The following is a 114,859-nucleotide window of genomic DNA, read 5'->3' on the forward strand; positions in this document are numbered from 1 at the left end:
CACCGGATGGCGGTAGCGCAGCAACACTTCGAGGGTTCGGCGGGTGATCTTGTATTCACGCTCAATCGGTTGATACGGGTCGGTGTTGGAACCGAGGTTGATTGGAGCACATTGATAGCCACGTTTGGACAACTGCTCCTCCAGCACATCCACGGCGTTGGTCTTGGCGATCAGCTTTGTCTCGAAATCCAGCCCCGGCGACATGTCCCAATAGGCGTGACTGGGGCGCGCATAGCAATAAATGCAACCGTGCTCGCAGCCGCGATAGGGATTGATCGAGCGATCGAAGGGCAAGTCCGGCGACGTGTTGCGGGTAATGATGGTTTTCGCCGTTTCGATGCGCACCTCGGTGCCCTGTGTGAGCGGTACTTCCTGGTACCAGCCATCGTCCTCAGCCACCGAATGGCTGGGGGCAAAGCGGTTGTGCGGGTTGGTGGCGGTGCCGCGGCCACGGAGAGGCAATGGCGTGTGCATGGCAAAGTCCTGATAGCTGTATGTACATACAGTATCGCTAAAAATGGCAAATCACCAGTGCCGTTCGGCATCTGCTTTTTTTAAATTGAATACATTATGTCCAAGCAACCAAGAGACACATATAAAGTCTGGCTGACATGGCAAAGGCGTCGGTACTATTTCCGTCGCAACAAACTTGAATATTGATATTTCATAAAGGGATTTGATTATGTCAATTTTAAACAGTCGCGGTATCTTTTTGCAAAAACTCGGCCCAACGCGTGTAAACCCGGACGAAGTACTGGTATCGATGCAGTTTGCATTGAAACAGGAGGGCTGGGATGCGGAAAACTCCGTAGTCACTACTGCCCTGGTGGATTCCACTACGCTTCTGGCAGTCTCGAATGATGGCGGACAAACGTTCAGTATCCGCAATGCCAATAAAGATATCGACGGTGACGGTGATATCGATACAGATGACAAGGCTAAGCTGTTGGCGCTGGCTAAAGCTTATGCAGGTTTCGAAAGTCCGTGATCGGGGACTGATCCTCACGTAGAGAAAATAGAAAACCACACTGATCTGCTGCGCTTGGAGATCATGCGCAGCAGACTGAAAAAACAGGGATATTCATATGTGGGCGCCCAGAAATGCAGGCGCATTCTTACAAGAAATACAAATGCCGCAATATAAAAAAACAACGAGAAGGTTGACAAAAGAAAACACCGAAAATAATACAAACCCATTCTCTGACAACTTCTACAACAACATAACAACCATGAGCTTTAATTTTAATTACGAGGGTATCGACGAGCATAAACTCGACTGTGTTCCGTGGTCCGATATGAATATCAACGGCGATAACAACATTGATGAGAAGGACGTCGAGGCCATTATGGGGCTGGACGAACTGGTCAAAACATTCATCAAATTCAAACTGTAAATCTGGTTTACTGAAAGCTGTCCAGGCGCTTTGGCAGTTCTGCGATCAACCCGGGCACCGATGTTTCACATTTCATTCACACGACCCTCACAGGCCTTTGACCGGTGAGCGTTGATGCTGCTTGTGAATATCCAGACTCTTTCTGAACGGTCACTCGAGCATGTTCCTACCACGCTTTTTCCCTGCACTGTGCCTTTTGCTGGTCGCTCTGTTCAGCCAGTCACCAGCGTTTGCCGACGACAGTACTGCACACCGTCCGGCAGACTGGGCTCAACCTATCGAGCAGCAATACAACCTCTTCCAGATGTCGCCGACGCTTTATCGCAGCGCCTTGCCGGACAAAGGGGCGGTGCCGCTGCTGGAGAAACTCAAGGTCGGCACGGTGATCAACTTCCTGCCTGAAGCAGACTCCAGTTGGTTGTCCACGCCAGGCATCACGCAAGTACAGCTGCCTTATCGCACCAACCATGTGGATGACGCCGATGTACTCAAGGCTTTGCGAGCCATTCAAACAGCCGAAGCCAAAGGCCCGGTGCTGATGCATTGCAAACACGGCTCAGACCGTACTGGCCTGATGGCGGCCATGTACCGGGTTGTCATCCAGGACTGGAGCAAGGAAGAGGCACTGAACGAAATGACCCAGGGTGGCTTTGGTGACAGCACCCACTTCAAGGACGGTATTCGTTACATGATGCAGGCTGACGTGGACAAGCTTCGCACTGCATTGGCCAACGGCGATTGCAGCACGAGCCCGTTTGCGGCGTGTTCGATGAAGAGCTGGTTCAAGTCCGCTCACATCGAATAAAGAAAGCCCCCGCGGCATTGCGCAACGGAGGCTTTTTTTCACTCAGTGTTGTTCGTCAGGCTTTTTCTTCAGTTTCGGGTTCGGGAAGAACTGAACCGCCTGAACCTTGGTGTCGGCTGGTTTGAGTGCGCTGGTGTTAACCCGCGTACCCAACTCCTTGGGCACCGACAACCCTTGTTCATTGAGAGTGTCAGAGTAACCGCAAGCCACACATTCACGATGTGGCACGCTGTCTTCGTTCCACATCATCAACTTGTCCGGCTCGCTGCATGCCGGGCAGACCGCCCCGGCGATAAAGCGTTTTTTCGTAATCACAAATCCCTCACTCATGCTGCTGCGTCCTCACTCAGGCCGCTGTGGCGCAAGAGTGCGTCAATCGATGGCTCACGACCACGGAAGTCGACGAACAACACCATAGGCTCCTGGGAACCGCCGCGTGCCAGGATCGCTTCACGGAAGGCGCGACCGGTGTCGGCATTGAGCACGCCTTCTTCTTCGAACTTCGAGAACGCATCGGCCGACAGCACTTCAGCCCATTTGTAGCTGTAATAACCCGCGGCATAACCACCGGCGAAGATATGCGCAAAGCTGTTGGGGAAGCGGTTGTAGGCCGGCGGGCGCATCACCGAGACCTCGTCGCGCACGCCTTCGAGCACTTGCAGCACGCTGCGGCCGTCGCCGTGGGTCGCGTGCAATTCGAAGTCGAACAGAGAGAACTCCAGTTGGCGGACCATCATCAGGCCGGACTGGAAGTTTTTCGCCGCGAGCATTTTCCCGAGCAGGTCCTGAGGCAGCGGTTCGCCGGTTTCATAATGACCGGAAATCAGCGCAAGGCCTTCCGGCTCCCAGCACCAGTTTTCCATGAACTGACTTGGTAGTTCGACGGCATCCCAGGCCACGCCGTTGATGCCGGACACGCCAGCATGCTCGACGCGGGTCAGCAAGTGATGCAGGCCGTGTCCGAATTCATGGAACAGGGTGGTGACTTCATCGTGGGTAAGCAGCGCAGGCTTGCCGCTGTCGGCCGGGGTGAAGTTGCACACCAGGTTCGCCACCGGGCTTTGCAACACGCCGCCAGCGGTACGACGACGGTCCCGGGCGCCGTCCATCCAGGCCCCGCCACGCTTGTTGGCACGAGCATACAGGTCGAAGAAGAAGCGGCCGACATGCTGGCCGTTTTCCTTGATTTCGAACAGGCGGACATCCGGGTGCCAGGTGTCGAAGCCTTTGAGCTCGGCGATTTCGATGCCGTACAGGCGCTGAACAATGGCAAACAGACCACTCAACACCTTGTCGATCGGGAAATAGGCGCGCAGGGCTTCCTGGGCCACGCTGTAACGCTGTTCACGGAGTTTTTCACCGTAGAAACCGCTGTCCCAACTCTGCAGGTCCGGGCAGCCTTGTTCGGCGGCGTAAGCCTTGAGCTGCTCCAGATCCCGGGCGGCGAACGGCTTGCTGCGCTTGGCCAGATCGCGCAGGAAACTCAGCACCTGATCGCTGGATTCAGCCATTTTGGTCGCCAGGCTCAGCTCGGAGAAACTGCTGAAACCCAACAGCTTGGCCAGCTCCTGACGCAGGTCGAGGATTTCTTCCATGACCGGGCCGTTGTCGTTCTGACTGGCATTCGGTCCCTGGTCCGACGCACGGGTGCAGTAAGCCGCGTAGACTTCTTCACGTAGCGCGCGGTCCTGGGCGTAGGTCATCACCGCGTAATAGCTCGGGAATTCCAGTGTGATCAGCCAGCCATCCAGGTCCTTCGCCTGGGCCGCGGCGGCCATTTGCGCCTTGGCGGAATCCGTCAGGCCGGCGAGGGCGGCTTCATCGGTGATGTGTTTGGTCCACGCCTGAGTGGCGTCGAGTAACTGGTTGGAGAAACGGCTGCCCAGCTCGGACAGCTTGCTTTGCACTTCGGCGTAACGCTTCTGCTCGGCTTCCGGCAAGTCGATACCCGACAGACGGAAGTCACGCAGGGAGTGTTCCAGGATAGTTTTCTGCGCCACCTCGAAACCGGCCGCTTCCGGGCTGCTGGCCAGGGCTTCGAAGGCCTGGAACAGTTCGCGGTTCTGGCCCAGCTCGGTGGAGTAGGCGCTCAAGGCCGGCAGGCACGACTCGTAGGCTTCACGCAGTTCGGCGCTGTTGCACACGGCATTGAGGTGGCTGACCGGGCTCCAGGCGGCACCCAGACGGTCATTGAGTTCGTCCATCGCCAGCACCAGGCCAGCCCACGATGGCTGTTTGACCTGGGTCTTGAGGATCTCGACGATGGCGGCACGGTTATCAGCCAGGATCTGTTCAATGGCCGGTTGTACGTGTTCGGCGCGAATGGCGGAGAACGGCGGCAGGTCATGGGACTGCAAAAGAGGGTTGTTCACGCTCACGGTTGATACCTTGGCTGGAGAAACATGTAGCCATCTTAATTACAATCGACGTTCACCGCAGCTATCAGCAACAGAGAGAAACCCTATCGTGAACCTTCGCAAGTATCAGAACCACACGCCGCTGCTCGGCAAAGGCGCTTTTGTAGACGGCTCGGCGGTGGTGATCGGCGACGTTGAAATTGGCGAAGACAGCTCGGTCTGGCCGCTGACAGTGATTCGTGGCGACATGCACCGCATCCGCATCGGCGCGCGTACCAGCGTGCAGGACGGTTGCGTGTTGCACATCACCCACGCCGGTCCGTTCAATCCCGATGGCTTTCCATTGCTGATCGGCGATGACGTGACCATCGCCCACAAAGTCATGCTGCATGGCTGTTCGGTGGGCAGCCGGGTGTTGATCGGCATGGGCAGCATCGTCATGGACGGTGCGCTGGTCGACGATGATGTGATCATTGGTGCCGGCAGCCTGGTGCCGCCGGGCAAGCATCTGCAAAGCGGCTTCCTGTATGTGGGCAGCCCGGTGAAGCAGATCCGCCTGCTGACCGACAAGGAGCGCGCCTTTTTCACCTACAGCGCGGCGAATTACGTAAAGCTCAAGGACCTGCATCTGGCCGAAGGTTACGACCAGCTTTGACCCGGTCCTCTTATTCAGGATTCAACATGCATTACCAAACCGTTTTGTTCGACCTCGATGGCACCCTGACCGACCCACGCGAGGGCATCACCCGTTCGATCCAGTTCGCCCTGGGCAAACTGGGTATCGATGAACCGGACCTGGGCAAACTCGAACACTTCATCGGCCCGCCGCTGTTGCAGGCGTTCATGCAGTTCTACGACTTTGACGAGCCGAAGGCGTGGGAGGCGGTGAATTTCTACCGTGAGCGCTTCAAGGTCACCGGCCTCTACGAAAACCGGGTGTTCGAGGGTGTCACGCCGCTGCTGGAAACCCTGGGCGGACAAGGCCGGCAACTGTACATCGCCACCTCGAAGCCGTGGGTGTTCGCCCGGGAAATCGCCCGGCATTTCGATTTTGCCAAACACTTCAAGGTGATTTACGGCAGCGAACTGGATGGCACCCGGACCAACAAGGTCGAGCTGATCGCTCACCTGATGGCCGAAGAAAACCTGGACCCGGCCAACACCTTGATGATCGGCGACCGCAAGCACGACCTGATCGGCGCACGCAGCAACGGGCTGGACGCGGCAGCGGTGGGTTACGGGTTCGGCAGCCGCGAAGAATTGAGCGCCGAAGCGCCGGCGTATCATTTTGAAACGCTGGCGGAGCTGCATCAGGCGTTTTTGCAGCAGTGATAGGTTCGACACAAATCAACTGTGGGAGCGGCGGTGCGGCGATCCGACTTGCTCGCGAAGGCGGTGTATCAGGCAACATTGATGTCGACTGACACTCCCTCTTCGCGAGCAAGCCCGCTCCCACAGGGGGACTGCGTTCGTCCTCAAGGTCTCGGTGGTGGCGCCAATTTCTGTCCTTGCTCAACCGCCCAGTTCACCACCTGCGCGGCCAACTGATCGTTCGCCTGACCGAACCCGACCACCACCGCCGGAACCCGCACATCGCTGAGTGGCTGGCGCACTTCAAAGCGGCGGCTGGCGAGGATGCGCTGGTCGTAACTGCGCACCAGCAATGCATCCAGACGCACGACCGCGCTGGCATTCGTGCCCTGGTATTCAGTCTGGAACGCCTGCAGATTGCCGCCCAATTCAAGATCAGTCTGGAAAATGCTGTCATCGGTGCTCAACAACGGCACCCGTCCGTCATGCAGGAAACCTTCCAGCAGGCGATTGCGTACGAGCACCGGTGCCGGGTCGCTCCAGCGTGAACCCTGGTAGTGGCTGATCACATCACCCTGAGGAATCACGGCAATGCTCGGGCTGTTCAACGCTTCGCTGGACTGGAATTTGCTCAGGCGTAGCGACCAGCGTTGCGGCGTTCCATGGTTGGCCGATGCGCCTTGGGCCGACGGCAATCGATAGACCTCGAAGGGCTCGGGCTTTGGCAGGATCGAGCACGAACTGATCAGCGTGAAGCCAGCGAAGAGGACAATCCGAATCAGCTTCATGGCGTGAATTCCTTGGTCTTTTCACTGCCCAGCAGGTAACCGCTGGGGTTGGCTTCCAGGCGTGTGGTAATGGTGCGCAACGAACTCAGGGTTTCGCGCATCTCGCGCACGGCCGGCCCCAGGCCATTGAGGCCTTGCATACCGCTGTTGAGCGAATCCTGATTGGCAGTGATCAGCTTGTTGAGGGTGGCGCTGCTCTCCTGCAGCGACTTCATCGCCTGCTCGGCGCTGCCGAGCGCCTCCTTGCCATGATCATTGAGCAGCCCATTGGCATTGCGCATCAGCGCCGTGGTCTGCTCCAGCATGGTGTTGGCCTGCTTGCCCACCGACGCCAGTTGCTGCATGGCCTGGCCGATATCGCCGCGCTGCTCGGCAATGGTCCCGGTAGTCTGCTCCAGGTGCTCCAGGGTGTTGCTGATGCGCTCGATGTTTTGCGTGGAGAACATCAGGTTGGCGTTATGCATCAGCGTGGTCACCCCGGCCATCAGATCTTCGCTGTCATTGAGCAGGCGGGCGATGGGCGAGGGCGAGGCGACGATGGTCGGCAGGTTGCCGTCCTTGCCCTTGAGCGTTGGGCTCTGTGGCGTACCGCCGCTGAGCTGGATGATCGAGGTCCCAGTGACGCCGGTCAGGGCCAACTTGGCATTGGTGTCTTCCTTGACCGGTGTATCACCGGCCAGGCGAATTCGCGCCAGCACCCGACGCGGATCTTTCGGGTCCAGGTGCAGCGAGATCACGTCGCCGACCTTGATCCCGCTGTACTGCACCGAACTGCCCTTGGACAAACCGCTGACCGCCTCGTTGAACACGACCTCGTAGTCCTTGAACTCGGTGTCGACACTGGACTTGGCCAGCCACAGGCCAAACAGCAGCGCGGCCGTCACCACAATCACCGTGAACAGGCCGATCAATACATGATGGGCTCGGGTTTCCATGTCAGACCTCTTTGAGCTGTTGGGCGGCTGTCAATGCCGCGCGGCCGCGAGGGCCATGGAAGTATTCGTGAATCCACGCATCGTTGGTTTCCGACACCTTGTCGATGGCGTCCGCCACCAGCACCTTTTTCTGCGCCAACACCGCCACCCGGTCAGTGATGGTGTAAAGCGTGTCAAGGTCGTGGGTCACCAGGAAAACGCTCAGGCCCAAGGAGTCACGCAGGGTCAGGATCAATTGGTCGAACGCGGCGGCACCGATCGGGTCGAGACCGGCGGTGGGCTCGTCGAGAAACAGGATGTCCGGGTCCAGTGCCAGCGCCCGGGCCAATGCGGCACGCTTGATCATGCCGCCGGACAGCGACGCAGGGTACTTCTCCGCCGCCGACAGCGGCAATCCGGCCAGGGCCATTTTCACCGCTGCCAGGTGCTCGGCGTCGTTGCGGCTCAAGCCGGCGTGTTCGATCAGTGGCAGAGCGACGTTCTCGGTCACTGTCAGCGAGGAAAACAGCGCGCCCTTCTGGAACAACACGCCGAATCGCCGCTCTACCAGCGAACGTTCGTGTTCGGACACGGTCGGCAGGTTTTTCCCGAAGACTTTCACCACGCCTTCGCTGGGCTCGCGCAACCCGACAATGCTGCGCAGCAGCACTGATTTGCCGCTGCCGGAGCCGCCGACCACGGCGAGGATCTCGCCTTTGTACAAGTCCAGGTCGAGGTTCTCATGCACACTCTGGCGGCCAAAGCGGTTGCACAGCCCGCGGACTTCAATCACCGCCTCCGAGGGCGCTCGGGGGACACGACTCACCAACCCATCTCCATGAAAAACATTGCGGCTATCGCATCCATCACGATCACCACGAAAATCGACTGCACCACACTCGACGTAGTGTGGGCGCCCACAGACTCGGCACTGCCACTGACCTTGAAGCCTTCGAGGCAACCAATAGCGGCAATCAGGAAAGCGAAGAACGGTGCTTTGACGATCCCCACCAGAAAGTGCTGAACGCTGATGTCCGTTTGCAGCAGCGACAGGAACATCGCCGGCGAGATATCCAGCGCCACCGCGCAGACCACGGCACCGCCGATAATCCCCGACAGCATCGCCAGAAAGGTCAGCATCGGCAGGGAGATCAGCAACGCCAGGACCCGCGGCACCACCAGCAACTCCACGGGATCCAGGCCCAGCGTACGGATGGCGTCGATTTCTTCGTTGGCCTTCATGGAACCGATTTGCGCCGTGAACGCACTGGCGGTGCGCCCGGCCATCAGGATCGCGGTCAGCAGCACACCGAATTCGCGCAAAAAGGCAAACCCCACCAGGTCCACGGTGAAGACGGTGGCACCGAAAGTGGCCAGTACCGTCGACCCGAGAAACGCCACCACGGCGCCCACCAGAAAGGTCAGCAACGCAACAATCGGCGCGGCGTCGAGGCCAGTCTGCTCGATGTGCGCAATCATCGACGTGACGCGCCAGCGTTTGGGCCGGAATAGGCCGCGGGCGATGGTTTCGATGATCAGGCCGACGAAACCCAGCAGTTGCAGGGTGTCCTGCCAGACGATGTCCACAGCGCGACCAATGCGGGTCAGCAACTGAATGGTAACGCTGACTTCCGGTTCCTTGATCGGTACGCAGAAATCGGTCAGCGAGCAGTAGACGGTTTGCAGCAACGCGCGATCTGCAGCGCAGAGCGTGCAATCAGGATGTTCAGCGGAGCGACCGAGGCGCTCGGAGCCGAGCAGCTCTACCAATAGCGAGGCACCGGCGGTGTCGAGGGCGCCCAGTCCGTTGAGATCGATGGGGGTGTTGGTGTCGTACTGGCCATGGAGCTTTTCGCCCAACAGTTTGAGGTCAGCGTAATGGGCAAGCGTCCAGTCGCCCGTCACCCGCAACCGCGCAGGGGTAATCGAGGTGTCTAATCGGGCGTCGCCGGCCATCGTGCTGCTGATCATAAGCTCCGTGCTTTATTGGAATACTGTTATTTCGTATGAACGTGGCGAGGGAGCTTGCTCCCGCTGGGCTGCGTAGCAGTCCCTTTTTTGGGGCCGCTTCGCGACCCAGCGGGAGCAAGCTCCCTCGCCACACGCTACGTAATAGCACGAACCGCACTACTTTTCTTTTATCGCTGTGCTGTCCGTGACTTTGAAGCGCAGCACGCCGATGACCTGGCCATCTTCGGTCAGCACCCGAACCTGCCATTTGCCGGCCGGGTTGCCCGGGAAGTTCTGCTTGTGGGTCCAGGCCCGGTAACCTTCCTTGCGCCCGCCGCGAATATCCAGAGGAATGCGGTCGACCTCTTTACCGTTGAACTTCCAGACGTGATAAATCCGTTCGTCCAGGCCACGTGGAGCGTTGATCGCGGTGTACGCGTAGAGCCCGCCATTGCGAATCTGCTCGACGCTGACTTCGTCGAGGCTGGCGCCCGGGGTGCGGTCCTGCATTTGCGTGCTGATGGCCACGTCAGTCATCCACAGCGTCGCCGGCGGCACCCACGAGCGCAGCTCCCAACCGACGAAGCCAATGCCCAGGGTGATACTCAAAATCGCCAACGCACTGCGTACAGTACGAATCGGGAAGATCGACGCCAGGCTCGGGAACGACAACAGCACCGAGATGCCCAGCGCCCATTTGAAACTTTGTGCGGTGGTCAGGTGCATGATCACCGGCAACGCGGTGAGCAGGGCGGCGAACAGGGTCAGGGTGTGCAGGGCCAGAAACGCCCAACGCCGCGGCGCCAACCATTTGTAGTAGAGCGGGTCGATGATCGAAATCAGCGCCGCGACGCCCAGTAGCCCGGTGAAAACCAACTGGCCGCTGTTCCACGTCGTGGTGATGAAGAAGAACGGCAGGACAAAGAACAGGCTTTCCTGATGAATCATCTGCGTTGCATAACGCAGCAACGGTTCCGGAATTTCGCGCTTGAAAATGCGCGTGAACAGCTTGGTCAGGCTGTTTTCCAGCATCAGCCAAATCCAGCTGATCAGCATGATGGTAGTGATCCAGCTCGCCAGGCCTTGCTGGCGATCGACCAGAATGAAACTGCCCACCCCGGAGATGAAACCACAGAGTGCAATAACCCCAGGGTAGCGCTTCATCAATTCGAGGATGCGCTGTACGAAAAGGGTCAGGTTTTGCATTCGGTGGGTTCACAGTAGTCGTAGGAAAAAACCTCGACAGGGTACCGTTGGTGCGGCGCTGTGGCGAGAAGGGATATTTACTTCCTGCGGTGCAAACGCCAGCCCACCAACATCAACACGATCAAGCCCACCCCCCCGACCGCCAACCACATCAACTGGTCATAACTGAACAGTGGCTTCTCGATCCGCAAATACCCCGGCTGCAACAACAGTTCACGCACGGCCTTGTTCGCCTCTTCCAGCGTCACCCCTTGCAGCTCCCGGGCCGGGTTGGTGAATTGGCCGTCCTCGTAATCACCGATGGCGCTCCAGTAGTAGTCGGCCAACGCGCTGTTGCCTTGCACGGCCCAGGCCTGGCGGGCAATCGCGGCCTGCTTCAGGCGGTTGAAGGTGTCGGCATTGAGGCCGTCCTTGAGCAGTCCGGCCTTCAAGTCGTCGAGCACTTGTTCGGCCGCAAGCACGTCGTCGCGTTCAAGGTCGGCATTGAGGCTCATGAAACCCACGCCGCCGAACACCTCGCGTTCTGCCCACGGACCGTAGGACAAACCGTGAGCCAGGCGCAGCTGGCGATAGAGCGCCCAATCCAGATAATCCTTGAGCAAATCGAAGGTTTGATCGTGCCCGTCGTCCAGCACCGGCTCTGGCACCAGCCAGTGCAATTTGGCGCCGTTGCCGACCAGACCGTGGGTCAGAGCGCGCTCGTGGGCGGCGCTGGCCTGGATTTGCGGCAGCGGAGGATGCTCGCCAGGGGTAATCGCTTCAAGCTCGCCATAGGCCTGTTCCAGATAGGCCGGCAGCAACTTGTCGAGGTCGCCGACCACGATCAGGGTCATGTTGTTCGGCGCATACCAGTCCTTGCGCACCTGCTCCAGTTGCTCATGGGTCAGGTCATCGACTTGCGCACGCTCCGGGCATTTGAGGCCCAGCTCCACGGCCAGCTGGTTGCTGGCCGTGTGGCCGAGGTCCTGACGATCGAGCCAGCGTTGCAAGTGCGAGTAGTGGCCGCCGTCTTCACGCTCGACCACTTGCTTGGCCGCGTGGATGGCGTTGTCGTCGAAACGGGTCTGGGTCAGCAGCGCCAGCAGCAGGTCGAGCACCTTGCGCTGGTTTTTCGCCGGCGCTTCAATGACGAAAGTCGTATCGGCATTGCTGGTGAAGGCGTTCCACTCACCGCCCAGGGCCTGCATGCGTTCTTCCAGGCCACCTTCGCCACTGGCGTCGATGCCGCTGAACAGCAGGTGTTCCAGCAGATGCGGCAATTCCTTTTCTTCGCAATTGAAATCGTCCAGGCCAACGCCCACCACCAGCCGAATCGCCACATGTCCGTGGTCAGTGCCGGGTTTGAGCAGCAACTGCAAACCGTTGCGCAGGGTGTAGCCCTCGACCTGGAAGCGATCCAGGGCCAGCGACGGAAAAGAACCAAGCAACAGACAGGCGAACAACAGACAACGCATAACAAGCTTCCGTACAACTGGCGTAAGTTCAACAGACTTCATGCAACTGTGGACGTTCAGGGTGAATGAGTAATGTCAGCCAAATCGTCGACCACCAGCGCGCCGGTGTCGGATGTTTCCAGCACCACGTAGGCACTGCTGCAAAACAACGAATTCAGACGCTTCATGTCGGCAATCAGCTCCAGGTGCAACGAACTGGTTTCTATACTTTGCACGATTTTACGTTGCAAACGGCTGACATGGGCATGGGCCAGGCGCCGCTCCTGAGCGCGGAAACGACGTTTTTCACGCACCAGCTGACGAGCGCTTTCCGGGTCGCCACTGAGAAACACCGACATCCCGAGCCGCAGACTGGAAATCAACTGGGTATGCAACCCGGTCAATTCGCCCAGCCCGACTTCGGAAAACGACCGGCGCTGCGAGGTTTTCTGCTGTTGGACTTTGCGCAGCATGCGTTCGATCAAGTCGCTGGCGAGTTTCAGGTTGATCGCCAGCTCGATGATTTCCGCCCAGCGCCGGCTGTCCTGATCGCTGAGATCTTCCCGGGGCATTTGCGCCAGATACAACTTGATCGCGCTGTAGAGCGCTTCGACATCGTCAGTCAGGCGGCGTATTTCCTGGGTGACGGCGGTTTGCTTGCCGCGCAACACGTCGAGCATGGCTTCGAGCATGTTGTCGATCAGGTCGCCCATGCGCAGGGTTTCCCGGGCCGCGTTGGCCAGCGCCAAACCGGGCGTGACCAACGCTGTGGGGTCAAGGTGCCGGGGCTTGGCCGTGCCGTTGACCTGCGGGCGCTCCGGCAGTACCCAGGCACAAAATCTGGCTATCGGCCCGACACTGGGCAGCAGGATCAGGCAGCGTGCGGTGTTGTAGAGCAGGTGAAAGCCAATGACCATTTCCTGAGGGCTGAAATCGAGGCTATCGAGCCAGTGCACCAACGGATCAAGTACCGGAATGATCAATAAAAGACCAATCAGTTTGTACAGCAGGCTGCCCAGCGCCACTTGGCGCCCGGCGGGGTTCTGCATGCTGGTGCTGAGGAAGGCGAGTACGCCGCTGCCGATATTGGCGCCGATCACCAGCCCGATGGCCACCGGCAGACTGATCACGTTGGCGCCCGCCAGGGTCGCGGTAAGCAACACTGCGGCCAGGCTGGAATAGGAAACCATCGCGAACAGCGCGCCGATCAGGGCGTCGAGCAGGAGGTCGCCGGTGAGTGAGGCGAAAATCACCTTCACCCCTTTGGCATGGGTAATCGGGTACGCCGCTTCGACAATCAGTTGCAGCGCCAGAATAATCAAGCCCAAGCCAATGGCGACACGGCCCATCTGCCCGAGTCGGGTCTGCTTGCGCGACAGAAAGAAAATCACCCCGGCAAAAATCAGCAGGGGCGACAACCACGACAGATCGAACGTCAGAACCCGCGCCATCAGGGCCGTACCGACATCGGCACCGAGCATGGTGACCAGCGCCGGCGTAAGCGCCATCAGGCCTTGGCCGACAAAGGAAGTGACCAGCATGGCGGTAGCGTTGCTGCTCTGGACCATCGCCGTCACGACGATCCCGGAGACAAATGCCAGCCAGCGATTGGACATGTTATGAGCAATGACATGGCGCAGATTGGTGCCGTAGACCCGCAGGATGCCGGTTCGGACGATATGCGTGCCCCAGATCAGCAGGGCCACTGCAGAAAGCAAATTGAGCAGGGTGAGCATAATGACCCCCTGTGGTGTAGCGCCCCAAAGGAGCAAGTTGACGGTACCGCGTGACGTTCTACGTTCTGTACATAAGCTGTAGTTGGCTAACGGTCTACGCGCCAGCATCGCATAGCCAAAGAAGGGATTGAAATAAAACTGTCATGAAATCCCATTCATGCAATCCGCCAAAAATAATGTGGGAGCGGGCTTGCTCGCGAAAGCGGTGTACCAGGCAACATAGAGGTTGACTGACACTCCGCTTTCGCGAGCAAGCCCGCTCCCACAGGCTTTGCGTATTTAGCGCTTTCGGGTTACTGGCCCGGAATGTCCTTGCGCAGCTTTACCGGATCCTGCTGTTTCTTTTTTTTCGCGATGGCGGTGCGCATCCTGATGTTGATCGCTTCCACTGCCAGCGAGAACGCCATGGCGAAGTAGACGTAGCCTTTTGGCACGTGCACGTCGAAGGATTCGGCAATCAGCACCGTACCGACGATCAACAGGAACGACAGCGCCAGCATCTTCAGCGATGGGTGCCTGTCGATGAACTCACTGATGGTGCCAGATGCCCACATCATCACCAGCACGGCCACGATGATCGCTGCGACCATGACCGGAACGTGGGAGACCATGCCGACCGCGGTGATCACCGAGTCCAGGGAGAACACGATGTCGATGATCGCGATCTGGATGATGGTGTAGAGGAAGTTGCCGCCCTTGCCAGAAGGTTCGTCGCTGCTTTCATCTTCACCTTCCAGCGCGTGGAACATCTCTTGAGAGCTTTTCCACAGCAGGAACAGACCACCGAAGAACAGGATCAGGTCGCGTCCGGAAATACCCTGGCCGAACACTTCGAACAGATCGGCGGTCAGGCGCATGACCCAGGTGATCGACAGCAGAAGCAGGATCCGCGTGATCATGGCCAGCCCAAGACCGAAAATCCGGGTACGCGCCTGCATGTGCTTGGGCATGCGGCTGACCAGGATCGAAATCATGATGATGTTATCGATACCCAGGACGATTTCCAGGGCGGTCAGGGTGAAGAAGGCAACCCAGATTTCAGGGTTGGTCAGCCATTCCATGTGTATTCCTTTGAGCGATTGTTAAACCACAACGGGTCCGGGCTTCAAACAGCGAAGCCTGGACCCGTTGTGGTGAGTCTTGGGCTTATAGAGTGCTGAACACCGGGAAAGTCCCCAACAGCAGCGCAGCAATCAGTATGCAGGTACAAACCAGCACTGCCCACTTCAGGGTGAAGCGCTGGTGGTCACCGAAATCGATACCGGCCAGGGCCACCAACAGGTAGGTCGATGGAACCAGCGGGCTCAACAGGTGGACGGGCTGACCGACGATCGAGGCACGTGCCATTTCCACCGCGGTTATACCGTAATGGCTCGCGGCTTCGGCAAGTACCGGTAACACGCCGTAATAAAATGCATCGTTCGACATGAAGAAGGTGAACGGCATGCTCACCAGCGCCGTAATCACCGCCAGATACGGGCCGAGGAAATCCGGAATCACCGCCAGCAGGCTTTTCGACATCGCATCGACCATCCCGGTGCCGGTCAGGATACCGGTGAAGATACCGGCCGCAAAGATCAACCCGACTACCGCCAGCACGCTACCGGCGTGAGCCGCAACGCGATCCTTCTGCTGTTGCAGGCAAGGATAGTTGACGATCATGGCGATACTGAACGCCACCATGAACAGCACCGGCAACGGCAGCAGGCCGGCGATCAGGGTGCCCATCAGGGCCAGGGTCAGGGCGCCGTTGAACCAGATCAGGTTCGGACGACGGGCATCCGGGAACTGCGAAACGCTGATTTCACTATGATCGATTTCATCGCCCACCAGGTGCAGTTCACCCAGGCGAGCACGTTCACGCTTGCCGTAGAAGTAGGCGATAACCAGGATCGCCACCACACCGGCCAGCATCGCAGGAATCATCGGTACGAAGATGTCGGACGGGTCCACATGCAACGCACTGGCAGCGCGAGCAGTCGGGCCACCCCATGGAGTCATGTTCATCACGCCACCGGCGAGGATGATCAGGCCGGCCATGATCCGCGGGCTCATGCCGATACGGCTGTAGAGCGGCAGCATGGCGGCCACGCAGATCATATAAGTGGTCGCGCCGTCACCATCGAGGGAAACGACGAGCGCCAGTACGGCGGTGCCGACCGAAACTTTCAACGGGTCGCCCTTGACCAGTTTGAGGATCTTGCGCACGGCCGGGTCGAACAGGCCGGAGTCGATCATCAGGGCGAAGTACAGAATTGCGAACATCAGCATCACGCCGGTTGGCGCAAGCTTGGTGATGCCTTCGAGCATCATCGGGCCGATCTTCGGCGAAAAGCCGCCAAACAGGGCAAAAATGATTGGAATGAGGATCAGGGCGATCAGCGCGGACAGGCGCTTGGTCATGATCAGGAACATGAACGTGATGACCATGGCGAAGCCAAGGAAAGTCAGCATGGGAATACTCCAGGCGTAGCGCGGCTAGGGAATGGGCAGATCGGGCGGGATCAGCGCAGAACGGGAAGCACGAGACGTACGGGCGGAGTTACAGCGAAGCGGCGGGTAGAAGAGGACATCAGAATCACCATTGTTGTTGTTAAATGGGCTGTGCGAGCGATAAAACGCTGGCATTGGCCAACCGGTCTGTTGCCGGTAGTGGGGGCGATCCTAATCGGGGAAGCTTTCAGCCAGCTTTCGGAAATGAAAGCAAGGACCGGATGTGCAACCGATCGTCGGATTGGGTTTCAAGTCCCTGAACACAGGGCGGGAGGTTGAACATGGGCGAACTTCACACCGGCGGCTGCCATTGCGGGCAACTGCGCTATCAATTCAGCGGGCCGCTGCACGATATCGCCCACTGCCATTGCTCGATTTGCCGACGGGTCAGCGGCGGCATCGTGACCACCTGGATCACCGTGCCGGCATCGGCCTTTCAATGGTTGGCCGGGACGCCGTCGCGGTACGACTCTTCATCCACCTGCGAGCGATATTTCTGCGGACAGTGTGGGGCGCAACTGGCGTTGATCACGCATCTGAGTCCTGAAAGCATCGACCTGACCATCGCCACCCTCGACCATCCCGAACAAGCACCGGCCGAGCGGCACATCTGGACCAACAGCCGCTTGCCGTGGCTGCATCTGGACGAACACTTGCCCGGCGAGGCTGAAGAAACACTCTGATCAAAAAATAGACAGATCCAGCGGCCGAATCGCGCCCATCCAGATCGCGTGCTCGGTATGGTCAAGCAGATCGTCACCGGTGTCCGGGTGCAGGAACACCACCAAACCGTTGCGATTGAGCGCCAGCCACGGCAGCACGTCGCCCAGGACCTGCGGCTCGAACGCCAACTGACAGCTCCAGTCCGGGTGCGGGCCGACCGGGCGCTCGTGCACGCGGCCCATTTTCAGTGGAAACAATTGCGCCGCCTGCTCACACAAGGCCCGCGCCTGCCCGATCGTGCTGGCATCGAAATAAACGTGGGCGTGATAGCCCGTTATCTGCTGCATCTGATTCCCTCTGGGAGCTGTTCGAACCCTCGCCGTTTCCTGTAGGTCAAACATCATATAGGCGCTGGAAAACAGGAAGCCCAGCCATGAAAAATGCTGAAACCCCCGTCGTGAAAGTGGTGCTTTATGGTGCCATGAGTAGCCTGGGCAGTGCGCTGATGGCTGAAATGCTGCGGCGCCAGCATGAAGTCATCGCGATTCTCGATGACCTCAATGCGCTGGCATCCCGTCCGGGGCTGCGCACCAAGACTGGCGATCTGTTCGACGCGCAACGGGTCAAGCAGAGTGTGGCCGGCAGCTCCGTGGTCATCTGCTTACTGGACGCACCAGGCTTACCGTTCAATAGCGAACACGTGGAAAAAACCATCGTGCCCGGCCCGGTCGAACAGGTGCTGGCAGTGGATGCGCTGATCGATGGCATGCAGGCAGCAAACATCGCCCGATTGTTTCTGGTGGGTGATTTCGACGTGCTGGACGATCCGGAATCCGAAGACAGCTTGCAACGTCACGCCGCCGAGGAAATCCGCGTGGCACTGCAAAGCAGTCCTTTGAAGTGGACGCTGGTTAACGAACCGCGCGGGGTGCCGGGGCTGACCATCGAACATTTTACCAAAATCGGTCGCAACCTCGAGCCGGGGTTGGCCGAACCGCTCGGACGGCTGGCCCGCACCGCCGTGGGCATTGCCGATGAATTGCAGTTGAACCTGCACATCGGCCAGCACGTCAACTTCATCGCAACCGACAGCTAAACCGCAACGGACGGCAGCGTCAGGCCGCTGAGCGATTGCGCACTGCTGGCCTGCTCGGCCATCAACCAATCCACAAACTGTTGGATCAGCGCTCCGCGTCGTTTGCGCTGGGGCAGGACCACGTAATAACCCAGTCTCGACATCACCGTTTCGCCGATCGGCCGACACAACAACCCTTGCGCCAGCAAGTTATCCACAAGGTGGCGCCAGCCGATGGCCACGCCCTGACCACCAATCGCCGCCTGAATCAGCAGGGTGTAATTGTCGAAACGCAGCTGACCGGGCGCCGGGGGCGAGGTGATGCCCAATTCGCGGAATACACCACTCCAGTCGAACCAGTTGCTGCTGTGTTCCCCACGCAGGTGCAGCAACGGAAACTCCAGCAATGCCTGGGCCGGCAAGGGCAGGGAACGCTCACCCAACAACTGCGGACTGCACACCGGAAACACTTCTTCGTTGAACAGCCAATGGCTTTCACCCTGCTTGAAGCGGCCATCGCCGAACAGCACCGCCACATCGATATCGGTACGTAGCATGTTATGGCTGCGTTCACTGGTGACCAGGCTGACATCCACCTGCGGATTGGCCGCGTGAAAGCGATGCAAACGCGGCATCAACCAATAGGCGGCGAAGGCAAAATCCGTCGCAACCTGCAGCACCTCATGCTGTTGCTGTGCGCTGATTGCGCTCAATCCTGCGTCGATGTTCTGCAATCCGAGCTGAACCTGTTCGAAAAGAATCTCCCCGGCCTCGGTCAGTTCGATTCCACGGTAAATGCGGTCGAACAGGCGGGTCGCCAGTTGTTCTTCCAGGCGCTTGATCTGCTGGCTGATGGCCGGTTGCGTGGTGCCCAGCTCAACCGCCGCCGCGGTAAAGCTGCGCTGACGGGCTGCGGCTTCGAAGGCGCGAAGCAGATCAAGAGACAGGTCACCAAGGGCGTCATACATAAGCTGTGCTTATCCTAGTCATTGCCGCGCGTGGGCTTTACTGCAAGGTGCTGGGGTTTCATTCTCGAAGCCAGCACTCTCGCATAAACATCCACTATGGAATGCCGCGATCACATGAAGCGCAAGAACATTCTTTTCATCATGGCCGATCAAATGGCCGCGCCAATGTTGCCGTTCTACGGCCCATCGCCCATCAAGCTGCCCAATCTCAGCCGCCTCGCCGCACAAGGCGTGGTGTTCGACTCCGCTTATTGCAACAGCCCCCTGTGCGCGCCGTCGCGGTTCACCCTGGTCAGCGGCCAGTTGCCGAGCAAGATCGGCGCCTATGACAATGCCGCCGATTTCCCCGCCGACGTACCGACCTACGCCCACTACCTGCGCCGCCTCGGCTACCGCACTGCCCTGTCGGGCAAGATGCATTTCTGTGGACCAGACCAGTTGCATGGCTACGAAGAACGCCTGACCAGTGACATTTACCCGGCCGACTATGGCTGGGCGGTGAACTGGGATGAGCCGGACGTGCGTCCGACCTGGTACCACAACATGTCGTCGGTGCTGCAAGCCGGCCCGTGCGTGCGCACCAATCAGCTGGATTTCGACGAAGAGGTGGTGTTCAAGGCCCAGCAGTACCTGTTCGACCATATCCGCGAAGAGGGCGATCGGCCGTTCTGCCTGACTGTTTCCATGACTCACCCACACGATCCGTACACCATTCCCAAGGCTTTCTGGGATTTGTACGACGATGCTGACATCCCGTTGCCTTCGACTCCGGATCAGCATGACCTCGATCCACACTCGCAGCGTTTGCTCAAGGTCTATGACCTGTGGGACAAGCCACTACCTGTGGATAAGATCCGCGACGCCCGCCGCGCCTATTTCGGCGCGTGCAGCTATATCGACAGCAACGTCGGCAAACTCCTGCAAACCCTCGAAGATACCGGGCTGATCGACGACACCATCATCGTGTTCTCCGGTGACCACGGTGACATGCTCGGCGAACGCGGGCTCTGGTACAAAATGCACTGGTACGAAATGGCCGCACGGGTGCCGCTGCTGATCAGCGCACCGGGGCAATTCGGCGCGGGTCGGGTCAGCGCCAGTGTTTCCACGGCCGATCTGCTGCCGACCTTCGTTGAACTGGCTGGCGGCTCGCTGGAACCAGGCTTGCCGCTGGACGGCCGCTCTCTGGTCCCGCACCTGCAAGGGCAGGGCGGTCACGACGAGGTGTTCGGCGAATACATGGCCGAAGGCACTATCAGCCCGTTGATGATGATCCGCCGCGGCGCCTACAAGTTCATCTACAGCGAAGACGACCCTTGCCTACTCTTCGACGTACACAATGACCCTCGCGAGCTGGAAGAACTCAGTCATTCGCCGCAATATTGCCAACTTTTCGACGATTTTCTCGCCGAAGCGCGGGCCAAATGGAACATTCCGGCGATTCACCAGCAGGTGCTCGCCAGCCAACGGCGCCGGCGGTTCGTGGCCGAGGCGCTGACCCTCGGCAAGCTGAAGAGCTGGGATCACCAGCCACTGGTGGACGCCAGTCAGCAATACATGCGCAACCACATCGACCTCGACGATCTGGAACGTAAAGCACGTTATCCACAACCCTGCCAAAACCAATAATCTCAAGGGGAAGTCCATGCAAAGGTTATCCACAGTACTGACGGTCGGGCTCCTGGCTCTGGGCAGCGCATCGGCGTTTGCCGATCAGAGTTGCGAGACCGTGAAAATGGCCGACCCGGGCTGGAGCGACATCGCCGCAACCAATGCCATCGCCGGGTTTCTGCTGGACGGCATGGGCTACAAGGCCAAGGTCGACACCCTCGCGGTGCCGATCACCTTTGGCGGGCTCAAGGATGGCCAGGTCGATGTGTTCCTGGGTAACTGGATGCCGGCGCAGCAGGGCTTCTATGACAAGTTCGTCGCCAACGGCGATGTCACGCAACTGGCGAAGAACCTCGACGGCACCGAATTCACCCTCGCCGTTCCGGACTACGTGTGGGACGCGGGTGTGCATGACTTTGCCGACCTGAACAAATACGCCGACAAGTTCGACCGCAAGATCTACGGTATCGGCTCCGGCGCGCCGGCGAACATCTCGCTGCAAGAGATCATCAAGAAAAACGATTTCGACATGGGCCAGTGGAAACTGGTCGAGTCCAGCGAGCAGGCGATGCTGGCCGAGGTGTCCCGCGCAGTGAAGAAACAGAAGTTCGTGACCTTCCTCGGCTGGACCCCGCACCCGATGAACGTGCAGCTCAAAATGCACTATCTGAAGGGCGGCGAGAAATACTTCGGTGACACCGGCAGCGTGCACACCCTGACCCGCAAAGGTTATGCACAGGCCTGCCCGAACGTCGGCAAACTGCTGACCAACCTGAGTTTCACCCAGGAAATGGAGAACAGCATCATGGCCGAGGTGGTGAACAAGAAAATCAGCAATGCCGACGCGGCGAAGGCGTGGATCAAGGCCAACCCGGCGGTGCTGGATAAATGGCTCGATGGGGTGAAGACCGTGGATGGCAAGGACGCGTTGCCGGCGGTCAAAGCCAAGTTGTAACGCCATCTGTGTCGAGGGAGCTTGCTCCCGCTCGGCTACGCAGCAGACGCAAACCGGTTACCTCGATGAGACAGACACATCGTGATTACCCTTTTGGGACCGCTGCGCGGTCCAGCGGGAGCAAGCTCCCTCGCCACAATGATTGTCCGGTCCTGATACTCTTTCGAAAAAATCCCCAACCGAGAGGCCCCATGGCCCTGCCAAGCCGCCATTCACTCTTCCCTTTCCTCACCTGGCTACCCCGGCAAACCCGCGCCAGCGTCGGGCGCGACCTGATCGTCGGCCTCAGCGGCGCGATTCTCGCGTTGCCGCAATCCATTGCCTACGCACTGATTGCCGGCCTCCCACCGGAATACGGCCTCTACGCCGCAATCATCCCGGTGTTGATCGCCTGCCTGTGGGGTTCGTCGTGGCATTTGATCTGCGGCCCTACCGCGGCCATCTCGATTGTCCTGTACGCCAGCGTGAGTCCTCTGGCCGTTCCAGCCTCGCAGGATTACGTCATGTTGATCCTGTTGCTGACATTTCTTGCCGGTATCTTCCAGTGGCTGCTGGGTTTGCTGCGGTTTGGCGCATTGGTGAATTTCGTCTCTCACTCGGTGGTACTCGGCTTCACCCTGGGTGCTGCCGTGGTCATTGCCATCGGTCAATTGCCTAACCTGCTGGGGCTGGATTTGCCCAGCCAGGCCACCGCTCTGGATAGTTTCATCACGTTGTTGCGCCATCTCGGCAAAATGGACAAACCTTCGCTGGCGCTGGGGCTGGCGACAGTAGTGGTGGGCGTGACCCTCAAGCTGTGGTTGCCACGCTGGCCGACGCTGTTGATCACGCTGGTGCTGGGTGCGTTGCTGGTCTGGCTTTGGCCATCAATGTTCGGCCATGTGCAACTGATCAGCGCCTTCACCGGCAAGCTGCCGCCTTTCAGTCTGGTGCCGCTGGATCTCGATCTGATCCTGCGCCTGCTGCCCAGCGCAGTGGCGGTCGGTATGCTCGGGCTGGTCACCAGCCTGTCGATCGCCCGCTCGATCTCAGCGCGTTCGCAGCAATTACTCGATGCCAATCAGGAAGTCCGTGCCCAGGGCCTGTCGAACATCGTCGGGGCGTTTTTTTCCGGATCGCTGTCGGCCGGCTCCTTCACTCGCTCAGGCCTGAGCTATGAAGCGGGGGCCTGTTCGCCACTGGCCGGGATTTTTTCGGCGTTGTGGGTGGCGCTGTTTGCAATCTTCGGCGCGAGCCTGATCGCACACATCCCGATCCCGGCGATGGCCGGGAGCATTCTGTTGATCGCCTGGGGGCTGGTGGACCACCGCGGCATTCGCGCGTTGTTGCGGGTCAGCCGCGCTGAGTTCGTGGTAATGGCGCTGACCTGCGTCGCCACGCTGCTGCTGGAATTGCAAACGGCGATCTACGCCGGCGTGCTGGCCTCGCTTTTTTTCTACCTCAAGCGCACCTCGCAGCCACGGGTGCAGCATGTGCGAGATGGCGAGGAAGACATTCTGCGGGTGGGCGGTTCGATCTTTTTCGGTGCCAGCCATTACCTGCAAGTGCGCCTGCAACGCTTGCACGGCGCGCGCGTGGTGATCGAGGCGCAGCAGATCAACTTCATCGACTATTCAGGGGTGGAAATGCTGCATCAGGAGGCGCGGCGCCTGCTTCGCCAGGACCGCAGCCTGACCTTGCGCCGGGCCCGGCCGCAGGTGGTGGAAGAATTGAGGAAGCTGGAAGGAGCGGAGAAATGCCCGATTCGGTTTGAGGATTAAAGCACCGCCCTCTGTAGGAGCGAGCTTGCTCGCGAAAAACCTGAGGGCGCAATTGGGCATCTGGTTTTTCGCGTTATCGTTCACGACCTTCGTCGGAACGCCGCCCGGAGCAAGCTCGCTCCGACAGTAGGTTATAGGGCCAGTTGCCGGCGAAGTTCAGCCAACACCGGCGCCGTATCCGGCCGCACTCCGCGCCACAGGAAAAACGCCTCCGCCGCTTGCTCGGCCAGCATCCCCAAGCCATCCATCGCCACCGCCGCGCCGTGTTCACTGGCCCAGCGGCAGAACGAGGTCGGTTCCTTGCCGTACATCATGTCGTAGCACACCGTTTTGCCCGGTTCGATCAGGCTGGGCGCAATCGGCGGCACATCGCCCGTCAGGCTCGCGGAGGTCGCATTGATGATCAGGTCCACCGACTCCTGCAACCAGTCGTAGCCACTGGCCGAGACCGGTCCCAGATCACAGAACAGTTCCGCCAAAAGCTCGGCCTTTTCCACCGTGCGGTTGGCGATGACCACCGATGCCGGTTGCTCGGCCAGCAGCGGCTCCAGGGCACCGCGCACCGCACCGCCGGCACCGAGCAACAGGATGCGTTTGCCCTTGAGGCTGAAACCGGCGTTGACCGTCAGGTCCCGCACCAGCCCGGCGCCGTCGGTGTTGTCGCCCAGCAGACTGCCATCGGCCAGTTTGCTCAAGGTATTGACCGCACCCGCCCGCTGCGCCCGCGCCGTCAGGTTGTTAGCCAATCGATAGGCCTCTTCCTTGAACGGCACCGTCACATTGGCACCGCGACCTTCGAGGAAAAACGTCCGGGCACAGGTGGAAAAGTCGTCGAGTGGCGCCAGCAGCGTGTTGTAGTCGAGCTTTTGCGCGGTCTGCTCGGCGAACAGGCGATGGATCAACGGCGACTTGCTGTGGCCGATCGGGTTTCCGAATACGACATAACGGTCCATCAGGTTTCCTCGTTCAGGCGTCGGCCAACCAATCGCGGTCTTGCAGGAAATACTCGGTCAGGCGCGCTTCTTCGCTGCCAGGCTCGGCCTTCCAGTCGTAACCCCAGCGCACTTGCGGTGGCAGCGACATCAAAATCGACTCGGTCCGCCCACCCGATTGCAGGCCGAACAACGTGCCACGGTCGTAGACCAGATTGAATTCAACGTAACGGCCACGGCGGAACTCCTGGAACTCGCGCTGCTTGACTGTGAACGCATCGTTCTTGCGGCGCTGCACGATCGGGAGATAAGCGTCGATGTACGCATCGCCGATGGCGCGCATGAAGGCGAAACTGGTGTCGAAGTCCCACTCGTTCAGGTCGTCGAAAAACAGCCCGCCGATGCCGCGCGGCTCGTGGCGATGCTTGATGTGAAAGTAGCTGTCGCACCAGGCCTTGTAACGCGGGTAAACGTCCGGGCCGAACGGCGCACAGGCCTGCTCGGCGACGCGGTGCCAGTGGATGCAGTCTTCTTCGTTGCCGTAATACGGGGTCAGGTCGAAGCCGCCACCGAACCACCAGACCGGTTCTTCACCTTCTTTTTCAGCGATGAAAAAGCGCACGTTGGCGTGGGAAGTCGGCACGTGGGGGTTGTGCGGGTGAATCACCAGCGACACGCCCAGGGCTTCAAAGCCACGGCCCGCCAGTTCCGGTCGATGAGCGCTGGCAGACGGTGGAAGGCCGCTGCCGAAGACATGGGAAAAGTTGACGCCGCCCTTTTCAATCACCGCGCCGTTTTCGATCACGCGGGTACGACCACCACCGCCGGCAGGCCGGGTCCAGGCGTCTTCGACGAATTGCGTGCCGCCGTCTTCGGCTTCCAGGGCAGCGCAAATGCGCTCTTGCAGGTCGAGCAGGTAGGCTTTTACGGCCTCGGTGCGGGTCGTCATGTCATCACCTTGAATCGGGCAAAACTACGCGGTGCTCCATTGGAGCTCAGCCTGCGCAAATGGGTCCGTAGCATAACATCGCACGTTACCCCTTCGCAGTTGACGAAGATCAAGCTTAGGAGTCCGATAGGGTGCTTGGTAAAACGACCTATGGAGAGTTCAGATGGCAAAGCGTATCCAGTTCCGCACCCATGGCGGCCCCGAAGTACTCGAGTATGTGGATTACCAACCCGCCGAGCCAGGTCCGAAGGAAGTGCGCGTGACCAACAAGGCCATCGGCCTGAACTTTATCGACACCTATTACCGCAGCGGTCTGTATCCGCCGCCATCCCTGCCATCGGGAGTCGGCTCTGAAGGCGCGGGCGTGGTCGAGGCGGTGGGCAGCGAAGTGACCCGCTTCAAGATCGGCGATCGTGTGGCCTATGGCAGCGGCCCTCTGGGCGCCTACAGCGAAGTTCACGTCTTGCCCGAGGCCAATCTGGTGAAACTGCCGGATGCCATCAGCTTCGAACAGGCCGCCGGGGTGATGCTCAAGGGCCTGACCGTGCAGTACCTGCTGCGTCAGACTTATGAACTCAAGGGTGGCGAAACCATCCTGTTCCACGCCGCGGCCGGCGGTGTCGGATCCTTGGCTTGCCAATGGTCCAGGGCCTTGGGCGTGAAGCTGATCGGCACGGTCAGCTCGGCAGAGAAAGCTGCACTGGCCAAGGCCAACGGAGCCTGGGCGACCATCGACTACAGCCATGAAAACGTCGCCCAACGCGTGCTGGAATTGACTGACGGCAAAAAAGTCCCGGTGGTGTACGACGGCGTCGGCAAGGACACCTGGCTGACTTCACTCGACTGCGCCGCGCCGCGTGGGCTGGTGGTGAGTTTCGGCAATGCGTCCGGCGCGGTCGACGGCGTGAACCTGGGAATCCTGGCGGGCAAAGGCTCGCTGTACGTGACCCGGCCAACCCTCGGCTCTTATGCGAACAACGCCGAAAACCTGCAACGCATGGCCGACGAACTGTTCGAGATGATCATCAGCGGCAAACTGACCGTGAACGTCAGCCAGCGTTATCCACTGGCTGACGCGGCGAAGGCGCAGACCGAGTTGTCGGCGCGGCGCACGACGGGCTCGGTGGTGTTGTTGCCGTAACCTGTGGCGAGGGGGCTTGTCGGAACGCCGCACCGCCCCGTTCGATTGCGAAGCAATCGTAAAACCAATGAACGCGGTTTGCCGGATACACCGCGTTCGCTGGTTTTGGGACGGCTGCGCCGTCCAACGGGGGCAAGCCCCCTCGCCACATGTCGCCTCGGTCCTAGTCCGGGCGCACAACCTTGCCGGTCGCCAGATCGCGAATCACGCTCGGGTTCTTGCGCCCGCCCAGATTGCCACCCAGCACCAGATCCACCTGGCCACGGAAATACTGCTCGACGCGAATCCGCGTACGTGCCGCCGGGCGCCCCTGCGGGTTGGCCGACGTCGACACCAGCGGCCCGACCAGTGCGCACAAATCCCGCACCAGCGGGTGATCGCTGACTCGCAGCGCCACGGTTTCATGCACGCCGGTAATCCACTCCGGCAGCAAGTTCTGGTGCGGCACCAGCCAGGTGTTCGGTCCCGGCCAGGTACTGGCCATGCGGTCCATCCACAATTCGGGGAAGTCCTCGAAGAGGAAATCGAACTGACGGATATTGTCGGCGACCAGAATCAGCCCCTTGTCCACAGACCGGCCCTTGATCAGCAGCAGACGCTCCACCGCTTCCTCGTCCCACGGGTCGCACCCCAGGCCCCAGACTGCTTCGGTTGGGTAGGCAATCACCGCCCCGGCGCGAATTGCTTGCGCGGCTTGTTGCACACGCCAACTGTTGACCATGAAAAACACTCCAGAATAAGGCTCTGCGCAGTTTACCGATCTTGTTTATAAAACCTAGCTCACCCGCGCAAACCAGCGTCCGCTTTCGCACACGGCGCGGCCATCCATTTCCAGTTCCGTCAACGCAGCCAGCACTTTCGGCAAGGTCCAGCCGCTTGCGTCGGCCAGCGCTTCACTGGTGAGAGGCGCGGCATGCAGCAGCTTCAACAGTGGGTGAATCGTCGCAGGGGTGCAGGTTTGCGTGGATAACGACAGTCGTTGCCAGCCGCGCAAGGCTTCGAGGATATGTTCTATGGTTTCCACCAACACCGCACCGTCACGGATCAACTGGTGACAGCCTCGGGCGCCGGGGTGATGGATCGACCCGGGCATCGCAAACACCTCGCGCCCCTGTTCCGCCGCCAGCCTCGCGGTGATCAGTGAACCGCTGGCAACACTGGCTTCGACCACCAGCACCCCGAGTGACAAACCACTGATGATCCGGTTGCGTCGAGGGAAGTTGCCGGCGCTGGGGCCGGCATCCAGCGGGAACTCCGAAAGCACTGCGCTGCCCGAAGCGACCATGGCGTCTGCCAGGCGTCTATTTCGCTGTGGATAAAACTTCTCGAGCCCCGTACCAAGCACACCGATCGTTTGCCCGCCGACGTCGAGAGCGGCCTGGTGCGCGGCGGCGTCAATGCCCAGTGCCAGGCCGCTGGTAATGACAAAACCGGCACCGGCCAGGCTGCGGGAAAACGCTGCAGCGGTGTCCATCCCCGGCCGGGACGCGCGCCGGCTGCCGACCATCGCCAGTTGTGGTTTTTCCAGAATGCCTGGATTGCCCGCGACAAATAACAGTGGTGGTGCATCGCTGATTTGTGCCAGCAGTGCCGGGTAGTCCGGCTGGTCCCACATCAGTAAATGCTGGGCCGGGTGCTCTAACCAGGCCAATGCGTGGCTGGCGCCGTCACGAATCTCAGTGCTTCGTCTGGCCTCAGAGCAGGCCAGTGGCAAACCCAGTGAACGCCAGGCGCTGGCCGGTGCGCTGATGGCTTTGGATGCCGAGCCGAAGGCTTCGAGCAATTTCTTGAAACGCGCAGGACCGAGTTCCGGCAAACGATGCAGACGTAATCGAGCTTCCAGTTCCGCGGGGGAAACCGGTGTAACCGTAGACAGCGACATGGATCATCCTTGATCGTAATAAGCACCCGTACAAACGGGAATAAGCTGTGGATAACTCTGTTGGTAACTTGTGAGGCAGGCTTACGGATTTCGCACCTTGTCCATCACCGATAGCGAGCGCGTAGCGCTAAGCACCAGCCCATAACTGAGTTTGTCGTAGGTACGGAAAACCATCAGCAGACCAGCGCGCTCATCGGGAATTTTCAACGGCTGGCCGGTGATCCGGTCGCGCACGGTTTCGCCGGTCTTCATCACCGCAAGCAGATTGCCTTCGGCCAGGCCGTCGCGCTGCCCCTTGTTCAGCGTAACCACGTCCAACTCGCCGATCTGCGTGACCCCACGCGGCACATCGATGATCAAACCATTGATTTCGTGGCTCGGTGCATTGGGCGTGAAGGTCGAGTTGATCGTGTGCTCTTCACCGCTGAACAAGCGATCGCCGATGCGCACTTCCTGGGTCGTGCGTTGCAAGGCCAGGGTGGCGACGTCTCCTTCGACGGCGACGACCTCACCACCGCCGATGTCGTCGGCGTTGATCCCTAGAATCTCCTTGCTCTGCGGATCGGTGTAGACCTTGCCTTGGCGGAAGATGCCGTACGCCGGTTGCGCCAGATCGAAATGGCCGCGGGCAAAGATGCGGTCACCCGCGCCGCTGAGTACGCGCTCGGCATCGCCGGCGACGATGTAGGGCGCCTTGTCGAAATCCTCGGCCTTGTCGACGATGCGGTTGCTCAGTAGAAAGCTGTTGATCGATTTCAGCGCAATGCCGGGGATAGCCTCGCTCATCGGGCTGCTGCGCACCTGAGGCGAGAGCTTAATGGTGGGAATGTCTTCCCGAAGTTGCGCTTGCCCATGCGCCCAACCTGCCGAGACCAGGAGCAACAGGGCGAGTAGTGATTTCCTCATGCGGTGAATCCCTTTATTATGTAGGTTCGCGTAAAACGCCAGAGCCCTCAGTGGCTCGCTCCCGGCTTGCTTGTCAAAACTTGCTTGTCAACAGAAGGGAGCTACGTTTTACAACGGTAGCCGGCATCTTCGGACCGCCAGGCCATCGACCTGACCTTACTTCACACGTGCAATCATCAAGCTTATGGCCATTTTGAACATCCTCGAATTCCCTGATCCGCGCCTGCGCACTATCGCCAAGCCAGTGGCCGTAGTGGACGCCGAAGTGCGTCAGTTGGTCGACGACATGTTTGAAACAATGTATGAAGCGCCTGGCATCGGCCTCGCCGCAACCCAGGTCAACGTGCACAAACGTATCGTCGTGATGGACCTCTCCGAAGACCGCACCGAACCGCGAGTGTTCATCAACCCCGAGTTCGAACCGTTGACCGACGAGATGGGCCAGTATCAGGAAGGCTGCCTGTCGGTGCCGGGTTTCTACGAAAACGTCGATCGCCCGCAACGGGTCAAGGTCAAGGCGCTGGACCGCGACGGCCAGCCTTACGAACTGATCGCCGAAGATTTGCTCGCCGTGTGCATCCAGCACGAATGCGACCACCTCAACGGCAAATTGTTCGTTGATTACCTGTCCACGCTCAAACGCGACCGCATCAAGAAGAAACTGGAAAAGCTCCATCGCCAGAACGCCTGATGCCCATCTTCAAAGGCTTGCTGCGGCAAGCCTTTTTCTTTTCAAGAGACGTCACCCATGACTGAGCCACTGCGCATTGTCTTTGCCGGCACCCCGGAATTCGCCGCCGAACACCTCAAGGCCCTGCTCGACAGCCCTTACGAGATCGTCGCGGTCTACACCCAACCGGATCGTCCGGCCGGTCGCGGGCAAAAACTGATGCCGAGCCCGGTCAAGCAGCTTGCTCTAGAGAACAACATCCCGGTGCTGCAGCCGCCCACCTTGCGCAACGAAGACACGCAAGCGGAACTGGCCGCGTTGAAGCCGGACTTGATGGTGGTGGTCGCCTACGGCCTGATCCTGCCGCAAGTGGTGCTGGATATTCCGCGCCTGGGTTGCATCAACAGCCACGCCTCGCTGCTGCCGCGATGGCGTGGTGCGGCGCCGATCCAGCGCGCCGTGGAAGCGGGCGATGCACAAAGTGGCGTGACTGTGATGCGCATGGAAGCCGGCCTCGACACCGGGCCGATGCTGCTCAAGGTCACCACCCCGATCAGCGCCGAAGACACGGGCGGCAGTCTGCACGATCGGCTGGCCGAAATGGGCCCTCCGGCCGTGGTCCAGGCGATTGCCGGCCTCGCCGCCGGAACCCTGGAGGGCGAAGTGCAGGACAACAGCCTGGCGACCTATGCGCACAAATTGAACAAGGACGAAGCACGCATCGACTGGACTTGCCCGGCGGTTGAGCTCGAGCGTCTGGTCCGTGCCTTCAACCCGTGGCCGATCACCCACAGCACCTTGAATGGCGAAGCCCTGAAAGTGCTGGCCGCGAAGTTGGCCGAAGGCAAAGGCGCCCCGGGTGAAATCCTCGGCGCCAGCAAGGACGGCCTGATCGTCGCCTGCGGCGAACAGGCCCTGTGCCTGACCCGCCTGCAATTGCCCGGCGGCAAGGCGCTGAACTTCAGCGACCTGTTCAACAGCCGCCGCGAGAAATTCGCCACCGGCACTGTCCTCGGACAAGCGGCGGACGCTCAATGAACCCGCGTCTGGCCGCCGCCAAGGCACTCGCCGCTGTCCTGAACGGAAAAGCATCGCTCAACAGTTCGCTGCCAACGCAACTGGACAAGGTCGAGGATCGTGATCGCGGCTTCACCCAGGATCTGGCGTTCGGCACCGCGCGCTGGCAGCCACGCTTGTCGGCACTGGCGGCCAAGCTGCTGCAGAAACCGTTCAAGGCCGCCGACGCCGATGTCGAGGCGCTGTTGCTGGTCGGTCTTTATCAGTTGCTCTACACCCGCGTCCCGGCCCATGCCGCCATTGGTGAAACCGTCGGTTGCGCCGACAAGCTGAAAAAGCCTTGGGCAAAGGGTTTGCTCAACGCTGTGCTGCGCAATGCTCAGCGCGACAGCGAAACGATTTTCGCCGAGCTGGAGCGTGATCCGGTGGTGCGCACCGCTCACCCGCGCTGGCTGCAGAAATCCCTGAAGGCGTTCTGGCCAGAACAGTGGGAAGCCATCTGCGCCGCCAACAACGCGCATCCGCCGATGATCCTGCGGGTCAACCGTCGCCATCACACCCGTGATGCCTACCTCGGTTTGCTGACAGATGCCGGTATCGCCGCCACGCCGTGTGTCTACAGCCGCGACGGCATCGTGCTCGAAGCCGCCGCCGACGTGCGCAGCCTGCCGGGTTTCGCCGAAGGCTGGATCAGCGTGCAGGACGAAGCCGCGCAACTGGCCGCCGATCTGCTCGACCTGGCCCCCGGTCAACGGGTGTTGGACGCCTGCTGTGCACCGGGCGGCAAGACCTGCCATATTCTCGAAGCCGAGCCAAAACTGGCCGGCGTCGTGGCGGTAGACCTGGAGGCCAAGCGCCTGGTGCGGGTGCGGGAAAACCTCGAACGCCTGAAGCTGAGCGCCGAACTGATTGCCGCCGACGGCCGCGACACCCAGGCGTGGTGGGACGGCAAGCCGTTCCAGCGCATCCTGCTGGATGCGCCATGTTCGGCCACCGGCGTGATCCGTCGTCACCCGGACATCAAGCTGACCCGCCAACCCGACGACATCGCCGCGCTGGCGCTGCTGCAAGGCGAATTGCTCGATGCCATGTGGCACACGTTGGAGGTGGGCGGCATTCTGCTGTACGCCACTTGTTCCACGCTGCCGACCGAGAACACCGAAGTCATCGAAGCCTTCCTCGCCCGCACGCCGGGCGCCCGCGAACTGGACCTCGCCACGGCGGCCGGCATCAAGCAGCCCCATGGTCGCCAGTTGCTGGCCCAGGAAGGCGGCCACGACGGTTTCTACTACGCCAAGCTGATCAAGATCGCCGCCGCTCGCGGTTAAACGGATTCAATGGAGTGACTGGATGAAAATCATCATCCTCGGCGCAGGGCAGGTCGGCGGTTCGCTGGCAGAACACCTGGCCAGCGAAGCCAACGATATTACTGTGGTCGACACCGATGGCGAACGCCTGCGCGACCTTGGCGACCGCCTGGACATCCGCACCGTCCAAGGTCGCGGTTCGTTCCCGACCGTGTTGCGCCAGGCTGGAGCCGATGACGCCGACATGCTGGTCGCTGTGACCAACAGTGATGAAACCAACATGGTCGCCTGCCAGGTCGCCCACACCCTGTTCCACACCCCGACCAAGATCGCCCGGGTTCGCGAAGCCGCGTACCTGACCCGCGAAGAGCAATTGTTCCAGAACGAAGCGATTCCGGTGGACGTACTGATCAGCCCGGAACAAGTGGTTACCAACTACATCAAGCGCCTGATCCAGCATCCCGGCGCCTTGCAGGTAATCGACTTCGCCGAAGGCAAGGCGCAACTGGTGGCGGTGCGGGCGTACTACGGCGGGCCGCTGGTGGGCCAGCAACTGCGGCAGCTGCGTGAACACATGCCGAACGTGGAAACCCGTGTCGCGGCGATTTTCCGTCGTGACCGGCCGATCCTGCCCCAAGGCGACACGGTGATCGAGGCCGACGACGAAGTATTTTTCATTGCCGCCAAAGCGAACATTCGCGCTGTGATGAGCGAAATGCGCCGTCTCGACGAAACCTATAAACGCATTGTCATCGCCGGTGGCGGGCAAATCGGCGAGCGTCTGGCCGAGGCCATCGAAAGCCGTTATCAGGTAAAGATCATCGAGATGAATCCGGCCCGTTGCCGTCATCTCTCGGACCACCTCGACAGCACTGTGGTGCTGCAGGGCAGCGCCTCGGACCGCGACCTGCTGCTGGAGGAGAACATCGCCGACGCGGATCTGTTCCTCGCCCTGACCAACGACGACGAAGCCAACATCATGTCGTCGCTTCTGGCCAAGCGCCTGGGTGCGAAGAAGGTGATGACCATCATCAACAACCCGGCTTATGTCGATCTGATCCAGGGCGGCGACATCGACATCGCCATCAGCCCTCAACTCGCCACCATCGGCACCTTGCTGGCCCACGTGCGCCGGGGCGACATCGTCAGCGTGCACTCACTGCGCCGAGGCGCGGCGGAGGCCATCGAGGCGATTGCCCATGGCGATGCGAAATCGAGCAAGGTGATCGGCAAGGCCATCGAGAACATCGGCCTGCCGCCGGGTACCACCATCGGTGCGATCATCCGCGACGAAGAGGTGATCATTGCCCATGACGACACCGTGATCGAAACGGGCGACCATGTGATTTTGTTCCTTGTGGATAAAAAGCATATTCGCGATGTGGAGAAGCTGTTCCATGTGGGGTTGAGCTTCTTCTGATCCTTTAGGCCGCCTTCGCTGGCAAGCCAGCTCCTACAGAGAATCGCGCACAACCTGTAGAGCTGGCTTGCCAGCGAAGCGATTTCGAAAACGACAACCATTCGGAAACTCCCCCATGATCGAATCCCTGGAAAAAATGCTCGCCAAAGGTGTGGATAACGCTTTGCTACGCTTCGGCCTGGGCAAGGGCTATCTGGATCTGGGAGAGAACGCCAAGGCAGTGGAGCATTTTCAACGTTGCGTCGAATTCGATCCGAAGTATTCGGCGGCGTGGAAACTACTGGGCAAGGCCCACCTGGCGCTGGCGGATTTTGCGGCCGCGCGCCAAGCCTGGGAGCAAGGCCTGGAAGCTGCTCGCGGCCATGGTGACAAACAGGCCGAAAAGGAAATGACGGTGTTCCTGAAGAAGCTCGAGCGTCAGGCGCACTGATCAGAGATAACGCAGACTGTGAGAAGCCCTTGTAGGAGCTGCCGAAGGCTGCGATCTTTTGATTTTTATCACAGCAAGATCAAAAGATCGCAGCCTTCGGCAGCTCCTACGGGGTTATCCACAGCATCAATACCAGCGAGCTTCACCTGGCGGACGCTTCTTGAAGCGCTTCATGCTCCACATGTACTGGCTCGGGTACGCTCGCACATAGCGCTCGACCACCTGGCTCATGGCCGCACAGGATTGCGCTGTGTCGGTGCTGTACATGGCTTCGGGTGCGGCCTCCAGGATTACTTTGTAGCCTGAACCGTCCGGCAGGCGCAGGGCGTGCAGGAATACGCCGACCGCTTTGCCGCCAGCGAGCATGTTCGGCACGAACTTGCTGGTCAGCGCCTGAGTGGCGAAGAACGGCACGAAGATCCCGGCGGATTCGGCCGGTTCCGGGTCAGCGGGAATGCCCACTGCACCACCTTTGCGCACTTCCTTGATGACACTGAGGATGCCTTCCTTGGTGGAAGCAGCGACCTTGTTACCCAGTTGCACCCGCTGCTTTTGCAGCAACTCATCCACCGCCTTCAATTTGGGCGGACGGTAAAAAATGATCGGTTTGCACTGGCTGCAATAGAAGTGGTTGAGCACTTCCCAGTTGCCCAGGTGGCTGGTGATGCCGACCACGCCTTTGCCGGAGGCGAGGGCGTCCTTCAATATGTCGAGGCCCTCGACCTCGCGCACCAGGTCGATGGAGCGCTGGGCCGGCCAGATCCAGGCGCAGGCGCTCTCTGTCAGGGACTTGCCGATGTCCTTAAGGCTCTGTCCGACTAAACGTTCGCGCTCGGCGGGGTCCATGTCCGGAAAGCACTTGGACAGATTGATCCGTACCACATCGCGGGAACGGTTCGGGGTTTTCCACATGACCCAGCCAATCGCCGAGCCCACGGCCTGCACGGCCCACCACGGAAGCAGGGCAAACAGCCGCAGAGCGCCTACCAGCAAGGCGCCTTTCAACTTATCCACAGGTCACTCCTGATTTTGTGCTGTGCGCGAGGCGGCCATTCTAACCGCCGTTCGCCAGATGCGCGTAGCGGTCGCAATCACGGGTGTGATCCATGACCATGCCCGAGGCCTGCATCAGCGCGTAGCAAATGGTCGGCCCGACGAAGGTGAAACCGGCTTTTTTCAAGCCCTTGCTCATTTCCACGGCGTTCGGCGTCATGGCCGGGACTTCGCTGCGATCCTTGAAATGATTGATCACAGGCTTGCCACCGACGAACGACCAGAGAAATTCCACCGGGTCCTCCAGCGCCAGCCAGGCCTGGGCATTGCGCCGGGCCGCGTTGAGCTTGAGGCGGTTGCGGATGATGCCCGGATCGAGCATCAACTCGTCGATTTCGGCATCGCTCATCTGCGCCACGCGCTGGACATCAAAACCGAACATCACCTGACGATAATGCTCGCGTTTGCGCAGCACGGTGATCCAGGAGAGGCCGGCCTGGAACCCTTCGAGCAAAAGCAACTCGAACAATCCCTGCGCATCGCGTAGCGGCGTGCCCCACTCCTGATCGTGATATGCCATGTACAGCGGATCTTCGGAACACCAAAAGCAGCGTGGCATAAGGCTCCAGGGGGCGTGCGCAGCCATGAATCGGGTATACTCCCGCTCTTTAAATCGCAGCCCAAGAAACAGGTGAATTTCGTGAGCCAGCCTACGCCAGCCGTGCGTACCTTCCAAGACTTGATCCTCGCCCTCCAGCAATACTGGGCCGAGCAAGGTTGTGTGGTACTTCAGCCCTACGATATGGAAGTAGGCGCCGGCACTTTCCACACTGCTACATTCCTGCGCGCCATCGGCCCGGAAACCTGGAACGCCGCCTACGTGCAGCCAAGCCGCCGTCCGACTGACGGCCGCTACGGCGAAAACCCGAACCGTCTGCAGCACTACTACCAGTTCCAGGTCGTCCTGAAGCCGAACCCGGACAACTTCCAGGAACTGTACCTGGGCTCCCTCAAGCACGTCGGTCTGGACCCGCTGGTCCACGACATCCGCTTCGTCGAAGACAACTGGGAATCGCCGACCCTCGGTGCCTGGGGTCTGGGCTGGGAAGTCTGGCTCAACGGCATGGAAGTAACCCAGTTCACCTACTTCCAGCAAGCGGGCGGCATCGAGTGCTACCCGGTGACCGGCGAAATCACTTACGGTCTCGAGCGTCTGGCCATGTACCTGCAAGGCGTGGACTCGGTCTACGACCTGGTCTGGGCTGACGGCCCGTTCGGCAAGGTGACCTACGGCGACGTGTTCCACCAGAACGAAGTGGAACAGTCGACCTACAACTTCGAACATGCCAACGTCGACAAGCTGTTCGAACTGTTCGATTTCTACGAAAGCGAAGCCAAGCGCCTGATCGAACTCGACCAGCCGCTGCCGTTGCCGAGCTACGAAATGGTGTTGAAGGCCTCCCATACCTTCAACCTGCTGGATGCGCGCCGGGCAATCTCGGTGACTGCGCGTCAGCAATACATCCTGCGTGTACGCACCCTGGCGCGTTCCGTTGCGCAAGCCTACCTGCTGGCTCGCGCCAAGCTGGGCTTCCCGATGGCGACCCCGGACCTGCGTGATGAAGTACTGGCCAAGCTGGAGGCTGCACAATGAGTGCTCTGGATTTTCTGGTTGAACTGGGCACTGAAGAACTGCCACCCAAAGCCCTGAACACCCTGGCCGAGGCGTTCCTCGCCGGTATCGACAAGGGCCTGCAAGCTGCCGGCCTGAACTACGAGACCAAAACCGTTTATGCCGCGCCGCGCCGCCTGGCTGTGCTGATCACCTCGCTGGCCACCCAGCAACCGGATCGCAGCATCAACCTCGACGGCCCGCCACGTCAGGCCGCGTTCGATGCCGAAGGCAACCCGACCCAGGCGGCACTGGGCTTTGCCAAGAAGTGCGGCGTCGATCTGAGCGAAATCGATCAGAGCGGTCCGAAACTGCGCTACAGCCAGAGCATTGCCGGCAAGGCGACCGCGAGTCTGCTGCCGACCATCGTCGAAGACTCCCTGAACGACCTTCCGATCCCGAAACGCATGCGTTGGGGCGCGCGCAAGGAAGAGTTCGTTCGTCCGACCCAATGGCTGGTGATGCTGCTCGGTGACCGGGTCATCGACTGCACCATCCTCGCCCAGAAGGCCGGCCGCGATTCCCGTGGTCACCGCTTCCATCACCCGGAAAGCGTGCGCATCGGTTCGCCGTCCAGCTACCTGGCCGACCTGCGTGCCGCCTACGTGCTGGCTGACTCCAACGAGCGTCGCGAGATCATCAGCAAGCGCACCGAAGAGCTGGCCACCCGTCAGGAAGGCACGGCAATCGTTCCGCCAGCCCTGCTCGATGAAGTGACCGCGCTGGTCGAATGGCCGGTGCCGCTGGTGTGCTCGTTCGAGGAACGCTTCCTCGACGTGCCACAAGAAGCACTGATCACCACCATGCAAGACAACCAGAAGTACTTCTGCCTGCTGGACGCCGACGGCAAGTTGCTGCCACGTTTCATTACCGTGGCCAACATCGAAAGCAAAGACCCGCAGCAGATCATCGCCGGTAACGAGAAGGTGGTTCGCCCACGCCTGACCGACGCCGAGTTCTTCTTCAAGCAAGACAAGAAGCAGAAACTCGAAGACTTCAACCAACGCCTGCAGAACGTGGTGTTCCAGGAAAAACTCGGCAGCGTCTACGACAAGGCCGAGCGCGTTTCCAGACTCGCCGCCTACATCGCGGCGCGCATTGGCGGCAACGCTTCGTGGGCTGCTCGTGCGGGCCTGCTGTCGAAGTGCGACCTGTCGACCGAAATGGTCGGCGAGTTCCCGGAGATGCAAGGTGTCGCCGGTTACTACTACGCCCTCAACGATGGCGAGCCGGAAGACGTCGCACTGGCGCTGAACGAGCAGTACATGCCGCGCGGTGCCGGCGCAGAACTGCCGAGCACCCTGACCGGTGCGGCCGTGGCCATTGCCGACAAGCTCGACACCCTCGTGGGTATCTTCGGTATCGGCATGCTGCCGACCGGCAGCAAAGACCCGTACGCCCTGCGCCGTGCCGCACTGGGCGTGTTGCGTATCCTGATCGAAAAGCAACTGGATCTGGACCTGAACGACGCCGTGGCCTTCGCAGTGAATGCATTCGGGACCAAGATCAAGGCTGCCGGCCTGAACGAATCGGTGCTGGAGTTCATCTTCGACCGCCTGCGTGCCCGTTACGAAGACGAAGGCGTCGATGTTGCGACCTACCTGTCGGTGCGTGCCTTGAAGCCAGGCTCGGCCCTGGACTTCGACCAGCGCGTGCAAGCGGTAGAGGCCTTCCGCAAATTGCCGGAAGCCGCTGCCCTGGCCGCGGTGAACAAGCGAGTGTCGAACCTGCTGAGCAAGGTCGAAGGCTCGGTGCCTACTGTCGTGGAAGCCAAGTACTTCGACAATGCCAACGAGTTCTCCCTGTACTCGGCGATCCAGCAGGCTGACCAGGCTGTACAGCCAATGGCCGCCTCGCGTCAGTACAGCGAATCCCTGGCACGCCTGGCTGCACTGCGTGAGCCCGTGGATGCGTTCTTCGAAGCCGTGATGGTCAACGCAGAGGACGCAAAAGTCCGCGCCAACCGTTATGCGTTGCTGGCGCGTCTGCGTGGGTTGTTCCTCGGCGTCGCCGACATTTCGCTGCTGGGTTGAGGGACTGCTGTTGAAACTGCTGATTCTCGATCGGGACGGAGTGATCAATTACGACTCCGACGCTTACATCAAGTCGGTGGAGGAGTGGATTCCGCTCCCCGGATCGATCGAGGCCATCGCGCAGTTGAGCAAGGCCGGCTGGACGGTAGCAGTCGCTACCAACCAGTCGGGCATCGCTCGCGGTTATTACGACCTCGCCACCCTGGATGCCATGCACGAGCGCTTGCGCGCGCTGGTGGCGGAGCAGGGCGGTGAAGTCGGCCTGATCGTCTATTGCCCCCACGGGCCGGACGAAGGCTGCGATTGCCGCAAGCCGAAACCCGGGATGTTGAAAACCATCGCCGCTCATTACAACGTGTCGCTGACCAATCTCTGGTTCGTCGGCGACAGCCTTGGTGACCTGGAAGCCGCCAAAGCCGTCGATTCACAGCCAGTTTTGGTAAAGACCGGGAAAGGCGAAAAGACTCTGGGCTTGACCCTTCCGGTAGGCACATTGATTTTTGACGATCTGGCGGCGATTGCCGCAGAACTTATCCACAAATGCCCTTGAGTAAGTGTGCGCTTCGATTGGTCCTGACCAAGGATGAAAGGGAAGTGCGCTTTATATAGGACGGGCAATTCCCGCAACGGTAAACGTCACCATGTCGATATTGCAGGCCATCAGAACCTTCCTCTTTTACCTGCTGCTGGGCACCAGTTCCTTGCTGTGGTGCAGCCTGAGTTTTTTCATCGCGCCGTTTCTGCCATTCAAGGCACGCTACCGCTTTATCAACGTGTACTGGTGCCGCTGCGCCTTGTGGCTGAGCAAAGTGTTTCTGGGTATCCGCTACGAAGTGAAGGGTGCCGAGAACGTACCTGAAAGGCCTTGTGTCATTCAGTCGAACCACCAGAGCACGTGGGAGACGTTCTTTCTCTCTGCCTACTTTTCACCGCTGAGCCAGGTGCTCAAACGTGAATTGCTCTATGTGCCGTTCTTTGGCTGGGCCATGGCCATGCTGCGACCGATCGCCATCGATCGCGACAACCCGAAAGCCGCACTCAAGCATGTCGCAAAGAAGGGCGATGAACTGCTCAAGGACAATGTCTGGGTGCTGATCTTCCCTGAAGGCACGCGTGTTCCTTTCGGCACCGTCGGAAAGTTCTCGCGCGGTGGCAGCGCCTTGGCGGTCAACGCCGAATTGCCCGTGCTGCCGATTGCGCACAACGCAGGCAAGTTCTGGCCGAAAACCGGTTGGGCGAAGAAGCAGGGCGTCATCACTGTGATCATTGGCGAACCGATGTATGCCGCAGGCACAGGACCGCGAGCCATTGCTGAATTGAACGACCGGGTCCAGGCGTGGAACGAGCAGATGCAACGGGAAATGGGCTCGCTGCCACCGGCTCCGCAAGCGCCGGTTTCAAACGATCAGGTGGCTGTCTGAGATTCTGTGGATAACCTGTGTACCGTTTCATTGAAAAACGTCGTTTCTTGTACGTAACTTTATGATTTGTTTGCATATTTTTTTGAATGATAAAAACCATAAAAACGTGCATAAGTTTTTTCGGACGTAAAAAAGCCGGCTGATATAGCCGGTTTTTTTATGCCCGGAACAATTGCTAAGAGTTGCTCCGGCGAGCGAGTAAAACGCAGACAATAAAAAGGCCAATGCGAATGCATTGGCCTTTTCGTTGGCATCGACCGGGATCAGAAGTCCAGGTTGGACACCGCCAAAGCGTTGCTCTCGATGAAGTCACGACGAGGTTCGACCGCATCACCCATCAGGGTGTTGAAGATCTGGTCCGCGCCAATGGCGTCTTCGATGGTCACTTTGAGCATCCGGCGCTGGCTTGGGTCCATGGTGGTTTCCCATAGCTGATCCGGGTTCATTTCGCCCAGACCTTTGTATCGCTGGATGGTGTGACGCTTGGTGCTTTCAGCCATCAGCCATTCAAGGGCTTCCTTGAACTCGGTCACCGGCTTCTTGCGCTCGCCACGCTGGATGTACGCGCCGTCGTCCAGCAGGGTACTCAGTTGAGCGCCTAGCGAAACGACAGTCTTGTAATCGTTGCTGCCGAAGAAGTCGCGGTTGAAGGTGACGTAGTTCGACAGGCCGTGGGAGATCAGTTCGACCTCTGGCAGCCAAACGTTACGTTCACGATCTTCACGCAGGCTGGCTTTGTAAACCAGGCCGGACTTCTCGACGGTGCGCAGGCGAACTTCGTATTGAGCCAGCCAATCTTGCATCGCTGCGTGATCGGACAGTTGCTCCATGCTCACCGCTGGCAGGTAGATGAAGTGCTCGGTCAGCTCCTGTGGGTACAGGCGCGACAGACGCTTGAGGGTCTTCATCACCAGACGGAAGTCATTCACCAGACGCTCAAGTGCTTCCCCGGAAATGCCAGGTGCTTCTTCGTTCAGGTGCAGGCTCGCATCTTCCAGGGCCGACTGCGTCATGTACTCTTCCATGGCGTCGTCGTCTTTGATGTATTGCTCTTGCTTGCCTTTCTTCACTTTGTACAGCGGCGGCTGAGCGATGTAGATGTAGCCACGCTCGATCAGCTCCGGCAACTGACGGAAGAAGAAGGTCAGCAGCAGGGTACGGATGTGCGAACCGTCGACGTCAGCATCGGTCATGATGATGATGTTGTGGTAACGCAGCTTGTCGATGTTGTACTCGTCGCGACCGATGCCGCAGCCCAGCGCGGTGATCAAGGTGCCCACTTCTTGCGAAGAGATCATCTTGTCAAAACGCGCTTTCTCGACGTTCAGGATCTTGCCCTTCAGCGGCAGGATGGCTTGGGTCCGGCGGTTACGTCCCTGCTTGGCAGAGCCGCCCGCGGAGTCACCTTCCACGAGGTACAGTTCGGACAGGGCAGGGTCCTTTTCCTGGCAGTCAGCCAGTTTGCCCGGCAGGCCGGCGATGTCCAGTGCACCTTTGCGACGAGTCATCTCACGGGCTTTACGCGCCGCTTCACGGGCACGGGCCGCGTCGATCATCTTGCCGACGACCAGTTTGGCTTCGTTCGGGTTTTCCAGCAGGAAGTCGGAGAAGTACTTGCCCATTTCCTGTTCGACCGCGGTCTTCACTTCGGAAGACACCAGCTTGTCTTTGGTCTGGGAGCTGAACTTCGGATCCGGCACTTTCACCGAAATGATCGCGGTCAGGCCTTCACGGGCATCGTCACCGGTGGTGGCGACCTTGTGCTTCTTCGCCAGGCCTTCTGCTTCGATGTAGGTGTTCAGGTTACGCGTCAGTGCGGAACGGAAACCTACCAGGTGAGTACCACCGTCGCGCTGTGGAATGTTGTTGGTGAAGCACAACAGGTTCTCGTTGAAGCTGTCGTTCCACTGCAGGGCGATTTCCACGCCGATGCCGTCTTCACGCTGGACGTTGAAGTGGAACACCTGGTTGACCGCAGTCTTGTTGGTGTTCAGGTATTCAACGAACGCACGCAGGCCGCCTTCGTACTTGAACAGCTCTTCCTTGCCGCTGCGCTCGTCCTTGAGGACGATGCCGACACCGGAGTTGAGGAAGGACAGTTCACGAATCCGCTTGGCCAGGATGTCCCAGCTGAAGTGAATATTCTTGAAGGTTTCAGCCGATGGCTTGAAGTGAATCTGGGTGCCCGTGGTTTCGCTCTCACCAACGATTTTCATCGGTTCTTGCGGAACACCGTGTACGTAAGTCTGTTCCCAGATTTTTCCGCTACGGCGAACGGTCAGGACCAGTTCTTTGGACAGTGCATTCACCACCGACACACCTACACCGTGCAGACCGCCGGATACTTTATAGGAGTTGTCATCGAACTTACCGCCGGCGTGCAGCACGGTCATGATGACCTCGGCTGCCGAAACGCCTTCTTCTTTGTGCACGTCTACCGGGATGCCACGACCGTTGTCACGAACGGTGATGGACTCATCCGGGTGGATGATGATGCTGATGTCGTCGCAGTGGCCGGCGAGAGCTTCGTCGATCGAGTTATCGACCACTTCGAACACCATGTGGTGCAGACCGCTGCCATCGTCGGTGTCACCAATGTACATACCGGGACGTTTGCGTACGGCATCCAGGCCTTTCAGCACTTTAATGCTCGTTGAGTCGTACGTATTTTCTTCGCTCAATGCCTTCACTCCCGATGGTCGTGGGTCTGGGTGATACGGCCCTGTTCCACGTGGAACAGAGCGACTGGCGTTTCCGTCTGCCAGCCTTCCCTCAATAATTCGTGATCTACACAGGTGATAAATACCTGGCAGCGTAAGTCTTCCAACAAGCGGCAAAGCGCGCGACGGTGGTGCTCGTCCAGCTCGGACGGCAGGTCATCCACCAGATAAATACACTGACCGCGTCGAGCCTGGCTGACCAAGTGCCCTTGAGCAATCCGTAATGCGCAAACCACCAACTTCTGCTGGCCACGGGACAAGATGTCCGCGGCGTTGTGCGCGCCCAGTCTGAGACGCAAATCAGCACGTTGTGGTCCGGCCTGGGTATGCCCCATTTGCTGGTCCCGCTGCAGAGACCCGGCGAGCACAGCACTCAGTTCACGGTCTTTGTCCCAGCCGCGGTAATAGCTGAGCGTCAAGCCTTCAAGCTCAACCAGATCGCTCAAGGTTTGTTCAAAGACTGGTTTCAAGGCTTTGATATAAGCGCGGCGGTATTCATCTATTTCAGCGCTGGCCTGGCACAGTTCCCTGTCCCAAACCGCTTGCGAAACGGCGTCAAGTGTACCATGCCGCAGCCAAGAGTTTCTCTGGCGCAGGGCCTTCTGCAAGCGCTGCCAGGTTGACATGAAGCGCGGTTCCACGTGGAACACACCCCAATCCAGAAACTGTCGGCGAATCTTCGGCGCACCTTCCAGCAATCGAAAGCTGTCCGGATTGATCAGTTGCAGTGGCAGGATCTCGGCCAGTTGCGCGGCGCTGCGCGCGTTCTGCCCATCGATACGGATCTGGAATTCGCCCTGGCGATCCCGCGAAATGCCCAAGGCGCTATGCCCGCCCTCTGCCAGCTCAACCTGGCCAAAGACTGTGCACGCCAATTGTTCGTATTGAATGACCGGCAACAGGCGGGTGCTGCGAAACGAACGGGCAAGCCCCAGCAGATGGATGGCTTCCAGAACACTGGTTTTGCCGCTGCCGTTGGCGCCGTAAAGAATATTGATGCGGGGGGAGGGGGAGAAGGTCACCGGGTGCAGATTGCGCACCGCGGTGACCGAGACGCGACTTAAGGACATCTAGCTTCTGCTGAACATGATTACAGACGCATCGGCATGACAACGTAGGCCGAGTCGTCGTTATCCGATTCCTGTACCAGCGCGCTGCTGTTGGAGTCGGACAGGATCAGACGAACCTGCTCGGTGGTCATCACACCCAGTACGTCGAGCAGGTAGCTCACGTTGAAGCCGATTTCCAGGGAGCCGCCGTTGTATTCAACGCCCACTTCTTCTTCCGCTTCTTCCTGCTCCGGGTTGTTCGCCTGGATCTTCAGCTGACCGCTGGCCAGTTGCAGTCGGATACCACGGTACTTCTCGTTGGACAGAATCGCGGTACGGCTGAACGCTTCGCGCAGCGCCTGGCGATCGCCCAGTACCAGCTTGTCGCCGCCTTTAGGCAGAACACGCTCATAGTCCGGGAATTTGCCGTCGACCAATTTCGAAGTGAAGGTGAACTCACCGGTGGTGGCACGGATGTGGTGCTGACCCAGCACGATGCTGACATTGCCGTCCGGCTCGGTAAGCAGGCGTGCCAGTTCGAGGATACCTTTGCGCGGCACGATGACCTGGTGACGATCAGGTTGGCCGATATCGGCCTGCATCGAGCACATGGCCAGACGGTGACCGTCAGTGGCGACGGCGCGGATCACGCCAGCGGAGACTTCCAGCAGCATGCCGTTGAGGTAGTAGCGCACGTCCTGCTGGGCCATGGCGAAGCTGGTGCGCTCGATCAGACGACGCAGTTTGCTTTGCTCCAGGCTGCAGGTCAGCGAACCCGGGCCTTCTTCCACGGTAGGGAAATCGTTGGCCGGCAGTGTCGACAGGGTGAAGCGACTACGGCCGGCCTTGACCACAAGCTTCTGCTCGTCGACCTTGATATCGATCAGCGCATCGTTCGGCAAGCTTTTGCAGATGTCCATCAGCTTGCGCGCCGGCACGGTGATGGAACCCGGATCCGCCGGCTCTTCGAGTTGAACACGACCGACCAGCTCGACTTCCAGGTCGGTACCGGTCAGCGACAATTGCTGGCCTTCGACAACCAGCAGCACGTTGGAAAGCACCGGCAAGGTCTGTCGACGTTCGACGACGCCTGCGACCAGTTGCAGGGGTTTCAACAGGGCTTCGCGTTGAATGGTGAAATGCATGGTCTAGTCCCTTGCCTTAATAAGCTGCGCTGGTGTTCATCAAGTGGTCAGCGTACGCAGCAGGTTCTTGTAGTCCTCGCGGATGTCCGCGTCGGATTCCTTAAGTTCGTTGATCTTGCGGCACGCGTGCAAGACCGTTGTATGGTCGCGACCGCCAAACACATCGCCAATTTCCGGCAGGCTGTGGTTGGTCAGTTCCTTGGACAACGCCATGGCGACCTGACGCGGACGAGCGACCGAACGCGAACGGCGTTTGGACAGCAAATCTGAGATCTTGATCTTGTAGTACTCGGCGACGGTGCGCTGAATGTTATCCACAGAGACCAGTTTATCCTGCAACGCCAACAAGTCCTTCAGGGATTCGCGAATCAGCTCGATGGTGATATCGCGGCCCATGAAGTGCGAGTGGGCGATCACGCGTTTGAGCGCGCCTTCCAGCTCACGGACGTTGGAGCGAATGCGTTGGGCAATGAAGAACGCGGCGTCGTGCGGCAACTCGACTTTGGCCTGATCGGCCTTCTTCATCAGGATCGCCACGCGGGTTTCCAGCTCCGGCGGCTCGACCGCTACGGTCAGGCCCCAGCCAAAGCGGGATTTGAGACGTTCTTCAAGGCCTTCGATTTCTTTCGGGTAGCGGTCACTGGTGAGAATGACCTGCTGGCCACCTTCGAGCAGGGCGTTGAAGGTGTGGAAAAACTCTTCCTGGGAACGCTCCTTGCGGGCGAAGAACTGAATGTCATCGATCAGCAATGCATCCACCGAACGGTAGAAGCGTTTGAACTCGTTGATCGCATTCAGTTGCAGGGCCTTGACCATGTCCGCCACAAAACGCTCGGAATGCAGGTACACCACCTTGGCATTCGGATTCTTCTTTAATAGATGGTTACCCACAGCATGCATCAAGTGGGTTTTACCCAGGCCGACGCCACCATAAAGGAAGAGCGGGTTGTAACCGTGCTTGGGATTGTCCGCCACCTGCCAGGCGGCGGCGCGCGCCAACTGGTTGGATTTACCCTCAACGAAATTCTCAAAGGTAAAGGTGCGGTTCAGGTAACTGGTGTGCTTGAGCGCACCTTCGACCTGCACGGTACGTTGCTCGGCGCGAACCGGGGCCTGTTGCGAACTGGCGCCGGCCATAGGGTCGAAACTGTCACGGGAAGGTTCTTGCTCGGTGACCTCCGCCACTTTTTGCGTCGTACGTTTGGTCGACGCGGCGGCAGGTGCTGGCGGAGGACTGGCGGGCGCTTGAGCAGCCTGGGCCTGGGAAGCGGCGGCAGCCAGGGGAGCATTGGGTGCGGCACGGGGTGCCGAACTGCGTTTGCTGCCTATTAACAAGGAAAGCGCAGGCGCCATGCCATTGCCGTGTTCATCGAGCAATTCGAGAACACGCCCCAGGTACTTTTCATTGACCCAGTCCAGAACAAAACGATTGGGTGCATAGACACGCAACTCGTCGCCTTCAGCTTCGACCTGTAGTGGACGGATCCAAGTGTTGAATTGTTGGGCAGGCAGCTCATCGCGCAAAAGCTCCACGCACTGCTGCCAAAGTTCCACTGACACGGATATCCCCTAAGTTGAAAGCCGGTGAGGCAAAAACAAGCGGCCATTGTAGCGACCAGACGCCGACTTATCCACACGAAGGTGGTTCATCGGCCAAGAAGAATCGCCGTTTCATACGCAAAAAAGACGACCAGCGGTCTGTGCATAAGCTCTGTGGATAACAGGGGTTAAGGTCATTGCACAAGTGGGGGCGAAACTCGGTGGATAACCGGCCTGTGGATAAGCCGAGCTTCCACACACAGGTTATCCGACAGCGCAGCACAGGCTGAACACTGTTTTCCACTGTAGTTGTCATTCTCTGTACAGCTGATAAAACAAGGGCTCAATCGACTTATCCACAGAAGGCTGCGGGCCTAGCTTTTATAAGCTTTACAGAAAAGCTTTAAATACTTTCCTTTCTTATTCTTATATTTGCCGACGGTTCGTTCAGCGCAAAACGTCCGGAGATCTATTTATAAGGAAACGCTGGTTGGAAATTGACCTGAAGGCTTGCTTTCTCTAGAATCCCCGGTCTCTTAAAACGGGGGCCATTCCGGCCCGTTGTGGACGAACCAGGTAACACGACAATGAAACGTACTTTCCAACCAAGCACTATCAAACGCGCTCGTACCCACGGTTTCCGTGCTCGCATGGCTACCAAGAACGGTCGTGCCGTCCTGTCGCGTCGTCGCGCCAAAGGTCGTGCGCGTCTGGCAGTTTGATAATCCGGCACTGGAGGTGAGTCAGGACTTCAGTCGGGAAAAGCGTCTGCTTACCCCCCGACAATTCAAGGCAGTCTTTGACTCCCCTACCGGCAAGGTTCCGGGGAAAAATCTCCTGCTCCTTGCGCGCAACAACGATCTCGATCACCCCCGTCTCGGGTTGGTTATCGGGAAAAAGAGCGTAAAGCTCTCCGTCGAGCGCAATCGCCTCAAACGTCTGATGCGCGAATCGTTTCGCCTGAACCAGGATTCTCTGGTCGGCTGGGACATCGTTATCGTCGCGCGCAAAGGTTTGGGTGATGTAGAAAACCCCGAATTGATTCAGCATTTCGGCAAACTCTGGAAGCGTCTGGCTCGCAGTTCGCCGGTACCAGCAGTCAAAACCGAAACTGTAGGGGTAGACAGTCCAGATGCGTAAACTGGCACTCGTTCCGATCCAGTTTTATCGCTATGCCATTAGTCCCATGATGGCCAGTCACTGTCGTTTCTACCCCAGTTGTTCCTGCTACGCGTTAGAAGCCATCGAAAATCATGGCCTTCTTCGCGGTGGCTGGCTGACCTTTCGTCGTTTAGGTCGCTGTCATCCGTGGAATCCCGGTGGTTATGACCCGGTTCCACCTATCCCTACCTCCCGTTCTTCTTCGATGGCCGAGTAATCATGGATATCAAACGCACGATCCTGATCGTCGCCCTGGCAATCGTGTCCTACGTTATGGTTCTTAAATGGAACCAGGACTATGGCCAGGCTGCCCTGCCGACTCAGAATGTTGCCACCAATACGACTGCATCGGGCCTGCCGGATACGGCATCTGGCTCCAACGCTTCCGCCAGTGACGACATTCCACGTGCTGCAAGCGACACCAGCGCACCTGCTGAAACGCCGGTGGCTGTGAGCAAAGACCTCATCCAGATCAAAACGGATGTACTGGACCTGGCTGTCGACCCACAAGGTGGCGATGTTGCCCAACTGACCCTGCCGCTGTATCCGCGTCGTCAGGATCACCCGGAAATTCCGTTCCAGCTGTTCGATAACGGCGGCGAACGTACTTATCTGGCGCAAAGCGGTCTGATCGGCACCAATGGTCCGGATGCCAATTCGGCCGGTCGTCCGGTTTATTCCTCGGAGAAGAAGGTTTATCAACTGGCTGACGGTCAGGACCAATTGGTCGTAGACCTGAAGTTCAGCAAGGACGGCGTCAACTACATCAAGCGTTTCACCCTGAAACGCGGCCTGTACGACGTAACCGTTTCCTACCTGATCGACAACCAGAGCGCTCAGCCCTGGTCCGGTGCGATGTTCGCGCAATTGAAGCGTGACGCCAGCGCGGATCCATCTTCCACAACCGCCACCGGCACCGCGACTTACCTGGGCGCTGCCCTGTGGACAAGTTCCGAGCCGTACAAGAAAGTGTCCATGAAGGACATGGACAAGGCGGCGCTGAAAGAAACCGTCACTGGCGGTTGGGTTGCCTGGTTGCAGCACTACTTCGTGACCGCATGGATTCCGGCCAAGGGCGAAAACAACGTCGTCCAGACCCGTAAAGACAGCAAAGGCAACTACATCATCGGCTACACCGGCCCATCGATGAGTGTTGCGCCAGGTGCCAAGGCTGAAACCAGCGCTGTTCTGTACGCCGGTCCGAAAAGCCAGGCCGTGCTGAAAGAGTTGTCCCCAGGTCTGGAACTGACCGTCGACTACGGCATTCTGTGGTTCATCGCCCAACCGATCTTCTGGTTGCTGCAACACATCCACGCCATTGTGGGTAACTGGGGCTGGTCGATCATCTTCCTGACCATGCTGATCAAAGGGATTTTCTTCCCGCTGTCGGCTGCCAGCTACAAATCCATGGCGCGCATGCGTGCAGTGGCACCGAAACTGGCTGCGCTGAAAGAGCAACATGGCGATGACCGGCAGAAAATGTCGCAAGCCATGATGGAGCTGTACAAGAAAGAGAAGATCAATCCGCTGGGTGGTTGCTTGCCAATCCTCGTGCAGATGCCGGTTTTCCTCTCGCTGTACTGGGTTCTGCTGGAAAGCGTCGAGATGCGTCAGGCGCCGTTCATGCTGTGGATTACTGACCTGTCGATCAAGGATCCGTTCTTCATTCTGCCGATCATCATGGGTGCAACCATGTTCATCCAGCAGCAGCTGAACCCGACTCCTCCGGATCCGATGCAGGCCAAGGTGATGAAGCTGATGCCAATCATCTTCACCTTCTTCTTCCTGTGGTTCCCGGCTGGTCTGGTGCTGTACTGGGTAGTGAACAACTGCCTGTCGATCGCCCAACAGTGGTACATCACGCGTAAGATCGAAGCAGCTACCAAAGCAGCTGCCTGATTTACACTGTGGATAACCACTCAAAACGCCCCCTAGTGGGGCGTTTTGCTATCTGTCACTTTTGTCTGGATACCGGTTTATGAGCGTTCCTCGTGAAACCATCGCCGCCGTTGCCACCGCCCAGGGTCGCGGCGGTGTAGGCATCGTGCGTATTTCCGGGCCGTTGGCCAGCGTTGCGGCCAAGGCCTTCAGTGGTCGCGAGCTCAAGCCGCGATTTGCTCACTACGGCCCGTTCTTCAGTGAAAACGACGAAGTGCTGGACCAGGGCATTGCCTTGTATTTCCCCGGCCCGAACTCTTTCACAGGCGAAGATGTGCTGGAGTTGCAAGGCCATGGCGGCCCGATCGTTCTGGATATGTTGCTCAAGCGCTGCCTGGAACTGGGTTGCCGGCTCGCCCGACCAGGGGAGTTCAGCGAGCGCGCCTTCCTCAACGACAAACTCGATCTCGCCCAGGCCGAAGCCATCGCCGACCTGATTGAAGCCAGTTCTGCCCAGGCTGCGCGAAACGCGTTGCGCTCCCTGCAGGGTGCCTTCTCGTCACGTGTGCATAACCTCACCGAGCAATTGATCGGCCTGCGCATCTATGTCGAAGCGGCCATCGATTTCCCGGAAGAGGAAATCGACTTCCTCGCCGATGGCCACGTTCTGAGCATGCTCGACAAGGTGCGCGACGAGTTATCCACCGTCATGCGCGAAGCCGGGCAGGGCGCCTTGCTGCGTGACGGCATGACCGTGGTCATTGCCGGTCGTCCGAATGCCGGTAAGTCCAGCCTGCTCAATGCCCTGGCCGGGCGTGAAGCGGCGATCGTGACCGAAATTGCCGGCACTACCCGGGATGTCCTTCGTGAACATATCCACATCGATGGCATGCCGTTGCACGTGGTGGATACCGCCGGTCTGCGCGATACCGATGATCATGTGGAAAAAATCGGCGTCGAGCGAGCCCTGAAAGCCATTGGCGAAGCAGATCGGGTACTGCTGGTGGTCGATGCCACGGCACCGGAAGCCCTCGATCCGTTCGCACTCTGGCCGGAGTTTCTCGAAATCCGTCCCGATCCCGCGAAAGTCACCCTGATCCGCAACAAGGCCGACCTTACGGGCGAAGCCATTGCCATGGAGGTCAGCGACGACGGCCATGTCACCATCAGCCTGAGCGCCAAGTCTGGTGGTATCGGGCTGGAGCTGCTGCGTGATCACCTCAAGGCCTGCATGGGCTATGAACAAACGTCCGAAAGCAGCTTCAGCGCTCGCCGGCGACACCTTGAGGCGCTACGTCATGCCAGTGCTGCCCTCGAGCATGGGCGTGCCCAATTGACCCTGGCCGGCGCTGGCGAGCTGTTGGCCGAGGATTTGCGCCAGGCTCAGCAGTCGCTGGGTGAAATCACCGGTGCTTTCAGCTCTGACGATCTGCTGGGGCGAATTTTCTCCAGCTTCTGTATCGGTAAGTAGCCCTCCTGTTATTCACAGACAGGCCATTCGTGCCTGTCTGCCCCCTCCTTTTCTGAAAAAAACCTCCAGTGCCGAGCGGACGTCGTCTGCTTGAGCGAAATTCCTGTACCCGAATTTCGAGCGAACGGCACTTTTCTGTGGATTAAGCCCTGTGAATAACCGCAGCTAAGGTCAGTTGATAACAGGGGTCGAAAACTGAACATAACCGCCTCTGTGGATAACCACCCCTTTCATCCACAGGCTTACACCGGTTATCCAAGGGCCTCATTGGCACATGAACACAGGGTTTTGAATCTCTGTACATATTGAAAACAAAGGGCTGTATAGATTTATCCACAGATAGTGGCCTGCATAGAAATAAACATAAAAACAAAGATTTAATAAATTTCTTTCTTTTTAATTTCTATAACTCAGACTTTTCCACAGCTGGTTAAATTTTGTGCAAAGGGTTCTTTAGGAAGGGCGAAGTCCCTATACTTGTCGACCAGGTCCAAAAACCTGAGCTCAAACTATTCCTGAATTACCTACTTAAGCAGGCACGAGGTGCGTGGTGGATTTCCCTTCCCGTTTTGAAGTGATCGTCATCGGCGGCGGTCATGCCGGTACCGAGGCAGCACTGGCCTCAGCACGTATGGGGGTTAAAACCCTGTTGCTGACGCACAACGTGGAAACCCTCGGTGCCATGAGTTGCAACCCGGCCATTGGCGGGATCGGCAAAAGCCACCTGGTCAAGGAAATCGACGCCCTCGGCGGCGCGATGGCCATGGCTACCGATAAGGGTGGTATCCAGTTTCGCGTGTTGAACAGCCGCAAAGGCCCGGCGGTACGTGCAACCCGTGCACAGGCAGACCGGGTTCTGTACAAGGCTGCTGTCCGCGAAATCCTGGAAAACCAGCCGAACCTGTGGATATTTCAACAGGCCGCTGACGATCTGATCGTCGAGCAGGAACAAGTCCGTGGTGTTGTCACCCAAATGGGTCTGCGTTTTTTCGCCGATTCCGTGGTGTTGACCACCGGTACGTTCCTCGGTGGACTTATCCACATCGGTTTGCAGAATTTTTCCGGCGGTCGCGCCGGTGATCCGCCGTCGATCGCGCTGGCTCACCGTTTGCGTGAACTGCCATTGCGTGTGGGTCGTTTGAAAACCGGTACTCCGCCGCGTATCGACGGCCGGTCTGTGGATTTCTCGGTGATGGCCGAACAACCGGGCGATACGCCGATCCCGGTGATGTCGTTCATGGGCAACAAGGAACAGCATCCACGGCAGGTCAGTTGCTGGATTACCCACACGAATGCGCGCACCCACGAAATCATTGCCGCGAACCTCGACCGTTCGCCGATGTATTCCGCTGCCGGTGAGATCGAAGGCATCGGCCCGCGTTATTGCCCGTCGATCGAAGACAAGATCCATCGCTTTGCCGACAAGGAAAGCCATCAGGTGTTCATCGAACCGGAAGGTTTGACCACCCATGAGCTGTATCCGAACGGGATATCCACAAGCTTGCCGTTCGACGTGCAACTGCAGATCGTGCAATCGATCCGCGGCATGGAAAACGCGCACATCGTGCGTCCTGGCTATGCGATCGAGTACGACTATTTCGATCCACGGGATTTGAAATACAGCCTTGAAACCAAAGTCATCGGCGGTCTGTTCTTCGCCGGGCAAATCAACGGCACAACCGGTTACGAAGAAGCCGGTGCCCAGGGTTTGCTCGCCGGGACCAACGCTGCACTGCGTGCGCAAGGCAAAGAAGCCTGGTGCCCGCGTCGCGACGAGGCCTATATCGGCGTATTGGTCGACGACCTGATTACTCTCGGTACCCAAGAGCCGTACCGGATGTTCACCTCCCGTGCCGAATACCGTCTGATTCTGCGCGAAGACAACGCCGACCTGCGTTTGACCGAAAAAGGTCGCGAACTGGGCCTGGTGGATGACGTGCGCTGGGCGGCTTTCTGCAAAAAGCGCGAAAGCATCGAACTGGAAGAGCAGCGCCTGAAAAGCACCTGGGTACGCCCGGGCACCGAACAGGGTGATGCCATTGCCGAAAAATTCGGCACGCCACTGACTCACGAATACAACCTGCTCAATCTCTTGAGTCGTCCGGAAATCGACTACGCTGGTCTGATCGCCGTGACCGGTGGGGGCGCAGAAGATCCACAGGTTGCCGAGCAGGTCGAAATCAAGACCAAGTACGCCGGTTACATCGATCGCCAACAGGATGAAATCGCCCGCTTGCGAGCCAGCGAAGACACCAAATTGCCTGTGGATATCGATTACACGAACATTTCCGGTCTCTCCAAGGAGATCCAGAGCAAGCTCGGTGCGACCCGTCCAGAGACTTTGGGCCAGGCTTCGCGTATCCCGGGCGTAACACCGGCAGCCATTTCGCTGTTGATGATTCATTTGAAAAAACGCGGCGCGGGCCGTCAGTTGGAGCAAAGCGCTTGAGTTCGTTGGTCACTTCGCAACACGCAGAAGAGTTATCCACAGGTGCCCGCCAGCTTGGCGTCACGCTGACAGAAACCCAGCACGCGCAACTGCTGGGTTATCTGGCCCTGTTGATCAAATGGAACAAGGCTTACAACCTCACAGCCGTACGTGATCCGGACGAAATGGTCTCCCGTCACCTGCTCGATAGTCTGAGCGTGATGTCATTCATCGAAAACGGACGCTGGCTCGACGTCGGCAGTGGCGGCGGCATGCCTGGCATTCCGCTGGCCATTCTGTTTCCCGAGTCCCAGGTGACCTGCCTGGACAGCAATGGCAAGAAAACCCGCTTCCTGACCCAGGTCAAACTCGAACTCAAACTGGATAACCTGCAAGTTATCCACAGTCGCGTCGAAGCCTTCCAGCCTGCCCAGCCGTTCAACGGGATCGTTTCCCGGGCGTTCAGCAGCATGGAGAACTTCAGCAACTGGACTCGCCACCTCGGCGATAGCGAAACACGCTGGCTGGCAATGAAGGGCGTTCATCCGGCCGATGAGCTGGTAGCATTGCCGGCAGACTTCCACCTCGATAGCGAACACGCCCTGGCCGTACCTGGTTGCCAAGGCCAACGCCATCTGCTGATACTGCGCCGCACGGCATGATTGGGAACACAAGCAAGAATGGCTAAGGTATTCGCGATTGCGAACCAAAAGGGTGGCGTGGGCAAAACCACCACCTGCATCAACCTCGCAGCATCCCTGGTCGCGACCAAGCGCCGGGTGCTGTTGATCGACCTTGATCCACAGGGCAACGCCACCATGGGTAGCGGTGTGGATAAACATGGCCTGGAAAACTCGGTCTACGACCTGCTGATCGGCGAATGTGATCTGGCCCAGGCCATGCACTTCTCCGAACACGGTGGTTACCAGCTGTTGCCAGCCAACCGCGACCTCACCGCGGCCGAAGTGGTGCTGCTGGAAATGCAAATGAAGGAAAGCCGTCTGCGCAGTGCGCTGGCGCCGATCCGGGAAAACTACGATTACATCCTGATCGACTGTCCTCCGTCGCTGTCGATGCTGACCTTGAACGCACTGGTTGCCGCCGACGGGGTCATTATCCCCATGCAGTGCGAGTATTTCGCACTCGAAGGCTTGAGCGACCTTGTGGATAACATCAAGCGTATCGCTGAACTGCTGAACCCGAACCTGAAGGTCGAAGGCCTGCTGCGGACGATGTACGACCCGCGCCTGAGCCTGATGAACGATGTCTCGGCGCAGCTCAAGGAACACTTCGGCGAACAGCTCTACGACACCGTCATTCCGCGCAACATCCGTCTGGCCGAAGCGCCAAGCTACGGCATGCCGGCGCTGGCGTACGACAAAGCATCGCGAGGCGCCGTTGCCTATCTGGCATTGGCGGGCGAAATGGTTCGTCGTCAACGCAAAAACTCACGCATCGCCGCTGCTCAGGCAACTTAAGGAATCCCCATGGCCGTCAAGAAACGAGGTCTCGGACGTGGACTGGATGCTCTGTTGAGTGGTCCGACTGTCAGCTCGCTGGAAGAACAAGCGGCGCAAGCCGATCAGCGTGAGCTGCAACACCTTCCCCTGGATCTGCTCCAGCGCGGCAAATACCAGCCGCGTCGTGACATGGATCCGCAGGCGCTCGAAGAGCTGGCGCAGTCGATCAAGGCCCAGGGCGTCATGCAGCCCATCGTGGTTCGCCCGATCGGCAGCGGCCGCTTTGAAATCATTGCCGGCGAACGCCGCTGGCGCGCCAGCCAGCAAGCCGGGAAGGAAACCATCCCGGCGATGGTTCGCGATGTACCCGATGAAACCGCGATCGCCATCGCCCTGATCGAGAACATCCAGCGCGAAGACCTGAACCCGATTGAAGAAGCGGTGGCCCTGCAGCGTTTGCAGCAGGAGTTCCAGCTGACCCAGCAACAGGTAGCCGAGGCGGTGGGCAAGTCCCGGGTGACCGTGGCTAACCTGCTGCGCCTGATTTCCTTGCCGGAAGTCATCAAGACCATGTTGTCCCACGGAGACCTGGAAATGGGTCATGCCCGAGCTTTGCTCGGTTTGCCGGAAATTCAACAGGTTGAAGGGGCGCGACATGTTGTCGCACGCGGGCTGACCGTGCGCCAGACAGAAGCACTGGTTCGCCAGTGGTTGAGTGGCAAACCGGAGCCTGTTGAACCGGCAAAACCGGACCCGGATATCGCCCGCCTCGAACAGCGCCTGGCCGAGCGCCTAGGCTCTGCGGTGCAGATCCGCCACGGAAAGAAGGGTAAGGGGCAACTGGTGATCGGCTACAACTCTCTTGATGAGCTTCAAGGTGTGCTTGCACACATCCGCTGAAACAATTCCTCATGTAGCGTGAAGTCGGAAATCACTACCTGACAGTTGAATAGGGGCAGAACCGCCCCTATACTCTGCGCGCATTTTGTCGGCACAAATTATGCCAAGTTATTGAATTCTGGCAGCCGACCATTGGGGAGTAAAAGTGATGGAAACCCGCACGCCAAACCGCCTGCCCTTCCATCGCCTGGCAGTTTTTCCGGTGTTGATGGCTCAATTTGTCGTTCTGCTCATTGCCGCTTTGGCGCTCTGGCAACGGTATGGAGTCGTTGCCGGGTACTCGGGACTCTGCGGAGGCCTGATAGCCTTGCTTCCCAATATTTATTTCGCTCACAGGGCATTTCGGTTTACCGGCGCCCGGGCAGCTCAAGCCATCGTCCGGTCTTTTTATGCCGGCGAGGCGGGCAAACTGATTTTGACGGCGGTGCTTTTTGCATTGACGTTCGCAGGTGTGAAGCCATTGGCGCCGCTGGCTGTATTCGGCGTCTTCGTGCTGACCCAACTGGTCAGCTGGTTCGCTCCCCTGCTGATGAGAACAAGACTTTCGAGACCTTAGGGCGTTTGAGGCAACCATGGCAGAAACAACCGCTTCGGGCTATATCCAGCACCACTTGCAGAACCTGACCTTCGGTCAGCTCCCTAACGGCGGCTGGGGCTTTGCCCACACCGCAGCAGAAGCCAAGGAAATGGGCTTCTGGGCTTTCCACGTCGATACTCTCGGCTGGTCGGTCGCATTGGGTCTGATCTTCGTTCTTCTTTTCCGCATGGCGGCAAAGAAAGCGACTTCGGGTCAGCCTGGTGCTTTGCAGAACTTCGTTGAAGTATTGGTCGAATTCGTCGATGGCAGCGTGAAAGACAGCTTCCATGGCCGAAGCCCGGTGATTGCACCGCTGGCACTGACCATCTTCGTCTGGGTGTTCCTGATGAACGCCGTCGACCTGGTACCGGTCGACTGGATTCCTCAACTGGCCATCCTGATCTCCGGCGACCACCACATCCCGTTCCGCGCCGTGTCGACCACCGACCCGAACGCGACCCTGGCCATGGCCTTCACGGTGTTCGCGCTGATCATTTTCTACAGCATCAAGATCAAGGGCCTCGGCGGCTTCATCGGCGAGCTGACCCTGCACCCGTTCGGCAGCAAGAACATCTTCCTTCAGGCCCTGCTGATCCCGGTGAACTTCCTGCTGGAATTCGTGACCCTGATCGCCAAGCCGATCTCCCTGGCTCTGCGTCTGTTCGGCAACATGTATGCCGGCGAGCTGGTCTTCATTCTGATTGCTGTGATGTTCGGCAGCGGTCTGCTCTGGCTTAGTGGCCTGGGCGTTGTTCTGCAGTGGGCGTGGGCTGTGTTCCACATCCTGATCATCACCCTGCAGGCGTTCATCTTCATGATGCTGACCATCGTCTACCTGTCGATGGCACACGAAGAAAACCATTAAGGCCAGTCTCGACTAGTCTGATGTCCCTCCCCGTTAAACGGGAGGGGGCTCTTAACGGGGCCTCTGAAACGATTTGTTTTACCGCTTTAAATTAAAAAAACCTAAACCATACGACGTAAAAGTCGGGAGGAAAGATGGAAACTGTAGTTGGTCTAACCGCTATCGCTGTTGCACTGTTGATCGGCCTGGGCGCACTGGGTACCGCAATTGGTTTCGGCCTGCTGGGCGGCAAGTTCCTGGAAGGCGCAGCGCGTCAGCCAGAAATGGTTCCAATGCTGCAAGTTAAAATGTTCATCGTTGCCGGTCTGCTCGACGCCGTAACCATGATCGGTGTTGGTATCGCTCTGTTCTTCACCTTTGCGAACCCGTTCGTTGGTCAAATCGCTGGCTGATTACTCGGATCTTCCGGGTAATTTGGTGTGATGGACAACGTAACTGCGAGGTGTTGGCGTGAACATTAATGCGACCCTGATTGGCCAGTCCGTTGCGTTCCTGATTTTTGTACTGTTCTGCATGAAGTTCGTATGGCCTCCGGTCATTGCGGCACTGCACGAACGTCAAAAGAAGATCGCTGATGGTCTGGACGCTGCCAGCCGTGCAGCTCGCGACCTGGAGTTGGCCCAAGAGAAAGCGGGTCACCAACTGCGCGAAGCGAAAGCTCAGGCAGCTGAAATCATCGAGCAAGCCAAGAAACGCGGTAACCAGATTGTCGAAGAGGCTGTTGAAAAAGCCCGTATCGATGCTGACCGTGTGAAGGTTCAGGCTCAAGCCGAGATCGAACAGGAACTGAACAGTGTCAAAGACGTGCTGCGTGCCCAAGTGGGCTTGCTGGCAGTCGAAGGCGCCGAGAAGATCCTGGGTGCCACAATCGATCAAAACGCGCACGCAAAGCTGGTTAACCAACTGGCTGCTGAAATCTAAGCGAGGGCGATCATGGCAGAACTGACCACGTTGGCCCGACCTTACGCTAAGGCGGCCTTCGAGCACGCTCAGGCCCACCAGCAACTGGCCAATTGGTCAGCCATGCTCGGCCTGGCTGCAGCGGTGTCGCAAGACGACACCCTGCAGCGCGTGCTCAAGGCCCCGCGACTGACGAGCGCAGAAAAGGCCACCACGTTCATTGACGTGTGTGGCGACAAGTTTGATGCCAAGGCACAGAACTTCATCAATGTCGTTGCCGAAAACGACCGTCTCCTGCTCTTGCCGGAGATCGCCGCTCTTTTCGACCTGTACAAGGCCGAGCAAGAGAAGTCGGTAGACGTTGAAGTGACCAGTGCTTTTGCATTGAACCAAGAACAGCAAGACAAACTCGCCAAGGTTCTCAGTGCACGACTCAACCGGGAAGTGCGCCTGCAAGTTGCGGAGGACGCTGCCCTTATTGGTGGTGTCGTCATCCGCGCCGGCGACCTGGTTATCGATGGCTCGATTCGCGGCAAAATCGCGAAACTGGCCGAAGCATTGAAATCTTGAGTTTGAAGGGGCAGCAGAGCAATGCAGCAACTCAATCCTTCCGAAATAAGTGAAATTATCAAGGGCCGCATCGACAAGCTCGATGTGACCTCCCAAGCCCGTAACGAAGGCACTGTCGTCAGCGTATCTGACGGTATCGTGCGGATTCACGGTCTGGCCGACGTAATGTACGGCGAGATGATCGAGTTTCCGGGCGGCGTCTTCGGTATGGCCCTCAACCTGGAGCAAGACTCCGTAGGTGCCGTTGTATTGGGCGCTTACCAGTCTCTGGCTGAAGGCATGAGCGCCAAGTGCACCGGCCGCATCCTCGAAGTTCCGGTGGGTAAGGAACTGCTGGGTCGCGTAGTCGACGCACTGGGTAACCCGGTTGACGGCAAAGGTCCACTGGGCAACACCCAGACCGACGCGGTCGAGAAAGTTGCTCCAGGCGTGATCTGGCGTAAGTCGGTAGACCAGCCTGTACAGACTGGCTACAAGGCTGTCGATGCCATGATCCCTGTCGGCCGTGGCCAGCGTGAGCTGATCATTGGTGACCGTCAGATCGGTAAAACCGCTCTGGCGATCGACGCGATCATCAACCAGAAGAACAGCGGCATTTTCTGCGTCTACGTAGCGATCGGTCAGAAACAATCGACCATCGCCAACGTGGTTCGCAAGCTGGAAGAAAACGGCGCCCTGGCCAACACGATCATCGTGGCTGCCAGTGCTTCGGAATCTCCTGCGCTGCAATTCCTGGCACCGTACTCCGGTTGCACCATGGGTGAATTCTTCCGCGACCGCGGTGAAGACGCGCTGATCGTTTATGACGATCTGTCCAAGCAAGCAGTGGCTTACCGCCAGATTTCCCTGCTGCTGCGCCGTCCACCAGGCCGTGAAGCTTACCCAGGCGACGTGTTCTATCTCCACTCCCGTCTGCTGGAGCGCGCATCCCGCGTTTCGGAAGAATACGTAGAGAAGTTCACCAACGGCGCAGTGACCGGCAAAACCGGTTCCCTGACCGCACTGCCGATCATCGAAACCCAGGCTGGCGACGTTTCCGCGTTCGTTCCGACCAACGTGATTTCCATCACCGACGGTCAGATCTTCCTGGAATCGGCCATGTTCAACTCGGGCATCCGCCCTGCAGTGAACGCCGGTGTTTCGGTATCCCGTGTGGGTGGTGCCGCTCAGACCAAGATCATCAAGAAGCTGTCCGGTGGTATCCGTACCGCTCTGGCTCAGTACCGTGAACTGGCGGCATTCGCCCAGTTCGCTTCTGACCTGGACGAAGCGACCCGTAAGCAACTTGAGCATGGTCAGCGCGTTACCGAGCTGATGAAGCAGAAGCAATACGCACCAATGTCGATCGCTGACATGGCGCTGTCGCTGTATGCCGCTGAGCGTGGGTTCCTGACTGACGTTGAAATCGCCAAGATCGGCAGCTTCGAACAAGCGCTGATTGCTTTCTTCAACCGCGATCACGCCGATTTGATGGCGAAGATCAACGTGAAAGGTGACTTCAATGACGAAATCGACGCTGGCATGAAAGCCGGTATCGAGAAGTTCAAGGCCACCCAAACCTGGTAAGCCGCAGCGGGAGCCGCAAGGCTCCCGCTTGCTAACCTGATAGGTGTTACATGGCAGGCGCAAAAGAGATTCGCAGTAAGATTGCGAGCATCAAAAGCACGCAAAAGATTACCAGCGCCATGGAAAAAGTGGCGGTCAGTAAAATGCGCAAGGCACAAATGCGCATGGCTGCTAGCCGTCCTTATGCGGAGCGCATCCGCCAGGTTATTGGCCATCTGGCCAACGCTAACCCGGAATATCGCCACCCGTTCATGATCGACCGTGAAGTAAAGCGAGTTGGTTATGTCGTAGTGAGCAGTGACCGTGGTCTGTGTGGTGGCTTGAACACCAACCTGTTCAAGGCTCTGGTCAAGGACATGGCGGTAAACCGCGAAAACGGCGTCGAGATCGATCTGTGTGTAGTGGGTAGCAAGGGTGCGGCTTTCTTCCGCAACTTCGGCGGTAACGTCGTAGCAGCTATCAGCCACCTGGGTGAAGAGCCGTCGATCAATGATCTGATCGGCAGCGTCAAGGTGATGCTGGATGCCTACCTGGACGGCCGTATTGACCGCCTGTCCGTGGTGTCCAACAAGTTCATCAACACCATGACACAACAGCCTACCGTGGAGCAGTTGATTCCACTGGTGGCAACCCCGGATCAAGAACTCAAGCACCACTGGGACTATCTCTACGAACCGGACGCCAAAGAGCTGCTTGACGGCTTGATGGTCCGTTACGTGGAGTCGCAGGTCTACCAGGCGGTGGTCGAGAACAACGCGGCTGAACAGGCTGCGCGGATGATCGCGATGAAGAACGCTACCGACAACGCCGGTGATTTGATCAGCGATTTGCAGCTGGTCTACAACAAGGCGCGTCAGGCTGCGATCACCCAAGAGATCTCGGAAATCGTCGGCGGCGCTGCCGCGGTTTAACGGTTCAAATATTCAGAGGATCCAGCTATGAGTAGCGGACGTATCGTTCAAATCATCGGCGCCGTTATCGACGTGGAATTTCCACGCGACAGCGTACCGAGCATCTACAACGCGCTGACAGTTCAAAGCGCGGCCGGGACCACCCTGGAAGTTCAGCAACAGCTGGGCGACGGCGTGGTTCGTACCATTGCGATGGGTTCCACCGAAGGCTTGAAGCGCGGTCTGGACGTTGTCGACTCTGGCGCAGCCATCTCCGTACCGGTCGGTAAAGCGACCCTGGGCCGGATCATGGACGTCCTCGGTAACCCGATCGACGAAGCTGGTCCGATCGACACCGAAGAGCGTTGGGGCATTCACCGTCCAGCGCCTTCGTTCGCTGAGCAGGCAGGCGGCAACGACCTGCTGGAAACCGGCATCAAGGTTATCGACCTGGTTTGCCCGTTCGCCAAAGGCGGTAAAGTCGGTCTGTTCGGTGGTGCCGGTGTAGGCAAAACCGTAAACATGATGGAACTGATCCGTAACATCGCCATCGAGCACAGCGGTTATTCCGTGTTCGCCGGTGTGGGTGAGCGTACTCGTGAGGGTAACGACTTCTACCACGAGATGAAGGACTCCAACGTTCTGGACAAAGTGGCACTGGTTTACGGTCAGATGAACGAGCCGCCGGGTAACCGTCTGCGCGTAGCACTGACCGGCCTGACCATGGCCGAGAAGTTCCGTGACGAAGGTAACGACGTTCTGCTGTTCGTCGACAACATCTATCGTTACACCCTGGCCGGTACTGAAGTATCCGCACTGCTGGGCCGTATGCCTTCTGCAGTAGGTTACCAGCCGACCCTGGCTGAAGAGATGGGCGTTCTGCAAGAACGTATCACTTCGACCAAGGAAGGTTCGATCACTTCGATCCAAGCGGTATACGTACCTGCGGACGACTTGACCGACCCGTCGCCAGCGACCACCTTCGCCCACTTGGACGCCACCGTCGTTCTGTCCCGTGACATCGCTTCCCTGGGTATCTACCCGGCGGTCGATCCACTCGACTCGACTTCGCGCCAGCTGGACCCGAACGTAATCGGCCAGGACCACTACGACACCGCTCGCGGCGTTCAGTACGTTCTGCAGCGTTACAAAGAACTAAAGGACATCATTGCGATCCTGGGTATGGACGAGCTGTCGGAAGCCGACAAGCAGTTGGTAAACCGTGCTCGTAAGATCCAGCGCTTCTTGTCGCAGCCGTTCTTCGTGGCTGAAGTCTTCACCGGTGCATCGGGTAAATACGTTTCCCTGAAAGACACCATTGCTGGCTTCAAAGGCATCCTCAACGGTGACTACGACCACCTGCCAGAACAAGCGTTCTACATGGTTGGCGGCATCGAAGAAGCGATCGAGAAAGCCAAGAAACTGTAATCCCGGCGCCCGGCAACGGGCGCTAATTTAGGTTGAGGCAATCAGATGGCTATGACAGTCCATTGCGATATCGTCAGCGCGGAAGGAGAAATCTTTTCCGGTCTGGTCGAGATGGTGATTGCGCACGGTGCACTGGGTGATCTTGGTATCGCCCTGGGTCACGCGCCGCTGATCACTAATCTGAAGCCAGGTCCGATCCGCCTGGTCAAGCAGGGCGGGGAAGAGGAGGTGTATTACATCTCCGGTGGTTTCCTCGAGGTTCAGCCGAACATGGTCAAGGTTCTTGCCGACACCGTGCAACGTGCTGCCGACCTGGACGAAGCCGCAGCTTTGGAAGCCGTTAAGGCTGCCGAGAAAGCCCTGCATGAGCGAGGCGCGGAATTCGATTACGGTTCTGCTGCCGCACGACTGGCCGAGGCTGCAGCTCAGCTGCGCACCGTCCAGCAGATCCGCAAGAAGTTCGGCCATTAAGGCAGCGCTTGTTGTGTGATTGATAAAAAAGGGTAGCCTCGGCTACCCTTTTTCTTTTTCGACATTTTATAACCTTGGTCGCAGTCGCTGACCACCCTGGATTGGTAGCCAGTCATGTCCCTAGAAATCGTTATTCTCGCTGCTGGCCAAGGCACGCGCATGCGTTCAGCCTTGCCGAAAGTCTTGCACCCGATTGCCGGCAATTCGATGCTCGGCCATGTTATCCACAGCGCCCGGCAACTTGATCCACAGCGCATCCACGTCGTGATTGGTCATGGTGCCGACGCCGTGCGCGAACGTCTGGCCGCTGACGACCTGAACTTCGTCCTGCAGGACAAGCAACTGGGCACCGGGCATGCCGTGGCCCAGGCTGTTCCTTTCATCAAATCTGACACTGTGCTGGTTCTTTACGGTGACGTGCCGTTGATTGAAGTGGAAACCCTGCAACGCCTGCTGACTCAGGTAGTACCAGGACAGATGGGCCTGCTGACTGTCGAACTCGACGATGCGACCGGTTATGGCCGCATCGTGCGCGACGTTGACGGTAAAGTCGCTGCCATCGTTGAACACAAGGATGCCAACGAAGCGCAACGTGCGATCCGCGAAGGCAACACCGGTATCCTCGCTGTTCCTGCCGATCGCTTGGCCGACTGGACGAGCCGCCTGTCGAACAACAATGTTCAGGGTGAGTATTACCTGACCGACGTGATCGAAATGGCAGTCAACGACGGACTGGTGGTGGCCACCGAACAACCCCACGACGCCATGGAAGTGCAGGGCGCCAACGACCGCAAGCAGCTTTCCGAACTCGAGCGCCACTATCAGTTGCGCGCCGGCCGTCGTTTGATGGCCCAAGGTGTGACACTGCGCGACCCGGCTCGTTTCGATGTGCGCGGTGAAGTCACCGTTGGCCGCGACGTGCTGATCGATATCAACGTGATCCTCGAAGGCAAGGTCGTCATCGAAGACGATGTGGTGATCGGCCCGAACTGCGTGATCAAGGACAGCACCCTGCGCAAAGGCGTGGTCATCAAGGCCAACAGCCATATCGAGGGTGCCATTCTGGGTGAAGGCAGCGACGCCGGCCCGTTCGCCCGTCTGCGTCCAGGCACCGTGCTGGAAGCCCGCGCGCATGTGGGTAACTTCGTCGAGCTGAAAAACGCTCATCTGGGCGAAGGCGCCAAGGCTGGTCACCTGGCCTATCTGGGTGATGCCGAGGTGGGCGCGCGCTCCAACATCGGTGCTGGCACCATCACCTGCAACTACGATGGCGCCAACAAGTGGAAAACCGTGTTGGGCGAAGATGTGTTCATCGGTTCCAACAACTCGTTGGTGGCGCCTGTGGATATCCTCGCCGGTGCAACGACAGCGGCCGGTTCGACCATCACCTCGACTGTGGATAAATCCCAGTTGGCCATCGGACGTGCTCGCCAGAAGAACATCGACGGCTGGAAGCGGCCGGAGAAGATCAAGAAGAGCTGAGTTATCCACAACTCCATTGTAGGAGCAAGCTTGCTCGCGATGAATTCGAGAGCGGCGCATTTTTTCAGAAAGAATGCATCATCGTTCACGCCCATCGCGAGCAAGCTCGCTCCTACAAGTTATCCACAGCTCTTTTTATCGCATGGCGCTTGACGAAGTTTCGCTGATAGGTTTTGATTGCTTCCGCTATCTTTCGAATCGAAACTTATCAGCTCATGTCGAAGCGCAACACACCTCAGCGTCGCCACAACATCCTCGCCTTGCTCAATGAGCAGGGCGAAGTCAGTGTGGATGAGTTGGCCAAGCGCTTCGAAACGTCGGAAGTTACGATTCGCAAGGATCTGGCAGCACTTGAAAGCAATGGTCTGTTGCTGCGTCGTTACGGCGGGGCGATCACCATGCCTCAGGAGCTGGTCGCGGACCTTGGTCAGCCGGTTTCCATATACAAGCAAGCCATCGCCCGTGCCGCCGTCGCGCGGATTCGCGAGCATGCGCGCATCATTATCGACAGCGGCAGTACTACCGCCGCCATGATCCCGGAACTCGGACAGCAACCCGGTCTGGTGGTAATGACCAACTCGCTGCATGTCGCCAATGCCCTGAGCGAACTTGAGCACGAACCGGTGCTGTTGATGACCGGTGGCACCTGGGACCCGCATTCCGAGTCCTTTCAGGGGCAGGTTGCCGAGCAGGTACTACGCTCCTACGACTTCGACCAGCTGTTCATCGGCGCCGATGGCATCGATCTGGTTCGCGGTACAACCACCTTCAACGAACTGCTCGGACTGAGCCGGGTCATGGCCGAAGTCGCTCGCGAAGTAGTCGTGATGGTGGAGGCCGACAAGATCGGCCGCAAGATTCCCAACCTGGAGCTGCCCTGGAGCAGTGTCCATACCCTTATTACGGATGAACGCCTGCCGCTTGAGGCTCGCGATCAGATTCAGGCCCGCGGTATCAATTTGATTTGCGCGGCTGTCAGTCAGGAGAAATAGCATGTGTGGAATTGTCGGCGCAGTCGCAGAACGTAACATCACCGCCATCCTCGTCGAAGGCCTGAAGCGCCTCGAATACCGTGGGTATGACAGCGCTGGCGTGGCGGTCTACACCAACGATGAAAAACTCGAGCGCGTGCGTCGTCCGGGCAAGGTCAGTGAGCTGGAGCAGGCATTGGCCAGCGAGCCGCTGGTCGGTCGTCTGGGTATCGCCCACACCCGCTGGGCCACCCACGGTGCACCGTGCGAGCGCAATGCTCACCCGCATTTCTCCGGTGACCTGGCGGTGGTGCACAACGGCATCATCGAAAACCACGAAGCCCTGCGTGAACAACTCAAAGCCCTGGGCTATGTGTTCACTTCGGACACCGACACTGAAGTCATCTCCCACCTGCTGAACCACAAACTCAAGGATCTGCGCGATCTGACCGTGGCCCTCAAGGCGACCGTCAAAGAGTTGCACGGTGCTTACGGCCTTGCAGTGATCAGCGCGCAGCAACCGGATCGCCTGGTCGCAGCCCGCAGCGGCAGCCCGTTGGTGATCGGCCTGGGCCTGGGGGAAAACTTCCTGGCATCCGACCAGTTGGCCCTGCGTCAAGTCACCGACCGCTTCATGTACCTGGAAGAAGGCGATATCGCCGAAATCCGCCGCGACAGCGTGCAGATCTGGGACGTTGACGGCAAGCTTGTCGAGCGCGAATCCGTGCAGTATCGCGACGGTGCCGAAGCCGCTGAAAAGGGCGAGTTCCGCCACTTCATGCTCAAGGAAATCCACGAGCAACCGTCCGTGGTGCAGCGCACCCTGGAAGGTCGCCTGAGCCAGAACCAGGTACTGGTACAGGCATTCGGCCCACAGGCGGCCGAGCTGTTCGCCAAAGTGCGTAACGTACAGATCGTCGCGTGCGGCACCAGCTACCACGCCGGCATGGTCGCGCGTTACTGGCTCGAAGAGCTGGCCGGCATTCCTTGCCAGGTCGAAGTCGCCAGCGAATTCCGTTACCGCAAGGTGGTGGTGCAGCCGGACACCTTGTTCGTGACCATTTCCCAGTCCGGCGAAACCGCCGACACGCTGGCCGCGCTGCGCAATGCCAAGGAACTGGGCTTCCTCGCCAGCCTGGCGATCTGCAACGTCGGTATCAGCTCGCTGGTGCGTGAATCCGATCTGACCCTGTTGACCCAGGCCGGTCGTGAAATTGGTGTGGCTTCGACCAAAGCCTTCACCACGCAATTGGTTGGCCTGTTGTTGCTGACGCTTTCCCTGGGCCAGGTTCGTGGCACCTTGGCCAAAGGCGTCGAAGCGACGCTGGTCGAAGAACTGCGTCGTTTGCCAACCCGTCTGGGCGAAGCACTGGCCATGGACAGCACCGTGGAAAAAATCTCCGAGCTGTTCGCCGAGAAACACCATACGCTGTTCCTCGGCCGTGGCGCGCAGTTCCCGGTAGCGATGGAAGGGGCACTCAAACTCAAGGAAATCTCCTACATCCACGCCGAGGCCTACCCGGCCGGTGAACTGAAACACGGCCCGTTGGCGCTTGTGGATAACGACATGCCAGTGGTGACCGTGGCGCCGAACAACGAACTGCTGGAGAAGTTGAAGTCCAACCTCCAGGAAGTTCGCGCCCGCGGTGGCCAGTTGATCGTCTTCGCTGACGAGAAGGCCGGCATGACCAACGGTGAAGGCACCCACGTGGTGCACATGCCACACATCCACGACATCCTGTCGCCGATTCTCTACACCATCCCGCTGCAACTGCTGTCGTACTACGTTGCCGTACTCAAAGGCACTGACGTTGACCAGCCGCGCAACCTGGCGAAGTCGGTCACTGTGGAATAAGTTATCCACAGATGAAAGAAACCTGGTTTCAGACAATAGATTTTGACAACAGACAAAACATTCTGACGCCAAATAATAGATTTTGAAAAATGCCAAAAGCCCCTGATTTCAGGGGCTTTTTTTATTCCTCCACTGTATGTCCAATTTTGTCTGTGATCTTGCCAGGGAATTAGTCTGGTATTGGTACTCAGACTTATTCACAGCTCTGATATTTTCCTAGGACTTTTTGCTGCTGTACGTCGAGGCACGTCACTGCGTAAACGCTTTAGGGTATTTGACCCGATAGGCATCATTGAGCTGCGTATCCCGGGAACGCATGAAAGTCGTGAAATCGGGTACGAGAAAGACCAGCAAAGACAAGAGTAGAACCAATACGCCCAGCAGCGTGATTGTCAATGTGACTCCAAGATTAACGATCAGGGAGGGCATCGCGAAACTGCCCAAGGGGCTGGCCGCCGCAGACAGAAATGAAACTATGGCGAAAACCCTGTTGCGATGGAGCTTTGGCGTCGCCAACAACCTCACGGCAGAGGTGGGAATGTTGATTAACATCAAGCCGACGCCTCCGCAGAAAAAGGCTACGGGTATGAAGAACGACGATGAAACAGTCCCAACCACCACGAGGTTGCTTCCCAGTAGCGCAAAACCTGCGGACACGCACATGTCACGTGGTAACCGGGTGGATAACCATCCGATGATTCTGTAACTACCTGCCAAAATGCCCAGCCCGAAGCACGAATCCAGAAGACCGATGTAAGTGACTGGATACTGGATGACGTCCTTTACATACAGCGGGATCAGGATAGTGAAAAACGGAAACAGGGCGAAGTTGATCAGCATCGAAATAATCGCCAGGTAAAATTCGACTTTCACGCCATAAACCACTTTGAAGCCGGAATAGATCATGCTGAAGCCACTGGAACGTGGTGGTTTTTCGCATTTGTCAGCCGCACCGATGTAGTCCGGGATGGTTGCGATCAATGCGCCGGCGATGAGAATTGCAAAAAAATCGGTGGCAAGGGCGAATGTGATGCCGAACCTGTAAATCAACCCGCTGGCAAGTACCGGCCCCAGAAGAATAGATAAGGACGACATCACACTTTTGGTCCGAAGGGCCAAGGAGACTTTATCGTCGTCTGCAAACAAAGGAATGATCGACGCCTGGAGAGGATCGCGAACGCCGACGATCGCACTGCTGAGCATCATCAGCACGCCAACCGCCCAAGGGTTGAAAGCCTCCGTGGCGGACAGCACCGCCATCAATAACGCTGTCAGCAGGCTGATCCATGAGGTCAGTTTGATGATGAGGATTTTGTTGTACTTGTCGCCCAGCCATCCCAGCAAGGGTTTGGCTAACACTTCCGCCGCGATCGAACAGGCAATCATGTTGGCGAAGTAGGTGGCAGAGCCTGTTACCTGCAGGGCCCACCAGGCCACCGCCAGTTGATTGCACCGTCCACCCAGAGTGATCAGCAAAAAGCTGAATTGCAGTTTCAGCAGGCGCCGGTCGATATCGGGAAGACCCCAAGTAATACCTGAAAAATTTCCATTCATGAATGTATCTTTGATTCAGATAGGGGCGACTGCACAAGCAGGATGTTCAAGAATCTTTTATTTACGGATGCAGCCTTCACCGACCAGAGAGTTTTCTTACAGTAACTGGATGGGCCCGAGGAATGTGAGGGGGGCTTTTCTAACATATTCAAGACGCTTTCCCGTTTCGTACCGTGTGATCAACGGGTCTGACCCTCTTCAGGTGTCGGCTTGGCGACATGGCGACGCCGCCGCGTGTCCAGCAAATGGACCATCGCACAGGCATACAAAGTCACCAGAATGAACAACCCCATGCGGATAGCGAAGGCGGTGTAGACGTCCTTGCCCGCTGCACTGTCCTGTACCGATTGGCCGAGCAGAATGATCAGGGTCGCCAGGCTGTTGAGCCAGAAACTCGGTGGTTGTCTGGTTCGCGCCAGGCCATAGAGTTTTCTGGCCGCCAGCAAGCCGAACAGCAACATCCACAGAAAGAACATCCACAGGTTGACGAACAGGCTCAGCGCGCACCAGAAAAGAATCGCCATCAGGCCTCCGAGCAGGGTCGAGCCGAGCAATTCCTGGGCGGCGGTGCGGGCGCTGGTCGCGCAGCTTTGTTGGCCGAGGCTGACGGCTTTCATGATGATCGGCAGGTAGCTGGCCGGGTCGATCATGGCCAGCAGGAAGGTCGGCAGCACCACCAGCGTGGCACGTAGCGCCAGCCAACCGCTTTCGGTGGGAGAAAGGCTCGGGCCGGGCTTGGCTGCGGGGGCGCTGGCGGGGTCGGGAAATAGCCAATGACTGATGGTCAGCGTTGTCACGGCCAGGAACAGCCCCTTGACCAGAGCCACGATCACCTCAAGCGCCAGGGCGAATTCGGCGGTTCCGGCCGAGCTGATCAAGGTCAGGCCCACCACCAGGAAAGTCGCCACCAGCGGGTTGCCGCCGCGCAGGCCATACCCGAAGGCCATGAACAGGCACAGCCCGACCAGCAGCACACCACTGAGCGGGTAGTAACGCAGCAGGGGAATGAGCAGCAGGCCGGTCCCGGTGGTCAACATCAGGATCAGGATCAGACCCAGGCTGGCCTTGAACGGCAACGGTCGATTCATCGCTGCCAACATCATCAGCGCCAGCATCGGCGCGAGGAACGGGATGGGCAGGGCCAGACCGAAGCTCGCCGCCAGGCACAGTGCCGTGCCGAAGCTCAGGCGCAGGGCGCGCTGAACCCGGGCCGGGCGCTCAATACGCATAGGACATCCAGCTCATCAGGCGCAGGAACAGGCGACCCGGAATATTCAGCGGGTTACCTTCACTCGGGAACGCCATGACTTCTGCTTGCCCGCCGGACCGGATGCCCTGCGGGCTAGTCAACTCACCGGGCTCGAACTCGATGATGACCGGAAAGCGCTGGGCAGGGCGTAGCCAATCGCGGCTGTTCTCCACTTTTGGCAGGCTGCCCGGTTGGGTGGTCTGGCCGATATCGACGCCATAGCCGACGCTGCGCACATGGCCTTGGTAAATTTTCCCGGGCAGGGCGTCGAGGACGATGGACACCGGCGTCCCGGGCTGGACACTTCCCAGGTTGTTTTCGGTCATGTCGGCGCTGATCCACACATCGTGGATGGCAATCAGGGTCATCACCGGCGCACCGGCAGCGGCAAACTGGCCGACATCGGTGCGCAAATCGGTGATCAGGCCGGCCGAGCGTGCGTGGACCTTGGTATTGCTCAAGTCCAGCTCGGCTTTTTCAAGGTTGCTGGCGGCGCTGAGCAACTGGGCGTTTTCGTCTTCGTTACCGCCCTGTTGTTCCCGTGCACGTTGTACTTCGGCCTTGGCCGCGGCGACCTGGCTGATGGACTCTTCCAGGGTGGCGCGGGATATTTCCAGGCGTCGCAACGAGATGGTGCCCGGGTCTTCGCGGTACAGGCGTTCAAGCCGCTGGATGTCCTGGCGTGCCTTGAGTTCGTTGGCCTGGGACGCGCGCAGGGACGCTTGCTTGGAGTCGACGCCGGCGGTGTTGGCGCCCACCTGGCGACGGGTCGACTCAAGGTCGGCGCGGGCGCGATCGACGGCAATCTGGTATTGCTCGGGATTGACTTCAAACAGCAACTCACCGGCCTTGACGTCCTGGTTGTTGCGTACATGCACCTTGGTCACCCGGCCGGATACCTCAGCCGCCACCGGCACAACGAAGGCCTGCACCCGTGCCTGTTGCGTGTAGGGCGTATAACGGTCGGCCATCAGGTACCAGACCAGGCTCAGGATGATCAGCAGCACCACCCAGTTGATCGCTTTTTTGGCCGGGTCAGCGGCGGGGGCCAAGGTGTTCTCGGCGGCCGGTTGTTGGCTGTCAGTCATGGGCACTTTCCTTCGGTTCGTCGAGCAGATCGCCCCAATCGGTCCGTTGTTGCATCTGTTGGCGGGTGGCCGGGTCGATCATCGGCTGGTCGCTGTACCAGCCACCGCCCAGGGCCTTGTACAGGGCGATCAGGCTGTTGACGGCGGTGCCACGGTTGACCAGGTAGATATCCTGTTGGGCAAACAGGGCGCGCTGGGCATCCAGCACGCGCTGGAAATCCGAATAGCCTTCGCGGTATTGGGCATTGGCCAGGGTCACCGAACGTTCGGCGGCTACCGAGGCTTCGCTGAGGATCTGGTCGCGCTCCAACGCTTTGATCAAACCGGTAGCGGCATCGTCAGCCTCGCGCGCCGCCTGGCGCACGCTGTCCTGGTAGATAACGATCAGCTGCTGCAGGCGGGCATCCTGCACGCGGACGTTGTTGGTGATCCGGCCATGATCGAAGATGTCCCAGCGCAGGCTGGGGCCGGCCACCATGTCGAGGGTGTTGGATGCGCCATTGAGCGAACTGGCAGACCAGACGATGCTGCCCAACAGGCTGATGGAGGGATACAGGTCGGTTTCGGCCACACCGATCAACGCCGACTGCGCTGCCACTTGCAGCTCGGCAGCGCGAACATCGGGGCGCCGCACCAGCAGGTTGGCCGGCACATCCTGCAAGACCGCGGTATCGAGCAATGGCACCACTCCGGTGTTGCGATTGAGGTCCGGGATCGAGCCGGGTGGTTGGCCGATCAGGGTGGACAACGCATTGCGCAAGCTGGCCACCTGGCTTTCGAAATCCGGGATGGTACTCAGAGTGCCCAGATACTGGGTCTTGGCTTGTTGCAGATCGAGTTCGGCTTCGGCCCCGCTGTTGAACAGGCGCTCGGTGATCTCGTAGCTGCGCTTTTGCAATTTGGCGTTACTGCGGGCGATTTGCAGGCGCGCCTCGGCGGTGCGCAAGGCGTAGTAGTTTTGCGCCAGTTGCGCGTGCAACAGCACCAAGGCATTTTCATAGTTGGCCTGGGCGGCAAACCAGGAGGCGTCGGCCGACTCGATGGCACGGCTGAAACGCCCCCAGAAATCCAGCTCCCAACCGATATCGAAGCCGACGCTGTGTTGCCAGAAATGCGTGTCCTGGGGGTTGGCGCCGCCCGACTGTCGACGGTTCAGGTACAGGCTGTCGGCGCTGGCTTGTTGCAATTGCGGGTAGCGTCCACTCAGGGCGATGCCCAATTGCGCGCGAGACTCCATGACCCGCAGGCCAGCGACCTGCAGGTCGGCGTTGTGAGCGTCGGCTTCGGCGATCAAATGATCCAGCACCGGATCGTTGAACACGCGCCACCATTGGCGGCTGTCAGGTTGCGCGTGTTGTTGGCCGGCAATCTCCAGGGCCGGGCTGTTCCAGTGGTCGACCCAGGGCTGGGCCGGCGACTGGAAATCCGGGCCCAGTTGCACGCAGCCCCCCAGAACGACGGTGCCACAGAGCAGCAGCCGGCTGACGCGAGCAGGGCGAGGCATCAAGCGCACACTCCTCAGAGGGGACGCTGATCGTTCATTGCCTCTATCTTCGGTATCTCGTTAACCGCCCCTATCTCGGGCGTCTCGTTCATTACCTCGGCAGACGGTTGGTCCTGGACCCATTGCCAGAACAGTTGGTAGCCCACCGCCAGCGCCACCGGCCCGATGAACAAACCAATGAAACCGCCGCTCACCATGCCGCCCAGGGCGCCAATCAGAATCACCGGCATGGGTACATCGACGCCGCGGCCCAACATCAATGGCTTGAGGACGTTATCGGCCATCCCGGCAATCAGGCTGTAGATGCCAAACACGATGGTGGCCAGGCTGGTCCCATCGGTGGCGAAGACATACGCGATCACCGGAAGGGTCACCAGCAGTACTGGCAATTGCATGATCCCCATCAGCAGCGCAACCATCGCCAGCAGGCCGGCACCGGGGACACCCATGAGTACGAAGCCCACGCCCACCAGCAACATCTGAATGAACGCGATGCCTACCACGCCTTGGGCGACCGCGCGGATGGTGGCAGTGCACAGCTCGGTAATGCGTGGGCCACGCTCAGGTCCGGAAAGGCGCGAGGTGATGGCCAAGGCGCTTCTTTCGCCGTTTTCGCCATAGGCCATGAGCACGCCGGCAATGATCAGGGCACCGATGAACAACAGAAAGCCCACACCAACGTCGGCCATTTTGCCCAACAAGGTCAGGCCGACGGACTTGATGTAAGGCATCACCTTCATCACCACGCTGCTCATGTCGGTAGCGGCCTGCATCCAGTAGCCATAGAGCGGCTTGCCAATGAGCGGCAGGGCAGCGATTTTTTCGCTGGGGAGCGGAATCTGCAGCGTATCGGACTTGAGGACCGCCAGGGTGCCATGGATCGATTCACTGATCGAGGTGCCCAGCAGGTAGATCGGCACCATCAGCAAGGCCAGGGCGACTACCACGATCAGGGTGGCGGCACGACCGTCCTTGTTGACCACCTTGCGTTTGACGAGCGCATGCAGTGGATACAGGGTGATGGCCAGAATCAGCGCCCAGAGCATGAGGTTGAGGAACGGGTGGAAGATCTGGAAGCAGAACAGCACCAGCACGGTAATCAGCCCGGCGCGTATCAGTACATCGAGCAAACCACCGGACAGTGCTCTTGCGGAAATGTTTGTGCGCAACATTCTCGAACTCCTTGCGGTGTCACCAGGTTAGCCAGCTAGTTGAAGTTCACTCTTCCCTACTCAGTGACTCTTGAAAGCAAGATCGATGGGCAGGCGTCCAAGCGTTAACAACTAACGCCTTATTTCACGTAGGGAAGATTTCAACGAGGTACCTACTAATACTCAATAGGTAACAGGGTGGCTTGTAGTATAGGAGCAGTTGTATATTCCGCCTGTTTATGCAGGCTGGAATTCTGCCGTTGTGGATATCGTCCGCTGACGAGCCCATGCCTGGAAACGGGTTGGGAGCCGAGCCAGTGGCTCTTTTTCCCTGTCAGGCATCAGCCGTTGCAGCGGGCGGGTCCGGATAATTGCGAACAGTTGCAGCTGTCGCAAGAAAATAATCCTCATTAATTATCAATAATCCCCGGTCTGCTCTTTGAGGTTTGTGCCACGCTTGGTTTTTACAGCGCAGGCGCTAGAGTGCAGTAGCCCATTGATTTACTTGATGGTCGGACGCCAAACTTTGTTATTGCACACTTACGTTTAACATCCCGGCTTTTTTTGCGATTTATCTATCTGAAATGAGGACAGTCCCATGGACCGCTTCCAGGAAATGCAGGTCTTCGCTGCCGTCGCCCAGGAACAGGGCTTTTCGGCGGCGGCGCGGCGTTTGGGGCTGTCGGCGGCCAGCGTTACCCGAGCGGTGGCGGCGCTGGAGAAGCGTATTGGCACGCAACTGCTCACACGTACCACGCGCAGCGTGTATTTGAGCGAGGCCGGTCAGCGATATCTGGAGGACTGTCGCAGAATTCTCGCCGAGGTGCAGGAGGCCGAGGATTCGGCAGCGGGCAGCCATATCCATCCTCGTGGGCAACTGACCATCACCGCTCCGGTTTTGTTTGGCGAGCTGTTTGTTACACCGCTGATGGTGAGCTACCTGACGCAATTCCCCGAGGTCTGTATCAATGCGCTGTTGGTGGACCGGGTAGTGAGCGTGGTCGAGGAGGGCGTCGATGTGGCGATTCGCATCGGCGAACTCCCTGACAGCAACCAGCATGCGATCCGCGTAGGTGAGGTGCGGCGGGTGATCTGCGCATCGCCACAGTATCTGGCCAGCCATGGTCGGCCCAGGCATCCACAGGAGCTGGCTCTGGCGCCGATTATCGCGACCTCTGCCATCGGCCAACTCAGGAGTTGGCCATTCATTGAAGACGGCGAAACCTTGAGTGTGCGGGCTGAACCGCGACTGGTGGTGACAGCGAATCAGGCGGCCATCACGGCAGCCTGTCTGGGGTTGGGCTTCACGCGGGTACTGTCTTATCAAGTCGCGAGCAAGGTGGCTGCCGGAGAGTTGGAAATCATTCTGGCCGACTTCGAACTGCCGCCGTTGCCCATCCATGTGGTCTATCAGGGCGGACGCAAAGCGCCGGCCCGGGTGCGCAGTTTTGTTGATTTCGCGGTGAAGACCCTGCGCGAGCATCCGGCGCTCAAGTGTTGAGTTATTTCACCCAATGAAATAATTGATTGCATTTTATGGTGATTCTGTTGTTTTGGTTGAAGGTAGAGTATTCGCCTCATCGGCGCTGGTCTTCCTGAGCAGCACCACTCACCCGAGGTGTCGACCATGCAAGCGATCAAACTCTACAACTTCCCACTTTCCGGCCACGCTCACCGTGTCGAATTGATGCTGTCCCTGCTGAAATTGCCGACCGAACTGATCTTCGTTGACCTGGCCAAGGGCGAGCACAAGCAACCGGCGTTCCTGGCGCTCAATGCATTCGGCCAGGTGCCGGTGATCGATGACCAGGGCGTGGTGTTGGCCGACTCCAACGCGATTCTGGTGTATCTGGCGCAAAAGTACGGCAACGGTCGCTGGCTGCCGGCGGATCCGGTGGGTGCGGCCAAGGTCCAGCGCTGGTTGTCGGTGGCTGCCGGTCCGATTGCCTTCGGCCCTGCCCGGGCACGTTTGATCACTGTGTTTGGTGCGCCTTACAACGCTGAAGAAGTGATTGCCTACGCCCATACCGTGCTCAAGGTGATCGATCACGAACTGGCCAATACGCCGTATCTGGTCGGCACTGAGCCGACGATTGCCGACGTCGCCGCCTACAGCTACATCGCCCATGCGCCTGAGGGCAATGTGTCGCTGGACGAGTACGCCAACATTTGTGCCTGGCTGGCCCGCATCGAAGCCTTGCCAGGTTTTGTCGGCATGCCGCGCACCGTCGCCGGCCTGCAAAAAACCGCTTGATGCTGGCGGCCCGGCAACACCGGGCCGCCCCGTTCTGCGCCAGTGGCGCAAGGGAGCAGCCGTATGGACCGTTCACCCTGGCATGCCGGTGAGAAACAATTGCAGGCGCATGTGGGCGTTGCCGAGCGAATGGAGGCGTTCGGTCGTAAGGTGATTCGTAGCGAGATGCCGGACCAGCACCGCACGTTCTATCAGCAATTGCCGTTCATGCTGTACGGCTCGGTGGATGCCGACGGTCATCCCTGGGCCAGCATCCTTGAAGGTGAGCCTGGTTTCGCCCACTCGCCAGAACCTGGCTTGCTGCAATTTCGCAGCCTGCCTGCCGTTGACGATCCTGCGCAGATGAGCGACGGCTCGGCCATTGGCCTGTTGGGTATCGAGCTGCACACTCGCCGTCGCAACCGCATCAATGGTCATGTCCGCGCCATGGCTACGGGTGGTTTCGCGGTGACGGTGGATCAGTCCTTCGGCAATTGCCCGCAGTACATTCAGCTGCGCCAGTTTCGCTCGGTGCCGCTGGCCGATCCCTCGACGCGTGTCGCCCAGCATTTCAGCGAGCTCGATGTCGCGGCCAAAGCCATGATCGCCGAGGCGGACACGTTCTTTGTTGCCAGTTATGTGGATGTCGACGGTGAGCGTTCGGTGGATGTGTCTCACCGTGGCGGGCAGAGTGGTTTTGTACGCGTGGAAGGCAATCGCCTGACCATTCCGGACTTCGCCGGCAACCTGCATTTCAACACCTTGGGCAACCTGCTGCTCAACCCCCGGGCCGGATTGTTGTTCATCGATTTCAATAGCGGTGATTTGCTGCAGCTCAGCGGACGCACTGAAATCATCCTGGAGGGCCCTCAGGTCGAGGCGTTCCAGGGGGCCGAGCGCCTGTGGACAATCGATGTCGAGCGGGTGGTACGTCGCCCCGCCGCCCTGGCCTTGCGCTGGCGCTTCGATGGCGTATCACCCACCAGCTTGCTCACCGGCACATGGGAGCAGGCCAAGGCGCGTTTGCAGGCCAAGGCCCTGGGTGATCAATGGCGGCCGTTGCGGGTGACGCGGATTGAAGCGCAAAGCCACAACATTCGCTCGATTTACCTGGAGCCCGCCGATGGAGCCGGATTGCCACTGTTCCAGGCCGGGCAGCATTTGCCCCTGCGTTTCAACATTGACGGCGATGTGCACATCCGCACGTACAGTTTATCGAGCGCGCCCTCCGATGATTTTTTCCGCATCAGCGTGAAGCGTGACGGGCGGGTGTCTACGCATTTGCATGAGCAGATTCGTGTTGGCGACCTGTTGGAAGCGCGGGCGCCGCAAGGGCATTTCACCGTGGCGCCCCATGAGCGTCGGCCTTTGGTATTGCTGGCGGCCGGGGTCGGCATCACGCCGCTGTTGTCGATGCTACGGGAAGTGGTTTACCAGGGGTTGCGCACCCGTCGTATCCGCCCGACATGGTTCATCCAGAGTTCGCGCACACTGGCCGACCAGCCGTTTCGCCGGGAGCTGGATTGCTTGCTCGAAGACGCCGGTGACGCAGTGCGGGTGGTGCGTTTGCTCAGCCAGCCGGAAGCCGAGGCGATGCAAGGAGAGGACTTCGACCTCAGTGGACGGATCGACGTCGCGCTGCTCAAGGATCTGCTGACAGTCGAGGACTACGATCAGCTGGATTTTGTCGTCTGTGGCCCCGGAAGTTTTACCCAGGCGTTGTACGACGGCTTGCGTGAACTGGACATTCGCGATTCGCGGATTCACGCCGAAACCTTCGGTCCGTCCACCTTGCGTCGGCGACCGGACCCCGATGCGGTGGTCATCGAGCAACCGCCAGCCGCCACCACGTCGGTGCCCGTGGTGTTCCAGCGCTCGGCCAAGGAAGCGCGCTGGCAGCCGGAAGGCGGCAGCTTGCTGGAGTTGGCGGAAAGCCGTGGCCTGCGCCCGGAGTTCAGTTGTCGCGGTGGCTCATGCGGCACCTGCAAGACGCGATTGGTCAGCGGTCAGGTGCATTACCCACTACCGCCAGCGGAGGTGCCGGATGACGGACAAGTGCTGATTTGCTGTGCGATTCCGGCGCAGGGGGCGCAGCCGTTGGTGCTCGATATCTGAAGATCATTGCAGGCCAACATTGCCCGCCGGTCGATGGCTGGGTAGGGTAGTGAGCAGAACGAAAAAGGGCCGAAGAGGCTTATGCCAGTCAGTTAAGGGATCGACCAGCGCTGATTAACCTGTGGCGAGGGAGCTTGCTCCCGCTGGGCAGCGAAGCGGCCCTAAAAATGGGACTGCTGCGCAGTCCAGCGGGAGCAAGCTCCCTCGCCACAGGCTCAGTGTCTCGGCTTACCTGATCGACATTAGCCGCAATGGCCCTTTCTGCATTTCAGGAACAGGCGTTTCAATGGTTTTTTTCACTCGCTCGATGGTCTTGCTGATGGCGCTGGCGCTGACCACCGGATGCGAAAGACAGGATGCACCGCCGCTGGATCAACAGCTTTACGTCTGGCAGCGGCAGTGGACGCCGGCCCACGACGCTGCCCTCAGGGACAGCCACGCCGACTTTTCGACGTTGCGGGTGCTGGCCTTGCAGGCTTTCCCCAACGCGGGCTGGAGTCGGGCCCGAATTGACCCGGCACTGCTCAAGCGTGATGGCCGACCGGTGATTGTGGTGGTTCGCCTGGATGGGCAGCTCAAGGCGCTGGATCAGGACGAGGTCACTGCGCAGATCCAGCAGGTGATCAGCGATTGGCAGGGACAGGGGTTGAACCTCACCGGCGTGGAAATCGACCACGATGCCGGTAATGCCCGGCTACCGGCGTACCGCGAGTTTCTCACGCATTTGCGCGAAGCATTGCCGACTTCGCTGCCGCTGAGCATCACGGCGTTGCCGTCCTGGCTCGGCAGCCGCGAGCTGCCGGCGCTGTTATCCACAGTCGACAGCAGCGTGCTGCAGGTGCACGCGGTGAGCGATCCGCGTCGCGGTTTATTTGATGCCGATCAGGCCCGGCAATGGGCGAAGGCCTGGAGCCGCGTCACAACAAAACCTTTCTTTCTGGCGCTGCCGGCTTATGGCGTGGCGTTGCTGCCGTCGGTGGGCGGCGCGCCTGTGGTGGAAAGCGAAGTGACGGTGGAGCGTGCAGGCCAGCGTCGGGAATTACTCGCCGACCCGCAGACGTTGCGCACTCTCGGTACCGAGTTGCGCGCCGATCCACCTCAACATCTGGCGGGCCTGATCTGGTTTCGCCTGCCATTGGCCAACGACCGCCGGGCCTGGAGTTTGACCACCTTGCGCGCCGTGGCGCGTGGTGATGTCCTCGGCAGTCAATTGAAACTGCAACTCTCGGCTGACAATGGCCTCTATGACAATGGCCTCTATGACATTGGCATCGGCAACCGGGGCAATCTCGACAGTGCCTGGCCCGAACGTCTGACCCTGGCGGTCAGTGATTGTGAGGGGGCCGATGCCCTGGCCGGTTACGCGTTGCTACAGCGCCCGGATCTGCTTACCTTCACCCGCCTGCGCGACGGTCGAATACCGGCGGGCGGACAGCGTGCCATTGGTTGGGCTCGCTGCGCACACATTGATCAAGGAGGTTCGAATGTTCACCCGTAACTGGCCGCGTCATTTGCTTTGCCTGAGCCTCAGCCTGCCGCTGGGTTCGGCGCTGGCCTGCGGCCCGGACTTCCCCATGCGTCTGCTGGATAACCGAGGCCAGTCGCTGGCGGAACTGCCGGAAGGCAACTTCCGCTTCGAAATCGGCCGCCTCGGCCACGCCATCAACGGGTTGAAGAACGTGACCGCTGGCGCCAACTATGGGGATGAACCTGACCCGGTAGCGCTGCGCGATCAGGCCGAGCAGGCCGGACTTTCCGCTGAGCAACAAGTGTTGGTGAAACACCTGCGCAGCCTGACGGATGCCCGCCAGGTTGAAGCCGAAGGGGCGCAGCTGCCGCCCGAACTCAAGTTGTACCTGGCGGGTGCCGTGGCATTTGGCGCGGGTGACGCTGCCTTGGCCGCCGGGTATTTCAAGAGAGTGCTGGCCTTGCCCACCGAGCAAAGGGCCTCGCGCAGTACCTGGGCGGCCTACTCGCTGGGGCGTGCGTTGTTCGCTATGAGCGTTGAAGCCGATGTGGCCCCGGATCTGCTCGAACAATCGCGCAAGGCCTTTGAGCAAACCCGGCAACTGAGCATCGACGGCTTCAGCGATCCACTGGAACTGGGCGTCGCCAGCCTCGGCGAAGAAGCCCGGGTGGTGCGCACCGCCGGCGACTGGAACCGCGCCATCGAACTGTACGCCATGCAAAATCTGCACGGCTCTGCGGTGGGCTACACCTCGCTAAAGCTGTTGATGGCGGACCTGATGACCCTGCCGGAGGATCAAGTGGCCGAGTTGCTCAAGGGCCAGCCCGTGCAGCAACTGGTGACTGCGTCGCTGATCAGCCGGTTGGGTTGGTCGTTCGGCGATCAACCGGCCAACGAACAGAAAATGATCAAACTGCTGCAAAACAGCACCCGTGGCAGTCTCGAAAACGCCGACCGCCTGGCGGCGATGAATTATCAACAGGGTGATTACGCCAGCGCCAAGGCTTTCCTCGAACATGCCGGCGATGGCGGATTGGCCTGGTGGCTGCGGGCAAAACTGGCAGTGCGCGAGGGCGATAAGAGCGCGGCCGCCGCAGCCTATGCCAAAGCGGCCCAGGCCTTCCCGCAGAATGAATCCTGGGGTGAGCGCCGGACCCCGGACTACGATTACGAAACGCTTCAGCCCAAATGCCGGGTCGAGGGTGAAAGTGCGATCCTGGCCCTGCAACGCGGGGATTACCTTCAAGCCTTCGATCAGCTGTATCGCAGCCAAAGCATTTACTGGTTCGACGCCGCCACCGTTGCCGAGCGCGTGTTGACCCTCGAAGAGCTCAAGCACTACGTCGACACTCAAGTACCGGCACCGCCGCCGCTCAGCCAGCAGGACCGCGACAACTACGTGCCCTTGCCGGTGGCGGCAAGCCTGCGCAATCTGCTGGGGCGGCGTTTGTTGCGCGAGGGGCATTACGAGGAGGCGCCGGCGTACTTCGACAATGACGGCTTGCGGCACAAGGCCAAACTGTATGGCGAGCAACGTATGGCGGCTGATTCAGCCTGGTGGCCGACCCGTCGCGCCGCTGCGCTGTTCAATGCGGCCTGGACGGCCCGCGAGTGGGGCATGGACATCCTGGGCTACGAAATGGCACCGGATTACGCCACGTTCGGCGGTAACTATAGGCTTGAAAACGCCGAATTGAAGGTCGGTCCATTGGTGGCCGAGGACGAAGTGACGCGTCAGCAAGCCAGTGCTGCCCAGCCTGATCAGCGTTACCACTATCGTTTCGTGGCCACGGCGCTGGCGAGCAAGGCGGCGGATAACTTGCCTCACACCAGTCAGGCGTTTGCCGCGGTGCTGTGTGAGGCGTCGGGATGGAACAGCAGCCTCGAGGAGCAACGCGCGATTTATCAGCGTTATGTCAGAGAAGGGCCATACGTGGAATGGGCCGCTGATTTCGGCCACCAGTGCCCGTATCCCGACTTTGAAAACGCCAACAAACGCTACGTGACCCAAGTCACCGACGCTGCGCGTTCGGCGTTGCGCCCGTACAAGACGCCGTTGCAGGTCGGTAGCGTACTGGCGGTCGCGGCAGGCGCGCTGTTGATGTTCACGCGTCGCCGCCGCAAGGCGCAGTGAGGTTCAAGCCTGTTGCACAAAGGTCAGCCGCACGGCGAAACCGATCAACAGGCTGCCGAACAACCATTGTTGCAGGCGCTGGGCTGAAGGGCTGCGTTGCAGCCAACGGCCCAGTGCCGCACCGACCAGGGCGTAAGCACTGTCGAACAGCAAACCGACAGCGACCAGCACCACGCCCAACGTCGCAAATTGCCCGAGCACCGGTCCGGCCTCTGGGTTGATGAATTGCGGTAGCAGCACCGAGCAGAACAACAGTGCCTTGGGGTTGAGCAGGTTGGTCAGCAGTCCGCGCCGGATGGCTGCGCCCCAGCGCGGTTTTTCGCCGGTTGTGTCGGTACTGGTCAGGCTCGGCAGCATCGTGGTTCGCAGGCACTGAATGCCGATCCACAGCAAGTACGCGGCGCCTGTCAGGCGCACCACATCGAAGGTCCAGGGCGCCGCCTTGAACAGTGCCGCCAGCCCCAGTGCCGCCAATGCCACATGACAACCCCGGGCAATGCCTAACCCCATAGCCGTGGCCAGCGCGGCACCTTTGCCCTGGCGGGCACCGGTCTGCAACAGCAGGATCATGTCAGGCCCCGGCAACAGATAGACCACTGCCAGTGCCATGAAAAACAGCCAGAGTCCTTCCACGTTGCACCCCATTCGTTGTCGATTCGGTGGTGCCAGTCTAGGGCTGAAGGGCAGGGCAGGTGCTTGCGTTGTCGGCTTCTATCGGACGCTGTATTGGCATAATCTGCCACTTTCTTTCGTTTGAACCATCGGGATCTGCCAAACCATGAAACTCGACGCCTATGACCGCAAGATCCTTGCCGCGCTGCAACGGGATGGACGCCTGAGCAATGTGCAACTGGCAGACGAGATCGGCCTGTCGGCGTCACCCTGCTTGCGCCGGGTACGGATGCTTGAAGACGCGGGGGTGATTCGCGGCTACCAGGCCAATCTGGATCGCGATGAGGTGGGGTTAGGGCTGACGGTGTTTGTCGGGGTCAAGGTCGAGCGTCATAACGATGAACAAGCCGAAGCCTTTCGCTTGGCGGTGACGGCATTGCCCGAGGTGATTTCGGCGTTTCTGGTGTCAGGGGAGTCGGACTTTCTGCTGCAGGTGGTGGTGCCGGACTTGCGTGCCTATGACCGGTTTCTCACCGGGCGTTTGTTGAAGCTGCCGGGGGTGAGCGACATCCGCAGCAATTTTGCGATTCATACGGTGAAGGCGCCGGGGGCGTTGCCGCTGGAGCATCTGCCGCTTTAGACCGAGTCGTCTGCCTTCGTCGGAACGCCGCCCGTAACCGCCAGTCATTTGTCTTACATCTGCGTCGCCATCCCCTCCACATCCATCGCCGCCTGGCGCAAGGCCTCTGAGCGGGTCGGGTGTGGGTGGCAGGTCAGGGCGATGTCTTCGGCCGAGGCGCTGAATTCCATGGCCACGCAATACTCGCCAATCATTTCACTGACGCTCGGGCCGACCAGATGCACGCCGAGGACTTCGTCCGTGCGCTCATCGGCCAGTACTTTGGCGAAGCCTTCGGTTTCATGGTTGATCTTCGCCCGGCTGTTGGCGGTGAAGGGAAACTTGCCGACCTTGTACGCTCGGCCTTCAGCCTTGAGCTGCTCTTCGGTCTTGCCGACACTGGCCAGCTCCGGTCTTGTGTAGACCACGCTGGGGATCAGGTCGTAATTGACCTCGCCAGCCTTGCCGACGATCTGCTCGACGCAAGCCATGGCTTCGTCCTCGGCCTTGTGCGCGAGCATGGGACCCGAGGTCACGTCGCCAATCACCCAGACCCCGGCGGCTTCGGTTCGATGTCCCTTGTTGGCGAGCATGCCGCGTTTGTCCGTCGCGAGGCCGACGTTCTCCAGGCCCAGGCCCTGTGTATAAGGCCGGCGCCCGATGGCCACCAGCACGTAATCTGCTTCCAGCAACTCGGCAGCACCGCCAGCGGCAGGCTCGATGCTGAGTTGCACACCGGAGGCGGAGGTGGTGGCGCTGGTCACTTTTGAACTCAATTTGAAACTCAAGCCTTGCTTGCTCAGGGAACGCTGCAGGGTTTTGCCGGCTTCGATGTCCACGCCGGGACAAATCCGGTCGAGAAACTCGACCACCGTTACCTGCGCCCCCAGGCGCCGCCATACCGAACCCAGCTCAAGACCGATCACGCCGGCGCCGATCACCACCAGATGCTTGGGCACTTCGGTCAGCGCCAGGGCGCCGGTGGAGTCGAGTATGCGTTTGTTATCGATGTCCACGCCGGGCAGGGGCGTGGGCTCGGAGCCGGTGGCGATGATGATGTCCTTGGCGTTCAACTCAGTCTTGCCGCCGGCGCTATCGGTCACCGTGACTTTGCCAGGCCCGTCGATGTGGCCCCAACCCTTGATCCAGTCGACTTTGTTTTTGCGGAAAAGAAACTCGATGCCCTTGGTCAGCCCGGTAACGCTTTCATCCTTTTGCTTCATCATTTGGGCGAGGTTGAGGCTGGGTTTGACGTCGATCCCCAGGTTGGCGAATTCCGCGCCCATGGCCGCGTCGTACAGTTCGGAGGCATGCAGTAATGCCTTGGATGGCATGCAGCCGACGTTCAGGCAGGTGCCGCCGAGTGTGGCGCGTCCTTCCACGCAGGCTGCTTTCAGACCCAGTTGTCCGGCGCGGATCGCCGCGTTGTAACCGCCGGGGCCTCCGCCAAGTATCACGACGTCATAAGTGCTCATGGATGTACTCCTGGATCGAAAGGGGAAGGATCGGTAAAAGTAGTTTCCGGATAAAATTACGAACGTAATATGTGCGTTCTGTCGCATTTCGGTCAAGGCTTCAGGTAAGCGACAGGTTGGGAATCTTTAGATAGCGCGCGTGAGTACGGAAATTTCACCACTTTCGTTATATCGTAACGAATTGTCCTGTAAGCGAAGACACTCTGGGGTGGTATGCAAGTCGATCTCGATGTTGATGAAGCGCCGTTAGCCGGGTTGCCGCGCTTTCAGCAGGCGTTCATTCAAGGGCGGCGGTTGCGCCGGTTCGCCATCGGTGCGGGCGTATTCGCGACGGTGGGTGTGCTGCTGGCGCTTTTTGCCGGGCTGTTTTCCTCGCAAACACTGTGGCCGGCGTTGCTGCTGAACCTGAGCGCTGCGTCTGTGGTGTTGATGGCCGGTTTGCAATCGGCCTGGTGGGTAACCCAGTGGCGTGCCCGCGCCATGAATCCCGTAGTGCCGGTGGTGGTTGTCGACGAGTCTGTCGCACCTTCGGGGTGGTATGAACGTTTGCTGGACCGGATCAGCCGGCAATCGCAGCACCTGGTCGGGCAAATTGGTGCGCCAACGTTGTGGCTTGGCAGCTGGGCATTGTTGGCGGTATTGGGCGTCGAACAAGCCTGGAACCTCACGTTGCCCCCGGCAGCGCTGGGCCTGTCGGCTACTGTCGGGGCGGCGTGCTTCTTGTTGTTGGCGTTTGGCCTGTTGGTGATGGAACGCCATCTGGCGCAGGAAAACACCGCGCAATGGCCTGAAGCCGCTACGTTGGCGCAATTGATCCGTGTGGCGATCATCAGCCTGGTGCTCGGTGCTTTTTGTCTGTTGTTTGCCGATGAAACCTCGTTATGGCCTGTACGTCTGGCTGTGTTGATCGGTCTGCTGCCGGGGCTGGTGGCGGCAGAATTGTTGCTGCGCGCGCTGTTGTCATTGTTCAGCCCACGCCGCGATCGTCTTGAGCCGGAGTTGTTGGCACGTAGTTTTGTCGCTGACATGCTGCGCTGGCCACCGCAGCCATTGCTGGCGTTGCAGCACGAATTACATAACCGCTTCGGCATCGACCTGCGGCAGATCTGGGCCTTCTCTTACATGCGTCGGGCGTTCCTGCCGGTGTTGGCGGTGGTTGCGCTGGTTGGCTGGTCGCTGACCGGCATTCACCAAATTGCCCTGCAAGGGCGTGGAATCTACGAGCGCTTCGGCAAGCCGGTTGAGGTGTTCGGCCCAGGTTTGCATATGGGCTTGCCATGGCCATTGGGCCGGGTGTTGAGCGTCGAGAATGGCGTGGTTCACGAATTGGCCACCAGTGTTGGCGAAACCTCGACCCCCGCTCAGGCCGACCCCGCCGAAGGCCCGGCCCCGGCGATTGCCAACCGCTTGTGGGACGCCAGCCATGTGAACGACAAATCCCAGGTGATTGCCAGCAGCCGAGCCGACAAGCAGAGCTTTCAGATCGTCAACATGGACGTGCGCTTCGTCTATCGCATCGGTCTGAGCGATCAGGCGGCGTTGTCTGCGACCTATAACAGTGCCGACGTGCCGATGTTGATTCGCAGCACCGCCAGCCGAATCCTGGTTCACGACTTCGCCTCGCGCACTCTCGACGGTTTGCTGGGCGAGGACAGGGTAGGGCTGGCCGAAGAGATCGGCCGCGCGGTGCAGGCGGACCTGCAAAAACTCGATAGCGGCGTGGAAATTCTCGCCACGGTGGTCGAGGCGATTCACCCTCCGGCCGGTGCAGCCAATGCCTATCACGGTGTGCAAGCGGCGCAGATTGGCGCGCAAGCCTTGATCGCCCGCGAACGCGGCGCCGCCGCCGAGGCCACTAATCAGGCGCAGTTGCAGGCCAGCATCGCCCGCGATCAGGCGACGGCCAGCGCCCGTGAGATCAATGCTGGCGCCGAGGCCGCGGACCTGAAATTCAACGCCGAGCAAAAAGCTTATGCCAGCGCTGGCCAGGCCTTCGTGCTGGAGCAGTATTTCAGCCAGTTGTCCCAGGGTTTGGCCAACGCCAAATTGCTGGTGCTCGATCATCGACTGGGCGGCAGCAGCAATGCGCCGACCATCGACCTCCGTACGTTCACGCTGCCGGTTGACCCTGCGCCGTCGCGTAAAACCGCTCAGCCAGGAGCTGCCAATTGAGCCAGTCCCATACTCACGATCACGATGACCACGCCGGCCACGATCACGGCCATGGCGGGCACCACCACCACGGCCATCACCATCATCACGGCGATCCGCAAGAGGCCGGTCCATTCCCGTGGCGCCGGATGGGTTGGGCGGCATTGCTGGTGGCGTTTGCAGTCGCCGCCGCGAGCCTGGTGCAGGTGCGTTCAGGGGAAGCCACAGTGATCACACGCTTCGGCAACCCTTCACGAGTCTTGCTGGAACCGGGACTTGGCTGGCGCTGGCCGGCACCGTTCGAGGCGGCGATCCCGGTGGATCTGCGGCTGCGCACCACGTCCAGCGGCTTGCAGGATGTCGGCACGCGGGACGGTTTGCGCATCATCGTTCAGGCCTACGTGGCGTGGCAGGTGCAGGGTGATCCGGACAACGTGCAACGTTTCATGCGCGCGGTGCAGAACCAGCCCGATGAAGCCGCGCGGCAGATTCGCACCTTTGTCGGCTCCGCACTGGAAACCACCGCCAGCAGTTTTGATCTGGCAAATCTGGTGAACACCGATGCCAGCCAGGTGCGCATCGCCGATTTCGAAGCACAACTGCGCAAGCAAATCGATCAGCAGCTGCTCACCACTTATGGTGTGCGCGTGTTGCAGGTCGGTATCGAACGATTGACGCTGCCGTCGGTGACGCTCACCGCGACGGTCGACCGGATGCGTGCCGAGCGTGAAACCATCGCTACTGAGCGCACGGCGATCGGCAAGCGTGAAGCCGCGCAAATTCGTTCCGCCGCCGAACGTGATGCGCGGATCGTGCAGGCCGATGCCACAGTGAAAGCGGCAGATATCGAAGCGCAATCGCGCGTCGAAGCAGCGCAGATTTACGGTCGCGCCTATGCGGGATCGCCGCAGCTCTACAACCTGCTGCGCTCGCTCGACACCCTGGGCACGGTGGTGACGCCGGGGACCAAGCTGATTCTGCGCACCGATGCCGCGCCGTTCCGGGTGTTGGTTGATGGTCCGCCGAGCCTCGATAACAAGTCCGGATCGCAGCCATGAGTTTGGTTCCACGTGGAACAAATGAGTTGAGCAGTCCCTGGATTCAGGCCGGGCGATTGGCGTTTCTCGCCCTGTACGCGGTGACGGTTTTAGCGGCATTGGCGTGGGCGTTTTCCAACGTGCGGCAGATCGATCCACAAAATCGCGCCGTGGTTTTGCATTTCGGCGCGCTGGATCGCATTCAGAATGCCGGGTTGTTATTGGCCTGGCCGCAACCCTTCGAGCAGGTGATTTTGTTGCCGGCGGCGGACCGAGTGATCGAGCGGCGAGTGGACAGTCTGTTGCGCAGTGGTGCCGCGATGCAGGCAGATCGCGTGGCTAGTTTTGCCACGCCCATCAGCGATGCCCTCGCAGGCTCAGGCTACCTGTTAACGGGTGATGCCGGTGTGGTGCAACTGGATGTGCGGGTTTTCTACAAAGTCACCGAGCCCTATGCATTCGTGCTCCAGGGCGAACATGTGTTGCCGGCGCTGGACCGACTGGTAACCCGCAGCGCGGTCGCGCTCACGGCTGCACGGGATCTGGACACTATTCTGGTTGCTCGTCCGGAATTGATCGGTGCCGATAGCCAGGCGGCCCAAAGACGCGAGCGCTTGCGTGGTGATCTGGTGCAGGGCATCAATCAACGGCTGGCCGAACTCACTGCAACCGGGCAGGGCTTGGGGATCGAAGTGGCGCGGGTCGATGTGCAATCGAGTCTGCCAAGTCCTGCGGTGAACGCTTTCAATGCGGTACTGACGGCCAGCCAGCAAGCCGATAAGGCTGTCGCCAATGCGCGCACCGAAGCGGAGAAGCTGACGCAGACCGCCAACGAGCAAGCCGACCGTACGCTGCAAGTGGCCCATGCCCAGGCGAGTGAACGATTGGCCAAGGCGTCGGCTGATACGGCCACCGTGTTGAGCCTGGCCAAGGCGCAACTGCAAGGTACCGACCCGCAAATGCTGCTGCGGATTTACCGCGAGCGGATGCCGAAAATTCTCGGTCAGGCCGGATCGGTCACGACGGTTGATCCCAAAGACGATTCCCGCCTGATCATTCAGGGAGCTGCACAATGACCGCTCAAACCGCCGCCGTGCCGAGCCTGCTGTCTTCGGCCGAACAGCGCCGCGCCGCGCGTCAGTTGACCCTGGCCATGCTCGCGTTGGGCCTGCTTGCGCTGGGCCTGATCTGGCGTTGGCTTGCGCCGGAGCAGACTGGCGTCAGTCAGCTGCTGCTGGGTTTTGCGTCACTGCTGGTTGCCGTGCCGGTCATGCGCTCGGCCTGGTACAGCGTGCGATATCCGAGTCTGCATGGCATCACCGATCAATTGATTGCCCTGGCCATGCTGGGTGCCTGGGCCACCGGAGATCTGCTGACGGCGGCGCTGTTGCCGATCATCATGATCTTCGGCCACGTGCTGGAAGAGCGCAGCGTGATCGGCTCCCAGGAAGCGATTCACGCCCTCGGCAAACTGACCCGCAGCCACGCACGCAAGGTGCAGGTGGACGGCTCCATCATCGAAGTCGACAACGGCACGCTCAAGGCGGGCGATCTGGTCGAGGTGCGAGCCGGTGACCGGGTGCCGGCGGATGGCCGGGTATTGTCCGGTCAGGCCAGTCTCGATACGGCCTCCATTACCGGCGAATCGGTGCCGATGGAGGCGGACGTCGGCATGTCGGTGTTCGGTGGCGCAATTAACCTCGACGGTTTGCTGCGAATCGAAGTGACCCGTACCGGCCATGAGTCGACCCTCGGCAAAGTCATCGCCCTGATGCAAAACGCCGAGCGCTCGAAGCCGCCGATCACTCGTCTGCTGGAGCGTTACGCCGGCAGTTATATGGTGCTGGTGTTGCTGTTGGCGGCGGTGACCTGGTTCATCACCAACAACGCTCAAGCGATGCTCGCGGTGTTGGTGGCGGCCTGCCCTTGTGCGCTGGTGTTGTCGGCACCGGCCACGGCGATTGCCGGAGTGGCAGTGGCGGCGCGCCACGGCATTCTGATCCGCAGCTCCGCGTTCCTTGAAGAGTTGGCGGACCTGACCTCGCTGGTAGTCGACAAAACCGGGACGCTGACATTCGGCACCCTGCGCCTGCAATCCATCGACAGTCCGCTGGTAGATCGCAGCCATGTCCTGAAGCTCGCCGCCAGCCTCGGCTCGGCCAGCAGTCACCCGGTCAGCCGTGCGCTCGCGGGGTTAGTGACCCAGGAGCATTTCCTGCTGCTTTCCGACATTCGTGAGCGCCAGGGCCTCGGTGTGGTGGCGATGACCGGGCAGGGCGAAGCGGCACTCGGCCGGCCGGAGTTGTTCGCACAACTGGGCATCAGTACGACGGCGGTTCCCGATCACGACGGTCCGATTGCCGGGCTGGCGCTCAACGGGGAGTTTCTTGCCTGGCTGTTGCTGGCGGACAGCGTCAAACCCGAGGCGCAGTTTGCCTTGGGTGAGTTGCGTGATCTGGGGTTGGGCCGCCAGTTGTTGCTCACCGGTGACCGGCACAGCGTCGCGCAAACGCTGGCCCGGGATGTCGGGATCAGTGACGTCGAAGCGCAAGCCTTGCCCGAAGACAAACTCAACCGCGTGCTCAAGGAAATCGACAGCGGCTTCCGGCCGATGGTGGTCGGCGATGGCATCAACGACTCCCTGGCCCTCAAGGCTGGAGTAGTCGGTGTGGCCATGGGCGCGGGTGGTGCGGACATCGCCCTGGCATCGGCTGACATCGTGCTGATCGGCAGTGACCTGCGCCGCCTCGGCACCTGCGTGCGCCTGAGTCGTCAGTGCCGTCAGACGTTGCAGGTCAATGTGATCATCGGACTGGGCTGGACCCTGGCGATCGTAGCCTTCGCCGCATTCGGCTGGCTTGGCGCTGCCGGGGCGATGATTGCGGCGTTGCTGCATAACCTCAGCACCTTGTTGGTGTTGGGCAACGCCGGTCGTTTGCTGCGGTTCCAGGAGCCGTTGCTCAAGCTCAAGGACGAATCCTGAAGGCGAACGCTCTAAACCGGGTAATCACGGGGGCTTCAACTTTTTAGAACTGTGCGCCCGGTTCGTAGTCATTGGAGATGAGGGCACATCATTTTGTGCGTTCGCGGCGGCAGGTGCAGGCGTCGCGAATCATTGAAAACGGCTATTAATTCGATAGCCAGCTATTTTTCAAAGATGGTCTACCCTCTGTTTAGACGTCTGAAACAAGGGGGCTTCTCCATGCTCGCGCATCTTCCACCGGCCTTACAGAATCTGCAATTACCGCTTCGCCTGAGACTCTGGGATGGCCATGAACTCAATCTGGGGCCGACGCCCAGTGTCACGATTGTGGTCAAGGACCCACAAATGGTCACCCAGTTTACCCATCCCAGCCTGGATGCCCTTGGCGCTGCATTTGTCGAAGGCAAACTGGAACTGGAAGGCTCCATCAGCGATGTGATCCGCGTCTGCGATGAGTGGAGCCAGGCGTTGCTGGACGAAGACGACGACAATCTGCCTGTTCGTAGCGCCCACGACAAAGAGACAGACGCCAAGGCGATTTCCTACCACTACGACCTTTCCAACGCGTTCTATCAGCTGTGGCTCGACAGCGACATGGCGTATTCCTGCGCTTACTTCGAGACCGGCAGTGAAAGCCTCGAGCAGGCCCAGCAAGCCAAGTTCCGTCATTTGTGCCGCAAGCTGCGCCTGCAGCCTGGTGAATATCTGCTGGATGTGGGTTGCGGTTGGGGCGGATTGGCGCGTTATGCAGCGCGGGAGTTTGGCGCGAAAGTGTTTGGTATAACCCTCAGCAAGGAGCAACTGGCCCTGGCCCGGGAACGCGTAAAAGCGGAAGGCCTGGAGGACCTGGTCGAACTGCAACTGCTCGACTATCGCGATCTGCCGCAAGATGGCCGTTTCGACAAAGTGGTCAGCGTCGGCATGTTCGAACACGTCGGCCACGCCAATCTTGCCGAGTACTGCAAGACCCTGTTCGACGCGGTGAAAGAGGGCGGCCTGGTGATGAACCACGGAATCACCGCCAAATACACTGACGGCCGTCCGGTGGGGCGCGGTGCCGGTGAATTCATTGAGAAATATGTGTTCCCCAACGGCGAGCTGCCGCACCTGTCGATGATTTCTGCCGAGATCAGTGAGGCGGGGCTGGAAATCGTCGATGTCGAGAGTTTGCGCCTGCACTACGCTCGCACGCTCGATCACTGGAGCGAACGGTTGGAGGACAATCTCGAGGCGGCCTCCAAACTGGTGCCGGAACAAGTCCTGCGCATCTGGCGGCTTTACCTGGCAGGTTGCGCCTACGCGTTCGCTCGCGGCTGGATCAACCTGCACCAGATTCTCGCAGTGAAGGCCCACGCCGATGGCAGTCATGAACTGCCATGGACCCGTGACGATATCTACCTCTAGAGAATCGGCGAAATAAGCCGGGCGACCCGCATGCCGACCTGTTGGACGCGGCGGGTCTCCCGGCCTTCTTCTTTGGCGATTTCGTGGGCGTTGGCAAAGTCATCGTTGAGCATCTGCTCTACCTCGGCGGCGAATGCGCGGTCGACAGTCAGCAACATCACTTCGAAATTCAATCGGAACGAACGGTTGTCCATGTTGGCACTGCCGATGGCGCTGATTTCGCTGTCGATCAATACCACTTTCTGATGCAGGAACCCGGGTTGGTAACGGAACACCCGCACACCCGCGCGCACCGCTTCGAAGGCGTAGAGGCTGGAGGCGGCGTAGACGATTCGGTGGTCGGGCCGGGACGGCAACAGCAGGCGCACATCCACTCCGCGCAGTACTGCCAGGCGCAAAGCAGCGAATACGGCTTCGTCGGGGATGAAGTACGGGCTGGTAATCCAGACCCGCTCGGTCGCCGCGTGGATGGCCTCGACAAAGAACAATGAACAGGTTTCGTAGGCGTCTGCCGGCCCGCTGGCGAGCAGCTGGCACAGCACGCCGTCTTCCGGATAGACCTCCGGCAGGATCAGCGGCGGCAGTGCACGAGCCACCCAGAACCAGTCTTCGGCGAAAGACTCCTGCATGCACGCCACCACCGGCCCGCGCACTTGTACGTGGGTATCGCGCCAGGGCGCCAGGGGCGGTTTCTCGCCCATGTATTCGTCACCGACGTTGTGCCCGCCGACGAAGCCCAGAATGCCGTCCACCACCACGATCTTGCGGTGGTTGCGGAAGTTCACCTGAAAGCGATTGAGCCAGCCACTGCGGGTGGCGAAGGCTTTGACCTCGACCCCGCCATCACGCAAGGCCTGCACATAGCCGTGGGGCAGGGAATGGCTGCCGATTCGGTCATATAACAGGTAAATCGCCACGCCTTCGGCGGCTTTCTTCAACAGCAGGTTTTGCAGGCGCTGGCCGAGGCGGTCGTCGTGAACGATGAAAAACTGGATCAGCACGGCTTCTTTCGCCTGGCTGATGGCATCGAAAATGGCCTCGAACGTGTTCTGACCGTTGATCAAGAGACGCATTTGGTTGTTGGCCAGGCAGGGCATGTGTCCGAGCTTGGGCATCGCTCTGAGTGAGGCGTATGCAGAGGAAGCGCGGGCAGTGAGCGCCTCTTCTATCCAGGGTCGCCAATTGAGTTCGGAAACGGCCTTGCGCATTTCTTCGTTGGCCTGCCGCCGGGCCTTGATGTAGCCATCGAAGGTGCTGCGGCCGAACATCAGGTACGGGATCAGCGTGAAGTAAGGGATGAAAAACAACGACAGCGCCCAGGCGATCGAGCCTTGGGCGGTACGCACGGTCAACACGGCGTGTATGGCCGCGATCAGGCCCAGCGAGTGCAGCAGGGCGATGGTATAACCGAAAATATGCGGTCCGAAATAATCCATGGGGCTGCCTTGCTCCTGAAGATTCAGTGCTTAACAGACCATGTTCCGTGCAGAATGTCGCTAATTAATTGGCCCATGAACCGAAGCCTGCGGCTGACGTCTAACGGCCACTACTGATCAGGAGTTACTCGATGAACGTTCGTCTGCTGGGTTTGGCCATGGCACTGGGTTTGGCACTTCCTGTGGCGGCTCACGCGCAAATGCTGCAACCAGGATTGTGGGAGCTGACTACGAGCAACATGAAGGTCGATGAACAGAACATGCCGGACCTGCAATTGATCCTCGGTCAGCTCCAGAGCCAGATGCCCCCTGAGCAGCGTGCAATGCTGGAAAAACAGGGCATCACCATGGGCGGTAAAGGGATCCGGGCGTGCCTGACCCCGGAACAGGTCAAGACCGACAACATTCCGTTGACCGATCCGCAGTCGGGCTGCAAGCAGGAAATCACCGACCGCTCCGGCAATCAGTGGAAGTTCCGTTTCAGTTGCCCGAAAGCCCAGGGTGCGGGCGTGGCGACATTCCTCAGTGATCGCGAGTTCACCACCAAGGTCAACGGAACGTTCAACGCCACCGGCATTCAGCAGAAGGGCAGCCTCGAATCCCGCGCGGTCTGGCTGGGGCAGGATTGCGGTACTGTGAAGCCAAGAGCTTAAAAAGCTTCGTCGGAACGCCGCCCGGAGCAGGCTCGCTCCCACAGGGGATTGGTGATCGACACACCATCAATGTGGGAGCGAGCCTGCTCGCGAAGGCGTCCGCACGGCCTTCCTAAATCTCGGGCCGACTCAACCATTCACACGCCGCCTCGACAGGCATCCGGCCAAAATCTTCCCCCGTGCGGCTGCGCACACTGACAAATCCCCCAGCTTGTTCTTTCTCGCCCACCACCACCAGATACGGCACGGTCTGGCTGTGCTGGCGAATCTTGTAGTGAACCTTTTCGTTACGTAGGTCGGCCCTGGCGCGTACGCCCCGTTGGCGCAAGGATTCGGTCACCGCTTGTGCATAAGTCGCCTGGCGATCATCCATGCTCACAACGACCACGTGGGGTGGAACGCGCCACTGTTGCAGTTCCTGATGGCTGGACCAGCAGGTGCCGTAGATCCGTTGTTGTAACGTGCCGTTGATGTGGTCGAGGGTAAACGCCTGCAAGACTTTGGTGGTGGGGACATGCGGTCCATGGCTCTGGTACTCGGTGTCCCCCAGCCGGTACAGCGACACTGCTTCGCGCACCGGCCGTCGACGGATCGAGTGATTGGTCGCTGCCAGTGATTGCATGCGCGCTTCGATGAGGGGCAGGTCTGCCGCGGTCAGCGGTGGCTCGACGGCAAACTCGTAAAAGAACCCGTCGCCCAATTCCTTGCCCGCACGCATTTGCGCATGTGGGTGGAGTTGCTTGACCGCCATCGCCAGCATCAAGGCACAGGAACGGCGCAAGATCTCCAGGCCGTCCGGCTCCCGGGGGGTGACAATGCTGACCCGGGCATCCGCCTCGATCATGTATTCACAGTCCACCAGCACACCATTGACTCGGCCCGCTACAGCCGCGATGGCCAGTTCGGGGCCGATGCTGGCAGCCACCTCGTGCACGGACAGCGGCTGGTCGTACTCACGCAATGAACCGTCGGACAGGGTGATCTGGATCATGGTCGGCGTACTCAGGTGCTTCTAACGAGCGTTATCGCATAAACCGTAGGGATAAACATTAAGACGTTTGTCGTGCCAGGCAATTTGTCCTGACACGATGGCTGTTTTTGGCCACCTGCGTCAGAACTCGTTTTGCAGGGCTTTGTAGCCGCGCACCAGGTCGACGTTGGTGCGCGCCACGTCTTCGGAAAACTCCGAGGCACTGACGCTCACCGGTGGATATTGCGAGAGGTCGGTGTTGGGGCCGATCCGCGTGGTGGAGGGCACATAGAAGGCTTCAGGCAGGTCACGACCATCGACCACCGAGTTGTGCCGCACCACACAACCGTCACCGACCACGCAGTTGAACAGCACGCTGTTGAAGCCAATGAACACTCGATTGCCCACGGTGCAGGGACCATGCACGATCGAGCGGTGGGCGATGGAACTGAACTCGCCGATGGTGACCGCCGCACCGGATTTGGAGTGGATCACCACGCCGTCCTGGATATTCGAGTTGGCGCCGATGGTGATCGGCTGCATGTCGCCTGAGTCATCGACTTCGTCAGCACGGATCACGGCATAGGGCCCGACGAACACGTTCTCGCCGATCACCACTTTGCCGCAGATGATTGCTGTCTTGTCGACGTAGGCCGACTCGGCAATCAGCGGTAAATCTCCGGAAGGGTTCTTGCGGATCATGGCTTGCTCAGAGCGTTGTACAGGGTGTTGAGGTTGTACTCGAACAACCCGGTGAAGGTGCTGGCCGGACCGCTCGCCGCGAGGGCATCGGAGTACAGCGTGCCGCCGATCTGCGCGCCGCTTTCATCCGCGATCTGCTTGAGCAGGCGCGCGTCCTTGATGTTCTCCATAAACACCGCCTTGACCTTGGCCTGACGAATCTGGGTGATCAGTGCGGCCACTTCGGCGGCTGAAGGTTCGCGCTCGGTGGAGAGACCTTGAGGTGCCATGAACTCGATGCCGTAGGCCTGGCCGAGATAACCGAAGGCGTCATGGGACGTCACGACCTTGCGGTTGCCCGGTGGCAGTGAGCCGAGCTTGGCCTTGGCTTCGGCGAGCAGGGCGTAGACCTGTTTCAGGTATGCCTGGCTGTTGCGCTCATAGTCAGCTGTGTTTGCCGGGTCCGCGGCGATCAACGCCTTGGTTATGTTGGCGATGTACAACTCGGTGTTCGCCAGGTTGTGCCAGGCATGCGGGTCGGGAACGGTTTCACCGTCTTCATCCAGGTTACGCGGTATGACTCCGTGGCTTGCGCTGATGACCGGTGCTTTGGTCTCGGTGCTCGTCACCAGGCGATCCAGCCAAGGCTCGAAACCCAGACCGTTCTTGATGATGAGTCTGGCCTTGAGCAGCGCCTTGGCGTCGTCCGGTGTCGGCTCATAGGTATGGGCATCCGCGTCCGGGCCGACCATGTTGGTGATCTGGATATGATCCTTGCCGACCTGGCGGGTCATGTCGGCAAGGATGCTGAAACTGGTGACCACCTGGAGTTTTTCGGCGGCAGACAGCGACATCGACACCATCAAGCTGAACAGCACGAGTAAAGCGCGCATCGGGTAACACCTCATTGGGATGTGAGCAAAGGCGGGCGGCGCAGCAAGCCGTGCACCGGTCCGAACACCACGGACAACAGATACCCACCGCCGGCTACCAGCACGATTGCCGGGCCACTGGGCAGTGAGTAATAGAACGAGATCAATAAACCGAGCCACACCGAGAGGCTGCCGAGCAAGGCCGCGACGACGATCAGCACCGGCAGGCGGCGGCTCCAGAAACGTGCCGCGGCGGCAGGCAACATCATCAGGCCGACGACCATCAACGCGCCGATCGCCTGGAATCCGATGACCAGATTCAACACCACCAGCGTCAGGAAAACGCCGTGGGCCAGTGGGCCGAGTCGGCTGACGGTCTGCAGAAAAAGCGGGTCGAGGGTGTCGAGCAGCAGTGGTTTGTAGATCAGTGTCATGGCAATCAGGCTCAGGCCCGAGACCCAAAGCATGCCGGTCAAGGTCGGGCCGTCGACAGCCAAAGCCGAGCCAAACAGCAGGTGCAACAGGTCCAGGCGTTTGCCGGCGATGCCGAGAATCAGCACGCCACCGGCCAGGGAAATCGGGTAGATCGCCGCGAGGCTGGCGTCTTCTCGCAGGCCGGTGCGTCGGGTAATCCAGGCCGCGAGGCCGGCCATGCTCAGGCCGGCACCGAGGCCGCCGATGGTCAACGCCGGGAGGCTCAACCCGGCAAACCAGAAACCCAGCGCCGCCCCGGGAAGGATGCCGTGGGCGACGGCATCGCCGATCAGACTCATGCGCCGCAGGATCAGAAACACCCCAAGTGGTGCCGTGCTGCACGCCAACACCAGTCCGCCGAGCAGCGCCCGACGCATGAAGACGAACTCCTGGAACGGTTGCCAAAGATGCGTGGCAGCGATCATCAGGCCACCCGCGCCTGTGGTTGTTGGTGGATCAGTTCGGTGCTCGGACCGAATGCACAACCGCTGCTTTTGATCAGCAACGTGTAGGGGATGTGCTCGCGGACAGCGGCCAGGTCATGGCATACGATCACCAGTGTCCGGCCTTCGAGGTGCCAATCGTGTATGTGCTTCCAGAGCAATGCCTGGCCGAGTTCATCGAGGGCCGCGTGGGGTTCATCGAGCAACAGCACGGGTGCGTCGGTCAGGCTCAATCGGGCGAGCAGGGCGCGTTGCAATTCGCCGCCGGAGAGGGCCATCAAGGGTCGATCTTCCAGGCCGTTGAGGAACCAGTTTTCGAGGACGGTTTTCAGTCGTTGGCTACGGATACCTGGTGACTGTTTGTTGCCCCAGAAACCGGCGGCGACCAATGCCTGAAGGCTGATCGGAAATTGCCTGTCCAGGTGTTGTTGCTGGGGCAGGAACGACACACCGCCCTTGATTGGAACACTCAGTCGCACCTTTCCGGCCAACGGTTTTTGCAAGCCGGCGATGACCTTCAACAGGCTGCTTTTCCCGGAGCCGTTCGCACCGATGATGGCGGTCAGGCTGCCCTTCGACAGTTCGAAGTCCAGCGCGGGTGTGAGTGGCTGTCCCGGTGCGCCCCAGCGCAAAGCGTGGCAAGCAATCATGCGACCTCCCAGTTGAAGCGGCTTTCGGCGACGGCGTCGTGGGCGTGCAGGCTTTCAGCGTGAGTGACATGAATGTGGAAGGCGTTGATGCCTGTGGAGCTTTTCAGGGCCAGATTCAAACGGCGTGCGGCGTCCTCGCAGAACATCAGGTTCTGACCATTGGCCAGGGCGAAGGCCTGTTCGTCGGCGCGCTTTACCGCTGTTTGAACGGCGGTGCCGAGTGCGGCTTCGGCGTCATTGATGACGGCGATCAGAGGAAACTCGTCCAAAAAGTCAGCCAACCGTACGCGCAACTTTGCGCTGCTGCGTTGGCTGTGAGGTGTAGCGACGATGCCGTCGGTGGAACCGAGCCACGCTAAAACGTCGGCGTGTTGCAGTGACTTGTTGGCGAAATCATCGACGAACTGCTGCTGAATCAACTGTCGAGAAAGGGCTGCGGAACACGGGCAGGTTGAGGAATAAGGCACATCGATTTTTAGTTCCACGTGGAACATCGCGTTTTTCAACCGTGCTTCGATGATGACCGGATAGCTTTTCCAGCCAGCCAGTGGACTGATCAGCGCCGGCCTTTTCAGCAACAAATCGGAATGAATGGTTAGGTGTGCGCTGCTGGACAACCCTTCATGGCTTTCAAGAAAACGCTGCAAAACCCGACGCAATAAAGCCGGTGAAAGGTTTTCCTGCTCCAGCAATTCAAGCGCCAGATAGAGCCGTGACATATGAATGCCGCGCGCGCTGCCATCGTCGAGGCTCACGCCGGCATCGACCTTTGCATTCAATCGTTGGCCATCAAACAAAACAGGTAGAGCAATGCCGCACATGCCCACCCACTCCAGTGGCAGGGCTTGGCGTGAGGCCTGCGCGGCGATATCCGGCAGAGTCAGCGCATTCATGAGCAGGTCCATCGTGGGAGTTGATTTGGTATGTTATAGTATAACGATACAATCGACGATGCCTTTTTCATGAACAGGCCTTCATCATGCACAGACGCCACTTGCTCAACCTGATTCTGGCCAGTGCGGCCTTCGCTTTACCCTTCGTCGCGGTGGCTACGCAAATTCGTAACGCACGGCTTTGGCGTTCGGATGGGAAGCTCAGGCTGGTGTTCGATCTGAGTGGACCCGTGCAGTACAAGACCTTCTCACTGAGTGCCCCAGAGCGGCTGATCATCGACCTCAGTGACGCCGGCCTCAGCGGCGACTTCAGTCAGTTGGCCCTGGGTGATGGCGTGATCCGTTCGATTCGCTCCGGGCATTTCGGCAAAGGTGATACGCGGATCGTCCTCGACCTCAGCGTGCCGGTACAGCTCAACAGCTTCCTGCTGCCGCCCCAGGATGGGCAGGGGCACCGGCTGGTACTCGACCTGAAAACCGGCGCGCCGTTGCCATCGTCGTCTCCAGCGGAGCCAGCAGTGGCCATAGCCAAGGCCCATCCCATGCGCGACGTCATCGTGGTGGTCGATCCCGGTCATGGCGGCAAGGATCCGGGGGCGATCGGGGCCAAGGGCGAACGTGAGAAAGATGTGGTGCTGTCCATCGCTCAGTTGCTGGCCAGGCGTCTGAAACGCGAAAAAGGATTCGACGTGAAACTGGTGCGCAATGACGATTTCTTTGTGCCGTTGCGCAAGCGCGTGGACATCGCTCGCAAGCACAATGCCGATATGTTCATCTCGGTGCATGCCGATGCGGCTCCGCGTCTTACGGCATCGGGCGCATCGGTGTACTGCCTGTCTGAAGGAGGGGCGACCTCCGCCACTGCGCGCTTCATGGCGCAGCGAGAGAATGGCGCGGACCTGCTGGGAGCGACGAGCCTTTTGAATCTCAAGGACAAGGATCCGATGCTCGCCGGGGTCATCCTCGACATGTCGATGAATGCCACCCTCGCCGCCAGTCTGGAGCTGGGCAATACCGTGCTCGGTAGCCTGGCGGGTATCACCACCTTGCATCAGAAGCGTGTGGAGCAGGCGGGGTTCGCGGTGTTGAAGTCACCGGATGTGCCGTCAATCCTGGTGGAAACCGGCTTCATATCCAATGCCCGCGACAGCCAGCGGCTGGTGACCGCACGCCATCAGCAGGCGGTGGCTGACGGTCTGTTCGAAGGGTTGCAGCGCTACTTTCAGAAAAATCCGCCAATCAACAGCTACCTTGCCTGGCAGCAAGAGCAGAAAAACAAGCCGGCCTAACAGCCAGCGATCCGGCTGCAGGTGAACTTGGCGCTGCTGCCGCCGGAGCTGGAAAACCGGTTGATCGTGGTCCAGCCGACGCGCCGGTTGTAACCGACCCAGGCCTCGCCATCGGAAGCGATACCGGTGAAAAACGTCAGCTGACCGTAGCGGCTGTTGGTCTGCGCCCAATAGCGTTTTCCGGCCGTTTCGAAACCCCGCAGGTAGATGGTGCTGCCGACGGTGTTGACGCTGTAGGCGTTACCATCCGCATCCACACAGGCCAGCAGGTTGGCGCTGCGGGTGCACTTGGCCAGGCTCGGGACTTGGGCCATCGCGTCGGCAGTCACCAGCAGGGAAAGCATGATCAGTGCAGGTTTCAGGACGTTGTGCATGGGGCTTCTCAGGAAAGGAACGCGTTCAGCATCGTATCCTTTGCCCTGCCGGACAAGAGGGGGATGGTTTATTGGTGTTGTAACAGTATAACATTATGTAAGCCCGACGCAGCGACCGGGCATCCCTGTGAGGAATATGCAGATGTCCAATCGACTTCCCGTGACTGTTCTCTCCGGCTTTTTAGGCGCCGGAAAAAGTACACTTCTTAATTACATACTACGTAATCGCGATGGATTGCGAGTGGCAGTCATCGTTAACGATATGAGCGAAATCAACGTCGATGGCACCGAAGTTCAGCGTGATGTGAGCCTTAATCGGGCTGAAGAGCGCTTGGTGGAAATGAGTAACGGGTGTATTTGCTGTACGTTACGTGAAGACTTGCTGGAGGAGGTGAGTCAGCTCGCCGGGGAGGGGCGCTTCGACTATCTGCTGATCGAATCCACCGGTATTTCCGAACCGCTGCCCGTGGCGGAAACCTTCACCTTCCGCGATGAAAACGGCCAGAGCCTCAACGACATCGCACGTCTCGACACCATGGTCACGGTGGTCGATGGCATGAACTTCCTGCTCGACTACCAGGCTGCCGAAAGCCTGGCTTCCCGAGGAGAAACACTTGGGGAAGATGATGAGCGTTCGATTACCGATCTGCTGATTGAGCAGGTCGAGTTCGCCGATGTGATTTTGCTCAGCAAGATCGACTTGATCAGCAGCCACGAGCGCGAGGAACTGATCGCCATACTTGAGCGGCTCAACGCCCGGGCGGAAATCATTCCGATGGCGATGGGCGAAATCCCCTTGAACAAGATTCTCAACACCGGTCGTTTTGACTTCGAAAAGGCTGCCCAGGCACCGGGATGGTTGCAGGAGCTGCGCGGCGAACACGTGCCGGAAACCGAAGAGTACGGCATCGCTTCCAGTGCTTACCGGGCACGTCGACCGTTTCATCCGCAGCGTTTCTTCAACTTTATCGACGGTCCTTGGGACAACGGCAAGCTGCTGCGCTCCAAGGGCTTTTTCTGGCTGGCGAGCAAGCACATGGACGCTGGCAGCTGGTCCCAGGCCGGTGGTTTGATGCGCTATGGTTTTGCCGGGCGCTGGTGGCGTTTCGTACCGAAAAACCAGTGGCCGCAGGACGCAGAAAGTACCGCCGGGATCATGAAAAACTGGACCGCCGACAGCGGGGACTGTCGCCAGGAGCTGGTATTCATTGGCCAGAACATCGACTTCACGCAGCTCACGGCCGAGCTGGACGCCTGCCTGCTGACTGAAGAGGAAATGGCGCTGGGCGTAGAGGGCTGGAGTTTGCTGCCTGATCCATTCGGCCCTTGGTACGAAGAGGTTGCCTGATCCTCTACTGGCGCTTCAGGGCTTGAGCCAGGTGCCCTGGCTCTGGGCCTCGCAGTACGGCTGCAAATACGCCGCGTCGGAGGCAACGCCGTAATAGTGAATATCCTGGCGGTAGGGCATATTGGCGACTTGGGCGTTGCTGCAGATACCAAATGCGCCGCCGGGGCATTGATCGACATACTGCACTTCGACTTTCTGCCCCGCCAGGTTCGGCTGGCAGAAGCCATCGGCAAAGAGCTTTGGCGGGATGTTGCGGTTCTGCTGGCAAACCTGGACATCAAGCCGCTCGCCCTGGCTGTGAACCACACAAGCCTGGGCCAGTACCTCGCCTGAAACGAGTGCCAGGAGCAACGACAAGCCAATCAACCGCATCCATCACCTCCTCAGAAATCATCGACCATGCTGCAGAATATCCCCACTCATGTCATTGCCGGTCCGTTGGGCGCCGGCAAGACCAGCCTGATCAAACACCTGCTGGCTCAGCGTCCGGCTGGCGAGCGCTGGGCGGTGTTGATCAACGAGTTCGGCCAGATCGGACTCGACGCTGCGCTACTGACCCGGGACGCCGATGGTATCGCACTGGGCGAAGTGGCCGGGGGCTGCTTGTGTTGCGTCAACGGTGCGCCGTTTCAGGTTGGTCTTGGGCGTTTGTTGCGCAAGGCGCAACCGGACCGCCTGTTTATCGAGCCATCAGGGCTGGGGCATCCGGCGCAGTTGCTCAGGCAATTGAGCGAAGCGCCGTGGCAAGGCGTGCTGGCTGTTCAGCCTTGTGTACTGGTACTGGACGCCCAGTCGCTTGCCGCAGGCAAACCGTTGCCGCAGGCGCAGCAGCAAGCGCTGAGCCATGCGGGATTGTTGCTGCTGAACAAATCTGAAGGTCTCGAAGAAGTAAGTCGCCAGCGAATCGCCGGGCAATTGCCGCCGATCCCTCTGTACTGGACGCAACAGGCGGTTCTACCCTTGAGCAAGTTACCGGGGCTGAATGCCAAGGCACTGGCAGGTGTGGATAACTTCGTCGTGCCCAAGGGATTGGCGCAGCTGCCGGCCGTCTGGAGCGATCCCGCATTGCCCATTTGCTTGAGTCAGGAGCAGGACGGTGGCTGGAGCATCGGATGGCGCTGGCATTCGAGCCAGGTGTTTGATACCGCGCAGGTTGGCCGCTGGCTTGAAAGCCTTGGCTGGAAGCGGGCGAAGCTGGTTATCCACAGTGCCCACGGATGGGTCTCGGCGAACGCGGTGGATAACTCGGTGCTGGACTGGCGGCCCAGTGAATGGCGGCAGGATTCGCGTATCGAGCTGATTTTCAGTGAGCCGCAGAATGCAGAGCTATTGCAGAAAGAACTGGCTGCGTGCCGATCCGAATCGAGTTAACGGATCACGGTCGCCACTTGGTATGTTCCTGACGCCACTGGCTCAGCTCGATCACTTGCGCACGAGGTTTCGCCACGTCGATCACCGGTTCGGTTTCGTCAAATGGGACCGGGTAGGGCGCCAGCTCAATCTGTGCGCTGTGAGCGCCGAACTGGGTGATGGTGCCGTTGTGGCGGGTTTCGCCGGTCACGGTGAATTCGAAGTTATATACACGGGCCAGACGTCGCCGACCACTGGCATCCCTGATGAACGCGATTCTTTTCAAGGCTACGTTGCCGTCGAGCAATTCGATCCCGAGTTTGCCGCAATGCTGCTTGACCCGCTCCAGCGCGCGCTCGCGCAAGCCGTGGTTGTGCCATAGCCATGCGCCGGCAGTGGCGAACAGCATCAGCACGAATATATTTCCAAGGGTCAGCATCACAGGGTGCTCCAACAAGATAGTGTCAGCTTAACTGTGTCGCTGGTCTGTCGTACAGGCTGCGTTTAGTCGCATACTGCGCGGCTAGAATTTCAATCGTTTTACGGAAATCCACCGCATGAAACGTACTCCGCATTTGCTCGCTATCCAGTCCCACGTGGTATTCGGTCACGCCGGCAACAGTGCCGCGGTTTTCCCGATGCAACGGGTCGGGGTGAATGTCTGGCCGCTCAACACCGTGCAGTTCTCCAATCACACCCAGTACGGTCAGTGGGCCGGTGAAGTGCTGGCGCCGCACCAGATACCTGACCTGGTCGAAGGCATCGCGGCGATTGGCGAGCTGGGCAACTGCGATGCGGTGCTCTCCGGTTACCTCGGCAGTGCGGCCCAGGGCCGGGCGATCCTGACAGGGGTGGCGCGGATCAAGTCGATGAATCCCAAGGCGCTGTACCTGTGTGACCCGGTCATGGGGCATCCGGAGAAGGGCTGCAGTGTTCCGGCGGAAGTCAGTGATTTCCTGTTGGAAGAGGCCGCCGCCGTGGCGGACTTCATGTGCCCGAACCAGCTGGAGCTGGACAGCTTCTCCGGGCGCAAGCCGCAATCGCTGTTCGATTGCCTGGCCATGGCGCGTGCATTGCTGGTGCGCGGCCCGAAAGCGGTGCTGGTCAAGCATCTGGACTACCCGGGTAAATCGGCAGAGGCCTTCGAGATGCTGCTGGTGACGGCCGAAGGCAGCTGGCATTTGCAGCGTCCGTTGCTGGCGTTCCCGCGTCAGCCGGTGGGCGTGGGCGATCTGACGTCCGGGCTGTTCCTGGCGCGTGTGCTGTTGGGCGACAGCCTGGTGGCCGCGTTCGAGTTCACGGCGTCGGCGGTGCATGAAGTGCTGCTGGAAACCCAGGCGTGCGCCAGCTACGAGTTGGAGCTGGTTCGGGCTCAGGACCGGATTGCCCATCCGCGGGTGCGGTTCGAGGCGACTTCGATCAGTTTTTAATCAGATTTGGGCAGAAAGATCGCAGCCTGCGGCAGCTCCTACAAGGGAATGTGACCTGGTTGTAGGAGCTGCCGCAGGCTGCGATCTTTAGCTTTAAGCGTCGCCCTTGATTTCCTGATAGCGCTTTTCCAGCTCCTGGCGAATCTGCCGGCGCTGTTGGGCCTGCATATAGCGGCGCTTGTCTTCGCTGTTCTGCGGTTGCAGCGGTGGTACCGATGCAGGTTTACGCTGGTCATCCACCGCAACCATGGTGAAGAAGCAACTGTTGGTGTGACGCACCGAGCGCTCGCGGATGTTCTCGGTCACCACTTTGATACCCACCTCCATGGAGGTGTTGCCGGTGTAGTTGACCGAGGCGAGAAAGGTCACCAGTTCGCCGACATGGATCGGCTCACGGAAAATGACCTGGTCCACCGACAGGGTCACCACATAGCGACCGGCATAACGGCTGGCGCAGGCGTAGGCCACTTCGTCGAGGTATTTGAGCAGGGTGCCGCCGTGAACATTGCCAGAGAAGTTGGCCATGTCAGGGGTCATCAATACCGTCATCGACAGCTGGGCGTTTCCGGGTTCCATAGCATTCTCACGGGTCAAGGCCAGGTTTGAGGGATGCACCTCTGCGGGTGCCTCGGCGGTTTTTTCAAACCAACAGTTATCGGGACGCCGGGTGCGGAGTCGCCGTCACGCCGGATCGATCTGTTTCCATATATTGCACCGCCTTTCTGCCAGAAGTCGCGGTGTTACCCTGCAAAAAGCCCAGGCTCAAGGGCATTTCCTACGTGCAGTTCCGATTTTTGTTTTGCTCGATCAGATTTTTCCTATGTTCGGGGATCGAGCAATGCCGTCCAGGGAGTCTCACGCCATGCATGCCATCAGTTTCATTCAGGATCTGGCAGTGATCATGTTGATCGCAGGCGTGGTAACCGTGCTCTTCCATCGGCTGAAACAACCCGTGGTGCTGGGATACATCGTCGCCGGTTTCATCATTGGCCCGCACACCCCGCCATTCGGCCTGATCCACGACGAAGAAACCATCAAGACCCTGGCCGAACTTGGAGTGATATTCCTGATGTTCTGCCTGGGTCTGGAGTTCAGCCTGCGCAAGCTGTTCAAGGTCGGGGCCACGGCATTCATCGCGGCGTTCCTGGAAATCGTGCTGATGATCTGGATCGGCTACGAAATTGGCCGCTGGTTTGACTGGAACACCATGGATTCACTGTTCCTCGGCGCGATTCTGGCGATTTCCTCGACCACCATTATCGTCAAGGCGCTCAACGACCTGAAGTTGAAAAACGAGCGGTTTGCCCAGTTGATATTCGGGGTGCTGATCGTCGAAGACATCCTGGGCATTGGCATCATCGCGCTGTTATCCAGCATCGCCGTCAGCGGTACGGTCAGCTCCGGCGAAGTGTTTTCTACAGTCGGCAAGCTGTCGCTGTTCATGATCGTCGCATTGGTCATCGGTATTCTGATGGTGCCGCGGTTGCTGGCCTACGTGGCCAGATTCGATAGCAACGAAATGCTGCTGATTACCGTGCTGGGCCTGTGTTTTGGCTTCTGTCTGTTGGTGGTCAAGCTTGAATACAGCATGGTCCTCGGGGCGTTCCTGATCGGCGCGATCATGGCTGAATCCCGGCAATTGCTGAAAATTGAACGCTTGATTGAACCGGTTCGTGATCTTTTCAGTGCGATTTTCTTCGTGGCCATCGGGCTGATGCTCGATCCCGCGATCCTGCTTCAATACGCCTGGCCAATCGCCGTAATCACCGTAGCCGTGGTGCTCGGCAAGATGTTGTCTTGCGGCCTTGGTGCATTTATCGCCGGCAATGACGGACGCACCTCGCTGCGGGTCGGGATGGGCCTTTCACAGATTGGCGAATTCTCTTTCATCATTGCGGCATTGGGTATGACGCTGCAGGTCACCAGTAACTTTTTATACCCCGTGGCTGTGGCGGTTTCGGTGATCACGACCTTACTGACGCCTTATCTGATCCGTGCGGCTGATCCATTGTCGATCAAGCTCGCCGGCGTCATGCCAGAACGCGTGGGACGAGTGTTGGGGATGTACGGCGAATGGCTGCGCAGCATCCAGCCTCAGGGTGAGAGGGCGTTACTGGCATCCATGATTCGGCGGATCTTGCTGCAGGTAGGAGTCAATCTGGCGCTCGTGATCGCGATCTTCTTCTCGGGGGCGTACTTCGCCGAACGTATGTCAGCTTACCTGCAAGGCTGGATCAGCGATCCGAGCTGGCAAAAGGCGTTGATCTGGGGTGGGGCGCTGTTGTTATCGCTGCCGTTTTTGATTGCGGCGTACCGCAAGCTAAACGCACTGTCGATGTTGCTGGCGGAAATGGGCGTTAAGCCGGAGATGGCCGGGCGCCACACGCAGCGAGTGCGCCGGGTGATAGCCGAAGTGATCCCGATCCTGTCGCTGCTGGTGATCTTTTTACTGTTGGCAGCCTTGTCGGCCAGTATTCTGCCGACCAACAAGTTGCTGGTGCTGATCGCCGTGGTCGCGGCCGCCGTAGCGGCGCTGCTGTGGCGATGGTTCATTCGTGTGCATACGCGGATGCAGGTGGCGTTGCTGGAAACTCTCGACAATCACAAAGAGTCGTCCGGGCATTGACCACCCTGCGGCGTTGACTGGGTCAGCTTTCCAGCCAGACGTCCCGTGCCCAGTGCCACACCGATTCCCAGGTTTCTTCGGCGATCAGCTCTTCTTCGGCTTGCCAAAGCACCACGGTGCCGTCTTCTTCGACGCAATAGTAGTCATCACCGTCCTGGCAGATCGGGATCAGGCTGCGATCGACGCCAGCGTCCCAGGCGTTGGCGGCAACGTCGGGCAGGTAGGTGTGGGATTGCGGGTCGGTCACGGTGACCGGTTCCAGGCTGCCGTAGACCACGTCGCTGACGGTCAGCAGAAACTCTCTGAAGACGAACGGAATGTCGATGAACAGTTGTTCTTCGATTTCGACCAGCAGGTCTTCGTCAGGCAATTCCAAGGGGACCGGTACCGGTTCGTTGGCTTCACGCAGTTGTTCGATGATTTCTTCCACGTCCGGGATCCTCTTGCTTGTATGGCGCGGTTTATATGGGGCGGTTTATACAGTAGCTTGCTATAGATGCAACCGCGAAATAGAAAACCCCGGCCTGAGCCGGGGTTTTGTTTACAGCAGATGAAGTTCTGCGCGGGATCAGCCGTTCTGGCGGATACCAGCTACCAGCCAAGGCTGGTTTTCGCCCTGTGCACGTTCCATGTTCCAGCTTTCGCTGAAGACTTCGCCCTGGTCGAAACGCGAGGTTTTCGACACGCCAGTGAAGGTCAGGGTGGCAATGGTCTTGTCGGCGCGATCGTCTACGCCATCCAGTTGTACATTGAGGTCATCAATGTAGGTGGACTGGAAACCGTCACCCAGGTCAGCACGCTCACGCTTGAGGAACTCCAGCATTTGCGGGGTCACGAACTCGGCGATCTTGTCCATTTCGTTGGCGTCCCAGTGCTGTTGCAGGGACTGGAAGTGATTGCGAGCCGCTTCGACGAAGTTTCTTTCGTTGAACCAGGCTGGAGCATTGATCACTGGGCGAGCGGCAACAGGTGCAGCCGAACCACCGAAGATCGAACCGCCGGCAGGCTTCTGCTCGAACACTTCACGCTGCATCGGCGCATGACCGGCCGGAGCGTATTGCTCCTGCTGCTTGCGACGACGGGCGGCGATGAAGCGGAAGACCAGGAACGCGATAACCGCCATGATCAGGATGTCGAAGATCTGCATGCCCTGGAAGCCGTCACCCATGAACATGGAGGCCAGCAGGCCACCGGCCGCGATACCGGCCAGAGGGCCGAGCCAGCGCGAGGCGCCACCGGCCTTGGCGGCGGCGCCAGCGGCACCGGCAGCACCTGCGGTCGCCGCGGCGCCGCCCATGCCTGGAGAAGAAGGAGCCATCTGGCTGGTCTGGTGCGTCGGCGCAGCGCCGGCGCTTTTACCACCACCGAAGCGCTTGGCGGCATTGGCGTCGAGACTCATCGTCAGGCCGATGCACAACGCCATGGCGATGCTAAGAAAACGTTTCATAAAGGGAATTCCCATTTGTGGAAGGCACGCGCGCCATGTTGCACAGCTGAAGTGTTACTGGCTAGCGGCAGAGTGTTTCGGGCTTTTGCCTGACAGGTCGTGTTCAGCTTCAGTCAGTGCAATAGGGCCTTTTGACTTTGATATGTCAGATGAGTGGACAGGGTTTGTAGGACGGTCGCCTAGCGTCGCAGGGCAAGCATGACTACCCCGGCCGTGATCAGGCCGATTCCGCCCCATTGGCGCAGGTCGAGTTTTTCACCTAGCAGGACAACGGCAAGAACAGCCACCAGTACCACGCTGAATTTGTCCACTGGGGCAACCAGTGACGCCGGACCGACCTTGAGTGCGCGGAAATAGCAGATCCACGATGCACCGGTGGCAAGGCCCGACAACAGCAGGAACAGGTAGCTCTTCGCAGAGATCGATCCCAATGACTGATATTGGCCCGTGGCGTACAAAATCAAGGCCAGGCTGACCAATACCACTATCGTACGTAGCAGGGTGGCGAAGTCGGAATTGACGTTTTCGATGCCGACTTTCGCGAAAATGGCGGTCATTGCTGCGAATGCCGCCGATAACAGGGCCCAGAATGTCCAGGAAGAAAAAAAGCCTGCGCCCATTTTTTAGCGCCTTTGGTCAGATCAACCTGTGGGAGCGAGCCTGCTCGCGATGAACGATGATGCGGTATTTCTGAAGTACCGAAGTGTTGCCATCGCGAGCAGGCTCGCTCCCACAGAAAAGCATCCAGTGTGTCTTTAAACGGGTTCCAGTTTGGCGTAACCCAACATCAGCCACTTGCTGCCTTCGCTGAAGTTCACCTGCACCCGGGCCTGAGCCCCGGCACCTTCGAAGTTCAGGATCACGCCGTCACCGAAGATGGAGTGACGTACGGTCTGGCCAAGGCTGAAGCCGGTCTGCGGAATCTCGCTGCCGCTGAACAGGTTGCTGCCACTCATCGACTGGTTGCCACCAAACGGACGGCTGACGCTGTTGGACAACCGCACTTCCTGAATCAGGCCTTTCGGAACCTCGCGTACGAAGCGCGACACTTTGTTGTAGGTCTCGCTGCCATAAAGGCGTCGGGTTTCGGCAAAGGTCATCACCAGATTCTGCATGGCCCGGGTGATGCCGACGTAGGCCAGGCGACGCTCTTCCTCAAGGCGGCCGGGTTCTTCCAGGCTCATCTTGTGCGGGAACAGGCCTTCTTCCATGCCCACCAGGAACACGTAAGGGAATTCCAGGCCCTTGGCGCTGTGCAGGGTCATCAGTTGAATGCTGTCTTCGTGCTCGTCGGCCTGGGTATCGCCAGCCTCCAGCGACGCGTGACCGAGGAACGCTGCCAAAGGCGTCAGATCTTCGTCTTCTTCGCTGTTTTCGAAGTTGCGTGCAGCGCTGACCAGCTCCTCGAGGTTTTCTACCCGGGCCTGGCCTTTCTCGCCTTTTTCCGCTTCGTGATAGGCGATCAGCCCCGACTGCTCGATGACGGTCTGGGTCATCAGGTGCAGCGGCATATCCATGCACTTGGCGGAGAGGTTCTCGATCAGCTCGATAAACGCGCCAAGGGCACCGGCCGCACGACCGGTCAGGCCTTTGTTGGCCACCAGTTGGCGCATCGCTTCCCACATCGACACGTCGCTGTGGCGCGCATGGTCGCGGATCGCTTCGACGGTTTTTTCGCCGATACCACGGGCCGGCACGTTGATGACCCGTTCCAGCGCGGCGTCGTTGCCCCGTCCTTCGAGCAACCGCAGGTAAGCCATGGCGTTCTTGATTTCGGCGCGTTCGAAGAAGCGTTGACCGCCATAGATACGGTATGGGATGCGCTCGCGCAGCAAAGCTTCTTCCAGAACCCGCGATTGGGCGTTGGAGCGATACAGTATCGCGATATCGCTTCGAGACAAGCCGGTTTTCAGCGCACTTTCGATGGTTTCGACAACGTAGCGGGCTTCGTCATGTTCGTTGAACGCGGCGTACAAATTGATCGCTTCGCCTTCGCCGCCATCGGTCCAGAGCTCTTTGCCCAGGCGCCCGGTGTTGTTGGCGATCAAGGCGTTGGCTGCCTTCAGGATACCCGCGGTGGAGCGATAGTTTTGCTCCAGGCGAATGGTTTCGGCGTCCGGGAAGTCTTCGGAATACTGGTAGATGTTCTCGATTTTCGCGCCGCGCCAGCCGTAGATCGACTGGTCATCGTCGCCCACCACCATCAGGCTGTCGCCGCCCTTGGCCAGCAGGCGCAACCAGGCGTATTGCACGGCGTTGGTGTCTTGGAACTCGTCCACCAGAATGTGCCGGAAGCGCTTCTGATAGTGCGCCAGCAGCCCCGGATGATCGCGCCATAGGTCGAGAGCACGCAGCAGTAGTTCGGAGAAGTCGATAACGCCTGCGCGCAGGCAAGCGGCCTCGTAGGCTTCATAAATGCCGCGCATGGTCGCCAGGAACAGGTCGCCGCTGGCTTGAATGTGTTGCGGACGCAGGCCTTCGTCTTTCTGCCCGTTGATGAACCACTGGGCCTGACGGGCCGGCCAGCGCTGTTCGTCCAGACCGAGCTCGCGGATCACCCGCTTGACCAGTCGTTGCTGGTCGTCGCTGTCGAGAATCTGGAACGTCTGGCTTAAGCCCGCTTCCTGCCAGTGCGCCCGCAACAAGCGGTGCGCCAGGCCGTGGAAGGTACCGACCCACATGCCGGCCGGGTTGATACCCATCAGCTGTTCGATGCGCTGGCGCATCTCGGCAGCGGCCTTGTTGGTGAAGGTCACCGACAGGATGGAGTGGGGCGAGGCGTTTTCGACCTGGATCAACCAGGCGATACGGTGCACCAGCACTCGGGTTTTACCGGAACCAGCACCGGCCAGGACCAACTGACGACCCACGGGGGCTGCTACAGCCTGGCGTTGGGCATCGTTGAGGGAGTTCAGCAGAAGGGAGAGATCATCGCGCATCAGGGCATTCTAGGGGGCCGCGACACACCGGGCAAACTCCACTTCGCTTTAGCCGATGAAAGTTAAGTGAAGGACGACCGGTCGGTCATTGGCTGCAGGCGTTGGCGGGGCGTGTCCACAGCGTTTTCAGGGGTGTCGGCGGCTGAAAAAATTTGGCCATTTATTGATCGGCAGCAGTTTGGTCCGGGCCATTGCTTGTGTATGCTCCGAGCAGTTTCGGGCCCATGCTCATCATTATAAGAACAAGAACATTGCCTATGACCCTCAGCTTCGACCTGTCGGGCCCTATCGTGGAGCCCAGGGCCATCCGTAAGCAGTACGCCATGGAAATGGCGGTCGAACGCACGCGCCTGCTGTATCAAGGCTCGCTGCTGCCCACGTTGTTCATGCTGATCAATGGCCTGGTCTGTGCCGGTTTGCTCTGGAGCCCGCAGCGCTATTTCCTGGTCAGCGTCTGGCTGGTGTGGTTGTTGTCTTTGGTGGCATTGCGAGTGATTCAGGTCGCAGCCTTCGATTCGGCTATTCCCAACCGTCAGGCCCATCCCATTTGGCGACGGATGTTTTTGCTGGGCTCCGGCCTCACCGGTCTGACCCTGGCGGGTGCCGGCATCGCCCTGGTTCCCGCCGATAACTTCATTCAGCAAGCCTGGGTCTTCGGCCTCATCGGTGCCGCAGCGCTCTCGGCCAGTGTTGCTTATGCGGTCAGTTTGCCGGCCTTTCTGTCATTTACCTTGCCCTGCCTGTTGCCGGCCATCGCCTATATGTTTTGGGGGGCTGACGAACAGCAGCAAGGTTGGGGCTGGTTCGGGCTGATCCTGCTCGGTGCATTGAGCGTGGTTGCCTGGCAAGTCAATCGATTGATCGATCGGGGCTTGATGCGACGCTTTCAGAATCAGGCACTGATCGAGCACCTGCAGCAGGCACAAAGCAGCAGTGATCAGCTCAATCAGAAGTTGGCCAAGGAGATTGAACAGCGTCGGCGTGCCGAAACCGAATTGCGAGAAATCCAGATCGACCTGGAAAATCGTGTCGCTCAGCGCAGCCTGGAACTGGACGCCGCCAACCAGGCACTGAGCAAGAGTGAGGCGCGTCTGGCGCTGGCATTGAAGGCCAGTGAGTTGGGGTTGTGGGACTGGAATCTGCAAACCGACGAAGTCCATCACACGCAGATTCAGGAATTGTTCGGCCTTGAGCCGGAACAGGTCACGGCAATACTGCGTCACCTCAAGCCGCGCCTTCATCCCGAGGATCTTCCTGCGCTGAAAAGGGCGCTGGTCGAGCATTTGAAGGGCCGCACCGAGGACTATCAAATCGAGTATCGCGTGCGGCATGGCGACGGCCACTGGGTCTGGATCGAGGACCGCGGGCGGGCGGTCGAGCGTGCAAAAAACGGCCGGGTGATTCGCATGGTCGGCACTCGCCGCGACATCAGCGTCAGCAAAGGCCTGGAAGAGCAGCTGCAACTGGCGGCGACCGTGTTCGAGGCGGCCAGCGAAGGGATCGTGATTTTCGATCCGAACTACGCCCTGATCGCGATCAATCAAGCCTTCAGTCGGGTGACCGGCTATGACATCGAGGACATGATCGGGCGCAATGTCATTGAGCTGCCATGTAGTCGCGATGCGCGTCGGCATTACGCCGCAATACATCAGGCGCTGGAGCAGCAAGGCAGTTGGCAGGGCGAATTGGTGGAAACCCGCAAGAACGGCGAGATGTATCCGCAATGGCTGCAACTGAATGCTGTGCGCGATACTCGGGGAAATGTCAGTCATATTGTGGGCTTCTTCGCCGATCTCTCGGCTCGACGAGAATCCGAAGAGCGCATGCGCTATCTGACCCATTACGACGAGCTTACCGGTCTGGCCAACCGCGCGATGTTTCGCGAACGACTCAGCGAAGCTCATCAACGAGTGCGGCAGGGCGGTTATCGCAGCCTGGCGTTGCTGCACATCAATCTCGATCGGTTCAAGCAACTCAATGACAGCCTGGGACATGAAGTCGCCGATCAGTTGTTGCAGAAAATGGCCCGGCGACTGGTGGATGCATTGCCTGAAGCCGACACCATCGCGCGCCTGTCCGGTGATGAGTTTGCCGTGCTGTTCAACGCCTACGGCAACCTTTCGAGCCTGGCCCGGGTGGCAACACGTCTGGCGAACAAGTTGCGTTTGCCGGTGACCATTGAGGGGCACGAACTGGTGGTCAGCGTGTCGATGGGCATCAGCTTGTTGCCGGACAGCGCCCGGGAAATTTCTGTATTGGTCAGTCAGTCGAACATGGCCATGCAGCACGCCAAACATCTGGGTGGTAATAATTTCCAGTTTTACACCGACAGTTTGCAAGCCAGCACGCTGGAGCGGTTACAGCTGGAAAACCATTTGCGCAAGGCCGTCGAAGAACAACAGCTGAAGGTCTTTTACCAACCCAAGCTGTGCCTTGCCACGGGCAAGCTCAATGCCGCCGAGGCGTTGGTGCGCTGGGATCATCCGACCTTGGGCCGCGTGCCGCCGGGGGATTTCATTGGTCTGGCTGAAGAAACCGGATTGATCGGCCCGATCGGTGAGTTCGTGCTGCGTCAGGCCTGCTGGCAAGCCTGTGAGTGGCAGAGGCAGGGGCTCGAAGCGATTCGGGTGTCGGTCAATCTGTCGGTGCATCAATTGCGCCAGGGCAAGTTGGTCAGTCTGGTGAGGCA

105 protein-coding genes and 1 pseudogene (2 of these 106 cut by a window edge) are annotated in these 114,859 nt (G+C 59.4%); 59 read left to right on the forward strand and 47 right to left on the reverse strand.

The features are described 5' to 3' along the window. A protein-coding gene (locus KW849_RS23385; RefSeq protein ID WP_218431455.1) for a PA0069 family radical SAM protein crosses the window boundary here: on the reverse strand, positions 1–474 show its 5' portion. The gene continues 585 nt to the left of window position 1, outside the view; the window shows 474 of its 1,059 coding nt (coding positions 1–474); it begins with the start codon at positions 472–474; its stop codon lies off the left edge, out of view. 208 nt (positions 475–682) lie between these two features. Between KW849_RS23385 and KW849_RS23390 the strand changes: the two genes are divergently transcribed. The 3 genes from KW849_RS23390 to KW849_RS23400 all read left to right on the forward strand — a co-directional run bounded on the left by KW849_RS23390 (position 683) and on the right by KW849_RS23400 (position 2,199). Then, on the forward strand, positions 683–988 hold the full coding sequence (locus KW849_RS23390; RefSeq protein WP_218431456.1) for a hypothetical protein: 306 nt from the start codon (positions 683–685) through the stop codon (positions 986–988). Positions 989–1,085: 97 nt separating this feature from the next. Then, positions 1,086–1,394, forward strand: coding sequence for a hypothetical protein (locus KW849_RS23395; RefSeq protein ID WP_218431457.1), 309 nt, complete (start codon positions 1,086–1,088; stop codon positions 1,392–1,394). 160 nt (positions 1,395–1,554) lie between these two features. Then, on the forward strand, positions 1,555–2,199 hold the full coding sequence (locus tag KW849_RS23400) for a dual specificity protein phosphatase family protein (RefSeq protein ID WP_218431458.1): 645 nt from the start codon (positions 1,555–1,557) through the stop codon (positions 2,197–2,199). A gap of 42 nt (positions 2,200–2,241) precedes the next feature. On the opposite strand, the gene KW849_RS23405 is transcribed toward KW849_RS23400, so the two are convergent. Together KW849_RS23405 and prlC are read right to left on the reverse strand one after the other, a co-directional pair. Further along, the gene (locus KW849_RS23405) at positions 2,242–2,529 is read right to left on the reverse strand and encodes a YheV family putative zinc ribbon protein (protein WP_218431459.1); all 288 of its coding nucleotides are present in this window, start codon (positions 2,527–2,529) and stop codon (positions 2,242–2,244) included. After that, complete coding sequence (gene prlC, locus KW849_RS23410) at positions 2,526–4,577, reverse strand: oligopeptidase A (protein WP_218431460.1); 2,052 nt, start codon at positions 4,575–4,577, stop codon at positions 2,526–2,528. The genes KW849_RS23405 and prlC overlap by 4 nt, the downstream gene beginning before the upstream one ends. Before the next feature lie 88 nt (positions 4,578–4,665). On the opposite strand from prlC, the gene KW849_RS23415 reads away from it, so the two are divergent. Continuing rightward, on the forward strand, positions 4,666–5,211 hold the full coding sequence (locus KW849_RS23415; protein WP_218431461.1) for a gamma carbonic anhydrase family protein: 546 nt from the start codon (positions 4,666–4,668) through the stop codon (positions 5,209–5,211). Between the two features lie 26 nt (positions 5,212–5,237). Beyond that, entirely contained in the window at positions 5,238–5,888 is a 651-nt protein-coding gene (locus KW849_RS23420; protein ID WP_218431462.1) for an HAD family hydrolase, read from the forward strand. A 143-nt stretch (positions 5,889–6,031) separates the two neighbouring features. Here KW849_RS23420 and KW849_RS23425 read toward each other — a convergent pair whose 3' ends face one another. From KW849_RS23425 to KW849_RS23465, 9 genes are all read right to left on the reverse strand, one after another. Beyond that, positions 6,032–6,655, reverse strand: a complete 624-nt coding sequence (locus tag KW849_RS23425; protein WP_218431463.1) for an ABC-type transport auxiliary lipoprotein family protein — start codon at positions 6,653–6,655, stop codon at positions 6,032–6,034. Beyond that, on the reverse strand, positions 6,652–7,590 hold the full coding sequence (locus KW849_RS23430) for an MlaD family protein (RefSeq protein ID WP_218431464.1): 939 nt from the start codon (positions 7,588–7,590) through the stop codon (positions 6,652–6,654). The genes KW849_RS23425 and KW849_RS23430 overlap by 4 nt, the downstream gene beginning before the upstream one ends. A 1-nt stretch (position 7,591) precedes the next feature. After that, a complete protein-coding gene (locus KW849_RS23435) occupies positions 7,592–8,395 on the reverse strand; it encodes an ATP-binding cassette domain-containing protein (RefSeq protein WP_218431465.1) in 804 nt (267 codons plus the stop codon). Continuing rightward, positions 8,392–9,540: an ABC transporter permease gene (locus KW849_RS23440; RefSeq protein ID WP_218431466.1), complete on the reverse strand. Its 1,149-nt coding sequence runs from the start codon at positions 9,538–9,540 to the stop codon at positions 8,392–8,394. Before KW849_RS23440 ends, KW849_RS23435 begins: the two co-directional genes overlap by 4 nt. A 156-nt stretch (positions 9,541–9,696) precedes the next feature. After that, on the reverse strand, positions 9,697–10,725 hold the full coding sequence (locus KW849_RS23445) for a DUF5924 family protein (RefSeq protein ID WP_218431467.1): 1,029 nt from the start codon (positions 10,723–10,725) through the stop codon (positions 9,697–9,699). Between the two features lie 77 nt (positions 10,726–10,802). Continuing rightward, on the reverse strand, positions 10,803–12,179 hold the full coding sequence (locus KW849_RS23450; protein WP_218431468.1) for a pitrilysin family protein: 1,377 nt from the start codon (positions 12,177–12,179) through the stop codon (positions 10,803–10,805). Between the two features lie 56 nt (positions 12,180–12,235). Next, entirely contained in the window at positions 12,236–13,894 is a 1,659-nt protein-coding gene (locus KW849_RS23455; protein WP_218431469.1) for a Na/Pi cotransporter family protein, read from the reverse strand. A gap of 293 nt (positions 13,895–14,187) precedes the next feature. Then, a complete protein-coding gene (locus KW849_RS23460) occupies positions 14,188–14,955 on the reverse strand; it encodes a TerC family protein (RefSeq protein WP_218431470.1) in 768 nt (255 codons plus the stop codon). A gap of 85 nt (positions 14,956–15,040) precedes the next feature. Further along, positions 15,041–16,348 carry a CitMHS family transporter gene (locus KW849_RS23465; protein ID WP_108218771.1) on the reverse strand — a complete coding sequence of 436 codons (1,308 nt, stop codon included), beginning with the start codon at positions 16,346–16,348 and terminating at the stop codon, positions 15,041–15,043. Positions 16,349–16,668: 320 nt separating this feature from the next. Between KW849_RS23465 and KW849_RS23470 the strand changes: the two genes are divergently transcribed. Further along, positions 16,669–17,070, forward strand: coding sequence for a GFA family protein (locus KW849_RS23470; RefSeq protein WP_218431471.1), 402 nt, complete (start codon positions 16,669–16,671; stop codon positions 17,068–17,070). On the opposite strand, the gene KW849_RS23475 is transcribed toward KW849_RS23470, so the two are convergent. Then, positions 17,071–17,397, reverse strand: coding sequence for a DOPA 4,5-dioxygenase family protein (locus KW849_RS23475; RefSeq protein ID WP_218431472.1), 327 nt, complete (start codon positions 17,395–17,397; stop codon positions 17,071–17,073). Positions 17,398–17,483: 86 nt separating this feature from the next. Between KW849_RS23475 and KW849_RS23480 the strand changes: the two genes are divergently transcribed. Next, positions 17,484–18,146 carry an NAD(P)-dependent oxidoreductase gene (locus KW849_RS23480; protein WP_218431473.1) on the forward strand — a complete coding sequence of 221 codons (663 nt, stop codon included), beginning with the start codon at positions 17,484–17,486 and terminating at the stop codon, positions 18,144–18,146. Here KW849_RS23480 and KW849_RS23485 read toward each other — a convergent pair. After that, the gene (locus KW849_RS23485; protein WP_218431474.1) at positions 18,143–19,093 is read right to left on the reverse strand and encodes a LysR family transcriptional regulator; all 951 of its coding nucleotides are present in this window, start codon (positions 19,091–19,093) and stop codon (positions 18,143–18,145) included. The two genes, KW849_RS23480 and KW849_RS23485, sit on opposite strands and share 4 nt — an antisense overlap. A 114-nt stretch (positions 19,094–19,207) precedes the next feature. On the opposite strand from KW849_RS23485, the gene betC reads away from it, so the two are divergent. The 3 genes from betC (at position 19,208) to KW849_RS23500 (ending at position 23,419) form a co-directional block, all read left to right on the forward strand. Beyond that, positions 19,208–20,722: a choline-sulfatase gene (gene betC, locus KW849_RS23490; protein ID WP_218431475.1), complete on the forward strand. Its 1,515-nt coding sequence runs from the start codon at positions 19,208–19,210 to the stop codon at positions 20,720–20,722. Positions 20,723–20,738: 16 nt separating this feature from the next. Further along, complete coding sequence (gene choX, locus KW849_RS23495) at positions 20,739–21,659, forward strand: choline ABC transporter substrate-binding protein (RefSeq protein ID WP_218431476.1); 921 nt, start codon at positions 20,739–20,741, stop codon at positions 21,657–21,659. Positions 21,660–21,850: 191 nt separating this feature from the next. Then, the gene (locus tag KW849_RS23500; RefSeq protein WP_218431477.1) at positions 21,851–23,419 is read left to right on the forward strand and encodes a SulP family inorganic anion transporter; all 1,569 of its coding nucleotides are present in this window, start codon (positions 21,851–21,853) and stop codon (positions 23,417–23,419) included. Positions 23,420–23,550: 131 nt separating this feature from the next. On the opposite strand, the gene aroE is transcribed toward KW849_RS23500, so the two are convergent. After that, on the reverse strand, positions 23,551–24,372 hold the full coding sequence (gene aroE / locus KW849_RS23505; RefSeq protein ID WP_218431478.1) for a shikimate dehydrogenase: 822 nt from the start codon (positions 24,370–24,372) through the stop codon (positions 23,551–23,553). 13 nt (positions 24,373–24,385) lie between these two features. Further along, a complete protein-coding gene (hemF, locus tag KW849_RS23510) occupies positions 24,386–25,300 on the reverse strand; it encodes an oxygen-dependent coproporphyrinogen oxidase (protein WP_218431479.1) in 915 nt (304 codons plus the stop codon). A gap of 163 nt (positions 25,301–25,463) precedes the next feature. Between hemF and KW849_RS23515 the strand changes: the two genes are divergently transcribed. Continuing rightward, complete coding sequence (locus tag KW849_RS23515) at positions 25,464–26,441, forward strand: NADPH:quinone reductase (protein WP_218431480.1); 978 nt, start codon at positions 25,464–25,466, stop codon at positions 26,439–26,441. Positions 26,442–26,604: 163 nt separating this feature from the next. Here the strand turns inward: KW849_RS23515 and KW849_RS23520 are convergent, their stop codons facing one another. The 3 genes and pseudogenes from KW849_RS23520 to KW849_RS23530 all read right to left on the reverse strand — a co-directional run. After that, entirely contained in the window at positions 26,605–27,162 is a 558-nt protein-coding gene (locus tag KW849_RS23520) for an L-threonylcarbamoyladenylate synthase (protein ID WP_057397341.1), read from the reverse strand. Positions 27,163–27,216: 54 nt separating this feature from the next. After that, on the reverse strand, positions 27,217–28,323 hold the full coding sequence (gene dprA / locus KW849_RS23525) for a DNA-processing protein DprA (RefSeq protein ID WP_218431481.1): 1,107 nt from the start codon (positions 28,321–28,323) through the stop codon (positions 27,217–27,219). An 81-nt stretch (positions 28,324–28,404) separates the two neighbouring features. Then, a pseudogene (locus KW849_RS23530) lies at positions 28,405–29,196 on the reverse strand (peptidoglycan-binding protein); the annotation flags it as partial. A gap of 217 nt (positions 29,197–29,413) precedes the next feature. Here KW849_RS23530 and def point away from each other — a divergent pair. The 5 genes from def (at position 29,414) to KW849_RS23555 (ending at position 34,073) form a co-directional block, all read left to right on the forward strand. Then, complete coding sequence (def, locus tag KW849_RS23535; RefSeq protein WP_108218782.1) at positions 29,414–29,920, forward strand: peptide deformylase; 507 nt, start codon at positions 29,414–29,416, stop codon at positions 29,918–29,920. 57 nt (positions 29,921–29,977) lie between these two features. Next, positions 29,978–30,937: a methionyl-tRNA formyltransferase gene (fmt, locus tag KW849_RS23540; protein ID WP_218431483.1), complete on the forward strand. Its 960-nt coding sequence runs from the start codon at positions 29,978–29,980 to the stop codon at positions 30,935–30,937. Further along, the gene (rsmB, locus tag KW849_RS23545) at positions 30,934–32,244 is read left to right on the forward strand and encodes a 16S rRNA (cytosine(967)-C(5))-methyltransferase RsmB (protein ID WP_218431484.1); all 1,311 of its coding nucleotides are present in this window, start codon (positions 30,934–30,936) and stop codon (positions 32,242–32,244) included. Before fmt ends, rsmB begins: the two co-directional genes overlap by 4 nt. A 22-nt stretch (positions 32,245–32,266) precedes the next feature. Continuing rightward, a complete protein-coding gene (trkA, locus tag KW849_RS23550) occupies positions 32,267–33,643 on the forward strand; it encodes a Trk system potassium transporter TrkA (protein ID WP_104450374.1) in 1,377 nt (458 codons plus the stop codon). Between the two features lie 115 nt (positions 33,644–33,758). Continuing rightward, entirely contained in the window at positions 33,759–34,073 is a 315-nt protein-coding gene (locus tag KW849_RS23555) for a tetratricopeptide repeat protein (RefSeq protein ID WP_218431485.1), read from the forward strand. Positions 34,074–34,199: 126 nt separating this feature from the next. Here KW849_RS23555 and KW849_RS23560 read toward each other — a convergent pair whose 3' ends face one another. Beyond that, positions 34,200–35,087, reverse strand: a complete 888-nt coding sequence (locus KW849_RS23560; RefSeq protein WP_218431486.1) for a lysophospholipid acyltransferase — start codon at positions 35,085–35,087, stop codon at positions 34,200–34,202. A 40-nt stretch (positions 35,088–35,127) separates the two neighbouring features. Continuing rightward, positions 35,128–35,685, reverse strand: a complete 558-nt coding sequence (tag, locus tag KW849_RS23565) for a DNA-3-methyladenine glycosylase I (protein ID WP_218431487.1) — start codon at positions 35,683–35,685, stop codon at positions 35,128–35,130. Positions 35,686–35,766: 81 nt separating this feature from the next. Here tag and glyQ point away from each other — a divergent pair, with 81 nt between their 5' ends. The 4 genes from glyQ to KW849_RS23585 all read left to right on the forward strand — a co-directional run bounded on the left by glyQ (position 35,767) and on the right by KW849_RS23585 (position 40,192). Then, entirely contained in the window at positions 35,767–36,720 is a 954-nt protein-coding gene (gene glyQ / locus KW849_RS23570; protein WP_003187265.1) for a glycine--tRNA ligase subunit alpha, read from the forward strand. Continuing rightward, entirely contained in the window at positions 36,717–38,771 is a 2,055-nt protein-coding gene (gene glyS, locus KW849_RS23575; protein WP_218431488.1) for a glycine--tRNA ligase subunit beta, read from the forward strand. Before glyQ ends, glyS begins: the two co-directional genes overlap by 4 nt. Before the next feature lie 4 nt (positions 38,772–38,775). Next, positions 38,776–39,321, forward strand: a complete 546-nt coding sequence (gmhB, locus tag KW849_RS23580) for a D-glycero-beta-D-manno-heptose 1,7-bisphosphate 7-phosphatase (RefSeq protein ID WP_218431571.1) — start codon at positions 38,776–38,778, stop codon at positions 39,319–39,321. Between the two features lie 91 nt (positions 39,322–39,412). After that, entirely contained in the window at positions 39,413–40,192 is a 780-nt protein-coding gene (locus KW849_RS23585; protein WP_108218790.1) for a 1-acyl-sn-glycerol-3-phosphate acyltransferase, read from the forward strand. Positions 40,193–40,455: 263 nt separating this feature from the next. Here KW849_RS23585 and gyrB read toward each other — a convergent pair whose 3' ends face one another. From gyrB to dnaA, 4 genes are read right to left on the reverse strand one after another with little or no spacing between them, the layout of a single operon-like run. Continuing rightward, positions 40,456–42,873 carry a DNA topoisomerase (ATP-hydrolyzing) subunit B gene (gyrB, locus tag KW849_RS23590; protein ID WP_108218879.1) on the reverse strand — a complete coding sequence of 806 codons (2,418 nt, stop codon included), beginning with the start codon at positions 42,871–42,873 and terminating at the stop codon, positions 40,456–40,458. A gap of 5 nt (positions 42,874–42,878) precedes the next feature. Continuing rightward, positions 42,879–43,982 carry a DNA replication/repair protein RecF gene (recF, locus tag KW849_RS23595; RefSeq protein WP_007985068.1) on the reverse strand — a complete coding sequence of 368 codons (1,104 nt, stop codon included), beginning with the start codon at positions 43,980–43,982 and terminating at the stop codon, positions 42,879–42,881. A 20-nt stretch (positions 43,983–44,002) separates the two neighbouring features. Continuing rightward, positions 44,003–45,106 (reverse strand): DNA polymerase III subunit beta, encoded by a 1,104-nt coding sequence (gene dnaN, locus KW849_RS23600; protein ID WP_007969885.1) that lies wholly within the window; start codon positions 45,104–45,106, stop codon positions 44,003–44,005. Between the two features lie 39 nt (positions 45,107–45,145). Further along, positions 45,146–46,666: a chromosomal replication initiator protein DnaA gene (gene dnaA / locus KW849_RS23605; protein WP_218431489.1), complete on the reverse strand. Its 1,521-nt coding sequence runs from the start codon at positions 46,664–46,666 to the stop codon at positions 45,146–45,148. A gap of 566 nt (positions 46,667–47,232) precedes the next feature. Between dnaA and rpmH the strand changes: the two genes are divergently transcribed. The 21 genes from rpmH to glmS all read left to right on the forward strand — a co-directional run bounded on the left by rpmH (position 47,233) and on the right by glmS (position 67,518). Further along, positions 47,233–47,367, forward strand: a complete 135-nt coding sequence (rpmH, locus tag KW849_RS23610; RefSeq protein WP_003213577.1) for a 50S ribosomal protein L34 — start codon at positions 47,233–47,235, stop codon at positions 47,365–47,367. Between the two features lie 16 nt (positions 47,368–47,383). Continuing rightward, positions 47,384–47,785 (forward strand): ribonuclease P protein component, encoded by a 402-nt coding sequence (rnpA, locus tag KW849_RS23615; protein WP_056727027.1) that lies wholly within the window; start codon positions 47,384–47,386, stop codon positions 47,783–47,785. Continuing rightward, the gene (yidD, locus tag KW849_RS23620) at positions 47,778–48,023 is read left to right on the forward strand and encodes a membrane protein insertion efficiency factor YidD (protein WP_150733942.1); all 246 of its coding nucleotides are present in this window, start codon (positions 47,778–47,780) and stop codon (positions 48,021–48,023) included. The genes rnpA and yidD overlap by 8 nt, the downstream gene beginning before the upstream one ends. A gap of 2 nt (positions 48,024–48,025) precedes the next feature. After that, complete coding sequence (gene yidC, locus KW849_RS23625) at positions 48,026–49,705, forward strand: membrane protein insertase YidC (protein WP_218431490.1); 1,680 nt, start codon at positions 48,026–48,028, stop codon at positions 49,703–49,705. Positions 49,706–49,784: 79 nt separating this feature from the next. After that, positions 49,785–51,155, forward strand: coding sequence for a tRNA uridine-5-carboxymethylaminomethyl(34) synthesis GTPase MnmE (gene mnmE / locus KW849_RS23630; protein ID WP_218431491.1), 1,371 nt, complete (start codon positions 49,785–49,787; stop codon positions 51,153–51,155). A 550-nt stretch (positions 51,156–51,705) separates the two neighbouring features. Next, a complete protein-coding gene (mnmG, locus tag KW849_RS23635; protein ID WP_218431492.1) occupies positions 51,706–53,604 on the forward strand; it encodes a tRNA uridine-5-carboxymethylaminomethyl(34) synthesis enzyme MnmG in 1,899 nt (632 codons plus the stop codon). Continuing rightward, positions 53,601–54,245, forward strand: a complete 645-nt coding sequence (rsmG, locus tag KW849_RS23640) for a 16S rRNA (guanine(527)-N(7))-methyltransferase RsmG (protein ID WP_218431493.1) — start codon at positions 53,601–53,603, stop codon at positions 54,243–54,245. Before mnmG ends, rsmG begins: the two co-directional genes overlap by 4 nt. An 18-nt stretch (positions 54,246–54,263) precedes the next feature. After that, entirely contained in the window at positions 54,264–55,061 is a 798-nt protein-coding gene (locus KW849_RS23645; RefSeq protein WP_007969897.1) for a ParA family protein, read from the forward strand. Between the two features lie 9 nt (positions 55,062–55,070). Next, on the forward strand, positions 55,071–55,943 hold the full coding sequence (locus KW849_RS23650; protein ID WP_218431494.1) for a ParB/RepB/Spo0J family partition protein: 873 nt from the start codon (positions 55,071–55,073) through the stop codon (positions 55,941–55,943). Positions 55,944–56,091: 148 nt separating this feature from the next. Continuing rightward, a complete protein-coding gene (locus KW849_RS23655) occupies positions 56,092–56,499 on the forward strand; it encodes a F0F1 ATP synthase subunit I (RefSeq protein ID WP_108218796.1) in 408 nt (135 codons plus the stop codon). A gap of 16 nt (positions 56,500–56,515) precedes the next feature. Beyond that, on the forward strand, positions 56,516–57,385 hold the full coding sequence (atpB, locus tag KW849_RS23660; RefSeq protein ID WP_218431495.1) for a F0F1 ATP synthase subunit A: 870 nt from the start codon (positions 56,516–56,518) through the stop codon (positions 57,383–57,385). A gap of 134 nt (positions 57,386–57,519) precedes the next feature. Further along, positions 57,520–57,777, forward strand: a complete 258-nt coding sequence (gene atpE, locus KW849_RS23665; protein ID WP_003097235.1) for a F0F1 ATP synthase subunit C — start codon at positions 57,520–57,522, stop codon at positions 57,775–57,777. A gap of 58 nt (positions 57,778–57,835) precedes the next feature. Further along, the gene (locus KW849_RS23670) at positions 57,836–58,306 is read left to right on the forward strand and encodes a F0F1 ATP synthase subunit B (RefSeq protein ID WP_218431496.1); all 471 of its coding nucleotides are present in this window, start codon (positions 57,836–57,838) and stop codon (positions 58,304–58,306) included. Between the two features lie 12 nt (positions 58,307–58,318). Further along, complete coding sequence (locus KW849_RS23675; protein WP_108218799.1) at positions 58,319–58,855, forward strand: F0F1 ATP synthase subunit delta; 537 nt, start codon at positions 58,319–58,321, stop codon at positions 58,853–58,855. 21 nt (positions 58,856–58,876) lie between these two features. Then, positions 58,877–60,421: a F0F1 ATP synthase subunit alpha gene (gene atpA, locus KW849_RS23680; RefSeq protein WP_108218800.1), complete on the forward strand. Its 1,545-nt coding sequence runs from the start codon at positions 58,877–58,879 to the stop codon at positions 60,419–60,421. Positions 60,422–60,471: 50 nt separating this feature from the next. Beyond that, positions 60,472–61,332 (forward strand): F0F1 ATP synthase subunit gamma, encoded by an 861-nt coding sequence (gene atpG, locus KW849_RS23685; protein ID WP_007934344.1) that lies wholly within the window; start codon positions 60,472–60,474, stop codon positions 61,330–61,332. A gap of 27 nt (positions 61,333–61,359) precedes the next feature. After that, positions 61,360–62,739: a F0F1 ATP synthase subunit beta gene (gene atpD / locus KW849_RS23690; protein WP_108218801.1), complete on the forward strand. Its 1,380-nt coding sequence runs from the start codon at positions 61,360–61,362 to the stop codon at positions 62,737–62,739. A gap of 45 nt (positions 62,740–62,784) precedes the next feature. Continuing rightward, positions 62,785–63,210, forward strand: a complete 426-nt coding sequence (locus KW849_RS23695) for a F0F1 ATP synthase subunit epsilon (RefSeq protein ID WP_007985046.1) — start codon at positions 62,785–62,787, stop codon at positions 63,208–63,210. 114 nt (positions 63,211–63,324) lie between these two features. Then, positions 63,325–64,692: a bifunctional UDP-N-acetylglucosamine diphosphorylase/glucosamine-1-phosphate N-acetyltransferase GlmU gene (glmU, locus tag KW849_RS23700; RefSeq protein ID WP_218431497.1), complete on the forward strand. Its 1,368-nt coding sequence runs from the start codon at positions 63,325–63,327 to the stop codon at positions 64,690–64,692. Positions 64,693–64,907: 215 nt separating this feature from the next. Continuing rightward, positions 64,908–65,684, forward strand: coding sequence for a DeoR family transcriptional regulator (locus KW849_RS23705; RefSeq protein WP_108218803.1), 777 nt, complete (start codon positions 64,908–64,910; stop codon positions 65,682–65,684). Position 65,685: 1 nt separating this feature from the next. After that, positions 65,686–67,518 (forward strand): glutamine--fructose-6-phosphate transaminase (isomerizing), encoded by a 1,833-nt coding sequence (gene glmS / locus KW849_RS23710; protein WP_218431498.1) that lies wholly within the window; start codon positions 65,686–65,688, stop codon positions 67,516–67,518. 249 nt (positions 67,519–67,767) lie between these two features. Here the strand turns inward: glmS and KW849_RS23715 are convergent, their stop codons facing one another. The 5 genes from KW849_RS23715 to KW849_RS23735 form a co-directional block, all read right to left on the reverse strand. After that, entirely contained in the window at positions 67,768–69,072 is a 1,305-nt protein-coding gene (locus KW849_RS23715; protein WP_218431499.1) for an MFS transporter, read from the reverse strand. Positions 69,073–69,251: 179 nt separating this feature from the next. Further along, positions 69,252–70,301 (reverse strand): DUF2955 domain-containing protein, encoded by a 1,050-nt coding sequence (locus KW849_RS23720; protein ID WP_218431500.1) that lies wholly within the window; start codon positions 70,299–70,301, stop codon positions 69,252–69,254. Further along, positions 70,291–71,409, reverse strand: a complete 1,119-nt coding sequence (locus tag KW849_RS23725; protein ID WP_218431501.1) for an HlyD family secretion protein — start codon at positions 71,407–71,409, stop codon at positions 70,291–70,293. The genes KW849_RS23720 and KW849_RS23725 overlap by 11 nt, the downstream gene beginning before the upstream one ends. After that, on the reverse strand, positions 71,402–72,913 hold the full coding sequence (locus KW849_RS23730; protein WP_218431502.1) for an efflux transporter outer membrane subunit: 1,512 nt from the start codon (positions 72,911–72,913) through the stop codon (positions 71,402–71,404). Before KW849_RS23730 ends, KW849_RS23725 begins: the two co-directional genes overlap by 8 nt. A 14-nt stretch (positions 72,914–72,927) precedes the next feature. After that, on the reverse strand, positions 72,928–74,085 hold the full coding sequence (locus tag KW849_RS23735) for an AI-2E family transporter (protein WP_218431503.1): 1,158 nt from the start codon (positions 74,083–74,085) through the stop codon (positions 72,928–72,930). Between the two features lie 577 nt (positions 74,086–74,662). Here KW849_RS23735 and KW849_RS23740 point away from each other — a divergent pair. From KW849_RS23740 to KW849_RS23760, 5 genes are all read left to right on the forward strand, one after another. Then, positions 74,663–75,565 (forward strand): LysR family transcriptional regulator, encoded by a 903-nt coding sequence (locus KW849_RS23740; RefSeq protein WP_218431504.1) that lies wholly within the window; start codon positions 74,663–74,665, stop codon positions 75,563–75,565. A gap of 126 nt (positions 75,566–75,691) precedes the next feature. Next, positions 75,692–76,318 carry a glutathione S-transferase family protein gene (locus KW849_RS23745; protein WP_218431505.1) on the forward strand — a complete coding sequence of 209 codons (627 nt, stop codon included), beginning with the start codon at positions 75,692–75,694 and terminating at the stop codon, positions 76,316–76,318. A 63-nt stretch (positions 76,319–76,381) separates the two neighbouring features. Continuing rightward, positions 76,382–78,412 carry a pyridoxamine 5'-phosphate oxidase family protein gene (locus tag KW849_RS23750; RefSeq protein ID WP_218431506.1) on the forward strand — a complete coding sequence of 677 codons (2,031 nt, stop codon included), beginning with the start codon at positions 76,382–76,384 and terminating at the stop codon, positions 78,410–78,412. Between the two features lie 286 nt (positions 78,413–78,698). Beyond that, a complete protein-coding gene (locus KW849_RS23755; protein WP_218431507.1) occupies positions 78,699–79,910 on the forward strand; it encodes a DUF3142 domain-containing protein in 1,212 nt (403 codons plus the stop codon). Beyond that, positions 79,897–82,014, forward strand: coding sequence for a hypothetical protein (locus tag KW849_RS23760; protein ID WP_218431508.1), 2,118 nt, complete (start codon positions 79,897–79,899; stop codon positions 82,012–82,014). Before KW849_RS23755 ends, KW849_RS23760 begins: the two co-directional genes overlap by 14 nt. 3 nt (positions 82,015–82,017) lie before the next feature. Here KW849_RS23760 and KW849_RS23765 read toward each other — a convergent pair whose 3' ends face one another. After that, positions 82,018–82,647, reverse strand: coding sequence for a LysE family translocator (locus KW849_RS23765; protein WP_218431509.1), 630 nt, complete (start codon positions 82,645–82,647; stop codon positions 82,018–82,020). A 145-nt stretch (positions 82,648–82,792) separates the two neighbouring features. On the opposite strand from KW849_RS23765, the gene KW849_RS23770 reads away from it, so the two are divergent. Continuing rightward, positions 82,793–83,266 (forward strand): Lrp/AsnC family transcriptional regulator, encoded by a 474-nt coding sequence (locus KW849_RS23770; RefSeq protein WP_218431510.1) that lies wholly within the window; start codon positions 82,793–82,795, stop codon positions 83,264–83,266. Between the two features lie 53 nt (positions 83,267–83,319). Here the strand turns inward: KW849_RS23770 and lpdA are convergent, their stop codons facing one another. Then, positions 83,320–84,720, reverse strand: coding sequence for a dihydrolipoyl dehydrogenase (gene lpdA / locus KW849_RS23775; RefSeq protein WP_218431511.1), 1,401 nt, complete (start codon positions 84,718–84,720; stop codon positions 83,320–83,322). A gap of 213 nt (positions 84,721–84,933) precedes the next feature. Between lpdA and hflK (KW849_RS23780) the strand changes: the two genes are divergently transcribed. The 5 genes from hflK (KW849_RS23780) to cfaB all read left to right on the forward strand — a co-directional run bounded on the left by hflK (KW849_RS23780) (position 84,934) and on the right by cfaB (position 92,295). Continuing rightward, positions 84,934–86,892 (forward strand): protease modulator HflK, encoded by a 1,959-nt coding sequence (gene hflK, locus KW849_RS23780; RefSeq protein ID WP_218431512.1) that lies wholly within the window; start codon positions 84,934–84,936, stop codon positions 86,890–86,892. Next, the gene (hflC, locus tag KW849_RS23785; RefSeq protein ID WP_108218817.1) at positions 86,889–87,929 is read left to right on the forward strand and encodes a protease modulator HflC; all 1,041 of its coding nucleotides are present in this window, start codon (positions 86,889–86,891) and stop codon (positions 87,927–87,929) included. The genes hflK (KW849_RS23780) and hflC overlap by 4 nt, the downstream gene beginning before the upstream one ends. Then, the gene (gene hflK / locus KW849_RS23790; RefSeq protein WP_218431513.1) at positions 87,926–88,984 is read left to right on the forward strand and encodes a protease modulator HflK; all 1,059 of its coding nucleotides are present in this window, start codon (positions 87,926–87,928) and stop codon (positions 88,982–88,984) included. Before hflC ends, hflK (KW849_RS23790) begins: the two co-directional genes overlap by 4 nt. Further along, positions 88,981–90,891 (forward strand): cation-translocating P-type ATPase, encoded by a 1,911-nt coding sequence (locus KW849_RS23795; RefSeq protein ID WP_218431514.1) that lies wholly within the window; start codon positions 88,981–88,983, stop codon positions 90,889–90,891. The genes hflK (KW849_RS23790) and KW849_RS23795 overlap by 4 nt, the downstream gene beginning before the upstream one ends. A 219-nt stretch (positions 90,892–91,110) precedes the next feature. Further along, a complete protein-coding gene (cfaB, locus tag KW849_RS23800) occupies positions 91,111–92,295 on the forward strand; it encodes a C17 cyclopropane fatty acid synthase CfaB (RefSeq protein ID WP_218431515.1) in 1,185 nt (394 codons plus the stop codon). On the opposite strand, the gene cls is transcribed toward cfaB, so the two are convergent. Next, entirely contained in the window at positions 92,292–93,731 is a 1,440-nt protein-coding gene (cls, locus tag KW849_RS23805) for a cardiolipin synthase (protein ID WP_218431516.1), read from the reverse strand. The genes cfaB and cls overlap by 4 nt on opposite strands. 131 nt (positions 93,732–93,862) lie before the next feature. Here cls and KW849_RS23810 point away from each other — a divergent pair, with 131 nt between their 5' ends. Continuing rightward, the gene (locus tag KW849_RS23810; protein ID WP_218431517.1) at positions 93,863–94,384 is read left to right on the forward strand and encodes a DUF3617 domain-containing protein; all 522 of its coding nucleotides are present in this window, start codon (positions 93,863–93,865) and stop codon (positions 94,382–94,384) included. A gap of 112 nt (positions 94,385–94,496) precedes the next feature. On the opposite strand, the gene KW849_RS23815 is transcribed toward KW849_RS23810, so the two are convergent. From KW849_RS23815 to folE2, 6 genes are all read right to left on the reverse strand, one after another. Next, positions 94,497–95,375: a His/Gly/Thr/Pro-type tRNA ligase C-terminal domain-containing protein gene (locus KW849_RS23815; protein ID WP_218431518.1), complete on the reverse strand. Its 879-nt coding sequence runs from the start codon at positions 95,373–95,375 to the stop codon at positions 94,497–94,499. Positions 95,376–95,495: 120 nt separating this feature from the next. Next, positions 95,496–96,056 carry a carbonate dehydratase gene (locus tag KW849_RS23820; protein ID WP_057712685.1) on the reverse strand — a complete coding sequence of 187 codons (561 nt, stop codon included), beginning with the start codon at positions 96,054–96,056 and terminating at the stop codon, positions 95,496–95,498. Next, complete coding sequence (locus tag KW849_RS23825; RefSeq protein ID WP_218431519.1) at positions 96,053–96,928, reverse strand: metal ABC transporter substrate-binding protein; 876 nt, start codon at positions 96,926–96,928, stop codon at positions 96,053–96,055. The genes KW849_RS23820 and KW849_RS23825 overlap by 4 nt, the downstream gene beginning before the upstream one ends. A gap of 11 nt (positions 96,929–96,939) precedes the next feature. Then, positions 96,940–97,806 carry a metal ABC transporter permease gene (locus tag KW849_RS23830; protein ID WP_218431520.1) on the reverse strand — a complete coding sequence of 289 codons (867 nt, stop codon included), beginning with the start codon at positions 97,804–97,806 and terminating at the stop codon, positions 96,940–96,942. After that, positions 97,806–98,474 carry a metal ABC transporter ATP-binding protein gene (locus tag KW849_RS23835; RefSeq protein WP_218431521.1) on the reverse strand — a complete coding sequence of 223 codons (669 nt, stop codon included), beginning with the start codon at positions 98,472–98,474 and terminating at the stop codon, positions 97,806–97,808. The genes KW849_RS23830 and KW849_RS23835 overlap by 1 nt, the downstream gene beginning before the upstream one ends. Continuing rightward, positions 98,471–99,367, reverse strand: coding sequence for a GTP cyclohydrolase FolE2 (gene folE2 / locus KW849_RS23840; RefSeq protein ID WP_218431522.1), 897 nt, complete (start codon positions 99,365–99,367; stop codon positions 98,471–98,473). The genes KW849_RS23835 and folE2 overlap by 4 nt, the downstream gene beginning before the upstream one ends. Positions 99,368–99,453: 86 nt before the next feature. Between folE2 and KW849_RS23845 the strand changes: the two genes are divergently transcribed. Then, positions 99,454–100,656 carry an N-acetylmuramoyl-L-alanine amidase gene (locus tag KW849_RS23845; RefSeq protein WP_218431523.1) on the forward strand — a complete coding sequence of 401 codons (1,203 nt, stop codon included), beginning with the start codon at positions 99,454–99,456 and terminating at the stop codon, positions 100,654–100,656. Here the strand turns inward: KW849_RS23845 and KW849_RS23850 are convergent. Next, positions 100,653–101,030 (reverse strand): glutamine synthetase, encoded by a 378-nt coding sequence (locus KW849_RS23850; RefSeq protein WP_218431524.1) that lies wholly within the window; start codon positions 101,028–101,030, stop codon positions 100,653–100,655. The genes KW849_RS23845 and KW849_RS23850 overlap by 4 nt on opposite strands. A 142-nt stretch (positions 101,031–101,172) precedes the next feature. Here KW849_RS23850 and zigA point away from each other — a divergent pair, with 142 nt between their 5' ends. Then, positions 101,173–102,378, forward strand: a complete 1,206-nt coding sequence (gene zigA / locus KW849_RS23855; RefSeq protein ID WP_218431525.1) for a zinc metallochaperone GTPase ZigA — start codon at positions 101,173–101,175, stop codon at positions 102,376–102,378. 15 nt (positions 102,379–102,393) lie between these two features. On the opposite strand, the gene KW849_RS23860 is transcribed toward zigA, so the two are convergent. Continuing rightward, on the reverse strand, positions 102,394–102,750 hold the full coding sequence (locus KW849_RS23860) for an NADH:ubiquinone oxidoreductase (protein ID WP_218431526.1): 357 nt from the start codon (positions 102,748–102,750) through the stop codon (positions 102,394–102,396). Between the two features lie 27 nt (positions 102,751–102,777). Between KW849_RS23860 and KW849_RS23865 the strand changes: the two genes are divergently transcribed. After that, positions 102,778–103,749: a GTP-binding protein gene (locus tag KW849_RS23865; RefSeq protein ID WP_218431527.1), complete on the forward strand. Its 972-nt coding sequence runs from the start codon at positions 102,778–102,780 to the stop codon at positions 103,747–103,749. A 4-nt stretch (positions 103,750–103,753) separates the two neighbouring features. On the opposite strand, the gene KW849_RS23870 is transcribed toward KW849_RS23865, so the two are convergent. Then, positions 103,754–104,167 (reverse strand): DUF3301 domain-containing protein, encoded by a 414-nt coding sequence (locus KW849_RS23870; protein WP_108218833.1) that lies wholly within the window; start codon positions 104,165–104,167, stop codon positions 103,754–103,756. Positions 104,168–104,285: 118 nt separating this feature from the next. Here KW849_RS23870 and pdxY point away from each other — a divergent pair, with 118 nt between their 5' ends. Next, positions 104,286–105,158: a pyridoxal kinase PdxY gene (gene pdxY, locus KW849_RS23875; protein WP_218431528.1), complete on the forward strand. Its 873-nt coding sequence runs from the start codon at positions 104,286–104,288 to the stop codon at positions 105,156–105,158. 93 nt (positions 105,159–105,251) lie between these two features. Here pdxY and KW849_RS23880 read toward each other — a convergent pair whose 3' ends face one another. After that, positions 105,252–105,734, reverse strand: coding sequence for an acyl-CoA thioesterase (locus tag KW849_RS23880; RefSeq protein WP_007934430.1), 483 nt, complete (start codon positions 105,732–105,734; stop codon positions 105,252–105,254). A 286-nt stretch (positions 105,735–106,020) separates the two neighbouring features. Here KW849_RS23880 and KW849_RS23885 point away from each other — a divergent pair, with 286 nt between their 5' ends. Then, the gene (locus tag KW849_RS23885; protein ID WP_218431529.1) at positions 106,021–107,784 is read left to right on the forward strand and encodes a cation:proton antiporter; all 1,764 of its coding nucleotides are present in this window, start codon (positions 106,021–106,023) and stop codon (positions 107,782–107,784) included. 22 nt (positions 107,785–107,806) lie between these two features. Here KW849_RS23885 and KW849_RS23890 read toward each other — a convergent pair whose 3' ends face one another. The 4 genes from KW849_RS23890 to uvrD all read right to left on the reverse strand — a co-directional run bounded on the left by KW849_RS23890 (position 107,807) and on the right by uvrD (position 112,170). Then, positions 107,807–108,214: an SMI1/KNR4 family protein gene (locus KW849_RS23890; RefSeq protein ID WP_003187120.1), complete on the reverse strand. Its 408-nt coding sequence runs from the start codon at positions 108,212–108,214 to the stop codon at positions 107,807–107,809. A 138-nt stretch (positions 108,215–108,352) separates the two neighbouring features. Beyond that, positions 108,353–109,231: a Tim44 domain-containing protein gene (locus KW849_RS23895; RefSeq protein WP_218431530.1), complete on the reverse strand. Its 879-nt coding sequence runs from the start codon at positions 109,229–109,231 to the stop codon at positions 108,353–108,355. A gap of 179 nt (positions 109,232–109,410) precedes the next feature. Then, positions 109,411–109,851 (reverse strand): EamA family transporter, encoded by a 441-nt coding sequence (locus KW849_RS23900; RefSeq protein WP_218431531.1) that lies wholly within the window; start codon positions 109,849–109,851, stop codon positions 109,411–109,413. Between the two features lie 135 nt (positions 109,852–109,986). Further along, the gene (gene uvrD / locus KW849_RS23905) at positions 109,987–112,170 is read right to left on the reverse strand and encodes a DNA helicase II (RefSeq protein WP_218431532.1); all 2,184 of its coding nucleotides are present in this window, start codon (positions 112,168–112,170) and stop codon (positions 109,987–109,989) included. 257 nt (positions 112,171–112,427) lie between these two features. Between uvrD and KW849_RS23910 the strand changes: the two genes are divergently transcribed. Continuing rightward, on the forward strand, positions 112,428–114,859 hold the 5' portion of the coding sequence (locus KW849_RS23910; RefSeq protein ID WP_218431533.1) for an EAL domain-containing protein. 439 nt of this gene lie beyond the right edge of the window; only the first 2,432 of its 2,871 coding nucleotides appear in the window; the start codon lies at positions 112,428–112,430; the stop codon falls past the right edge of the window.

Source organism: Pseudomonas sp. PDM26 (assembly GCF_019219185.1).
Classification (GTDB): Bacteria; Pseudomonadota; Gammaproteobacteria; order Pseudomonadales; family Pseudomonadaceae; genus Aquipseudomonas.

What these genes read in the sequence shown, in the direction of transcription:
- KW849_RS23390 (WP_218431456.1), top strand. Translation starts at nt 683, where the DNA reads ATGTCAATTTTAAACAGTCGCGGTATCTTTTTGCAAAAACTCGGCCCA.
- KW849_RS23395 (WP_218431457.1), top strand. Translation starts at nt 1,086, where the DNA reads ATGTGGGCGCCCAGAAATGCAGGCGCATTCTTACAAGAAATACAAATG.
- KW849_RS23400 (WP_218431458.1), top strand. Translation starts at nt 1,555, where the DNA reads ATGTTCCTACCACGCTTTTTCCCTGCACTGTGCCTTTTGCTGGTCGCT.
- KW849_RS23405 (WP_218431459.1), bottom strand. Translation starts at nt 2,529, where the DNA reads ATGAGTGAGGGATTTGTGATTACGAAAAAACGCTTTATCGCCGGGGCG.
- KW849_RS23420 (WP_218431462.1), top strand. Translation starts at nt 5,238, where the DNA reads ATGCATTACCAAACCGTTTTGTTCGACCTCGATGGCACCCTGACCGAC.
- KW849_RS23425 (WP_218431463.1), bottom strand. Translation starts at nt 6,655, where the DNA reads ATGAAGCTGATTCGGATTGTCCTCTTCGCTGGCTTCACGCTGATCAGT.
- KW849_RS23430 (WP_218431464.1), bottom strand. Translation starts at nt 7,590, where the DNA reads ATGGAAACCCGAGCCCATCATGTATTGATCGGCCTGTTCACGGTGATT.
- KW849_RS23440 (WP_218431466.1), bottom strand. Translation starts at nt 9,540, where the DNA reads ATGATCAGCAGCACGATGGCCGGCGACGCCCGATTAGACACCTCGATT.
- KW849_RS23445 (WP_218431467.1), bottom strand. Translation starts at nt 10,725, where the DNA reads ATGCAAAACCTGACCCTTTTCGTACAGCGCATCCTCGAATTGATGAAG.
- KW849_RS23450 (WP_218431468.1), bottom strand. Translation starts at nt 12,179, where the DNA reads ATGCGTTGTCTGTTGTTCGCCTGTCTGTTGCTTGGTTCTTTTCCGTCG.
- KW849_RS23455 (WP_218431469.1), bottom strand. Translation starts at nt 13,894, where the DNA reads ATGCTCACCCTGCTCAATTTGCTTTCTGCAGTGGCCCTGCTGATCTGG.
- KW849_RS23460 (WP_218431470.1), bottom strand. Translation starts at nt 14,955, where the DNA reads ATGGAATGGCTGACCAACCCTGAAATCTGGGTTGCCTTCTTCACCCTG.
- KW849_RS23465 (WP_108218771.1), bottom strand. Translation starts at nt 16,348, where the DNA reads ATGCTGACTTTCCTTGGCTTCGCCATGGTCATCACGTTCATGTTCCTG.
- KW849_RS23470 (WP_218431471.1), top strand. Translation starts at nt 16,669, where the DNA reads ATGGGCGAACTTCACACCGGCGGCTGCCATTGCGGGCAACTGCGCTAT.
- KW849_RS23475 (WP_218431472.1), bottom strand. Translation starts at nt 17,397, where the DNA reads ATGCAGCAGATAACGGGCTATCACGCCCACGTTTATTTCGATGCCAGC.
- KW849_RS23480 (WP_218431473.1), top strand. Translation starts at nt 17,484, where the DNA reads ATGAAAAATGCTGAAACCCCCGTCGTGAAAGTGGTGCTTTATGGTGCC.
- KW849_RS23485 (WP_218431474.1), bottom strand. Translation starts at nt 19,093, where the DNA reads ATGTATGACGCCCTTGGTGACCTGTCTCTTGATCTGCTTCGCGCCTTC.
- betC (WP_218431475.1), top strand. Translation starts at nt 19,208, where the DNA reads ATGAAGCGCAAGAACATTCTTTTCATCATGGCCGATCAAATGGCCGCG.
- choX (WP_218431476.1), top strand. Translation starts at nt 20,739, where the DNA reads ATGCAAAGGTTATCCACAGTACTGACGGTCGGGCTCCTGGCTCTGGGC.
- KW849_RS23500 (WP_218431477.1), top strand. Translation starts at nt 21,851, where the DNA reads ATGGCCCTGCCAAGCCGCCATTCACTCTTCCCTTTCCTCACCTGGCTA.
- aroE (WP_218431478.1), bottom strand. Translation starts at nt 24,372, where the DNA reads ATGGACCGTTATGTCGTATTCGGAAACCCGATCGGCCACAGCAAGTCG.
- hemF (WP_218431479.1), bottom strand. Translation starts at nt 25,300, where the DNA reads ATGACGACCCGCACCGAGGCCGTAAAAGCCTACCTGCTCGACCTGCAA.
- KW849_RS23515 (WP_218431480.1), top strand. Translation starts at nt 25,464, where the DNA reads ATGGCAAAGCGTATCCAGTTCCGCACCCATGGCGGCCCCGAAGTACTC.
- KW849_RS23520 (WP_057397341.1), bottom strand. Translation starts at nt 27,162, where the DNA reads ATGGTCAACAGTTGGCGTGTGCAACAAGCCGCGCAAGCAATTCGCGCC.
- dprA (WP_218431481.1), bottom strand. Translation starts at nt 28,323, where the DNA reads ATGTCGCTGTCTACGGTTACACCGGTTTCCCCCGCGGAACTGGAAGCT.
- def (WP_108218782.1), top strand. Translation starts at nt 29,414, where the DNA reads ATGGCCATTTTGAACATCCTCGAATTCCCTGATCCGCGCCTGCGCACT.
- fmt (WP_218431483.1), top strand. Translation starts at nt 29,978, where the DNA reads ATGACTGAGCCACTGCGCATTGTCTTTGCCGGCACCCCGGAATTCGCC.
- rsmB (WP_218431484.1), top strand. Translation starts at nt 30,934, where the DNA reads ATGAACCCGCGTCTGGCCGCCGCCAAGGCACTCGCCGCTGTCCTGAAC.
- trkA (WP_104450374.1), top strand. Translation starts at nt 32,267, where the DNA reads ATGAAAATCATCATCCTCGGCGCAGGGCAGGTCGGCGGTTCGCTGGCA.
- KW849_RS23555 (WP_218431485.1), top strand. Translation starts at nt 33,759, where the DNA reads ATGATCGAATCCCTGGAAAAAATGCTCGCCAAAGGTGTGGATAACGCT.
- tag (WP_218431487.1), bottom strand. Translation starts at nt 35,685, where the DNA reads ATGCCACGCTGCTTTTGGTGTTCCGAAGATCCGCTGTACATGGCATAT.
- glyS (WP_218431488.1), top strand. Translation starts at nt 36,717, where the DNA reads ATGAGTGCTCTGGATTTTCTGGTTGAACTGGGCACTGAAGAACTGCCA.
- KW849_RS23585 (WP_108218790.1), top strand. Translation starts at nt 39,413, where the DNA reads ATGTCGATATTGCAGGCCATCAGAACCTTCCTCTTTTACCTGCTGCTG.
- recF (WP_007985068.1), bottom strand. Translation starts at nt 43,982, where the DNA reads ATGTCCTTAAGTCGCGTCTCGGTCACCGCGGTGCGCAATCTGCACCCG.
- dnaN (WP_007969885.1), bottom strand. Translation starts at nt 45,106, where the DNA reads ATGCATTTCACCATTCAACGCGAAGCCCTGTTGAAACCCCTGCAACTG.
- rpmH (WP_003213577.1), top strand. Translation starts at nt 47,233, where the DNA reads ATGAAACGTACTTTCCAACCAAGCACTATCAAACGCGCTCGTACCCAC.
- yidD (WP_150733942.1), top strand. Translation starts at nt 47,778, where the DNA reads ATGCGTAAACTGGCACTCGTTCCGATCCAGTTTTATCGCTATGCCATT.
- yidC (WP_218431490.1), top strand. Translation starts at nt 48,026, where the DNA reads ATGGATATCAAACGCACGATCCTGATCGTCGCCCTGGCAATCGTGTCC.
- mnmE (WP_218431491.1), top strand. Translation starts at nt 49,785, where the DNA reads ATGAGCGTTCCTCGTGAAACCATCGCCGCCGTTGCCACCGCCCAGGGT.
- KW849_RS23645 (WP_007969897.1), top strand. Translation starts at nt 54,264, where the DNA reads ATGGCTAAGGTATTCGCGATTGCGAACCAAAAGGGTGGCGTGGGCAAA.
- KW849_RS23650 (WP_218431494.1), top strand. Translation starts at nt 55,071, where the DNA reads ATGGCCGTCAAGAAACGAGGTCTCGGACGTGGACTGGATGCTCTGTTG.
- KW849_RS23655 (WP_108218796.1), top strand. Translation starts at nt 56,092, where the DNA reads ATGGAAACCCGCACGCCAAACCGCCTGCCCTTCCATCGCCTGGCAGTT.
- atpB (WP_218431495.1), top strand. Translation starts at nt 56,516, where the DNA reads ATGGCAGAAACAACCGCTTCGGGCTATATCCAGCACCACTTGCAGAAC.
- atpE (WP_003097235.1), top strand. Translation starts at nt 57,520, where the DNA reads ATGGAAACTGTAGTTGGTCTAACCGCTATCGCTGTTGCACTGTTGATC.
- KW849_RS23675 (WP_108218799.1), top strand. Translation starts at nt 58,319, where the DNA reads ATGGCAGAACTGACCACGTTGGCCCGACCTTACGCTAAGGCGGCCTTC.
- atpA (WP_108218800.1), top strand. Translation starts at nt 58,877, where the DNA reads ATGCAGCAACTCAATCCTTCCGAAATAAGTGAAATTATCAAGGGCCGC.
- atpG (WP_007934344.1), top strand. Translation starts at nt 60,472, where the DNA reads ATGGCAGGCGCAAAAGAGATTCGCAGTAAGATTGCGAGCATCAAAAGC.
- atpD (WP_108218801.1), top strand. Translation starts at nt 61,360, where the DNA reads ATGAGTAGCGGACGTATCGTTCAAATCATCGGCGCCGTTATCGACGTG.
- KW849_RS23695 (WP_007985046.1), top strand. Translation starts at nt 62,785, where the DNA reads ATGGCTATGACAGTCCATTGCGATATCGTCAGCGCGGAAGGAGAAATC.
- glmU (WP_218431497.1), top strand. Translation starts at nt 63,325, where the DNA reads ATGTCCCTAGAAATCGTTATTCTCGCTGCTGGCCAAGGCACGCGCATG.
- KW849_RS23705 (WP_108218803.1), top strand. Translation starts at nt 64,908, where the DNA reads ATGTCGAAGCGCAACACACCTCAGCGTCGCCACAACATCCTCGCCTTG.
- glmS (WP_218431498.1), top strand. Translation starts at nt 65,686, where the DNA reads ATGTGTGGAATTGTCGGCGCAGTCGCAGAACGTAACATCACCGCCATC.
- KW849_RS23715 (WP_218431499.1), bottom strand. Translation starts at nt 69,072, where the DNA reads ATGAATGGAAATTTTTCAGGTATTACTTGGGGTCTTCCCGATATCGAC.
- KW849_RS23720 (WP_218431500.1), bottom strand. Translation starts at nt 70,301, where the DNA reads ATGCGTATTGAGCGCCCGGCCCGGGTTCAGCGCGCCCTGCGCCTGAGC.
- KW849_RS23725 (WP_218431501.1), bottom strand. Translation starts at nt 71,409, where the DNA reads ATGACTGACAGCCAACAACCGGCCGCCGAGAACACCTTGGCCCCCGCC.
- KW849_RS23730 (WP_218431502.1), bottom strand. Translation starts at nt 72,913, where the DNA reads ATGCCTCGCCCTGCTCGCGTCAGCCGGCTGCTGCTCTGTGGCACCGTC.
- KW849_RS23735 (WP_218431503.1), bottom strand. Translation starts at nt 74,085, where the DNA reads ATGTTGCGCACAAACATTTCCGCAAGAGCACTGTCCGGTGGTTTGCTC.
- KW849_RS23740 (WP_218431504.1), top strand. Translation starts at nt 74,663, where the DNA reads ATGGACCGCTTCCAGGAAATGCAGGTCTTCGCTGCCGTCGCCCAGGAA.
- KW849_RS23745 (WP_218431505.1), top strand. Translation starts at nt 75,692, where the DNA reads ATGCAAGCGATCAAACTCTACAACTTCCCACTTTCCGGCCACGCTCAC.
- KW849_RS23750 (WP_218431506.1), top strand. Translation starts at nt 76,382, where the DNA reads ATGGACCGTTCACCCTGGCATGCCGGTGAGAAACAATTGCAGGCGCAT.
- KW849_RS23755 (WP_218431507.1), top strand. Translation starts at nt 78,699, where the DNA reads ATGGTTTTTTTCACTCGCTCGATGGTCTTGCTGATGGCGCTGGCGCTG.
- KW849_RS23760 (WP_218431508.1), top strand. Translation starts at nt 79,897, where the DNA reads ATGTTCACCCGTAACTGGCCGCGTCATTTGCTTTGCCTGAGCCTCAGC.
- KW849_RS23770 (WP_218431510.1), top strand. Translation starts at nt 82,793, where the DNA reads ATGAAACTCGACGCCTATGACCGCAAGATCCTTGCCGCGCTGCAACGG.
- lpdA (WP_218431511.1), bottom strand. Translation starts at nt 84,720, where the DNA reads ATGAGCACTTATGACGTCGTGATACTTGGCGGAGGCCCCGGCGGTTAC.
- hflK (WP_218431512.1), top strand. Translation starts at nt 84,934, where the DNA reads ATGCAAGTCGATCTCGATGTTGATGAAGCGCCGTTAGCCGGGTTGCCG.
- hflK (WP_218431513.1), top strand. Translation starts at nt 87,926, where the DNA reads ATGAGTTTGGTTCCACGTGGAACAAATGAGTTGAGCAGTCCCTGGATT.
- KW849_RS23795 (WP_218431514.1), top strand. Translation starts at nt 88,981, where the DNA reads ATGACCGCTCAAACCGCCGCCGTGCCGAGCCTGCTGTCTTCGGCCGAA.
- cfaB (WP_218431515.1), top strand. Translation starts at nt 91,111, where the DNA reads ATGCTCGCGCATCTTCCACCGGCCTTACAGAATCTGCAATTACCGCTT.
- cls (WP_218431516.1), bottom strand. Translation starts at nt 93,731, where the DNA reads ATGGATTATTTCGGACCGCATATTTTCGGTTATACCATCGCCCTGCTG.
- KW849_RS23810 (WP_218431517.1), top strand. Translation starts at nt 93,863, where the DNA reads ATGAACGTTCGTCTGCTGGGTTTGGCCATGGCACTGGGTTTGGCACTT.
- KW849_RS23815 (WP_218431518.1), bottom strand. Translation starts at nt 95,375, where the DNA reads ATGATCCAGATCACCCTGTCCGACGGTTCATTGCGTGAGTACGACCAG.
- KW849_RS23820 (WP_057712685.1), bottom strand. Translation starts at nt 96,056, where the DNA reads ATGATCCGCAAGAACCCTTCCGGAGATTTACCGCTGATTGCCGAGTCG.
- KW849_RS23825 (WP_218431519.1), bottom strand. Translation starts at nt 96,928, where the DNA reads ATGCGCGCTTTACTCGTGCTGTTCAGCTTGATGGTGTCGATGTCGCTG.
- KW849_RS23830 (WP_218431520.1), bottom strand. Translation starts at nt 97,806, where the DNA reads ATGATCGCTGCCACGCATCTTTGGCAACCGTTCCAGGAGTTCGTCTTC.
- KW849_RS23835 (WP_218431521.1), bottom strand. Translation starts at nt 98,474, where the DNA reads ATGATTGCTTGCCACGCTTTGCGCTGGGGCGCACCGGGACAGCCACTC.
- folE2 (WP_218431522.1), bottom strand. Translation starts at nt 99,367, where the DNA reads ATGAATGCGCTGACTCTGCCGGATATCGCCGCGCAGGCCTCACGCCAA.
- KW849_RS23845 (WP_218431523.1), top strand. Translation starts at nt 99,454, where the DNA reads ATGCACAGACGCCACTTGCTCAACCTGATTCTGGCCAGTGCGGCCTTC.
- KW849_RS23850 (WP_218431524.1), bottom strand. Translation starts at nt 101,030, where the DNA reads ATGCACAACGTCCTGAAACCTGCACTGATCATGCTTTCCCTGCTGGTG.
- zigA (WP_218431525.1), top strand. Translation starts at nt 101,173, where the DNA reads ATGTCCAATCGACTTCCCGTGACTGTTCTCTCCGGCTTTTTAGGCGCC.
- KW849_RS23860 (WP_218431526.1), bottom strand. Translation starts at nt 102,750, where the DNA reads ATGCGGTTGATTGGCTTGTCGTTGCTCCTGGCACTCGTTTCAGGCGAG.
- KW849_RS23865 (WP_218431527.1), top strand. Translation starts at nt 102,778, where the DNA reads ATGCTGCAGAATATCCCCACTCATGTCATTGCCGGTCCGTTGGGCGCC.
- KW849_RS23870 (WP_108218833.1), bottom strand. Translation starts at nt 104,167, where the DNA reads ATGCTGACCCTTGGAAATATATTCGTGCTGATGCTGTTCGCCACTGCC.
- pdxY (WP_218431528.1), top strand. Translation starts at nt 104,286, where the DNA reads ATGAAACGTACTCCGCATTTGCTCGCTATCCAGTCCCACGTGGTATTC.
- KW849_RS23880 (WP_007934430.1), bottom strand. Translation starts at nt 105,734, where the DNA reads ATGGAACCCGGAAACGCCCAGCTGTCGATGACGGTATTGATGACCCCT.
- KW849_RS23885 (WP_218431529.1), top strand. Translation starts at nt 106,021, where the DNA reads ATGCATGCCATCAGTTTCATTCAGGATCTGGCAGTGATCATGTTGATC.
- KW849_RS23895 (WP_218431530.1), bottom strand. Translation starts at nt 109,231, where the DNA reads ATGAAACGTTTTCTTAGCATCGCCATGGCGTTGTGCATCGGCCTGACG.
- KW849_RS23900 (WP_218431531.1), bottom strand. Translation starts at nt 109,851, where the DNA reads ATGGGCGCAGGCTTTTTTTCTTCCTGGACATTCTGGGCCCTGTTATCG.
- uvrD (WP_218431532.1), bottom strand. Translation starts at nt 112,170, where the DNA reads ATGCGCGATGATCTCTCCCTTCTGCTGAACTCCCTCAACGATGCCCAA.